80 protein-coding genes and 8 pseudogenes (2 of these 88 only partly in view) are annotated in these 115,343 nt (G+C 34.3%); 53 read left to right on the top strand and 35 right to left on the bottom strand.

Annotation, left to right across the window (positions count from 1 at the left end; genetic code table 11):
• On the bottom strand, nucleotides 1–142 hold the beginning of the coding sequence (gene hemJ / locus ABWU45_RS03210; protein ID WP_264374712.1) for a protoporphyrinogen oxidase HemJ. The gene continues 287 nt to the left of window position 1, outside the view; 142 of the gene's 429 nt are visible here — the first part of the coding sequence; it begins with the start codon at nucleotides 140–142; its stop codon lies beyond the left edge, outside the window.
• 65 nt (nucleotides 143–207) lie between these two features.
• Here hemJ and pdhA point away from each other — a divergent pair, with 65 nt between their 5' ends.
• From pdhA to ABWU45_RS03190, 4 genes are all read left to right on the top strand, one after another.
• On the top strand, nucleotides 208–1,188 hold the full coding sequence (pdhA, locus tag ABWU45_RS03205) for a pyruvate dehydrogenase (acetyl-transferring) E1 component subunit alpha (RefSeq protein ID WP_353276463.1): 981 nt from the start codon (nucleotides 208–210) through the stop codon (nucleotides 1,186–1,188).
• 205 nt (nucleotides 1,189–1,393) lie between these two features.
• A complete protein-coding gene (gene gatB, locus ABWU45_RS03200; RefSeq protein ID WP_353278985.1) occupies nucleotides 1,394–2,815 on the top strand; it encodes an Asp-tRNA(Asn)/Glu-tRNA(Gln) amidotransferase subunit GatB in 1,422 nt (473 codons plus the stop codon).
• 102 nt (nucleotides 2,816–2,917) lie between these two features.
• Complete coding sequence (locus ABWU45_RS03195; RefSeq protein ID WP_353278984.1) at nucleotides 2,918–3,388, top strand: hypothetical protein; 471 nt, start codon at nucleotides 2,918–2,920, stop codon at nucleotides 3,386–3,388.
• A gap of 8 nt (nucleotides 3,389–3,396) precedes the next feature.
• Nucleotides 3,397–6,078 carry an ankyrin repeat domain-containing protein gene (locus ABWU45_RS03190; protein ID WP_353278983.1) on the top strand — a complete coding sequence of 894 codons (2,682 nt, stop codon included), beginning with the start codon at nucleotides 3,397–3,399 and terminating at the stop codon, nucleotides 6,076–6,078.
• 680 nt (nucleotides 6,079–6,758) lie between these two features.
• Here the strand turns inward: ABWU45_RS03190 and ABWU45_RS03185 are convergent.
• The 5 genes from ABWU45_RS03185 to ABWU45_RS03165 all read right to left on the bottom strand — a co-directional run bounded on the left by ABWU45_RS03185 (nucleotide 6,759) and on the right by ABWU45_RS03165 (nucleotide 12,483).
• A complete protein-coding gene (locus tag ABWU45_RS03185; RefSeq protein ID WP_353278982.1) occupies nucleotides 6,759–7,679 on the bottom strand; it encodes a tyrosine-type recombinase/integrase in 921 nt (306 codons plus the stop codon).
• 2 nt (nucleotides 7,680–7,681) lie between these two features.
• Entirely contained in the window at nucleotides 7,682–9,061 is a 1,380-nt protein-coding gene (gene lpdA, locus ABWU45_RS03180; RefSeq protein WP_264376823.1) for a dihydrolipoyl dehydrogenase, read from the bottom strand.
• A complete protein-coding gene (locus ABWU45_RS03175; RefSeq protein WP_353278981.1) occupies nucleotides 9,054–10,163 on the bottom strand; it encodes a PQQ-binding-like beta-propeller repeat protein in 1,110 nt (369 codons plus the stop codon). Before ABWU45_RS03175 ends, lpdA begins: the two co-directional genes overlap by 8 nt.
• Before the next feature lie 417 nt (nucleotides 10,164–10,580).
• Nucleotides 10,581–12,278, bottom strand: a complete 1,698-nt coding sequence (locus ABWU45_RS03170; protein WP_353278980.1) for a recombinase family protein — start codon at nucleotides 12,276–12,278, stop codon at nucleotides 10,581–10,583.
• The gene (locus tag ABWU45_RS03165; protein WP_341819653.1) at nucleotides 12,265–12,483 is read right to left on the bottom strand and encodes a hypothetical protein; all 219 of its coding nucleotides are present in this window, start codon (nucleotides 12,481–12,483) and stop codon (nucleotides 12,265–12,267) included. The genes ABWU45_RS03170 and ABWU45_RS03165 overlap by 14 nt, the downstream gene beginning before the upstream one ends.
• Before the next feature lie 165 nt (nucleotides 12,484–12,648).
• Here ABWU45_RS03165 and ABWU45_RS03160 point away from each other — a divergent pair, with 165 nt between their 5' ends.
• Nucleotides 12,649–13,743 carry a cbb3-type cytochrome c oxidase subunit I gene (locus ABWU45_RS03160; protein WP_410541953.1) on the top strand — a complete coding sequence of 365 codons (1,095 nt, stop codon included), beginning with the start codon at nucleotides 12,649–12,651 and terminating at the stop codon, nucleotides 13,741–13,743.
• A gap of 117 nt (nucleotides 13,744–13,860) precedes the next feature.
• Here the strand turns inward: ABWU45_RS03160 and ABWU45_RS03155 are convergent, their stop codons facing one another.
• Entirely contained in the window at nucleotides 13,861–14,583 is a 723-nt protein-coding gene (locus ABWU45_RS03155) for a hypothetical protein (protein WP_353278978.1), read from the bottom strand.
• 158 nt (nucleotides 14,584–14,741) lie between these two features.
• Here ABWU45_RS03155 and ABWU45_RS03150 point away from each other — a divergent pair, with 158 nt between their 5' ends.
• From ABWU45_RS03150 to ABWU45_RS03100, 11 genes are all read left to right on the top strand, one after another.
• Nucleotides 14,742–17,306: a valine--tRNA ligase gene (locus tag ABWU45_RS03150; RefSeq protein ID WP_353278977.1), complete on the top strand. Its 2,565-nt coding sequence runs from the start codon at nucleotides 14,742–14,744 to the stop codon at nucleotides 17,304–17,306.
• A gap of 41 nt (nucleotides 17,307–17,347) precedes the next feature.
• Nucleotides 17,348–19,705 (top strand): hypothetical protein, encoded by a 2,358-nt coding sequence (locus ABWU45_RS03145; protein ID WP_353278976.1) that lies wholly within the window; start codon nucleotides 17,348–17,350, stop codon nucleotides 19,703–19,705.
• 245 nt (nucleotides 19,706–19,950) lie between these two features.
• Nucleotides 19,951–20,445: a hypothetical protein gene (locus tag ABWU45_RS03140; RefSeq protein WP_353278975.1), complete on the top strand. Its 495-nt coding sequence runs from the start codon at nucleotides 19,951–19,953 to the stop codon at nucleotides 20,443–20,445.
• Nucleotides 20,432–20,932, top strand: a complete 501-nt coding sequence (locus ABWU45_RS03135; RefSeq protein WP_010401397.1) for a hypothetical protein — start codon at nucleotides 20,432–20,434, stop codon at nucleotides 20,930–20,932. The genes ABWU45_RS03140 and ABWU45_RS03135 overlap by 14 nt, the downstream gene beginning before the upstream one ends.
• A 43-nt stretch (nucleotides 20,933–20,975) precedes the next feature.
• Complete coding sequence (pyrF, locus tag ABWU45_RS03130) at nucleotides 20,976–21,656, top strand: orotidine-5'-phosphate decarboxylase (RefSeq protein WP_353278974.1); 681 nt, start codon at nucleotides 20,976–20,978, stop codon at nucleotides 21,654–21,656.
• Between the two features lie 827 nt (nucleotides 21,657–22,483).
• Nucleotides 22,484–23,647 carry a phage major capsid protein gene (locus ABWU45_RS03125; RefSeq protein ID WP_353278973.1) on the top strand — a complete coding sequence of 388 codons (1,164 nt, stop codon included), beginning with the start codon at nucleotides 22,484–22,486 and terminating at the stop codon, nucleotides 23,645–23,647.
• Nucleotides 23,648–23,727: 80 nt separating this feature from the next.
• Nucleotides 23,728–23,925, top strand: coding sequence for a hypothetical protein (locus ABWU45_RS03120; RefSeq protein ID WP_149168885.1), 198 nt, complete (start codon nucleotides 23,728–23,730; stop codon nucleotides 23,923–23,925).
• Nucleotides 23,926–24,330: 405 nt separating this feature from the next.
• Entirely contained in the window at nucleotides 24,331–25,119 is a 789-nt protein-coding gene (dapB, locus tag ABWU45_RS03115; protein ID WP_353278972.1) for a 4-hydroxy-tetrahydrodipicolinate reductase, read from the top strand.
• On the top strand, nucleotides 25,116–25,874 hold the full coding sequence (gene pstB / locus ABWU45_RS03110; protein ID WP_264682728.1) for a phosphate ABC transporter ATP-binding protein PstB: 759 nt from the start codon (nucleotides 25,116–25,118) through the stop codon (nucleotides 25,872–25,874). The genes dapB and pstB overlap by 4 nt, the downstream gene beginning before the upstream one ends.
• A 67-nt stretch (nucleotides 25,875–25,941) precedes the next feature.
• Nucleotides 25,942–26,286: a hypothetical protein gene (locus ABWU45_RS03105; protein ID WP_353278971.1), complete on the top strand. Its 345-nt coding sequence runs from the start codon at nucleotides 25,942–25,944 to the stop codon at nucleotides 26,284–26,286.
• On the top strand, nucleotides 26,259–26,702 hold the full coding sequence (locus tag ABWU45_RS03100; protein WP_353278970.1) for an ankyrin repeat domain-containing protein: 444 nt from the start codon (nucleotides 26,259–26,261) through the stop codon (nucleotides 26,700–26,702). The genes ABWU45_RS03105 and ABWU45_RS03100 overlap by 28 nt, the downstream gene beginning before the upstream one ends.
• 460 nt (nucleotides 26,703–27,162) lie before the next feature.
• Here the strand turns inward: ABWU45_RS03100 and ABWU45_RS03095 are convergent, their stop codons facing one another.
• From ABWU45_RS03095 to ABWU45_RS08370, 3 genes are all read right to left on the bottom strand, one after another.
• Complete coding sequence (locus ABWU45_RS03095) at nucleotides 27,163–28,875, bottom strand: recombinase family protein (RefSeq protein ID WP_353278700.1); 1,713 nt, start codon at nucleotides 28,873–28,875, stop codon at nucleotides 27,163–27,165.
• Nucleotides 28,862–29,080, bottom strand: coding sequence for a hypothetical protein (locus ABWU45_RS03090; RefSeq protein ID WP_341819653.1), 219 nt, complete (start codon nucleotides 29,078–29,080; stop codon nucleotides 28,862–28,864). Before ABWU45_RS03090 ends, ABWU45_RS03095 begins: the two co-directional genes overlap by 14 nt.
• Before the next feature lie 230 nt (nucleotides 29,081–29,310).
• A complete protein-coding gene (locus ABWU45_RS08370) occupies nucleotides 29,311–29,466 on the bottom strand; it encodes a hypothetical protein (RefSeq protein WP_410541952.1) in 156 nt (51 codons plus the stop codon).
• An 85-nt stretch (nucleotides 29,467–29,551) separates the two neighbouring features.
• Between ABWU45_RS08370 and ABWU45_RS03080 the strand changes: the two genes are divergently transcribed.
• The gene (locus tag ABWU45_RS03080) at nucleotides 29,552–30,574 is read left to right on the top strand and encodes an IS110 family transposase (protein WP_353278968.1); all 1,023 of its coding nucleotides are present in this window, start codon (nucleotides 29,552–29,554) and stop codon (nucleotides 30,572–30,574) included.
• 298 nt (nucleotides 30,575–30,872) lie between these two features.
• On the opposite strand, the gene ABWU45_RS03075 is transcribed toward ABWU45_RS03080, so the two are convergent.
• The 10 genes and pseudogenes from ABWU45_RS03075 to ABWU45_RS03030 all read right to left on the bottom strand — a co-directional run bounded on the left by ABWU45_RS03075 (nucleotide 30,873) and on the right by ABWU45_RS03030 (nucleotide 40,123).
• Nucleotides 30,873–32,150 carry an IS4 family transposase gene (locus ABWU45_RS03075; protein ID WP_353277926.1) on the bottom strand — a complete coding sequence of 426 codons (1,278 nt, stop codon included), beginning with the start codon at nucleotides 32,148–32,150 and terminating at the stop codon, nucleotides 30,873–30,875.
• 280 nt (nucleotides 32,151–32,430) lie between these two features.
• Nucleotides 32,431–32,589 (bottom strand): annotated as a pseudogene (locus ABWU45_RS03070) (transposase); the annotation flags it as partial.
• Complete coding sequence (locus tag ABWU45_RS03065; RefSeq protein WP_353278966.1) at nucleotides 32,586–33,320, bottom strand: group II intron maturase-specific domain-containing protein; 735 nt, start codon at nucleotides 33,318–33,320, stop codon at nucleotides 32,586–32,588. The gene ABWU45_RS03065 and the pseudogene ABWU45_RS03070, both read right to left, overlap by 4 nt.
• Nucleotides 33,321–33,446: 126 nt before the next feature.
• Complete coding sequence (locus ABWU45_RS03060) at nucleotides 33,447–34,367, bottom strand: group II intron reverse transcriptase/maturase (protein WP_353278964.1); 921 nt, start codon at nucleotides 34,365–34,367, stop codon at nucleotides 33,447–33,449.
• 53 nt (nucleotides 34,368–34,420) lie between these two features.
• Nucleotides 34,421–35,665 (bottom strand): group II intron reverse transcriptase/maturase, encoded by a 1,245-nt coding sequence (gene ltrA / locus ABWU45_RS03055; RefSeq protein ID WP_007302363.1) that lies wholly within the window; start codon nucleotides 35,663–35,665, stop codon nucleotides 34,421–34,423.
• A 52-nt stretch (nucleotides 35,666–35,717) separates the two neighbouring features.
• Entirely contained in the window at nucleotides 35,718–35,858 is a 141-nt protein-coding gene (locus ABWU45_RS03050) for a hypothetical protein (RefSeq protein ID WP_019078704.1), read from the bottom strand.
• Between the two features lie 318 nt (nucleotides 35,859–36,176).
• Entirely contained in the window at nucleotides 36,177–37,124 is a 948-nt protein-coding gene (locus ABWU45_RS03045; protein ID WP_353278963.1) for a reverse transcriptase N-terminal domain-containing protein, read from the bottom strand.
• A gap of 449 nt (nucleotides 37,125–37,573) precedes the next feature.
• Nucleotides 37,574–38,284: pseudogene (locus ABWU45_RS03040) on the bottom strand (hypothetical protein); the annotation flags it as partial.
• A gap of 107 nt (nucleotides 38,285–38,391) precedes the next feature.
• Nucleotides 38,392–39,048 carry a RadC family protein gene (locus tag ABWU45_RS03035; protein WP_353278962.1) on the bottom strand — a complete coding sequence of 219 codons (657 nt, stop codon included), beginning with the start codon at nucleotides 39,046–39,048 and terminating at the stop codon, nucleotides 38,392–38,394.
• A 171-nt stretch (nucleotides 39,049–39,219) separates the two neighbouring features.
• A pseudogene (locus ABWU45_RS03030) lies at nucleotides 39,220–40,123 on the bottom strand (helix-turn-helix domain-containing protein).
• A gap of 113 nt (nucleotides 40,124–40,236) precedes the next feature.
• On the opposite strand from ABWU45_RS03030, the gene ABWU45_RS03025 reads away from it, so the two are divergent.
• The gene (locus tag ABWU45_RS03025) at nucleotides 40,237–41,178 is read left to right on the top strand and encodes an Rpn family recombination-promoting nuclease/putative transposase (RefSeq protein WP_353278960.1); all 942 of its coding nucleotides are present in this window, start codon (nucleotides 40,237–40,239) and stop codon (nucleotides 41,176–41,178) included.
• A 328-nt stretch (nucleotides 41,179–41,506) separates the two neighbouring features.
• Here ABWU45_RS03025 and ABWU45_RS03020 read toward each other — a convergent pair whose 3' ends face one another.
• Together ABWU45_RS03020 and ABWU45_RS03015 are read right to left on the bottom strand one after the other, a co-directional pair.
• Nucleotides 41,507–53,314, bottom strand: a complete 11,808-nt coding sequence (locus tag ABWU45_RS03020; protein ID WP_353278958.1) for an RHS repeat-associated core domain-containing protein — start codon at nucleotides 53,312–53,314, stop codon at nucleotides 41,507–41,509.
• Between the two features lie 61 nt (nucleotides 53,315–53,375).
• Entirely contained in the window at nucleotides 53,376–56,051 is a 2,676-nt protein-coding gene (locus tag ABWU45_RS03015) for an ankyrin repeat domain-containing protein (RefSeq protein WP_353278957.1), read from the bottom strand.
• 677 nt (nucleotides 56,052–56,728) lie between these two features.
• Here ABWU45_RS03015 and ABWU45_RS03010 point away from each other — a divergent pair.
• Both ABWU45_RS03010 and ABWU45_RS03005 read left to right on the top strand, forming a co-directional pair.
• A complete protein-coding gene (locus tag ABWU45_RS03010; RefSeq protein WP_353278956.1) occupies nucleotides 56,729–57,418 on the top strand; it encodes an ankyrin repeat domain-containing protein in 690 nt (229 codons plus the stop codon).
• Nucleotides 57,419–58,125: 707 nt separating this feature from the next.
• Nucleotides 58,126–59,979, top strand: a complete 1,854-nt coding sequence (locus tag ABWU45_RS03005) for an ATP-binding protein (RefSeq protein WP_353278954.1) — start codon at nucleotides 58,126–58,128, stop codon at nucleotides 59,977–59,979.
• A 574-nt stretch (nucleotides 59,980–60,553) separates the two neighbouring features.
• Here the strand turns inward: ABWU45_RS03005 and ABWU45_RS03000 are convergent.
• The 8 genes and pseudogenes from ABWU45_RS03000 to ABWU45_RS02965 form a co-directional block, all read right to left on the bottom strand.
• Nucleotides 60,554–60,961, bottom strand: coding sequence for a hypothetical protein (locus tag ABWU45_RS03000; RefSeq protein WP_353278952.1), 408 nt, complete (start codon nucleotides 60,959–60,961; stop codon nucleotides 60,554–60,556).
• A 63-nt stretch (nucleotides 60,962–61,024) separates the two neighbouring features.
• Nucleotides 61,025–62,516 (bottom strand): annotated as a pseudogene (locus ABWU45_RS02995) (recombinase family protein).
• A 2-nt stretch (nucleotides 62,517–62,518) separates the two neighbouring features.
• Entirely contained in the window at nucleotides 62,519–62,950 is a 432-nt protein-coding gene (locus ABWU45_RS02990; protein WP_353278278.1) for a DUF2924 domain-containing protein, read from the bottom strand.
• 4 nt (nucleotides 62,951–62,954) lie between these two features.
• Nucleotides 62,955–63,446, bottom strand: a complete 492-nt coding sequence (locus ABWU45_RS02985) for an ankyrin repeat domain-containing protein (RefSeq protein ID WP_353278277.1) — start codon at nucleotides 63,444–63,446, stop codon at nucleotides 62,955–62,957.
• A gap of 38 nt (nucleotides 63,447–63,484) precedes the next feature.
• On the bottom strand, nucleotides 63,485–64,204 hold the full coding sequence (locus ABWU45_RS02980) for an ankyrin repeat domain-containing protein (protein WP_353278276.1): 720 nt from the start codon (nucleotides 64,202–64,204) through the stop codon (nucleotides 63,485–63,487).
• Nucleotides 64,205–64,372: 168 nt separating this feature from the next.
• Nucleotides 64,373–65,533: a phage tail protein gene (locus ABWU45_RS02975; protein ID WP_353278275.1), complete on the bottom strand. Its 1,161-nt coding sequence runs from the start codon at nucleotides 65,531–65,533 to the stop codon at nucleotides 64,373–64,375.
• A complete protein-coding gene (locus ABWU45_RS02970; protein WP_353278274.1) occupies nucleotides 65,533–66,315 on the bottom strand; it encodes a baseplate J/gp47 family protein in 783 nt (260 codons plus the stop codon). The genes ABWU45_RS02975 and ABWU45_RS02970 overlap by 1 nt, the downstream gene beginning before the upstream one ends.
• A 2-nt stretch (nucleotides 66,316–66,317) precedes the next feature.
• Nucleotides 66,318–66,590, bottom strand: coding sequence for a GPW/gp25 family protein (locus tag ABWU45_RS02965; protein WP_353279068.1), 273 nt, complete (start codon nucleotides 66,588–66,590; stop codon nucleotides 66,318–66,320).
• Nucleotides 66,591–66,599: 9 nt separating this feature from the next.
• Here ABWU45_RS02965 and ABWU45_RS02960 point away from each other — a divergent pair, with 9 nt between their 5' ends.
• From ABWU45_RS02960 to ABWU45_RS02920, 9 genes and pseudogenes are all read left to right on the top strand, one after another.
• A complete protein-coding gene (locus ABWU45_RS02960; protein WP_353278950.1) occupies nucleotides 66,600–67,286 on the top strand; it encodes a hypothetical protein in 687 nt (228 codons plus the stop codon).
• Between the two features lie 6 nt (nucleotides 67,287–67,292).
• A pseudogene (locus ABWU45_RS02955) lies at nucleotides 67,293–69,245 on the top strand (DUF4815 domain-containing protein).
• A gap of 20 nt (nucleotides 69,246–69,265) precedes the next feature.
• A pseudogene (locus tag ABWU45_RS02950) lies at nucleotides 69,266–70,464 on the top strand (hypothetical protein).
• Between the two features lie 7 nt (nucleotides 70,465–70,471).
• The gene (locus ABWU45_RS02945; protein ID WP_174517025.1) at nucleotides 70,472–70,657 is read left to right on the top strand and encodes a hypothetical protein; all 186 of its coding nucleotides are present in this window, start codon (nucleotides 70,472–70,474) and stop codon (nucleotides 70,655–70,657) included.
• Nucleotides 70,654–72,129 (top strand): hypothetical protein, encoded by a 1,476-nt coding sequence (locus ABWU45_RS02940; RefSeq protein ID WP_353278948.1) that lies wholly within the window; start codon nucleotides 70,654–70,656, stop codon nucleotides 72,127–72,129. Before ABWU45_RS02945 ends, ABWU45_RS02940 begins: the two co-directional genes overlap by 4 nt.
• Before the next feature lie 6 nt (nucleotides 72,130–72,135).
• Complete coding sequence (locus ABWU45_RS02935; protein WP_353278946.1) at nucleotides 72,136–72,693, top strand: hypothetical protein; 558 nt, start codon at nucleotides 72,136–72,138, stop codon at nucleotides 72,691–72,693.
• A 15-nt stretch (nucleotides 72,694–72,708) separates the two neighbouring features.
• Complete coding sequence (locus ABWU45_RS02930; protein ID WP_208571641.1) at nucleotides 72,709–73,866, top strand: phage tail sheath subtilisin-like domain-containing protein; 1,158 nt, start codon at nucleotides 72,709–72,711, stop codon at nucleotides 73,864–73,866.
• 14 nt (nucleotides 73,867–73,880) lie between these two features.
• Complete coding sequence (locus tag ABWU45_RS02925) at nucleotides 73,881–74,039, top strand: phage major tail tube protein (RefSeq protein ID WP_410541951.1); 159 nt, start codon at nucleotides 73,881–73,883, stop codon at nucleotides 74,037–74,039.
• Between the two features lie 12 nt (nucleotides 74,040–74,051).
• Entirely contained in the window at nucleotides 74,052–74,558 is a 507-nt protein-coding gene (locus ABWU45_RS02920) for a phage major tail tube protein (protein ID WP_353278177.1), read from the top strand.
• Between the two features lie 100 nt (nucleotides 74,559–74,658).
• Here ABWU45_RS02920 and ABWU45_RS02915 read toward each other — a convergent pair whose 3' ends face one another.
• Nucleotides 74,659–75,657 carry an IS110 family transposase gene (locus tag ABWU45_RS02915; RefSeq protein WP_353278179.1) on the bottom strand — a complete coding sequence of 333 codons (999 nt, stop codon included), beginning with the start codon at nucleotides 75,655–75,657 and terminating at the stop codon, nucleotides 74,659–74,661.
• A 184-nt stretch (nucleotides 75,658–75,841) separates the two neighbouring features.
• Here ABWU45_RS02915 and ABWU45_RS02910 point away from each other — a divergent pair.
• The 7 genes and pseudogenes from ABWU45_RS02910 to ABWU45_RS02880 form a co-directional block, all read left to right on the top strand.
• A pseudogene (locus ABWU45_RS02910) lies at nucleotides 75,842–76,237 on the top strand (phage major tail tube protein); the annotation flags it as partial.
• 16 nt (nucleotides 76,238–76,253) lie between these two features.
• Nucleotides 76,254–76,505 (top strand): phage tail assembly protein, encoded by a 252-nt coding sequence (locus ABWU45_RS02905; protein WP_015588509.1) that lies wholly within the window; start codon nucleotides 76,254–76,256, stop codon nucleotides 76,503–76,505.
• 112 nt (nucleotides 76,506–76,617) lie between these two features.
• Complete coding sequence (locus ABWU45_RS02900) at nucleotides 76,618–78,789, top strand: phage tail tape measure protein (protein WP_353278943.1); 2,172 nt, start codon at nucleotides 76,618–76,620, stop codon at nucleotides 78,787–78,789.
• Between the two features lie 234 nt (nucleotides 78,790–79,023).
• Nucleotides 79,024–80,037 carry an IS110 family transposase gene (locus ABWU45_RS02895; protein WP_353277936.1) on the top strand — a complete coding sequence of 338 codons (1,014 nt, stop codon included), beginning with the start codon at nucleotides 79,024–79,026 and terminating at the stop codon, nucleotides 80,035–80,037.
• 224 nt (nucleotides 80,038–80,261) lie between these two features.
• Nucleotides 80,262–80,684: a phage tail protein gene (locus ABWU45_RS02890; protein ID WP_353278942.1), complete on the top strand. Its 423-nt coding sequence runs from the start codon at nucleotides 80,262–80,264 to the stop codon at nucleotides 80,682–80,684.
• Nucleotides 80,685–80,694: 10 nt separating this feature from the next.
• The gene (locus tag ABWU45_RS02885) at nucleotides 80,695–80,868 is read left to right on the top strand and encodes a tail protein X (RefSeq protein WP_244226844.1); all 174 of its coding nucleotides are present in this window, start codon (nucleotides 80,695–80,697) and stop codon (nucleotides 80,866–80,868) included.
• Nucleotide 80,869: 1 nt separating this feature from the next.
• A complete protein-coding gene (locus ABWU45_RS02880) occupies nucleotides 80,870–81,850 on the top strand; it encodes a phage late control D family protein (RefSeq protein ID WP_208571645.1) in 981 nt (326 codons plus the stop codon).
• Here ABWU45_RS02880 and ABWU45_RS02875 read toward each other — a convergent pair.
• Entirely contained in the window at nucleotides 81,816–82,352 is a 537-nt protein-coding gene (locus tag ABWU45_RS02875) for an ankyrin repeat domain-containing protein (protein ID WP_208571646.1), read from the bottom strand. The genes ABWU45_RS02880 and ABWU45_RS02875 overlap by 35 nt on opposite strands.
• 124 nt (nucleotides 82,353–82,476) lie before the next feature.
• Between ABWU45_RS02875 and ABWU45_RS02870 the strand changes: the two genes are divergently transcribed.
• Both ABWU45_RS02870 and ABWU45_RS02865 read left to right on the top strand, forming a co-directional pair.
• Nucleotides 82,477–82,695, top strand: coding sequence for a hypothetical protein (locus tag ABWU45_RS02870; RefSeq protein WP_012673232.1), 219 nt, complete (start codon nucleotides 82,477–82,479; stop codon nucleotides 82,693–82,695).
• A 4-nt stretch (nucleotides 82,696–82,699) separates the two neighbouring features.
• Nucleotides 82,700–83,620, top strand: coding sequence for a patatin-like phospholipase family protein (locus ABWU45_RS02865; RefSeq protein WP_191110951.1), 921 nt, complete (start codon nucleotides 82,700–82,702; stop codon nucleotides 83,618–83,620).
• A 201-nt stretch (nucleotides 83,621–83,821) separates the two neighbouring features.
• Here the strand turns inward: ABWU45_RS02865 and ABWU45_RS02860 are convergent, their stop codons facing one another.
• On the bottom strand, nucleotides 83,822–83,974 hold the full coding sequence (locus ABWU45_RS02860) for a hypothetical protein (RefSeq protein ID WP_174516912.1): 153 nt from the start codon (nucleotides 83,972–83,974) through the stop codon (nucleotides 83,822–83,824).
• 519 nt (nucleotides 83,975–84,493) lie between these two features.
• Between ABWU45_RS02860 and ABWU45_RS02855 the strand changes: the two genes are divergently transcribed.
• The 12 genes from ABWU45_RS02855 (at nucleotide 84,494) to ABWU45_RS02800 (ending at nucleotide 108,084) form a co-directional block, all read left to right on the top strand.
• Entirely contained in the window at nucleotides 84,494–87,094 is a 2,601-nt protein-coding gene (locus tag ABWU45_RS02855; protein ID WP_353273559.1) for an ankyrin repeat domain-containing protein, read from the top strand.
• A gap of 95 nt (nucleotides 87,095–87,189) precedes the next feature.
• Entirely contained in the window at nucleotides 87,190–88,269 is a 1,080-nt protein-coding gene (locus ABWU45_RS02850; RefSeq protein ID WP_353278941.1) for an ankyrin repeat domain-containing protein, read from the top strand.
• Between the two features lie 372 nt (nucleotides 88,270–88,641).
• Nucleotides 88,642–96,066, top strand: coding sequence for an ankyrin repeat domain-containing protein (locus tag ABWU45_RS02845; RefSeq protein WP_353278939.1), 7,425 nt, complete (start codon nucleotides 88,642–88,644; stop codon nucleotides 96,064–96,066).
• A gap of 121 nt (nucleotides 96,067–96,187) precedes the next feature.
• Nucleotides 96,188–96,937 carry an NTP transferase domain-containing protein gene (locus tag ABWU45_RS02840; protein WP_353278938.1) on the top strand — a complete coding sequence of 250 codons (750 nt, stop codon included), beginning with the start codon at nucleotides 96,188–96,190 and terminating at the stop codon, nucleotides 96,935–96,937.
• A gap of 125 nt (nucleotides 96,938–97,062) precedes the next feature.
• Entirely contained in the window at nucleotides 97,063–98,016 is a 954-nt protein-coding gene (locus ABWU45_RS02835) for an NAD-dependent epimerase/dehydratase family protein (RefSeq protein ID WP_353278936.1), read from the top strand.
• Nucleotides 97,973–100,300 carry a glycosyltransferase gene (locus tag ABWU45_RS02830; protein ID WP_353278264.1) on the top strand — a complete coding sequence of 776 codons (2,328 nt, stop codon included), beginning with the start codon at nucleotides 97,973–97,975 and terminating at the stop codon, nucleotides 100,298–100,300. Before ABWU45_RS02835 ends, ABWU45_RS02830 begins: the two co-directional genes overlap by 44 nt.
• Nucleotides 100,261–101,937: a WG repeat-containing protein gene (locus ABWU45_RS02825; protein ID WP_353278265.1), complete on the top strand. Its 1,677-nt coding sequence runs from the start codon at nucleotides 100,261–100,263 to the stop codon at nucleotides 101,935–101,937. Before ABWU45_RS02830 ends, ABWU45_RS02825 begins: the two co-directional genes overlap by 40 nt.
• A 4-nt stretch (nucleotides 101,938–101,941) precedes the next feature.
• Nucleotides 101,942–102,931: a phytanoyl-CoA dioxygenase family protein gene (locus ABWU45_RS02820; RefSeq protein ID WP_353278266.1), complete on the top strand. Its 990-nt coding sequence runs from the start codon at nucleotides 101,942–101,944 to the stop codon at nucleotides 102,929–102,931.
• Entirely contained in the window at nucleotides 102,932–104,707 is a 1,776-nt protein-coding gene (locus ABWU45_RS02815) for an ABC transporter ATP-binding protein (RefSeq protein WP_353272545.1), read from the top strand.
• 1 nt (nucleotide 104,708) lies between these two features.
• The gene (locus ABWU45_RS02810; RefSeq protein WP_151807617.1) at nucleotides 104,709–105,758 is read left to right on the top strand and encodes a threonine aldolase family protein; all 1,050 of its coding nucleotides are present in this window, start codon (nucleotides 104,709–104,711) and stop codon (nucleotides 105,756–105,758) included.
• Complete coding sequence (locus tag ABWU45_RS02805; protein WP_353278267.1) at nucleotides 105,755–106,798, top strand: threonine aldolase family protein; 1,044 nt, start codon at nucleotides 105,755–105,757, stop codon at nucleotides 106,796–106,798. The genes ABWU45_RS02810 and ABWU45_RS02805 overlap by 4 nt, the downstream gene beginning before the upstream one ends.
• A 140-nt stretch (nucleotides 106,799–106,938) precedes the next feature.
• Nucleotides 106,939–108,084 (top strand): MFS transporter, encoded by a 1,146-nt coding sequence (locus ABWU45_RS02800; RefSeq protein WP_353278268.1) that lies wholly within the window; start codon nucleotides 106,939–106,941, stop codon nucleotides 108,082–108,084.
• A gap of 17 nt (nucleotides 108,085–108,101) precedes the next feature.
• Here ABWU45_RS02800 and ABWU45_RS02795 read toward each other — a convergent pair.
• Nucleotides 108,102–109,346 (bottom strand): annotated as a pseudogene (locus ABWU45_RS02795) (UDP-glucose dehydrogenase family protein); the annotation flags it as partial.
• A gap of 100 nt (nucleotides 109,347–109,446) precedes the next feature.
• Between ABWU45_RS02795 and ABWU45_RS02790 the strand changes: the two are divergent.
• Entirely contained in the window at nucleotides 109,447–110,772 is a 1,326-nt protein-coding gene (locus ABWU45_RS02790) for an IS4 family transposase (RefSeq protein WP_353278934.1), read from the top strand.
• 116 nt (nucleotides 110,773–110,888) lie between these two features.
• Here ABWU45_RS02790 and ABWU45_RS02785 read toward each other — a convergent pair whose 3' ends face one another.
• Nucleotides 110,889–111,788, bottom strand: a complete 900-nt coding sequence (locus ABWU45_RS02785; RefSeq protein ID WP_353278933.1) for a DMT family transporter — start codon at nucleotides 111,786–111,788, stop codon at nucleotides 110,889–110,891.
• Between the two features lie 408 nt (nucleotides 111,789–112,196).
• Here ABWU45_RS02785 and ABWU45_RS02780 point away from each other — a divergent pair, with 408 nt between their 5' ends.
• Both ABWU45_RS02780 and ABWU45_RS02775 read left to right on the top strand, forming a co-directional pair.
• On the top strand, nucleotides 112,197–113,669 hold the full coding sequence (locus ABWU45_RS02780) for a hypothetical protein (protein WP_077188281.1): 1,473 nt from the start codon (nucleotides 112,197–112,199) through the stop codon (nucleotides 113,667–113,669).
• Between the two features lie 8 nt (nucleotides 113,670–113,677).
• On the top strand, nucleotides 113,678–115,343 hold the 5' portion of the coding sequence (locus ABWU45_RS02775; RefSeq protein ID WP_353278931.1) for a hypothetical protein. Its footprint extends 425 nt past the window's final position; the window shows 1,666 of its 2,091 coding nt (coding positions 1–1,666); the start codon lies at nucleotides 113,678–113,680; its stop codon lies off the right edge, out of view.

The raw sequence follows: 115,343 nt of genomic DNA, 5'->3' as shown, positions 1-115,343 counted from the left end.
TTATTTGAAGTAAGCTGTCATTTTCTGACCCTGGTTTTACAGATGCATGGTAAACATAAAGCCTTGGCAAATAGAGCATACCTGCCACCCACATAATTACAGAGATAACGTGAAAAGCTTCAAGCCAGTGATAGTAGTCCATATAGATAGTATTATAAAATGTTAAAAATTTCTGGTATGATCTCAATTTAATAAAAGAAAGTCAATATGAAAGCAGAAAATTTCACTAAAGAACAGGTGATTGGATTCTACAGAAAAATGCTTCTCATACGCAGATTTGAGGAAAAAGCAGGACAATTATACGGAATGGGATTAATAGGCGGATTCTGTCACTTATCAATAGGGCAAGAAGCAGTTGCAGTTGGGACTCAAGCTGCATCAAAATCTGGTGATGCTTTTATCACAAGCTATAGAGACCATGGCTTAATGCTTGCATGTAATTCTGATCCGAATGTTGTGATGGCAGAACTAACCGGCAAAGAAACAGGGTGTTCAAAAGGCAAAGGTGGCTCCATGCACATATTTGATGTTGAAAAAAATTTCTTTGGTGGACATGGAATAGTAGGTGCACAAGTCCCAATTGGTACAGGAATAGCATTTGCTAATAAATACAAGAAAAAAGATAACGTTGTATTCACATATTTTGGTGACGGTGCTGCAAATCAAGGACAAGTATATGAATCATTTAATATGGCATCTTTGTGGAAGTTACCTGTGGTTTATATCATAGAAAATAACGAATACGCAATGGGAACTTCTGTGCAAAGATCAACTTTAGTAACTGAACTATATAAAAGAGGAGAGAGTTTTGGTATTCCTGGAAAACAAGTTGATGGAATGGATTTTTTCTCTGTCTATGAGGTAACAAGTGAAATAGCTGAGCACGTACGTGGGGGAAAAGGACCTCTCTTGCTTGAAATGAAGACATATAGATATCGTGGCCATTCGATGTCAGATCCTGCTACTTATCGCTCAAAAGAAGAAGTTGAAGATATGAAGCAAAATCATGATCCTATAAGCACCTTAAAGCAGTATATAACAGACAATAAAATCGCTTCTGATGAAGAATGCAAAGCTATTGATAAGGAAATACGAGATTTAGTAAAAAAGTCAGAAGATTTTGCTAAAAATAGTAAAGAGCCAGGCATTGATGAACTATATACTGATGTTTATAAATTTGTTAGCTAATCAGTTGCCATCAAAATTATGTTTTGGCCTACTATAGATATTTTTTGGCAGCACTTAACTTTATTATATAACAGCCTAGTCAATAGAAACTGTAGTAACTCTTATATTATTGATATACACCGCTCTTGGATCATAGGTTAAATGAGTTTTATTTGACTTTTTGTGCTAGTTTGCAGAATATAAAGTTATTAATTGAATAAAATACATGACAAAAGAAAACTGGGAGACAGTAATTGGACTTGAGGTACACGCTCAGGTTTCTTCTAAGACAAAGCTATTTTCTAGTTCATTAACGGAATTTGGCACTGAGCACAATACTCAAGTTTCTCTAGTTGATGCAGCAATGCCAGGTACACTACCAGTATTAAATTATAGCTGCATAGAGCAAGCAATATGCACCGGACTTGCAATTTCTGCAGAAATTAATAAATGCTCTTACTTTGACCGGAAAAATTATTTTTATCCCGATTTACCACAAGGTTATCAAATAACCCAGTTCTTTGAGCCAATAGTTAAAAATGGCAAAGTTTTTATCAATAATAATGAAAAAGAAATAAGAATCGCAAGAATTCACTTAGAGCAAGATGCAGGAAAGAGTATTCATGAAGAAAGCAAAACTTACATAGATTTAAATCGTGCAGGTGTTGCTTTAATGGAAATTGTTTCAGAGCCAGATCTTCGTTCATCTGCAGAAGCTGCAGAATTCATGAAAAAATTGAGGCAGATTTTGCGTTACATCGGTTCATGTGATGGTGATATGGAAAAGGGGTCACTTCGCTGTGATGCAAATGTTTCTGTTCGCCCAAAGGGCAGTAGCACATTTGGCACTCGTTGTGAAATAAAAAACTTAAATTCAATACGTTATATTGTACAAGCTATAGATTATGAAGCACAAAGGCAGATCAAAATTTTGGAAAGCGGAGGAGAAATAAGTCAAGATACCTTATTGTTTGATGTCACTTTAGGAAAAACAAAAGTGATGAGAAGCAAAGAAGATTCAAGTGACTATAGATATTTCCCTGAACCTGATTTGCTACCTGTTGAAATAAGCCAAGACAAAATTGATTCTATTAAATCATCTTTACCCGAGTTGCCAGATCAAAAAAAACTTCGATACATAGCGGAATTAGGTATCAATGAATATGATGCAGACGTTATCACTTCTGATAAAGAAATTGCCGATTATTTTGAAAAATTAGCAAAAAAGCATGATTCAAAGATTGCAGTTACCTGGTTAACCGTCGAGCTTTTCGGTCGTTTAAATAAAACAAATATTGATATTGTTAGCTCTCCAATTAAAGCAGATGCTTTATCCGAGCTCCTCGACTTTATCGTCGATGGAACGATCTCTGCTAAACTTGGCAAACAAGTTTTTGATATTATGTTTGAAACTGGCAAACCTGCGTCTTTGATTATAGAAGAACAGGACCTCAAGCAAATAACCGATAAAGGTCAAATATCAGAGATCATAGATAAAATCATCGATAACAACCAAGATAAGGTTCAAGAATACAAAAGCGGTAAAACAAGATTATATGGATTCTTTGTTGGTGAAGTCATGAAATTCACCAAAGGAAAAGCCAGCCCCGATGTGGTGAACTTGGTTTTGAGTGAAAGATTAGGATAAAAACAGGGGTAATGTATCTAGAAGACGATTCTAATTAATTGGGGGGTCAAACGCTTTTACCATGGTATTACCTTCCAAGAGTTATTGATCGTAATATCTCTAATGTCTAAGATGGGTAAAGAATGTTCTTTCTCCATAGACACAGAGTTAGAGTCAGCTCAAGGTTTTGATGATATTGTTGTCCGGCATGAGCAAAATAAAGGTATAGTATATGAGTTTACACAAGTTAAACACAACCAAGATGGAACTAAAAAAATCAGTGTAAGTAGCTTATTAACAAAAAGTGGTGAGTTTAGTATTTTAAAACTTTTTCCTGCCTATTTAAAAATCAAAAATAGTGAAAAGTTTAGTGATGGAATAAAGCATTTTCTTTTTGCTACGAATATGGATCTTGATTCACCATATTCAATACAACACGAAGTAAGAAACCTAAGAGCAATGTTAAGTGGAGAAAATAAAGGAAAAAAACTTTCATTTGTAAGGATAGACACGAAAGATGAGTTTCTGGATATAGGTGATAGTGCAAGATATAGAATTAGTGATTCAGATGGTAGTGCTGCTCAATACTTGTGAAACAAAATATGGATTTTATAAAGCGTGAGATAGGCAAGGAAGTTAGCAATAAAGAGATAGAAGACTTTTTAAATGAATCGGTGTTTGTGGTTAATTTACCCCATGAAGCTCAGCTAAGAAAATTATTGCTAGGTAAGTTTAGTAGTAGGTTGAACAAAAAGTTTGGCTATACTGGTGACAATCAAATCTTTTGTAATGATCTTCTAAAAAAAATATCAGACTGGGTAAAAGATATAAAAGCGCGTCCTTTTTCGCACAAAGAGGGAGAAGAGCTTTTTCGAGAAGTGGAGCTATGGGCTAGTACTTTAGGTAAGATAGAACAAGGAGTAGAGAGAATAGAAAGAAAGGTTGATGAGATAGGAGAAGTATTAAATAATCAGCAAGCACGTAAAGAACCTATTTGGTTTAATATGAGGTATCCAGTTAAAACGTTTACTGGTAGAAGGAGTGAATTACAAAAGATATACAAAGAGTTGCACAAAACTACAAATGAGCAAGCGGAAGTATCACAAATAGTTGTCATTAGCGGTCCTGACGGAGTAGGGAAGAATGGATTGGCTATAGAATATGCTTATAAACGTAAAGAAGATTATGATGGTAACCTTGTACGGATAAATGCAGAAACACCAAAGGATCTTGAAGAGTCGTTTAAAGGATTAGCTAAAAAGCTAAATAAAAGATTACCTGAAGGTTCGAAAATTTCTATTACAGAAGAAGACACTGAACAAGAAAAGGGAATCAGGTCTGTTATTAAAGACGTATATAGGTATTTCGAAGATATAAAAAGTCTTTTTATTTTCGATAATGCAAGAGAATATAAATACATTAGAAAGTTTTTACCTTCATCTTTACACCCTAGACATAAAAAACCTTATGTTTTAATTACTTCTCATGATCAAAAATGGGATTCGGTAGAAGAAGGAGATATAAAAGTAATACGGTTAAATGAATTTTGTAAAACAGAAGCTTGCGAGTTTGTTAAAAAAGCTTTGAACATAGAGGACAATTTACAGGATCAGGAAATAGAAGAATTAACAGAAAAGCTGCAGTATGTTCCCTTGGCTTTAAAACAAGCAACCGTATATATTTGCAACAAAAATAAAAAATCAAAGTTGAGAGGTTATGGAAGATTTGAGGTAAGTGATTACTTAAAGGAATTCCAACAACATACAAGAAAGTCACTTAAAGAAGGAGATTGTGAAGGCGAAGATCGTTATACTGAAGCAGTTTCAATAACTTGTAATACTACGATGACACATATACAAAAAGAATATGGCTGTGAAGCGTTGAATATTCTGGAAACAATGGCTTATCTTGCTCCTGACAAGATTCATATAGAAGAAGTCTTTTCAAAGTTAATAGCAGAGGATAAGGAAAAGTTATGGAAGGCTGTTGAGCTACTCGATAGATATTCAATGATTGACTTGAAAGAGGAAGTGGCAAGTATTCACAGAGTAGTGCAGGGAATAACTAGATTAAAATTACAAAAGGAGGGCCAAGAAGAGGAAGTTCTAAGGAAAGCTTTGGAATTGATAAACAGTGGTGGTTTAGCACAAGGTAGTATGAGCCATATTGCATTTGTATGGGGATACGCAAGTACATACGGTAAGTTGATTGATAACTTTTACTTTAACTCATTTTATGTATATGGAGGAACACTGTTTATAAGGAAAAGCACCCCTTTGCACTTGCTTGCTGAAAGTGGTGATTGTAAAGCAATTAGTGCAATAATAACACATATAGAAAAATATTACCCAGGTGAATTGGTAAAAATTGTTAATGTTAAGGACAATCACGGTCAAACTTTGTTGCATATTGCTGCTAAGAGTGGAAATTTGAATGTAATGAAATGTCTAGTCAATAAAGGTGCTAGCACTAATACTAAAGATAAATATGATAATACTCCATTGCATTCAGCTGCTTACGCTGGGGAATTGGATATAGTAAAATACCTGATTATTAAAAATAATAACATTAATGCTAAAGGCGAATATGGCAGGACTCCATTACACATTGCTGCTATAAATGGAGATCTAGATATGGTGGAATATCTAATCAAAAGGTATGCTAATATTGACGCTAAAGACAATTGTGGTATGACTCCATTACATTTAGCTGCTGACGTTGGGGAATTGGGTATAGTGGAACACCTAATTAATGAGGATGCTTATGTTGATGCTAGGGACGAACACTACAGAACCCCATTATTTTTTGCTGCTGAGAATGGAAAATTAAATGTAGTGAAGTGCCTAATTGAAAAAGGTGCTAATGTTAATGCCAAGAATGAATATGGCGAAACAGCGTTACACCGCGTTGTCTATAAAGCCACTTTCAGTGGAGACTTAAGAATAGTGGAGTTTCTAATCAATAAAGGTGCTAATGTTAATGCTAGAGATAGAAATAGTAGAACTCTATTACACTACTCTGCTTTATCTGGAAGCTGCAATATTGCAGAATGCCTTATTCGAGAAGGTGCTAATATTAATGCTAAGGATAAAGATGGCAACACTGCACTACACTTGGCTGTTATTAGGCAAAAGGTTGATATAACGAGGACGCTACTAAAACACAATGCAAACGTTAACGCTAGAAATAATTTAGGGAATACAGTACTGGACTGTGCAGTTGATAACTGCCAAGAACTTGTGGAGTTGCTTTTAACCCATGATGAAAGTGTTGAAGTAGCTTAAGAGAAAATTATTTATCTGTTTATTTTAACGTCCCAAAAATGTTTAACAAAAGTGTGTCAAACTGAATTTTTAGTTTAACTCAATTTTCAATAGATTTCTTGCATAAACAGGTGTCATCCCAGCTGGAACCCAATATCTGGATTCCAGTGTCACGCGCTGGAATGACATCAACTTTTGAATTCGAGTTATGCAAGAAATCCAACATATTAGGAACGACAATATCAGGTTGAGATGTAGTTCATATGTAAAGGTAACCTCTACTTTTCCTCAGCTTTCTTTCTAGGCTCTGTAAACAAAATTTTAAAGAAGCCATATAGTGTAGCTAGAGACATTTTTAGTCAACTGAGTAATTTTGTTCCTCTAGCCTGAGGTCAAAATAAATTTGAATGGGTTTCCCAGTACGTCAACAAGTGCATGAACTTTAGTCGCAAATCCCCGTCCTCAATTAATTTGACCTGCTAACATTTTGTACACAGAGCCTAGCTCTTTTGCTATTTGCTTGACTTGTTTCTTTACATAGCTTCTAATTTAAATTCTGCTGTCTATTCTCTTTCATTCACAACCTTTTGCAAAACGTTTTGCTTTCTCTCTGCTGGTCACTATTGCTTATATAAAGCAAGTACAGTACTGAATGATGTTGCAAGCACTCAGTTCGGCAATACTATCGATTTAAGACTAAGTTAAGATTTCGATTTTTTATTCAAACTCTTCTGAAAGTTTTTATACATATTGAAGACATCTTGATAATTTAGGTGAGTGTAAACTTGAGTAGTTTCAAGGTTTGAGTGGCCAAGCAGCTGTTGTATTGATCTTATGTCAATATCTTCCTGAAGCAAATGAGTAGCAAAACTATGGCGAAATGCATGTGGAGATAAAATTTCTGGTAAGTTTAAAAATCTTCTTATTTTTTGCAAACGATTAGCAACATAAGTTCTTCCCAATTTTTTTCCTCTTACCCCGACAAAAAGATGTCCCGCTTCGTCAAAGTGGGGACAAGCTTTTATATATTTTTGTATACACTTTTTTACTACTGGAAGAATAAATACCTGCCTTTGTTTATCTCCCTTACCTGTTACTATTAAACTTTCATTGCTAATATCACTAACCTTAAGATTCAGTGCTTCAGTGATTCTTAAGCCCGTACCATATAGCAGAACGACAATTGCAATTTCTCTTTTTACCACCCAAGGCTCGCCTAGATCAGGCAATTTCATTTCTTTCAATAGAGTTTCTATGTTAGATATTGAAAGTGCTTTAGGTAGAGTTCTTCTCTGAATTGGCCTTGATAAAGAAAATACCGCTTCATTATTTATTTCATAATTGTTTTTTATATATTTGAAAAAATTTCTGATTACTGACAATGCGCGAGTGTTAGATCTCGCATTTACACCTCTTGCATAACGAGAGGTAAACCAACTTCTCAGTTCAGGTATGCTTAATTTTTCTAAAGAGCCAACATTTACTTCTTCACCAATGTGAGTATTGAGGAAACTTATAAGATCTTTGAGGTCCCTCATGTATGACTCCAAAGTGTTTGGTGAGTAAGACCTGTTGTACTTTAGCCAATCATACCATTTTTCAATGATTGAACCGAGGTCCACAGTTACTTTTTAAAGAAAGCATCGATGCACGCATCCCTAAAGGCTTCATTTATATCAGGATGAGAGTGACAAATTCTGTATATATCCTCTGCTGCTGCACCATATGCCATTGCAACCGCTGCTTCATTGATTAGCGTATCAGCGTATGCTCCTATGATATGTACACCGAGTATTGTATCTGCTTTGCTACAAGTCAGAACTTTCACGAATCCCTCAGCATCGTCAGTGACTTTTGCTCTACCGTTTGCAGCAAATTGACATTTACCAACTTTATACTTTCGACCAGCACTTTTTAGTTCTTCTTCAGTTTTACCGATTGAAGAAACTGCAGGGTGGGTGTAAATGACTGACGGTATGATTTCATAATCAACGTGAGGCAATTGCCTTGCTAGTATCTCTGCAACTGCCACCCCTTCTTCCTCAGCTTTGTGAGCAAGCATTGCTCCACCAATCACATCACCAATAGCAAATATTCCTTTTACGTTGGTTTCATAACTATTGTTGACTTTAATAAAGCCACGACTGTCTTTTTCTATTTTTTCAAGACCCTCAGAGCATGGTTTGCGCCCTGCTGCCACCAATACCTTATCCGCCTCTATAGTGTTTGTTTGATTATCTTTTACAGAGCAAACTTTCACACTCAAAGAGTTACTACTTTGTTTTATTCCCTCAACTTTAGTTCTAAGTAAAAATTTTATTCCTTGTTTTTGTAGACTAGAAAGTAGAGACTTACTTAATTCTCCATCCATTGCTGCAGCGATTCTGTCAAAAAATTCTACTACAGTGACTTCAGACCCTAGCCTCCTCCATACAGAAGACATTTCAAGCCCTATTGCCCCGGCTCCGATTACGACAAGTTTTTTTGGTACTTCAGTTAAAGACAATGCACCAGTTGATGAAATAATACTTTTCTCATCGATATTAATTCCTGGCAAAGAAATAACGTCAGAACCGGTTGCAATTACTATATTTTTTGTCTTCAGCACCTTACCTTCAACTGAAACTTCAAGGTTGCCTTGATCAAAAGAAGTAATTTTTCCAAGTCCATTGATCTTAGTAATTTTGTAAAGGTTAAACAGATATTCTATGCCTTTTCCAAGTTCCTGAACTCTAGCGTCTTTATAGCCTATCATTTCTCTCAAATCGAGACTTACATCCTTAACTTTTATCCCAAGTTTTGATAGATTATTTTTCGCGCTAGCATACTGATAAGAGGAATGGAGTAATGCTTTTGATGGTATACACCCAACTCGCAAACACGTGCCACCAAAAATGCTATTTTTGTCTATACAAGCAACTTTGAGTCCAAGTTTTGCAGCAGCAATAGCGCATTTGTAACCACCTGGACCACCACCTATAATAATTAAATCATAATCAGTCATAAAAAACAAACCTATTTTCTAAAGAATAAACACCATTTCCTTCAGTCGTTATATACATCTTACCATGGGTAAATACTGGAGCATGAAACACATTACCGGGTATTTTAATTACCCTTCCTGTACTTTCAGATCCAGGAAAAGCAAATATTGAACCTTTATTACTTGTTACCCAAAGCGTATGGGCATACATAATTGGAACAAACAATTGCACATTCTCTATAAAATCAGATGTCCAAACTGTTTTTCCACTTTGTATGTCGATGCCAATTACCTTATTATCTTTAGTCACCATGAAAATTCTTCCGCCTTCTTTTTGTTTCTCTGCAGGAATAAGAGGGCTATAATATGACTCAATGTTTGATATACTTTTTACTTGTAGTGGCCTTGACCATAAAATATTTCCTGAGTTTACGTCAATGCTATAAATATAAGAGTTGCTCGTAGCTATTAAGATATTATCGTGTACTCTAGGTGTAGTAGTTACATCTGTAAGCTGTGTGTCTAAAAGATTTGTAGCTAATTTTTGGCTCCATAGTTTTTTACCTTCTTCATTAAAAGCTATTAACTCGCCATTTGAAAATGGTGCCATTATTTTATCATTAGAGACTGCTGGTGAGATGGAATATAAACCTCGAACCTCATTTATACCATTTTGATAAGCCCAAATGGGGCTGCCATCTTTTATATCAAATACATGTAGATAGTTATCAATAGTCAATACTACCAACTTATTGTTTATTACTATTGCTTTCCCTCTTGCCGGAGCTCTTAATTCTTTTTCCCATTGAATCTCCCCTGTTTTCGCATCTATTGTGTGTAGAATGTTATCCACTACAAAGAAAACATTTTCTTTGTAGCTCGATAAACTCATATTACCAATTTTTTTCCTACTTGAGAGGTATAATTTCCAATTTATAACTCTTGGGTTATCGATATCAAAGGAATATAAGGTACCGTTCTTGTCTGGTAAAATAACGCTATTTTCTGTAAGTATTGGAGCTACATATCCTTGAGATAATTTTTTATCTACTAAACTTATTCGTTCGCTTGCCATTGTATAGTTACTATACAATAACATTATCATGACAATTATTATTTTCATTATTTAGTGAAAACAAGATTCATTAATATACATACTAGAAACGTAAATCACAACGAAAATGTTCTTAATTGTGGATCAAAAGCATTAACGTAATGTCATACCATTATGTAAAGATTCTCTTACTGTAATAACTTTTATCAAGTATGGACTAAAAGAAATATCTATAGCTCAAACTAATGCTGTCAGTAATACTACTCCAATATGAAACAGGCAGCATTTTCAGGATGAAAGATATTGTTGTGATGTCATTCATTTGAACTACTCATATCAATTTGAAAAATGTATACTATCTTATGTTATAGTACCTAAAAGTAAATGCTCAACATACAAAATAACGCTTCACTTTGCAGGCAATGGATATTCTTGGCAGTACTTGCTCTTGCTTGTTCTGGAGTGCTGTCAATAATTGTTATTTTTCTACGATTGCCTTTTATTTCTTCTCTCATTCCTTCTGCACAATATATCTTTGATAATGCACTGGTGTTGACTCCTGCAACAATGTTGCAATAAACTTTGGTCCGCTTTTCCACTGTGTGTGAAAGAGTCTGGCAGCTCTTTTACTCGAAACACGATATGCACGTCTTCATGGTTAATCTCAATTCGCTTAACTAATGTTCTAATGATATCACGTCTAGTTAGCCAATCTGCGTTATCAAGACTTGAGTTAACGCTAGAAGAAAACTCTTCTAAAGTAGTCACCACTAGAGTTAAGTCTTGTTCAAGTCTTTTTTGATCAAATATCTTTTTCTTTTGCTCTCCGATCATTTGTAAGGTTTGTTTCATTGCTTTAATTCTTGGTTTAAACTCTTCTTCATTGATGTATCCTTGAGTATAGCCATCAATAAGCCTTGCAATGCCACAGTTTAATTGATCTTCTTTTTTCTCAAGAAAGTCACTTTTTTGATCTAATGGTGATTTTTTAATCTCTGAAAGTCTACGCTTGTATTCTTCTAATATCCGAGTAGGATTTTTCAATAGGTATTTTACCTCTTCCCATACAGCCACGTCTAATACATCTGTACGAATCATTCTATTATTACACATTTTATTGCCACCAAAGTGACCTCGCTCCGTACCAGTACAACGATAATATGTTCGACGAGCGCTAGAGCAAGTGCTAATACCATGATATCCATAATGACAAAGCTGACATACTGTTAAACCTTGCAACAAGTAATTTGCTCCCATTCGTCTTCTCCTAGCTATTCTTTTATTTTCAGTTAGCTGTTCTTGAACTATATCAAATAAATCTTCGTTTATAATATTAGGTACAGGAATATAAATCCAATTTTCTTTATCAGTACGAAAAGTAGAATAATTGTCTTTCGGTTGCTCACAAGAGCGTTTCTGTGGTCTTACGTGTTTTAATTTTACTCCTAGCTTTTTTTTACCGAATGCTGCTTGTCCTTTATAAGCAGGATTTTGTAATAGACGACAGACTACACTCCTATCCCAATACCTTTTTCCTGTTCGTGTTACGATGGACATAGCTCTTAATCTATGACATACTTCTCCAATGCTTACTCTTCCCCTTCCCACCCAAAAAAACATTTTACGAATGACTTCAGCTTCCTCTTCATTAATTTCAAAAAAGGCTTGTCCTCCTCCTATATGCTTATTTATATAACGATAGCCATAAGGAGCTCCACTCATTACATTTATACTGCCTTTATTGGCTGCGTGAATCTTGCCTCTACGACTTCGTTCCATAATTTTTGCACGTTCATATTCTGCTATCATACCCTGTATTTGTAATAGTAATTGAGATTCTGGATTATCGTCAATTTGACAATTCAAGAAAACTGTTTCTACACCCAATTTCTTAAATTCATCAACTAATAACATTTGATGTACATATTTGCGAGCCAAACGATCAGGAGAATGAATATAAACCTTATTAATATTACCTTCTGCTATTTGATCTCTTAATTTTTCTAAACTAGGACGTATTATATCAGAGCCACTATAACCATTATCAATAAATTTATATTCACTTAGTAATTTATGTCCATCAGCACTAATCTTATTCTCTATAGCAGTAATTTGGCTTGCTATTGTATCTCCTTGCACTTGTTTTCCTGAAGAAACTCTCGCGTACAGACTAACAGTTATCATTGCTCCCCCTTAAATTGATTCTATTGTTACATTCAAAAATTTTCTCCTTTTGGCTCCCATTTACTTGTTTATTTAATGCTAGTTTTTTATATGCATCTAATAAGTACAATTCTGCTAACCGATTAGGTTCATAACTATAGCTAACACGAACAGTCAGTTTCTTTTTTCCCATGAGCTTTCCTTGAAAATATATAAATATGTTCATATATCACTCATCGAAACAGATGGTCAGTTGATCGTTGGTTCTATAAGTGAAAACAACTCCTCGTTCTTTGAGTAGAAGCTGCCGGGAAATTATTTTTTTTAGTTTTATGTTTGTTGCAACATTGTTGCAGGGGTAATACACGTAAATTTGTCAATTTTGGTATGGATGTGCTCTATAATATCTCTGCTCTTCATCATAAACTTAAAAAACACCAATCATTGGTTTAACTTCTCATGGATTCTCTCAATCCTTTCCATGCTGCTAATGTTTATATCTGCATTTGTTCCAAATACTGAAGTTATCAAAAGTAACTATATACCTGTATTACAAAACAAATTATTTTTACTTGGACTCAGTCTTTTCATTACCAGCATATTGATAAATACAGCTCTAGCCTACATATCAAATAAACAAGACTCATATCTTTCAATCGGACAAATTGGCCTGGTCATTATACTTGTGTCATCATTTCTTTGTGTTGTTTTAGCACATAAAAATATGCCTCCAGGTCTATATCACTCAGACAAGAATTTATTTTATGAATATCTCTTTTGGGGAGGCGGACATTTACTGCAGTTTGCCTTTGCTCAAGCAATGTTTTTAGTTTATTTGATCATACTGAATGCTCGCTATATTAGTCTAAATAAAATTACCATTTTACCACTATTTATAAACACAGTTTTGACCGTAGGTGCGCCGTTTATATACTTTATTTATTCGGCGGATAGTGCTGAATTGATACAGTTTTTTACCTGGCATATGAGAATTGCTGGAGCAGTTCTGCCGTGCTTTTTAACAATATTAGTGTATTGCAACATAAAAACCCTGCTCAATGATAAGGGCAATTATCTTCTTCACTCGTTTGTATTGTTCATTTATGGAGGTGTGCTTGGAGTGCTAACTATTGAAGGAAATGTCACTATTCCTGCGCATTATCATGTTTCTGTAGTTGGTATTACTATAGCTTTTATGAATTTTGTCTACTGGCTGTTACCAAAATTGGGCTGTAAAGAAATAAAAAGCTCCATAGTAAGATTACAGATTTATGCATATAGCTTGGGACATTTTCTCCACATTACTGGACTTGTTTGGCTTGGTGGATATGGTGCCTTAAGAAAAGTTGCAGATCTGCCAAGTATTTCATCAATGTTGGCACGTGCTTGTTTTATTACGGGTGGAGCTATATCAGTTATTGGTGGAATGTTATTCGTAATAATTGTGATTTTACATCTTCTTAAAGGCAAGGCTCGTACCAACTAACCCACAGAAACAAAACTAAAAATTTTAGTGTAAAATTACTATATTTACTTTGTACTATGGCTCAAACAACCTGCTTCAAATTTGGAAAGGCAGTGAAATGAAAAAAACTATATCAAGCTACACTGAATTCTTATTTGCTACTCCTTGTGGTTCTTGTGTTCCATTTACTTGAGAGCTAGGTTTCATTATTAAATCACCAGCTAAGAATGCAGATACTGTTGCTATAACAACGATTAACCACATGTCCAATTTAGTTGTATGTTCAAGTGTAATATACACTACTAACCCAACAGCAAGACCATTACTAGCAGTAGCGATATATGTTGCTTTTTCTTTTAGTTGTTTATTTGCTTCATTTTTGACTTCTAATATTTTCTTTTCTTGCTGTGATTGCTGGATTTGAGTATTTAGTTTATTCTTTTCAGCTTTTAATTCTATATTTTCGTTCTGAGCTGTATTCCTTGCATATTCTAAAGCTCTATTTAACCGTTCAGCTCTATCCTTTTTAGTTTGCAAGTCTTTATTCTCTATCTCTAGCTGTTCAAGTTTATTTATTTTTTGTTTCATTTCATCTGATACTTCATTAATCAGTTTTGCTAAGCCTAATTTTGCTAAGCTAGGCAAAGAGTATCGCTCACGTAGAACATTTCTAAGATCTTTTTTTAGTTCATTTGTCATTTTGCTTCTTAATATATTGTTTACCTCTTCTACACTTTTTTTACCCTCTAATTCCAGCACGCCTTCAATCAGTTCTGCTAGTTCTATTTTCGCTGAGTTGGGTATATAGCGTCGGCTAGTTAGAATATCTTTAAGATATTTTAAACAAAGAAACTCAAACATAATAAACCTCAATATTAAAAATTTATTATGGAATATGTTTAAAACTATAAAGTCAAGGAGGATTTGTATCATAACAATGCTAAATCAAAATGGCAGACATTAAAATTGCTGTATTTGCTCAATTGTGCTAACTTAAAGCTTAAAATTGAAAAATATTTATGTTAGAAGAAAAATACAGCTTTAGAGAAATTGAAGACAAATACAACATATTATGGGAAGGTAGTAAAGTTTATAAATGGAATGGTGAAAAGGATAATACTTTCACTATAGATACGCCTCCACCAACGATATCGGGAAAGTTGCACATTGGACATATATTTAGCTATTGCCATACGGACTTTATTGCAAGGTTTCAACGTATGCTGGGGAAAGATGTGTTTTATCCAATTGGATTTGATGATAATGGACTTCCCACTGAAAGGTTAGTTGAGCAGACCTATAAAACCCGTGCAAAAGAAGTTGGCAGAGAAGAATTTATAGAGATGTGCCATGAAGTTATTGAGAAGTCAAAGCAGGAATTCAAGGAATTGTTTAAATCAGTCGGTATTAGTTATGACTGGAATTTAGAGTATCACACAATTAGTAAAGAAGCTGTGACACTTTCTCAAATGTCATTCATTGATCTATATAACAAAGGATATGCCTACAGGAAAATGCAACCTATTCTTTGGGACCCAGTTGATAAAACCGCAATTGCGCAAGCGGAAATAGAGGATAAAGTCTTTGAGTCATCTTTGAACACGATAGTTTTTTCCACTGAAAAAAATGAGCAGATTCATATTGCAACTACGCGACCTGAATTACTTCCTGCATGTGTTGCAGTCTTTTGTCATCCAGAAGATGCACGATATGCCCATCTGATTGGAGAAATAGCCATAGTGGCAATTACAGAGGAAAAAGTTCCAATAATAGCTGATGATAAGGTAAAAATAGATAAAGGTACTGGGCTTGTTATGTGCTGTACATTTGGTGATGAGCTTGACATATATTGGCAGCAAAAGCATAATCTGCCGGTGACAATTATAATTGATCAGGATGGAAGGATAAACCTGCATGCAGTGTGTGATCAAAAATCGATCCCAGTGTCAAGCACTGGGATGACAGGGGAGAAAGATGCCCAGTATCAAGATACTCAGATGACAGAGGAGCCACATGCCGGTGTCATCCAAGTAGCTGACACTGGGATCCATGGACTAAAAGTTAAAGAAGCAAGAAAGAGGATCATTGAAATCCTCAGTGGAAAAGGACTTTTAATAGAAAGCACTAGCATTTCTCATTCTGTTAAATGTGCTGAAAGATCTGGTGCGCCGCTTGAAATATTACCTACTTATCAATGGTTTGTCAAGACTTTAGAGCAAAAAACTCAAGTATTAGATAAAGTGAGTAAATGTAATTGGCATCCAGAATCTATGCGTAAACGTATGGAGGTGTGGATAGAAGGGCTAAGTTGGGATTGGTGCATCTCAAGACAGCGTTATTTTGGTGTACCATTTCCAGTTTGGTATTCAAAACGTAAGGGAGAAGAAGGCAAAATCATTCTAGCTGAAGTAAAGGATTTACCTGTAGATCCACTCAAAGATTTGCCGAAAGGGTATATTAAAGAAGAAGTTACTCCAGATCAAGATGTGATGGATACTTGGGCAACAAGTGCGATCACTCCTCAACTAAGTGCACTAGCAGTAAACAGTGAGCTCGGTTTACCAAGCCATCGGTATGATAAGATATTTCCTGCAGATCTGCGCAGCCAAAGCCATGAGATAATAAGAACTTGGGCTTTTTATACGATTTTGAAGGCGCATTATCATGCAGATTCACTCCCCTGGAAAAATATCATGATTAGTGGTTGGTGTTTGGCTGATGATAAAAAAAAGATGAGTAAATCAAAAGGTAACGTCATCACTCCTCATGTAATGCTTGAAACCTATGGAGCTGACGTAGTACGCTATTGGGCAGCAAACTCAAGACTTGGAGTTGACACAGTCTACTCTGAAAATATCTTCAAAATTGGCAAACGACTTGTTACGAAACTTTGGAATGCCAGCAAATTTGTTTCCATATTTATGGAAAAACATCAAGCATTGAGCATAAATTCCATCAGTGAGACGATGGATAAGTGGATATTGTCCAAATTATATAAAGTGATAGAAAAAACGACGAACAACCTATTACAGTTTGAATACTGCGAAGCTTTGAGCGCAATAGAAGAATTTTTTTGGAAAGATTTTTGTGATAATTACTTAGAGTTAGTTAAAAAACGTGCATATGGAGATGCATTGGACAGCGAGGCAAACATGAGTGCGAAACAGAGTTTGGCATATGTACTCAATATTATTTTGCGGTTATTTGCACCATTTTTGCCATACATTACAGAGGAAATATATCATCAGTTGTATAGTTATAACTCCGTTCACAATAAAAGTAATTGGCCTAACAAGGAAGAACTTACCTATGATAAGTATTCTGAGGAAATGGGAGATAATTTCGTGCAGATATTAAACCTTGTGAGAAAAATAAAAGCAGATAATAACGTATCAGTTAAGCATCTTATACAAAAGTTGATGATAAAAGCGAGTGTAAAAGAGGATGAGTTAAATTATTCTGCTCAGCATGATTTGCAGTCAGTTTGCAATGCTGAAGTGATAGAATGGGTTGAGAGTACAGAAGCAGAGCTTATAACTGAGAATGGAAAATTTACTGTAAGTTTATTGATTGATGTAACTTAGCATTCGTATTACTATACTAATTATTTAGTTGTGAGGTAATAATGATTGGTAATTCATATAATAATAAAATTGAAGAACAAAAAGATGATTATCATGACTTCATTCAAAGGTTTTTGTTTTTGCTCGGTAAGATAAAAGAAAAGAATAAATCAATTCACACTGCTGTAGCTAGTTTTCACATATTATCTTTTTTAATAAAATACAATGCCAATTTTAATGAAGATGAAGTGTATAAAGCCGTTATCCAAGATTTCAATAATGTAAAGGAGGCGAGACTAGAGCTTCAAGATAAGGCTAAAAAAGTATTGAATGGGTATATTGAAAGTGGTGTTGAAACAGTGTCAATATATGGTAGTTGTGCAGAAGTTAAATTGGGAGCTAATAAAAACAAATTCAAAGTCAGTGAGTTTTTGAATAGTAATTTCTGTCAAGATAATGGAATTTCAGGATTTTCAACTCTGCATAGCAATGGAAAAAATGGAATGCACGGTTTTGTTTCTGAAGAAGGAATAAGGCACTATGTTGTAACTGATGGTGCATACGAAATGACTCTGAATTGGTGTGATGAGGACGGAAAAAAGTGCACTATTATAATTAATATTGATGCTAATGGTATAGAACTTATCGAGCGTAATCGTGTTACTGATGATCAATTGAAAGCAAATAAAGATGTAAAAATAGGTAACTTATTCTTGTATCAAATAAAATTTAGAAATAAGGAGAAAGGCAATCATAAATCATCTGAGATTGTGATAGAAAATAGTAATAGAAATATTAACATTCAAACAACTCAAGAAATTGAGCTTGGCAGCAAAGAAGCTCAAATAGGCAGTACTAAAATGCAAGACAAAAGTGCACAAGTTGTAGATGAAAGCTTAAACGAAAGAATTAATAAATTGGAAAAAGAAAATACAAGATTAACTGGAAATAATCAAACTATATTAGAACAATTACAGCAAAAAATGAGAGAGGTGGAGGAATTAAATGGAAAGGTAAGGGAAAAAGATGAAGTTTTGGCTGAAGTAACACAAAAACTCAAGCAGCTAAGTGATTCGGTAGAGAGTGAATCTGAAAGGAGAAAAGTAGAGAAGGAAAAGTTAGAGGAGAAGTTAAGGAAAGCGCAAAAAGAGATACAAAAGTTAAGTAAAGAAAAAGCTGAATTAGTGCAAGAAAAGCAAGGCTTGGAAGAATATGCTAAAGTTCTAGTTGTCAAAATACAAAAACTAGTTGATCAAATAGGGCGATCAGATCTTAAACTGGATGAATCAATAAATGAAAATAAAAGGTTAGAACAAGAATTGAATGATACTAAAAAAGAGTTAGGTGATAAATATAGTCAAATCCAGAGATTAGAAAGTCAATCACATGAATTAGAATCTAAAAAAGTAACAGAATTGATGACATGTTTAGCAGCGAAAGAGAAAAAAATAGCAGAGTTAGAAGCGCAGTTGCAAAAAGAAAGGTCTGAAGCTTCTGATCTAGGACTTAAATCATGGTATTTAGAAGAAGAAAAAAGACGATTACAAGAAAAGTTAAATGAAAAAACTCAAGAAGTGATTAAACTAACTGTAGATTTAGAAGAACTAAGTAAGCAATCGGAAGAGAAAGAAGCTGAATATTTTGATAGGACTCAAGAGTTAGAAAAAAGTTTTAGTCGAGAAAGAAAAGAAAGTGGAAAGTTGAAAAATAATATAAGCGCTTTGGAAGAAGAAAGTCAAAGTTATTCTGAAGAGTACGACAAATTACTATCTAAGAGATCTATTCTGGAAAAAGAAATTTCATGCTTTAAGGATCAAACTCTACTTTCAGAAAAACATGTATTTTTTCTGCAGCAAAAGTTTATCCTTTTGCTTAAGGATATTGTTGGTTTGCGTTGTAGTTATAAAGTCAACACAGGTGAAATAACTATAAAACAGCTTGCATTTGAGGAACTAGTTAATAGATTGCGTGAAATGCAACAAGACCTGGAAGTAGGTGACGAAGAGGTAGAAAATATTCTTGAGGAAGTAAAAAAATCTGAACAAGCCGAGAGCGAACTAAATCATTCTTTAGATATAAATAATGGAAATTCATCACAGCTTGAAGGAGTAGGCGAAAATGAGCTTGGTAACGGTCAATTTCAGAGACCAAAATCGCTTTACGCATCTACACCAAAGGAAATAAGGAAATTTTCTAAAAAATCTTTCGATACTTCTATCTCTCCAATTACGGAATTCAATGAGATGAATACCATAGAACAAAAGTTACAAAGTGAACAAAAATTTCCAAAAAAGAAGAAAAAAAGCTCAAAAAATAAAGAAAATTCAGGGCAAGGAAGCCCTAATACAAGTATTAGCAGTACTAATCTATCACCTTTAGAAGATACAACAAATATTGCTATGTCTTTATGGATGCAGTAGATAAGCTACAGGTAAGACAATTTTAATCAATATATACAAGACTGCTGAAGTTTTGTATATGGGTGATGAGCAATTTACTTAATAAATATAATACATTTTATTTTATAGCTAGTTCTCTGGCTACTCTCACGTTACTTACATCTTTAGCGCTTATTAATGTACCTAGTTCTTTAATTCTCGCTTTAGCTGTATTATCTGTTTTGGCTTTTATGATTTTGTATAAAATAATTATTGACACTAGGAAAGTGGGAAAGGAATTTGCTCACAAAGAGCGTGAGTTGACTCAAGAAAAGCATAATTTATACGAGGAAGGAAGAAAATTTGGTCGAAAAGCAGAAGCTGAGAGGAAATCTTTTCTTAAAGAAAAAAAATCTTTGGAGGAGAAATTAGAAGCAAAAATGATCCATATAATTGGAATAACAGACGAATTAGAAAAAGTAACGAAGGAGAAAGATGAGCTTGCTGCACAAGAAAAAGAACTACTCCATAAAATCTCATATTTGTGTAAACAGTTACAGGAAAAAGAAGCTAATCTAACTGAGAGGAAAAAACTTATAATCGAATTGAAAAGAAAAATAGACAATGATAAATATGAGGAATTATATAAGGAAGTAGAAAAATTATCTAAAGAAAAAGAGGTGTTATCTAAGGAAATAGACAAATTACGTAAAGAGAAACATATACTATATATGAAAAAAGAAGAATTACATAAAAGAAGAACTTTGTGTGAAATTAGATGAATTACAATGTAAATTTAAAGAAATTGATCAGAAAAATAAAAACTTATCTCAAGAGTTAAAAAGGAAATTTGAAGAGCTAGATAAAGCAGACGGTTTAATTAAAAATCAATCTTTTGAGTTAGACAGAATAAGACAAGATTGTAATAACGAAGTGAAAAATTTAAGAAATTCACTTTTAGAGCGAGACAGTCAAATAAAACAACTTCAATATGTGATAGATAAGATAGAAGAATCGATAAGAGAAAATGAAACAATTAAAGATTATAGCAAAAAAATAATATTAGGGGAGACTCAGAAAATAAAATTTATATTAGGGCAGCTTGTGCAATTCAAGCCAATGAAAGGTTCCAAAACATCGGAGGAAACGTCTGATTCTTTACAGGAAGATCTTGGATATGCCAGTCGTTCACCCACTCCGACCAGATTATCGTGTTCAGTGTCTGTACAAAGCATTGCAAGTGGACCAATCCCTGAATATGGATTGTAAAATGCAACAATTACTCTTATTATAAAAAAAATTATACAAGATAATGAACCCAATAATATGCGCACTGGATACACAAGATTTGAATGAAGCCATATCTTGGGCTAATGGTCTGCGTGATAAGGTTGGCATGGTAAAACTTGGGTTAGAATTTTTTGCTGCACATGGTCCTTCTGGAGTGAGAGAAGTTGCAAAATGCAATGTACCAATTTTTTTAGATCTAAAATTGTATGATATTCCAAACACTGTAGCTAGAACAGTTGAAGCAATAAAAGCTCTAGATGTTGAAATGCTAACATTGCATATCAGTGGTGGAACAAAAATGCTTAAAGAAGCACTAAGTATAGTGCAAGGAAAGAAAATAAAGCTAATTGGAGTAACAGTACTAACTAGTATGGGCAATGAAGATCTGAGTGAACTCGGAGTAGCAAGGGAAGCAAAATCACAGGTAATTTTGCTAGCAAAGCTTGCAAAAAAGATTGGACTGCATGGAATAGTTTGCTCTGCACTAGAAGCTCAAGAAGTGCGCCAAGAATGTGGTAAAGACTTTAAAATTATTACTCCAGGAATCCGTATGAATTCAGCTCATAATGATCAAAAAAGGACAGCAACACCAAAAGAAGCAATAAATTCAGGAGCTGATTATATCGTAATTGGCAGACCAATTACAAAAAGCGGCAATCCCGCAAGTAGTGCAGAATTAATATTGAAATCCCTTACTGATTGAAGCAGGAGAGCGGCAAGATAGATAAGGTACCATAGAATAAAAGCAACAAACGGTATGTATCCGTTCAGCAGGGTGGCAAAACAAGGTAGACGAGAAAAGATAACTAAATGGGTGTCATCCCAGTGCTTGACCATTTTTCTTTTTTTTCTGGATTCCAGCGTCACGCGCTGGAATGACAGGGCTGTGAGTGTCATCGAAGTAGCCGATACAGGCCTTTTTCTTCTGTCATCCCAGTGCCCTGACACTGGGATCCAGTTAAATTTACAGGTATAAAAGTAATCAACGTTTCTGGTGATGATAGAAAAATGGATCCCAGCACAGGATACCATTTATTGTTTTGGCAAATTTGTACAGCTACGTACTTTATTTGCACATTCTTCTGAACAGATACTCAGTGAAAAAAAAGTGCTTGACACAAAAAAATGGATGCTGTATAGTACTGACAATTAAGTATAATATTTACCGTGGTGTAATACTACACTACTTTTTTTTTACTTCAACAAGTAATCATTATTATTTTTTTCTCACTACCAAGTAGCTTACGTTCATTTGTATCTACCATGAAGCCAATGCTGGAATCCAGAAAAAAGACCGGTGAATGGCAGGCACGAGCATTATACGTATACAGTTGTATGAACGTTGTTTACCATGAGGGCGCCTCCCAGCACTGGGATCCATATTGTAAACAAGCGTTTGAGTTATACTAAGCTGCCATTCACCGGTCTTTTTTCTGAATGCAGGTTGCATGACAACAAAAAGGTACTGAGATTAAAGATTACCTTCAAATTACAATAACTATTCTAATTTTATTTTTAAAGGAGGCTATTATGTCACTTACTGATATCGCTCACCGTGTTAATGAACTCGCTTCATCATGGGAGCAATTTAAATTAATAAATGATCGCAAACTAAAAGAAATCGAAAGCAAAGGACCTGAGCAGCTATGCAAGATAAATAGTAATATTGATAATTGCAAAGAGCGCTTAGATTTTATTGAAACTTCAGCTCAACGTCCAGAAATTAGCACAGATTTTAATACAGGTGATAAATATTTTTCTGATTATATTCGCAAAGGAATGGAAAACAGGTTATCACACAAAACCCTAAGTGGAGATGACAATGATATTGGAGGGTATTTAGTTACTCCTCATATTGTAAAACGGATAAACAAGCGTATAACTGATTCATCTCCAATGCGGCAGATATGTTCTAGTCAAAGAATCTCTACTGAAACGCTGGATTATATTATAGAAGATTGTGACCGTGCTGGTGCAGGTTGGAGTGGTGAAGTAGTAGACGACGAAGATGGTGGCTATAAATCCAAGTATGATTTTGCACAAGACACAAGTACACCTAAAATTCAAAAGATTTCCATCACAACTTATGAGCTCTATGCTCAGCCGCAAATATCACAAAAATTGCTCGATGATGCATTTGTCAATGTTGAAAATTGGCTTGTAGAAAAGGTTGCCGAAACTTTCAGTAAGAAGGAGAATGAAGCCTTTATTAAAGGTGATGGCACTTTTCAACCTAAAGGAATTTTAACTTACGAAAATGGAAATGGTCATAATAAGATAGAGCAAATTAAAGCTGATAAGCTAGACAGCGACGCCATAATGATATTGTACTACTCTCTAAATGAACATTACTCTAAAAATGCATCATTTTTGATGAACAGGAGTACGTTAAAGGACGTGAGGCTACTAAAATCTGAAACAGGTCAATATCTCTGGCAGCCGAGTTTATCGCTTGAAACTCCAGATACTTTGATGGGAATACCAGTATATCAATCTGCTGATATGCCACCTACAATGATTGCAGTAGCGGATTTCAAACAAGCTTATAAGATCGTGGATAACAGAGGAATGAGAATATTGAGAGACCCTTATACAAACAAACCTTATGTTAGATTTTTTGTCACTAAGCGTATCGGTGGGGAGGTTGTAAATACCAGCGCTATTAAATTGTTGAAAATTGCAAGTAAGTACTAAAACTTTATATTATTTTATAAAATAGTTGACTTACCATGCTTTTTATATAATAATAAAATTATTAATTTAAGGAGTAAAATATGTTTAAAAAAATAAAAAACTTTTTTAAGTGGATTGCTGATCACATAGGAATTTCATGGATTGCAAGAAAAATTTCATCAGGCTGTAAGCGGCTGTTTGGTGGTAAAAAAAGTGAAACAAGTGTTGCGAAACAAAGCATATCACAGCAAGGACAATCTTCAGGTAAAACTACTATTGAAGAAAAAAACAAGAGTTAATAAATGCTTTTACTGCATCTCTTTCTAAGTTTAGAGAAGATTTATCTGATCTTACTCTGAGGAAGTGACTACTGAATCAGAGGAGTTTTATGATGCAGAAGTTACATAACCAAGTTCAACAACTCGAGCACTAGCAACAGAAAGACATTGTGTCTCTAATCCGAGTATAGTAGGAAACGGTTATTATTAAACCAAATCCTTCACAAAAGAGCACCAAAGTTGGTGCTCTTTTTTTCTTTATAAGTTTTCTCCATAGGAGAAAATTGACTAATTACAATTTTTCGTATCAATTTTCAATAGATTCATCGATGTATAGCTATAGTTTTATCAGTGTAAGGCTAAATATGCTAAGCTTATAAAGATGACAAAGCTTCAAAAAAAGCCTAACATAGTGGAAAAAGCTTTATGAAAATCAAAGTTGGAGTAATAGGCTGCTTAGGCAGAATGGGTAAGAAAATACTCAATGAATTAATTACGAATACCAAAGTGGAAATAGCAGGTGCTGTTGCTCGCTTGGGCAGTGAGTATATAGGCTTAGATATTGGGCCTATTGTAGGCAATAATTGCAATTTAGGAATCAAAGTTACAAGTTCTATTAGTGAGGTATTTGAATCGTCCGATGTTGTAATAGATTTTACAACTAAAGAATGTATGCTAGAATGCCTTAAGGCGGCCGTGAAATTTAAAAAACCGCTAGTTAGTGGCACAACTGGAATAGAAGGTCTAAATTTTAAAGAATATGCTGCTAAAGTTCCAATATTATGGTCAGCAAATATGAGTGTTGGAGTTAATGTGTTGCTGAAATTGGTAAAAGAAGCTGCCAAGCTTTTAGGTAATGAGTATGACGTTGAAATTTGGGAAATGCATCACAATTTAAAAAAGGATTCACCATCTGGAACAGCTATAGAGTTTGGTAAAGCAGTTGCTAACGCTGCAAAAGTGGATTTTGAGCTCAATCAATATTCACATAATAATTCAAATATAAGAGGGAAAGGAGGAATAGGCTTTGCAGTATCTCGTGGAGGTGGAGTAATAGGAGATCACAGTGTCATGTTTGTCAATTCCGATGAACGAGTAGAATTAAATCACAAGGCAATTGACCGCACAACGTTTGCTAGAGGGGCTATTCAAGCAGCAATATGGTTGTGCGAGAATAAAACTCCAGGACTTTATTCAATGCAGGATTTAGTATGAGCGATAAATACGCTTTCGTTAAAAATTTAAATCTTTGGTATGGCTCTAAACAAGTTTTATTCGATATAAATTTGAATATTTGCAAAAAGAAAGTCACAACTTTTATCGGACCTTCTGGGTGCGGTAAATCGACATTTTTGCGTTGTTTTAATCGTATGAATGATTACGTACCTGGATGTAGAGCGACTGGTGAACTGGTAATCGATGGGCTGGGTAATATATATTCACGTGATATGGATGTTGTATTGCTCAGAGCAAAAGTTGGTATGGTATTTCAAAAACCCAACCCTTTTCCAAAATCAATATATGATAATGTTGCTTATGGGCCTAAGTTGCATGGAATGGTGAAAAATAAGCAAAAATTAGATGAAATAGTAGAGAGTAGTTTAACTAAGGTTGGTTTATGGGAAGAGTTGAAAGATAGATTGCAAGATAGTGCACTAAATTTATCTGGTGGCCAGCAACAAAGATTATGCATTGCTCGTGCAATTGCAGTAAAGCCAACTATTTTATTAATGGATGAACCATGCTCTGCCCTTGATCCAATGGCAACCAACGCAATCGAAAACCTTATACAAGAGTTAAAATTGAGGTTCACCATAATTATGGTAACTCATTCGATGAAGCAGGCTAAAAAATTATCTGACAGCGTAATTTTCTTTTGCAATGGCAAGATTGTTGAATTCGGAAGTACTCAAGAAATATTTGAAAATGCTCAGTCTCCTTTAACGAAGGAGTATATTCTGGATCATTAGCTTAATAGTTGATATTTTAATTTTTTCTATGTATAACTTATCAAAGTTTTAATTATAGGAGAGTAAAATGTTTAGTACAAGTGAGGCAACAAAAAAGTTGTTTAAAGCTATTGAATTTCAAAATGCTAGTGGTGAAAGAATAACACCTAAGGAAGCTTGGTATCATTTTCAACAAGCATTGAAAAAAGGAGCGAATGTTAACGCGTTTGAAGATGGAATGACACCTTTGATGTCCATCCCCCTAGCTTTTAGCTCTAGTAGTGATGAAGAGCAGTCTAAGTTAAAGAGTATGGCTAAGTTGCTTGTACAGCATGAAAACATTGATATAAATATTAAAAGCAAGCTATTATTGAGAAAAAACCAAAGGAACATGATGGTTATCCAGTGTACGAATTTGAGGGGAGAGAAGTAGTAGATCAGGGTAGAGGGGGTTGTGTATACCTTGACAATTCACAACCTGTTAATGAAGGATTTATACCTCAAAACTATGCTCGTGCAGAGGAGGAAATTAAGACCGGCAAGAAGGAAAAAAATACAGCTCTACACATTGCTTGCCAGTTTGGTAATATAGATATGGTAAAAATATTACTCACACATCCAAATATCAAACCTAATATTAAAAACTATGAAAACAAAAGTCCAAGAGATTGTATTGCAGGACATGCCAAGAAAGCAATAGAACCAGAGTTCATAAAGGTAGAAGAAGTTGCTCAAAAAAGGAAACAAACTAATTATGCTTGTGCTTTTTTGTTATCTGGAGTACTTGCTGTTGGTCTATGTTTCGTAGTTGACAACCCAGTTCCAACTTGCTGCGATCAATCACCTTAATACCCCATTCAACAACCAAAAAGAAATTACAGTTACAGATCCAACACATCCGCTATTCGGTAGGACTTTTCCCATATCATCTGCCAGTGTAAAAGCCTATAACAGTGGTAATGTACTCGTTATTTACCGTAGTAATATAACTCTGCGTATTCCTTTTTCTGCTACCAACTTGGCCGGTAAGCAAGATTTACTCACCAGTAAGTTAACATGGAATTCATTATACGAATTTGTTTCTCTAGCAAAGGAGTATAAATTATGCCATGTAAACCAAATAGAGTGTGGAAGAAAATGCCGCAACACCTCAAGTCAGAAGTTTTAGAAAATATATTACTAGTATCAAAAGAGGTTATTCATGAGTACATCAGAGCTAATCACAGTACAACATCTAGCACGCGAAGCAATAATTTACATCAGACAATCAACACCTCATCAAGCACTGAGCAATCAAGAAAGTTTGGAGTTACAGTATGCACTGAAACAAAGAGCAATTGACCTTGGGTGGAAAGCTGATAATATTGTTGTTATTGATAATGATCTCGGCTTGACTCCTGCAACAATGTTGCAATAAACTTTGGTCCGCTTTTCCACTGTGTGTGAAAGAGTCTGGCAGCTCTTTTACTCGAAACACGATATGCACGTCTTCATGGTTAATCTCAATTCGCTTAACTAATGTTCTAATGATATCACGTCTAGTTAGCCAATCTGCGTTATCAAGACTTGAGTTAACGCTAGAAGAAAACTCTTCTAAAGTAGTCACCACTAGAGTTAAGTCTTGTTCAAGTCTTTTTTGATCAAATATCTTTTTCTTTTGCTCTCCGATCATTTGTAAGGTTTGTTTCATTGCTTTAATTCTTGGTTTAAACTCTTCTTCATTGATGTATCCTTGAGTATAGCCATCAATAAGCCTTGCAATGCCACAGTTTAATTGATCTTCTTTTTTCTCAAGAAAGTCACTTTTTTGATCTAATGGTGATTTTTTAATCTCTGAAAGTCTACGCTTGTATTCTTCTAATATCCGAGTAGGATTTTTCAATAGGTATTTTACCTCTTCCCATACAGCCACGTCTAATACATCTGTACGAATCATTCTATTATTACACATTTTATTGCCACCAAAGTGACCTCGCTCCGTACCAGTACAACGATAATATGTTCGACGAGCGCTAGAGCAAGTGCTAATACCATGATATCCATAATGACAAAGCTGACATACTGTTAAACCTTGCAACAAGTAATTTGCTCCCATTCGTCTTCTCCTAGCTATTCTTTTATTTTCAGTTAGCTGTTCTTGAACTATATCAAATAAATCTTCGTTTATAATATTAGGTACAGGAATATAAATCCAATTTTCTTTATCAGTACGAAAAGTAGAATAATTGTCTTTCGGTTGCTCACAAGAGCGTTTCTGTGGTCTTACGTGTTTTAATTTTACTCCTAGCTTTTTTTTACCGAATGCTGCTTGTCCTTTATAAGCAGGATTTTGTAATAGACGACAGACTACACTCCTATCCCAATACCTTTTTCCTGTTCGTGTTACGATGGACATAGCTCTTAATCTATGACATACTTCTCCAATGCTTACTCTTCCCCTTCCCACCCAAAAAAACATTTTACGAATGACTTCAGCTTCCTCTTCATTAATTTCAAAAAAGGCTTGTCCTCCTCCTATATGCTTATTTATATAACGATAGCCATAAGGAGCTCCACTCATTACATTTATACTGCCTTTATTGGCTGCGTGAATCTTGCCTCTACGACTTCGTTCCATAATTTTTGCACGTTCATATTCTGCTATCATACCCTGTATTTGTAATAGTAATTGAGATTCTGGATTATCGTCAATTTGACAATTCAAGAAAACTGTTTCTACACCCAATTTCTTAAATTCATCAACTAATAACATTTGATGTACATATTTGCGAGCCAAACGATCAGGAGAATGAATATAAACCTTATTAATATTACCTTCTGCTATTTGATCTCTTAATTTTTCTAAACTAGGACGTATTATATCAGAGCCACTATAACCATTATCAATAAATTTATATTCACTTAGTAATTTATGTCCATCAGCACTAATCTTATTCTCTATAGCAGTAATTTGGCTTGCTATTGTATCTCCTTGCACTTGTTTTCCTGAAGAAACTCTCGCGTACAGACTAACAGTTATCATTGCTCCCCCTTAAATTGATTCTATTGTTACATTCAAAAATTTTCTCCTTTTGGCTCCCATTTACTTGTTTATTTAATGCTAGTTTTTTATATGCATCTAATAAGTACAATTCTGCTAACCGATTAGGTTCATAACTATAGCTAACACGAACAGTCAGTTTCTTTTTTCCCATGAGCTTTCCTTGAAAATATATAAATATGTTCATATATCACTCATCGAAACAGATGGTCAGTTGATCGTTGGTTCTATAAGTGAAAACAACTCCTCGTTCTTTGAGTAGAAGCTGCCGGGAAATTATTTTTTTTAGTTTTATGTTTGTTGCAACATTGTTGCAGGGGTATTTTCTCCAATTATATTGGTTCAGCTCATCATAAGCCCTGCCAATAATTAAATCACTTCCTATTATTTTTTTTAGATCATCTTCACTCTTATAAGCTAGCTTATTAGGAAATAAGATAAAATCGGCAATGGCAATAAAGATAACGCCTTTAAATCATGATACTGATCACCTACATCAGCTTGACTTGAATAGGCCTTAGCGGCATAGTATTGGGCACATACTGTAATTGCTGTTGAATGATGGAGAGACATACTCCATTATTTTAACACGAAGTAACGAATTCAGTAGAATAAGTTCTTCAAAAACAATTTAAACTTTTACAGTAGGAGTAGTCTCATGAAATATTATAGCGGATTAGATGTCTCACTCAAAGAAACTTTCATTAGTATCGTTGATGAGAAAGGAAAGATTGTTAAAGAAGGAGTTGTTGCAAGCGAAAGCAAGGCAATAGCAGAGTACTTGCTTGAACAAGGCAAAAATTACGAAACTATAGGAGTAGAAAGTGGACAACTTTCAATATCAATGTGCAAAAAATTAAGGAGTTTTGGCTTGCCAGTAGTTTGTGTAGATGCAAGACATATGGCAGCAGCTTTGTCTGCAAGAATCAATAAAAACGATAAGAATGATGCAAGAGGTATAGCTCAAATGATGAGGGCTGGGCTATATAAAGAAGTACTAGTAAAATCGGATGAATCTTGTCAAATTAAAATAGCACTTGGAAGTAGAAGACAGTTAACATGCAGCTACCAGCAGATTGTTGGGACAATAAGAGGGTTATTAAAAATATACGGGATAAAGCTCGGTCAAGGGTCAAAATTTGAAAGCTTGTCTTTAAGAATAGAAAAAGCAATTAAAGATTTGGATGAAATAAGTAAGGCTTCAATTGGAGCGTTAGTTTGTAGTTTAGAGGCAATAGAGAAGTCATTGGAAAAACTTGACAAGATGCTCTTAGAACAAGGCAAAAAAGATGAGGATTGTAAATTATTAACTACTGCTCCAGGTGTTGGTACTATAGTAGCAATGACATATAAAGCAACAGTGGATAACCCAAATAGATTTGAAAGATCTAGTACAGTTGGAGCGTATATGGGGTTAACACCAAGACAATATGCTTCTGGAGAAATTGATCGGCATGGTAGTATATCAAAAATGGGGCCCATGGAATGTCGAAGTATGTTATATGAAGCTACACAAGTCTTACTTACAGTTAGTAAGAAAAATTTTAAGTTGAAAAGCTGGGGGTTAAAACTTGCAAGGAAAAAAGGGATGAAGAAAGCAATTGTAGCAGTAGCAAGAAAATTGGCTGTAATTATGCACAGGATGTTGGTCAATAAAACAGAATTTTGTTATTACAATTAAGAGGAGCATAAACAATAATTTTACTCGAGGTAGTAATGCCGATGGAAGGGATAAGCAAGAAAAAACCTTGAAGCCTAGACTTCGTTGGGCACATGTTGCCGTCACTGCCATTAAGTTAAGGGAAAGAGAAGTTAAGATTGGACAAAAAATTTGAAGTGATTGATAATTATGGTAAATACTAGGGTGAATTTTTAAGAAAAGGGAGTCTGAAAAGTGCAAGTTATTTAAAAAAGTAATAATTGCAGGTTATTTTGCAAAGAATGTACTAATGCAATGATACTGAAAAGATATCTTGAATTTAAAACACATGTTTTCTAGCTCTTTTCTGGTAGTTGAGTGAACGAATATCAGATATCTTATGACGATCAACTCTTCTCCCTTTTCTCACCACTAAAGTGTTCATCAAAAATAACTGTGATAGTCGATCCATAATGCAGTCTATGTCTGACTCTGTAGAAAAAATATCAAAGGCTAAGTTTTTAATCGCATTAAATGAGACAGATTTATTGATGCTTTTTTTTAGTTTACTATTCTGTGAGCTCAATGTCTCTTCATCATCTTCTATCATGATACTTTCTAGATTACTGATGAAGATAGTTGACCAAAAATCCTGCTTGATAGTTTCAATACTTTTTCCTGTGAAATTCTCTAAATTTAATCTTCCCTTCAGCCTAGAAAAAAATGTTTCTACTCCCCAGCGCAAGTAATATAATCTCTCAAACTCTTCAACTGTAAAACGTTTCTCATCTAACAGAGATGTTACTAACACTTCAACTTCGCCAGAAGAAAGTATTATTTTGACTAACCTGAATTTCATCTCATCAGGTAATCCTAGCTTTCGTAGCTGTCTTGCTACTTTAATAGGTGCGGTAGACACTACCACCGTACTAGATGGGCTTTCCGGCTTAAACATAGCGTTTATTTCATTGAAAGACGAACTTGAACAGCGAATTATATAATTGATTTTCCTTCCTGTAAGCTCAGCAAGAAATCGATAAGATACGTATCCTCTATCACAGATTAACAAATCGTCTGATTTTATGGATTCAAGCATACCGATTGCTAAATCAACCTCATAGCTGTCACCTCTACTTAGCACAGATTTTATTGCAATATTATTTAGCATATCGTAGCAAACTTCAAAGGTTGCACTTGTATAGTCTTCAAATCTCTGGATTCCATTCCATACTGCTCTTGAGCTAAACTCACCTATTATTTTGTCGCTCTTTGGCAGAATCAGTATTGAAGCATCAAATGCAAGTACTCTGAAGCCATGGTGGGTTTTAAATTCCTGATCTTGGTAGTATAGGGAAACTATATCATCATTTAACTCTGAAAACGCAGTATGTTTTAGCTTCTTTCTTGCTTGAGTAAATGCACTTGCCGTAATTGTATAATCTTTTCTTGTATGCAGAACAAACTCATTAAGCATCACTTGTAATGACTTTACACTCTTTCTAAAAATCAGGAGAAATACATTAACGAAGGGCAGCTTTCTTTTTCGTGAGAAGTCTTTTGAGGATGCTCTGTGTGCGTTTATAAAGTTTAAACTCATCAATTTATTTTTTATAAACATGATTATTCTTTTTTTTACTCATGTCATTACTTCTTTTAATTTGTGAATCTTACCTGATTTTATAATACAGTTCATCACTTTTCCTTAACTTAATGGCAGTGATGTTGCCGTCCACTTCCACCTAACAAGTATAGTGCGGCTTGACAAGTTTGTTGTCATATCAGACCGCGGAGAGAACCATGGAAGCACACTGCTCTTGTATGTAAAATTATTAAAGATTATGTAGGAAATATGTTATTTTGGTTTATATAAAAATTATTGTTGACTTATGTGCAATTAGAGAACGTTTTTCAAAGCCAGTAGTTTTAGCGACTTGGTCAGGTAAGGAAGCAGTATTACTACTACTCCCTCCCTTAGAAACGCAGCATGCAGGTTTCCCCACACTACGCTTGAGCCCCTTATCTAAGTTCTTCTTTTCTCGAACCGGCTTGTCTTTCATAAATCCTCAGAATACATCAACTTTAGTGGTGACACTAACAGTAGAGAACCTTCTCTTGAAAAGGAGCTTGCTAACATTCTTGTTCGTTTTACTCTCTCATCAAAATACTTTTTCCATTTTAAGTCAAGGGGATTTGCATCCGCTCTGATTTTAACATGTCGTCTGATAGGTATATCAATCAGCTTTAGCAGTCTTAAATACCGTATCTCTTTTGGTTTGTTCTTGCATATGGGTGCAGCAAAAACCCATTGTCGTTGACCCATTACTTTGAAGTAACGATTCTTTATCCAACGTAATCCTTTACGAGGATGTCTTTTCTTTGCCCATTTCCATAAACTATGCCAAATTTCATTGTCGATTTTTCTAAACGCTTTTTTAGCACACACATGGTGATAGTAATTTCCCCATCCTCTCAGTAGAGAGTTGAGTGACTTAATTACTATAGCCTGAGTGTTCGCTATATTTGCTTTTATCAATGTACGTGCTTTATTCAGAAGTCTTTTAATACTTTCTTTCGAAGGTTTAATAATTAACTTCTTATTATATCTACGTACATTACAACCAAGAAAGTCAAACCCTGTTGTAATAAATGTAATCTTTGTCTTCTCTTCTGACAGAATTAAACCTCGCTCATGAAGAAAAGATGATACTAAAGGCTTAACTTCATTTTCCAGTACTTCATGTGTGAAACCTGAAATAATAAGGAGAGTAGACCGGCGGAGCTTCCCCACCAGTCTCTCGCAGAACTGCACGGAAAGTAGAGTGGGCAGCCAGCGAGTTACTTGTTAAGTACTTTTCCAACAACCCCTCTCCGAACCACGCATGATCGTTTCCGTATCACGTGGCTCTCCAATAATCTAACGTTTTAAGGAGTCACCATCATATTTTCCATATTGGATTTTCTTATGGCATTCATGACAAACAACAAGAGTCTTCCTCTGTCGTTCAATCATTCTCTTTTTCCATTTCGGTAGCTCAGTATTACGTTTACCTAGCAAATCAGCAAGTTTACGTACGTGATGTACTTCAATCTGCTCTTGTGATTTACATAATTCACAAGTTTGTGCCAATAGTCTTTGCTCTATTTCACTACGCTTATTCCATATTGGTATAAGGTTATCACTTATACTTACCCATTTATTCCATTTTAGTGACACAGCACCAAAGTGTGTAATTAATGGTATCTTTGATGGTAAACGATCTACTCTGACTTGGATGACTTTTCGTTTTTCACCTTCGTCGTTTTCAATCATTGCACCAAATTTTCTATAAATTTTCCTGCAAGTTGTTTTGTATTTAGATGCTAAAGTCTTTACTAATGATACTTCCATCACATACTTCAAATAACTTAGTGTGTGAAGGTTGTAGGCCATTTTGTAATATTGTACAATTCCTCGATATTCAGTTTGATACTGAGCAACAATACTGTAAGCTGTATCAAGTGTACGTTGAGGTAAATGTATAGGCTTTCCACAACGCATATATTCAGAACACTTTTTCTGCTTTATATGATGTGGTACACGTAACCCAATACTACCGTTAATACATCGTTGTGTCCGATGATCATGTTTATCATCTGCATGCAAGACGTGTATTTTATAACCTAAAAAATTGGCTTTGCTATCACACGCGTGTGTAATAAGCGTTTTATCTTCATTAAGCATAAGTTTGAGCTCCTCATTGAGGAATTTAGCAATCTCATTTTTAATTTGTTCAGCTTCATTTTTTGGTCCTGCAAACCCTACCAGAAGGAGAGTAGACCGGCGGAGCTTCCCCACCAGTCTCTCGCAGAACTGCACGGAAACCTCTCGACTTATACAGCTCCCATTATTTAGCCTTTTGATCCTAACCCAAGTGTCCAATGATAGAAAATACTTGGAGACCTCTTTCTCACTTTTCCTAGAAATTGCTTTGCTAGTCTTCCGTGATCACGAAGTTTCTTATATTTTGTCCTGACCCATCTTATGAGGTATCTCTCTATATTTCTGAGAGATGGATACATCTCTGATTTATAAAACCTGCCATAGTACTGAAACCAGCCTCTGACTATTGGATCTATTTTCTTCGATATTTCCTCTAGTGTGGTCCATGTAATCCGATGTATTCTCCATGACTTTATGGTTTTCTTGATCTTCTTCTTGGCTTTGTTACTAATTGCAGGTAGAAATGAGATGAAATAATTCCTCATCTTATTCTTTGCTACTCTAGGTCTAAAAGTATAACCTAGAAAATCAAAGCTTTGTTTAGGAAATTGTTCTTTTCTATCATCATCCTTACTGTACACAATCTGTGTCTTTTCAGGATGTAACTTCAATTTACACTTAGCCAATCTTTCTTCAATCATTACTTTCATAAATCCTGCCTGTCTTTTAGTTCTGCAGTGCACTATCGCATCATCTACATATCTTTCAAATGGTACTGTTGGATAATTTTGTTTCATCCACATATCAAACGCATGGTGCATAAATATGCTTGAAATGATTGGGCTTATTGAACCTCCTTGCGGAACTCCTTTATCCCTTGTTACCCTACTGCCATCTGCTTGCTGAATGGGGGCTTTCATCCACCTCTCAACATACAGTATGACCCATTTGCAGTCTGTGTGTTTCTTGATAGCCTGCAGTGCTAAATCGTGGTCCAGATTGTCGAAAAATCCAGATATATCAAGATCTACCGTCCAATCATTTTTCCAACATCTCTTCCGTGCTGTGTATACCGCATCCAGCGCAGACTTATTTGGTCTATAACCATATGAATCTTCGTGAAATTTCGGTTCTACTAACGGCTCAAGATACATTGTAGCTGCTGTTTGCGCTATTCTGTCGAATACTGAAGGCACACATAAAATTCTTTGCCCTCCTGTATCTTTTGGTATCGCAACAGCTTTTACCGGCTCTGGAAAATAACTTCCGGATGACATCCGATTCCATAATTTGTATAGATTATCCTTTAGATTTTCTTCAAACTTTGTTATCGAGACCTCATCTACACCTGCTGCACCTTTATTTTTCGATACTTGTTTATAAGCTCTCCAAATAAGTTGCTTCGGTATATCAAAAGACTTTGTTTTATTCATTAACTCCTCCCTTTCGGTTGATAAATAATTAAAACTAAATAACTTAGCCCCTTCACTCCATTTCCATTACAGAAACTTCTTCGCTACTACGAGCTAATCCGCCCCTGTTTTTCGCATCGGTACTCTCATCCTCAGAGATCAGCTCTTTGGACTTCTCCCTTTTCATCGAAACGACAGGTTCCCGTAGTTCCATGCAATAGCCTAAAATAGATTCACGCCACTTTTATGCCGGACGCCACCTACCCAGTAAACAAGCTCCCAGTAGATTCATCCCAGGTTAACGACTACCCCCTGGTTTTGACGTCGTCTCTACGCTTTCGACACTTCATCAGTGGTTCACTTGCGTTCGTCTCTCTATTTCATACATGACACATAATTGTGCCTTTTCCATAACGCTCACTACCTTAGCTCTTTACCAAAGCAGCTTATGGCTGTTTGAAGCCTGCTCTTGCAAACCGGCTCCGAGGGGCCCTCCCTCATCTACTGCACAGCTTCAACACTTTCCGTGTTTCTACGGCGCACTGTCATCTGCGTAGAAAATTACACTTAATGAGCTTTTTGCTTCTCTACTGCTTGCAACACCACATTTCATCTTCCTATATTGAAGAAGTTCACTCCATAACGTTTCTTTGATATATTGTTCTAATCCATTTAATGCAACACAAGCAAGTAACGGTGAGATCGTCCCTCCTTGAATTGTACCACGTTTTGTGGATTCAAATTTTCTGTTTTCCATTACTCCAGCTCTTAACCATCCTTTTATAATTCTTCTAAAGGTTGGTGTAGTGTTAAGTTTTTCCAACAGAGCATTTTGATTAATATTATCAAAACATCCAGAAATATCAGCATCTAAACAGTACGCTGTTTTCCAATTCAGTGAATTAAATATGGCTTCAATAGCATCATGACATGACCTACCAGGTCTAAAACCATACATGTTCGGTTCAAATCCTACCTCCCACTCTGGCTCTAGTGCCATTTTCATAAGTGTTTCTTTTGCCCTATCTGAGATAGTAAGTATACCAAGAGGGCGATATTCTATTGGTTTTCCAGGTTTTGGAATCCAAACACGTTTTGATGGTTTCGCTTTTTCTCTAACATTTAAAGAATATGCTAATTGCAATCTTTCTTTATGATTAAGATTTGCTTTTCCATCAATACCTGCAGTTTTCTTCCCTCTGTTATCTTGAGTTACTTTTCTGACAGCAAGTAGTTTTGCACTTATTGAATTGAGTAATAATCTTTGAAGTTTATGTACCTTCTTCTTATCATTACATATTGCAGCTTGGTAAATTCGCTTTTGTAGCTTAAATACAAATTTCTCAACTTTACGCCAAGGAATTGTATTCCATTCATACCTAACAAATTGTTGGTCTATAACATATTTACTACTATTCACAACTTTACCCTCCAAATTATAGTGTCCACGTCTGCATATCCCAAATATTACTTTGGGCATTAGCTTCTTGGACAATCCCTCCAATGTAAGTGCTTATGGCTGGCTGCCTACTTACATTCAAATGAATATAAGAGCACCTATATGGTTATCCCGTTTCACGATTTTGTTTCGTGTTAGACTTAGGTTCTTACTTTTTACCGGAAGCTGAGAACATCTATAATCAAAGACATCTAACTTTAATTCCTCGTATGCTTCATACCATTTTGGTCTATGCGTAAAACAACCTTAATTTCGCATATTCAATATAACGACAATTCAATCATAAGTTTCTCTCGTAACCATATCTAACTCTGTTTGCAGGAGTTTGCTATAAGGTTTAGCATTAACTGCTTTTATCTCATGCTTGCATCCTAAAGGTTGCCATTCTTTAAAATGTGAGACATACATTATCCCTGATGTCTAGGGAAGATGGAATCTAACCATCACAAAATCGCAACTTCGGGTCGCACCGATGTTGTATTATCTATCTCAACATCTATTAATTCTCCTTCTTGCACAGCATTTTCGCCAGCTTCCTCTAGCTCTTCTAGTTGCTTATCTATCTGTGGCTGAACTTCTGGTTGTAGCTCATTATAGATTTCACCTATTAGTTTATTCTGCAATAAAGTATCATGAAAATCTGCACCACTTAGCATTAATTTACGCATTATCTTTTTTCGATCAGTCTTATCAAATTTATGAAAATGTGTACCCAATACTACATACTCTGCAATGCTCCATTCCCCATCGTTATATGCATTTATTCTTGCTCCAGAGGCTAGTACTTGGTCTATAGTTTTGTGCAATTCATTTACGTTTTTTGCCTCTACCACTTCACTTTTAAACCAGCTCAACTTTTCGCTTTCGCTTATACTTGGCTTTATTTTTTGCAAAGCTGAAGCAAATGGATTTTTATCTTCTTGATCATTTAAAGGTTTTGTACCATATATGTAGTCGAGCCCTTTTCCGTAGTTGATTTGAACGTCTCTATCAGGGGAGGGCACTTCTCCAAGCTTTTTAGCCTTATTAATTTTGCTCACAAAGGTAGGCTGCTGGCTAGTACGACCAATACCTCTAATAGAATTTGATATTTCACCCTTCGATAATCTATCAAGATCAATGTTTAACTCGTAAGTACCTCCTTCTTGATCATCAAAAGGTACAATTATTTTATTACCCATATTATCCTCACTATTAAAAATACTTTTTAAGCGTACAATAAACTTTATTATTATACATTTTATTACTCATTATAAATTATAGTGAGTAGATTTACAAATACTTTCTACTATAACAATCCGTTTTCTCGAAAGCTGAAATAGCCTCCACTTGTGATGATAATATGGTCAAACAATTTTACGCTTACAGTACTACATGCTGCTGCTAAGCTCTTCGTTACTTCTTGATCTTCTTCTGATGGTTCTAAGCGTCCCCCAGGATGGTTGTGTGACATTATTACTAATGTTGCATTCTTTATTAATGCTTTTCTTATAATTTCCTTTATGTACACTGGTGCTTTTTCCATTTCACCAATATAGGATTCTTCTCCGATTAGTTGGCGCCTTTTATTCAAGTACAGTATTTTTACACATTCCCTCTCTGCATGACCTATACTTACGTTCAAGTATTCTACTAGCCCTTGTAAGTCCATGATTGGTTCTCCCTTGAGCTTTTCTCTCAGTACCCTTTCTAGTGTTTCCTTAACACACATAATCATTGCTACTGCAGAATCAGTTACTCCTTCTATAACTTTCAGGTCGTCCATTTCTCTACCTAAAATCCTTCCTACTCCCGTATAGCTATTCACCAGATTTTTAGCAATTTCTCGAGCCTGTGGTCTTTCATGTACTGCACTTAGAAACGTTTCCATTATTTCACGATCAAGTAGTGCTTTGCCTTTGCTTTCTAATATTCTAAATTCGATTTCTTCTTTACTTTTATTCATATAATTTACCCTTCACTAACAACAAACTTTTTTTAATTATTTACTGCTGTTTTTTTATCAGCATTGGCATAGAGCCATAACTTTTGAGTGAAGTCAAATCAATTTCTCAATCTTTTTTACTTATTTTTTCATGAATAGGTGAAGATATTAATATATGGTGATTTTTTTATTTTAAACTTGTTGAATTTCGTCTAAAGAGAGGCCTACCGCTTGCAAAATAATATCAATAGAAATTCCTCCTTTTACTAAATCCTTTGCAACTTTGATTCTTTCCGCTTTCCTCACTTTTTCTTCACAAATCCGTATGCCTTCAAACAAAGATTTTATTAGCGCATGACGTAGTTCTTGGCTCTCAATTTCTTTGTATCCTTTAATTAAATCAGGTAGCTCATTTTTCACTTTACTCCCTTCCTCTATTAGTAGATCCGTAATATTAATCGATAATGCCTTTGCTATCTCATATAATTTATCAAGTGGAACAGCAACCCTTCCTTGCTCATAGTTACTTATTTCGTCACGTGTTGTAACCATTTTCTCAGCCAAATCCTTTTGAGTATACTCTCTTCCATTCTTTTATCTTTTTTCCTATTTGGTAGTAGATAGAACCCGTTTTTTCTTCAACACATTCATCAGCAGAGAGGCCAATTGCCTGTGAAACAATATCAACAGAAATTCCTGCTTTAACCATACCCTTTGCAATTTTCACCTTCTCTGCTTTTTTACTACTTTTTTCACTGACTTGGACAAATTTGGTTAGCAAACAAAACATTCTATGTAACTCCTGATCATTAATCTTTTTATATTCTCTTACTAGATTTAGTATTTCTTCTCCCTCATCTTCAAGACAGATTTTTTCATTTGATACAGGAATTAGGTCTATAATATCAACCGATAACACCTTTGCTATAGCGTACAATTTTTCAATCGAAATTTTTCGTGTTCCTTTTTCATATTGTAGTACTATTTGATACGTTACGCCGATTTTCTCCGCTAAATCTTTTTGAGTATAACCTCGCTTTAACCTCCAGCTTTTTACATTTTGTGCTATTTTGTACTTTATCGAGATATTTGCCATAAATATTATATAGGTTAATACTACCAAATAAAGATATACAAAATGTTTGCATTTTAGTTGAATATTTCTTCACAATTGTGTATAATTATTAATGCTTTCTAGGTTAATTCGTCATGGCTCTTTCGAAATTTCTTGATCCAAAAAACGACCTTAGTTTTAAGAAAATATTTGGCTCTGAAAAGAATAAAAATATCCTCATCCACTTCCTCAACGATATCTTGGACTTTTCTACTTCTGATCAAATAATAGAAATTGAATTCCTCAGTACTATCATGGATCCTGAAATTGCCTCTGACAAACAAAGCATTGTTGATGTTCTTTGCAAAGACTCCATTGGTAATAGATTTGTCATCGAAATGCAGCTCGCTCGTGATAAAGGCTTTGAAAAACGTGCTCAACTTTATGCTGCTAAGGCTTACTCAAGACAATTAGATAAATCTGGTAATTACATTGATCTTCAGAAAGTCTTTTTTATTGCTATTTCCAATTGTAACCTTCTGCCTGGAGAAGTTGACTATATTTCTACTCATAATATACGGGATATCAAAACCAATGGTCATTACTTAAAAGATCTACAATTTGTCTTTATTGAGTTGCCTAAATTTACAAAAAATAGAGTAGAGCAGTTAGAGAATACTACAGAGAGATGGTGTTTCTTTTTTAAATACGCAGAAGAAACAACTGAAGAAGATCTGAAAAAGATAGCAGCAGAAGCTCCGATAATAAAGCTAGCATATGATGAATTAGACAGGTTTCGCTGGAATGAAAAGGATTTGATCGCATATGAAGAAAGAATATTGAGCGTACAGAAAGAGAAGGCTATTTTGGAACAACGTCTTGATGATGCTACTCATAAAGGTAGACAAGAAGGTAGACAAGAAGGCATCAAAATCGGCCATCAAAAAGGTAAAATTGAAGGTAAAATTGAAGGTAAAATTGAAGGTAAAATTGAAGTTGCAAAAAATTCACTTAAGGCCGGTGTTTCTATAGATGTTATAGCTCAAATTACCGGTCTCTCTTATTCTGAAATTTTACAACTCAAAGAAAAAACATGATATTCCTACTTATTCACTTTAACATTTATGAAAACCTTTTCTAAGTTAGACATATCCCCTAATTAAGAATCTAGTGAACTGTCTAAAACAGCTATAAAGATTACACATAGAATTATATAAATTACTATCATAACGTTATCCAAATTTCTGTATCAAAGCTACGTGCTGTAAGTTCAATATGGAAAACACATTAACCACTTAGCATTTAGTGTCTACTTCATCCATTTTAGTATTAGGACCATCAAACTTGGTCTGGTATCCCTAATTATTTTGGCTACCTTCACTTTAAATTTTCCACTACTTGGCATATTACCTCTTATATTATAACCTACCTATTGATATTACCTCCAAGCTTGGTTACTCCTATATCAGAAAGACAAGTTGATACTTTGTCCTTTGAATGGCTTTGAATAGAAGCATTACTTAAATAACTTTGAGGCTCTAAACTCATTTGCTGTTTTTTTACACCATCAATTTCCAATATACCATCTCTGTTGTGTAATATCTGCTCTATTGATTGATTTAGCAGATCCTTATTAAATTGAGCTATAAACTTGTCAAACTTTTTCGGACTTAATTTACCAGCTTCTTCGCCAAGACATGCTTTCTTTATGTATAATTTTAAAATCCTTGAAATCTCATTAAATTTACCACTCATGATTTTTCCTGTAACTTCTTTCTGTATTCCCACAAAATCAATATTTAGTCGATGCATTGATACACCACTTTTTAATCCAGCTTGCTCTACTACTTTCTCAAATCCTTTTGTAATATTTAATGCATATCCCTGTGCTTCTAGTGAAGATATAGGCTGATCTACAGTAGAAACATACTTCTGACCCGTAACCTTTCTAACGAGCACGTCAAGTAACATTATTGTACCATTTACATCTATTGGAGCATTAACTTGTAATATTGAATTCTTAGTTGTAGTACTTGATGTTCCCTCAGGTAAAGCAGCTTGAGAATAAGATAATCCACCTATAGAGCTTTTTATCCAGCCAAATAAATCATTTATCCACGAAGGTGGTCTTGCTGCACTATTTGTAATTTTTTTGTTTACATTAATGGCATGATTGTTGTCCACTGTGTCCACAATATCTACAGTAGAAATCCTATGATCTTTATTGTTTCTATAATTAGGTATAACCTCTATTCTAGTTTGTTCATTAATTTCTGATCTCCTTTGTCTACTAGAAAGAGTACCATTTCGATTATCTGTCGCATTAACTCGGACTAACCTATTTGTCATATCATGGTAAGGTATAAGGAAATATAATCTCTGCTTGTATGAATCCTGTTTTCTATCTAAACTTGGTAGTTTATATTTCAGATCGTCAATTTTGCCTGACCAATGAGGATCAGTTATTACATTTTTAACCGGTTTGGTTGTTATTACACAATGATCACAGCGAGGAAATGCTCTTAATTGAGGTAAATCCTTATTGTAAGGTAAGTAAGGTAAATCCTTAATATAAGGTAATTCACGTAAATCATCATTATAAGTTAATTCAGGTCTATTGTAAGGTAAGTAAGGTAAATCCTTAGTATAAGATAAGCTATTATAAGATAATTCACGTAAACCATTATCATAAGTTATTTTGTAAGTTGCTAAGTAACGAATATCTTTCAAGTTATAATCGGAACTTATTTGTAAATGAGAAGGAAAAATTTCCGAACTTCTCGACAGTGCAGTAATAACATGAGGCTCAGCACAATTCGTTCGATCCCAGTGAGTAAATTTATCATGAAATTTTTTCAAGTGATCATTCCAAAGAATATCTATTATACTCCTATCACTAATGGTAGAAGGACCAGGTAATTGGCCTCTATCATTAGTAGCCTTATCGAATTTCTTTAAATCTTCAAGTATTTGCTTCTTTTTTTGTTGCAACTTATCTACTCTTTGGTGTAGTATTTGTATTCTTTCTTTTCCTGACATTGTTTGTCCAGAATTTTGTTTTTTCCCTTGTTCATGTTGTTGTCCCAATTTTGTTATTTTTTCTTCAAATGCTGTTATTACCTTTTCGTTATCGGGTTTCAGTGCTTTTATCTTTCTATTCAACCCGTCTAAACTTTTTAATTCATTAAGTGCTTCTTCTAAGGGACCTCTCAATATTATAGCTGCATACCTTTCCTCCATATAACCTTGATTTTTGATCTCATTTTTTAAATTTGTAATAATGCTTTCAATTCCGTCTTCAGTAAGTGAAGGTATTAACTGTGATTCTCTAAAAAGAAATTCTCTTAATTTTTTCTCCTCCTTTTTATATTCATCAATATTAATCTCTTTTATTTCTTCCTTTTTATCTTGAATGGCTTTTATGATACCATCGTTTATCTCTCTATCATCACTTAAAGCAACTTTCCTACCACCGATAAGTAAATTATCATCCAGCACCACAAGAGACTTTCCCTTTCCTCTTAAGTCAATAGAAAATACTAATCCTGGTCCATAATTGCCTGAAAGTGCAACTAACGCTATTTTATCAGTTGTTCTCACTACAGAAATTGCAGTATTAGGAATATTTCCTTTTTTTAAATGCATTTTAACAATATTACTAAATTTTTTCTCAGCTCCTGGATCGTATGAAATCTTAACTTCCTTAAGCAAATCTCTATACAAACGTATGGCTTCTTCAGCTACCGTTGTTGCTTCTTTAATAGGCTTTATTTTATTAATAGTTTTATGCTTCCGATACACAGACCTACCAATTGAAGAGAGTTGACTTCCTGTAAGAATTCCATTGATTATTGCATGATAAGTAGAAAAAGAAGTCATGTCCCAGTTATTTTCACTAGCCGCCATACCCATTAAATAATCTGAAAGACCTGTAATTGCCGTTCCTCCAGCCATTTTTCCTAAGCTTTTCGAGAATTGATAATCAGAATGACTAGCAAGATTTCTTAGGTATGCATAAACTTTATGAAGAGCTTGCCTATCTTCCAATCTCCTTAATGATCTTAGTACATCTATTCTCATCAAAATTTGTTCAGGATGAGAAAGGGCATTAACAACATTACGTACATTTTTACTTAAAAATCTACCAGAACCGCGCACAAACATAGGTAAATCAGGAGCACCTGTAATTGCATCCACAAAGCCAAAGTAAACCCCTGGCTTCGAAAAATCCCAATTGGTAGCGAATCCATTCATAACAAATAATCCTCCACCTGTACCTGTGCTACCAATAATAAAAGCACCTTTACCCCAAGTAGAAGATAACCCTTTATAAAACGTTCCAGCACTACGGATTCCACCAGCTGCACCAGAACCTATCGCAAATCCTTGAAACGCTGCATTCCACGTTCCTGGTGAGCTAAAATCCCATTTACCTGGATCCCATTCATTATTAGTTGCAGCCGTGCTCAAATAAACTCCTCCTACTCCTAAACCAGTTGTTGCAGTAATACCTGCTGTACTTGATAATCCTATACCAGTAAAAGCACCCACAGATGCACCAAAACCTACTGGTAGTAATGCACCGCCGACCCCTCCACCTGCTATTCCTAACCAAGTTCTTCCACTTCCATAATCCCATTTACCAGGATTCCAATTATTGTTTGCTGCAGATCCACCTAAATATGCTCCTCCCATACCTAATCCTATCATAAGCGGTACAAGTATAAACCAAGCGAGCTCTCCATCTGGATCTATCATTGATACTGGCGAATTACCAGCGTATTTATATGGACTAAAATATTGCCCCTTTGGATCAATTTGGTAAAAGCGACCAATACTTGGATCATAAAAACGTGCATGGTAGTTATATAAACCTATTTCCTCATCCCACTCTTGACCAGTATAGCGATATGCAATATGAGCTTCCGGATTGGCTCCGTATTCACGCATTAAATTACCATATGGCAAGTAATCATAGGCTGCTACAACTTCATCACCCTTTACCACTAATCTTACTGAACCTTCATGATCAGTTATTACGCTATAAAATTCATCTCTACGTATAAATCCAAGCAACCCTCTTGGACCGTAGATGTAGGCAGTGACAAGTATATCAGGTGGTAAATCCTGGAAAATATAAGTGATTTGCCTTTCTACTAACACACGACCAAACTCATCGCGTATATAATGTATTTCTTTTGTTGTTTGCCCTTGACTATCAGCAACTCTCTTGAGTACTCGCTCACCTTGAGCATTATAGTAGAAGGTTAACGTTTTGCCATCGGTTAACTGTATTTTAGTTGCTCGGTTTGATGCTGGATTATAATCAATATGCTCGATACCCTTATGCAAAGCTTGAATTACATTTCCTCGGCTGTCATACCTTATAGCAAACTCTTGTTCCGGTTTGGATGAAGAGTAGGATTTAAATTTAACACCGTTTACTTGGTTAGTATTGTTACGATAGCTTAGCTCATAACGATCAAATCCAGTGTAGTAATGCTTATGGTTACCATTTGCATCTATATCATACGATTCAACGTCAAACTCTGCTTCACCAAGTTGTCTAGCAAAGCGCTCTGACAATACCCGTACTATATCAGGAATAAAACGCTCATATTTCCTGAGGAGGTTATTAAATTCTGTGTTCAGAGGATTATCTAGATACTGTTTTCTTTCCAGCATTTTTACAATTTTACTTGTAGTCTGCTGTAACTGATCAGTTATAATTCCACCATTCCATTTTACAAAAGCATCTTGCAAGCCTGACTTTAATAATGGTAAGCTTTGCTTTTTGGAGAAAGCAGTAATTAATAACCTTTCTATAGGTAATCTATATCTCCCATAATCAGTACTAATACTTCTGAGGTCACTAAATAATGTTGAACGAACAAAGGATTTTCCTTGCTTAGCATGAGATAGAGATGTATCAATTTTCGCATTATCTTCTCTCAAATATCCAGCACTTTTCAATGTTTGCCATATATCTTGTGAAACCGTACTATTTATTCCTCGAATTTCTTTAGCAAAAGTATCAGGCTGTAATGGTAAAGGTGCTTCATCTCCTATAAAGTATTTAGCTTTAGTCAGCTCTTGATGATTACCGTAATCATAACTGTGCCCATACTCAGCAGGAAAACCTTTTTCTCCTAAAGTCTTTGCAATTTGACGTCCAGTGATCCCGTAACTACAAACAATTGGTAATTTTGGTTCCAAAGCAGGATAGTAAGCTTTAGCTTGGTGGTTATGCTCATTTAAATAACCTGTTTCCTTTAGCTTATGAAAACAAAGTTCTGACTCTTCAGGTGTGATATTTTCACTTATGAACGATTGTTCATTTAACCCAAGCCCCCTGTTATCACAGTATTCATGCCAAGTTACCTTAAATTCAGTCCGTGTAATAGTTCCATCACCATATCCGTGCCCACCGTAACTTCCGTCAGTATAATAAACTTTTTCTGTTAAAAACTTATCTTCTAATTTAGTTAAAAAGCCTGGATTATTGTAACTATATTGACGAGTAAAATTCTTTGTAGATTCTGGTAAATGTTGTTCACCAATAACCTGTCCAGCAGGGTTATAAGCAAAATTAACAAAAAGATTGTATTTTCCTGGTACACCAATTCCTATAACTTTGCCCAATTTATTATAACTATAAGTAAGCTTAAAAGAATTGCCTTGAACATCGATAGGATATTCTATTTCCCTTAGCTTTCCTGCCGTATACCTTTTATTTATTGCAATGAGCAAAGGTTCATCATTATCTTTAATTGGAATAAGAATACGTTTACTTAAGGTTTCTTTATCTATATTTAATATTGACTCCTCAATTAAAGGTTCTCTGTTGTTAAAAGTAATGGTTCTCTTTACCTTTCCACGCAATATAGGTTCACGTTCGAAATCGCTATGGTAAAATTGTTGATATTCCTCTGTGTTATTGCTAGATATTGCCAAAGTGAGTAACTCTTCTTTTTTAGGAGGTGGAGAAGTTAATTTACCTGTACTGATCAATCTACCTAATTGATCGTAATCAAAATATATAACGTTTTCAACTTCTTCACCGTTAAGCTGAGAATAATACACAGCAAATTTTAGTAACCCGTTATTATCATATAAATGCTCTACTTTTCCAGAATCAGGTGTTGTTTTTATAATTGCATTTCCTTTTCCATCATAACTTGTATGTGCTCCTAAGAAATTTTGTAATGCTTTTTCTTCCGTAGATAAAGATTGGAGCTGTGAATTAAGTTTATGAAAAGTACGTACTTTTTCGTGATAGAGAGGTGGCAAGCTCTTCACTAGCTTATCATTTTCATCATACTCATAAGTACTTAGTAAATCTCTACTGCCTGGAACACGGGTGTACTGAGCCACTCTATTGTTCTTATTATCAAAGACGGAAATATCTTCTACACCTCCAGGTTTATATTCCACTTGATAACTGTAGTTTTGATTAGTAGGAAAAAGATTGTTGATAAATAGATTTTCAGACGAAGAAGCAAAGCGCTTTGCATAAGGACCTGAAACAGAAAATTCCCTACCAGGCAGCCCTACCGCACATCTTTCATCCAGAGGATTATTGTCATACTTAGTTTGGCTATAACTATGCTCTCCAATAATTCTACTTACATCGCCCTGTAACTGTCCAATTTTCCATACTGAATTTGCCGAATAAGGGTTACTATTAGTAACAAAGTTAAGGTAATAAGCTAGTACAGATTGGCTACTAGATCTTTCTATACGTGCTGGTTGCGTAGTAATGGTTTGTCTACCTAGCTCATCATATAGATACTCTGTCACTATTGCTGTATTTTCACCTTCTAATACAACTTCTTGTAATTTTTCATCCAGTGCATTAAAATAAGTTACCTGAATACTTAGTTTGCTAAAGACCATTACATCGCTTATTCTTACTTTACCACTAACACCTAAATTGAATAAAGAACCGTTTGACGAACCATCAAAATATAAACCACCATCTATCCAGACCAATAAACGACCATGCTCAACAGCTAATAGCATTTCACCATTGAGTGGTACAGATAGCCTTTTTCCTGGAAATATAATGTTAGCTCTGTTGCCTGTACGCATCAGTTTCAGATCATCATTAAACTTTATGATGGAGCTTTCTGACTGCAGTGAAAAACACATCCTCATTCCGTGAGAAGCAGAGTTAATATCATACGGATTTAGCTGTAAGCTATGTAAGTGATTAGTGAAGTGTTGTAGCTGACCTAAAGAAATTTTCCAAACATCCTCATTATCTATTTTCCAGCGCTCATAAAACGAATAAGGGGCAAAATCTTCATAAAATCCATTTTCTGATTGAATTTGAATATTATTTCTTAGTTGTGTTATTCTGCCAATGCTTGAAGCTTTAGTATAAGTATTAAACTCCTCAAGTTGACCATACTCATTTACACTTGCTACTTGCTCTTGATACTTATCGTAAACATATCTTTTAACTAATCCATTAGCATGTATGATTCCTCTAACTTGCTTAGTTTTAGGGTCATACACATTAGCCTGAAAATTGCTATTTAATGGAAAGAAACGAATATGATCTATGTCAACAGTAGTATTGACCCCAGGGACTATAAGAATAGATATTTTTAGGTTAACATCCGATTGTCCTGTTAGAGTTGAATTTGCTTGCCCATCATTTAAGCTTTTATAAATCTGTTTTGCATAAAATAAATCTATACCTACTTCTAAATAAAACCAATCACTAGACTGAAACTTAACTTCACCGAGTAACCCAAATATTTCATCTCCACTCTCAGTATAAACAATTGCCTTTAGATAAGGTGTGACAGCACCAAGCTCGAATATTTTACTTTGAGGTCGTACCCAACATGACGCTACATATTCCTGGTTTTGATTATTGGGCTGGAACCTACCTTCTAAAACGCTCCCTTTTTGTCCTGACAAACTCAAGTGATTTTGCCCAGTAAATGAAAATTTCTGTTTCACTACATCACTTTCATTAAACAACCATCTTTTTTCAAATGTAGAATTCCTTGCACCAATTCTATTTATTTCATAATCTTCAAACCCATAATAACCAACTTCTTCGTCTGCTATTTCATAAGGAGAAAATTGTGCTACTTCTAATTTTCTTGCCTTATCTAATAAAGTACTGTTCAAGTATAAGTTTTCTTTATCTATTATTGTATCGTTGGCACTAGCCTGTTCCTCTTTAAGCTTTAGGGTCTTTATTAACTTTCCTTGTGAGTTAAATACCCTTTTCTCCACTTTGGAACCGTTACCGAAATCTGTTACCTCCTCAATCCACCCAAAAGATGCCTTGTCATTACCTGGAATTAAGGAAGTCTTTTCATAGTATATGGTATTACCTAATGCTTTTGCTGAACTATATTCACATGCAGTAATACGCTTGTTACCATTGTTAAGACTTACTGTAACCTTTGCAATAATAGGGTTAGGCAATAAGCGTCTAATACCAAGCTGTGGGCGAAAGACTAAAGTACTGCTTTGTTCAGCATCAAAATTATTCACGTTTGTTACCAACGTTTGATAACTACTCCAAGGGCTTAATTTTTCCTCCTGAGGTAATTTATAGTTCTTATCAATACTACCATCATTTGAAAACTCAACCACACCTACCTGTTTATTATTTTCCTGATAAGCTAAGTAAACAGGATACCTATTCTGTGCTAAAGTTTGATTTAACTGTTTTATTTCTAGATCTAGTAAACTATTTCCCAGCTTTTCTTTATTGTTCCCCTGGTTATATAGTTTCAATGAAGATTGTGTATCCTCTTTGTACAATATAAACCTATCTCCCAATGGAACAGACAGCCTTTCCTTTTGTTTTAATTCTGTTTCCGATACTGTATCCACCTTCCATTTGTCACCAATGAAAGTAAACTTCTTATTGCTACATACTGCTGTTTGTGAATTTAGAACTGCAGAATACTTTTTATGATCTAACAAAAAAACTTTTCCAAGTGACTTAATGACATCTTTGCGAACTTCATCTTTCGCATCATTTCTCCATTTCTGATTGTCAGTTTGTTTGTATATTTCATTAAGAATAGGACCACGAAAGTCCTTGACGATGACCTTAAATTTGTTGTCAACCTTCTTATAACCAAGCGTAAAGGAATTTCTATTCCGATCTTCAACTTTGTGTGAGAATTGGGTTAAGTCATCTTGAAGAATCTTGTATGTTTGATGTTCAGCTACTTTGTAATTACCGTCCAGAACAAATAAATCTATTACAGAGTAAAGCTTTTCTCCTTCTGCTTTCCATCTGTTTAGAAGGCATAGGTTATTATTTAGTTGCAATGCAGTGTTTTTGAAGAAACTCAACAGCAACTTGCGTGACTCACTACTTAAGTCAAATTTACCTAATGTTCCCTTTATATCATCAATCACTCCAGATATTGCTTTAATTGTGTGATATTGCCATTGATGCTCGCGATTTTTATACCCTATTGATAAAAGATCCTTCTCATAAAAGATAAACCCTCTACCAAATGCTGCAAGCAATAGTGGTTCTTTATTTGTTCCTGATTCAGCAAAAGGTACATCCTTTCTCCATTTTTTAGAATCTTTATTCCAACTGATCAGTTCTACAGAAAAGTTAGCATCTGCTACAACTATAAAATCTTTACCAAACCTAATTATTGCATCATCATTAAAATTGTAATACTTAGGAGTTGATAACCATTTATCTTCTTCTTTACGTAGTAAACATAGCTCTTTATCAGTATGATAATACAAAACAATGGCAAGGAAATCTTCTGCACGTATAACCTCATACTCTTTTACTGAACCACGTCCTAATAAAGGGAACCTTGATAAAGCAAAATTGGATACAGAGGAGTATAATTCCTCTGTCATCTCTTGATTAAACATTCTCAGTGCCACTTGTCCTTGCTGATTTACATAACTAATTAATACATCATCATTACCATAATCTACTCTATAATTTTTCTTTACATCAAATCTTCGCCCTATTTCTTCAGTAACATAAGATATCTTTCCTATCGATTCATAACTAAATTCAACATTTGCACCTGTTGGCAAAACTACTTTTTCCAGCATATGTGATTTTGATATCTCTTTGTAAATGAACTGTAGGATTGACTTATTAGTGACATCACCATCTTGCTTAATTTCAGTTAAAAAGCGCTTTCCACTTTCTACTCTGTAAACAAAATTAATTTCTTGCTGATAGATTGGAGTAGTAACCGCATAGCCTTTTAAATAACGAGTCTGCATCGCCTGTGTATTTAGATTGCCTTCCTGATCTACTAAAGGTGATAAATCATACTCGCTTACGTCCTTATCAGAGTAACTGAAAATGATTTTATTTCCTTGGTTATCACTAATGGTTTTTAAGTAAATTTCTCGAGTAAAGTTCTTACCACCCGATACTGGAATATTAACGATATCATACGTATAACGCATCACATTATCATTTCCATCTCTTACTTCTGCTAAATACCAAGCAGTAGCAAGTTGTTTTTGTCCTGTAGAGCTACTACCTACACCTCGCCAATTTTCCCATGTTAATTCCCAGTTGATCGGATCAGTATTAGAACCATGAGTGCGGCCATAAATCTGTTTAATACCTTTACTATCTATTTCCCATTTTTCTTCATTTTTACGATAGAGAATCCGCAAATCAGACTGCTCATTTGACAATTTAAAGGAATAGATAGTATCAGTTGAATTTCGGAAATCAAATGTTAATTGCTGTGGCAAATCTTGAAGAATAACATAATACTTTTCATCTTCAGGAAAGATACTTGACTGATGATCCATCATTATAAAATTTTGTGGTAAAAACCAGCCAAATCCTAAAATACCAGATACCTTACCATTACCATCATAAAAGAAATCTAATTTAATATTGTTTGAAAGATTTGATAAATCAATTAACGGTAACTTAAACTTTGGTTTTCCCGTATCTTTGTCAACTGAGTTGATAATAGAAGAGCAGTCTAATTGATCCCTAAGTAAAAGACGAGGCTTTTCTTCTTCAAGTTGTAATTTAAGTAACTGTGGTATTACTGGCACCGCTGATGTTTGAGATAAAGTCTCATTAGATATTTGAGGTTCAATTTCTTCTTCCAATAATACTTCAGCTTCAACAATATTTGCCCAGTACAATTGATTTTTATGCTGTGTAAAAATGATAGGATATTCTGTAATTGGTGGATTGGCAGGTATAACTTTCATTATATCACTATAGCGTTCAGAAATAGTAAGTTGAGAATTATCCAGCAAAGGCTGCCATTGATTAGTATAGTTATTAAATGATAGTAAATTTATTCCCTGTGGACCAGTAAAGAGCATATCTTGTCTGCCATCTAAATCTATGTCCTCAAATTGAACAGAATTTATATGTTTTGAATTCCACCCTTTTAACTTAGCAAACAGCGGATTATAATGAATAAATCTGTAATTCTTTTTTTCATTATTATATTGGTAAACAAATAGCCCACTAGAGTTTAGCAAAACAATGTCTTGATAAGATTGGCCAGTTAAGTCAGGGAAGAATAACTTTTCTTCAGGATCATCACGCTTAGCACTATGAGGCACCTGCATTAAGTGTTCAATTCCGTTATATTGATTAAATTCATATATGTTCAATCCTTTCCTATTACGCACAATAATGTTCTCCTGGCCTTTCCTTTGAAGATCGGATAAGAAAAAATCTGCTTGAGAAGAATTCCCAAAAATACTCGAGTCAGTATCAAGTGGCCAGATGGGATATTCACCAGCAAAAAGCTCATCTTTCATTACTGCATAAAACTTTATTCCATATTCTTGATGTTTAGTTAAGATTCCAACTAAACTTTGATCATGGTAAAAATGGCCAGGTTTTATAATATTACTAGGCTTATTCCAATCATAAACATCATGAAACTCATTTTCATCAAAATCATCACTTTTAGCCAAAAGATCAAAACTTCCATTACTGTATTGGTAAAAACTAATACCCTTTCCAGTTTTTGCTATCAATATGTCTTGGCGATTCCCTAATACATCAGCAAAATAGAGCTGCTGAGCATCAAGATCTTCTACAGACAATGTTTGCCAAGTGCTATCATAATATTGGTAGCTGTGTAACCTTCTATCATGAAGAGCATAAAACTGTAAAGTACTGTCATCATGAAGATTAGCTCGATAAAGTTTTACAGTTTTACTAAAAGAAAAAGTTTGTTGAGAACAATTTAACTTATAAAAGTTAGGCACACAACCCTCTTATTGTTCATTTTCCATAGTTCTGAGTGTAAAAGTAGGAATCAAGGCTTATCTATAAATGTTTGTTAGTAAGATTATTTAAATTTTCTACACTTGCTATATCTTTTAGATTAGAAGTTGGCTCATGAGAAATTAAACTCCTCCCTTGAACACTACGACGATTACGACAAGCAGCGCCTTTTGATTCAAGATATTTGACTACATCTGTATGCACACGACCAGCAAGCAAAAAAGTACAGCCAGCCCTACCTTGAATATCAACATGCTTCTCATCTACAAGGTATCGGACCATATCTAATCTACCAGCCATAGAAGCGTAGCGTAAAGGAGTAGAGCCACGATTGTCTTGAATATTAGCATTGACGTGTTTTTCATTTATAAGATGTTTGGCTACATCTACAAGACCACACAAGGCAGCATAATGTAAAGGAGTAAAGCCAACATCGTTATGAGCATTAACATTTACAGGGTTTTTACTTAGAAGATATTTGACTACATCTGAATGACCACTATAGGCAGCATGCAAAGGAGTAAAACCAACATCACTTTCAGCATTAAAATCGGCATGTTTTTCATCTACAAAATATTTGACTACATCTAAATGACCATTCAAGGCAGCATAATGTAAAGGGGTAGAACCAAGATAGTTCTTAACATTAACATCGACATGTTTTTCATCTATAAAATATCTAATTATATCTAAATGACCGTCCAAGGTAGCATAATGTAAAGGAGTAGAGCCAAGGTAGTTCTTAGCATTAACATCGACACGTTTTTCATTTATAAGATATTTGACCACATCTAAATGATCATTCATAGCAGCCTTGTGTAAAAGACTATCACCATCATTATCCTTAGCAGTACTTACGCTAATTCCTCTTTCTTCCATTGCATCTACAAAAGGTTTAAAAACCTCTAAATTGCTAACAGCTTTATACAGCCATGGATTAATATTTCTTTCTGATACCTTAGCTATTAACTTACCCGTAAGAGAGTACGCTTCTTTCTTTACACCACTTGAGGTATTTTCTTGATTGATAATTTCTCTTTCCAAGCTCTCAATTAGCTTTTTTACCTTTACATTATCATTATGTCCACTGCTTTCCATTTCATAATTTAAAGCTTTGTAAACTAAAAAACTTCTTTTAATATTTTGAATATCATCTCCAAATTTCAGTACTAAATCGAAATTAGCTATTTGATAATTATAAACTTCTTTTATTATAAGATTAATCTTGCTATTATCATTAATCTCTTGGAGCTTTTCTTCAGCAACTTTAAAATTATGGCTCTTAATTGCTTCAACACATTCGGTTGGTAATCCCTTTTGTTTTTGTATCGTTTCTTGCTCTGCAGCTTTCTTCTTCATATCATCAAGCTCCTTTCTGAAGCTATTTACTACATTAATTAAACTCTCTACAAGACTTTCTAAGTTTGCAATTTTTTGTTCAGTCTCTCTACTTTGATCATCCAAAAGCCTTTTTAACGTTTCTATAGTAGTTTCTAAGCTAGCAAGACGTTCTTTATCTCCACTACTAATGGTGAAAGATTGTTTCAACTGCGCTATATCTTCCTTCATCTTTCTCATTTCGTTCTCAAGCTTAGCAGCCTTACTACTAAGATTAGGACGTGTAAAACTTCCAGATGGATTAGGGTTATTAATAGTATTACTACTGATGGAACGCTGAGAACGCAGTACATCCACTTTAACAGTTTTATCCAACTCCGTCTGAGTCAAAGCTATTATTAGTTTATCAATCTCGTTTTTTACTTTTTCTATCTCATCATTAAATGCCTTTGTGAAAGGACTATGGCTAGATTTTTCTGTATTTACTATCACACTTTCTTCTACCTCAAAAGTACTATTACCGCAAAAAAAATGTTTAGAATTTTCAATAACAGTATTCTCAGTAAAAGTATCTAGTGAGACTGTCCTATTCTCTTTCGCTTCAGAAACACTCATAAATGTGTCATCAAAAAGCAAAGTAGAATTTTCTACAGCAGAAGAATTATTTAACTGTATACTAACAGCATTAGCAAATACTACCTGGCCAGCTAGGAATAGCGTAACTGCTTGTGCAGGATTGCAAAAAAGTAATTTACTAATATTTCTTAACTTAGAATTGGTAACTCTATTCTTCCTTACAACGCTGCTTACAATGCTTTCACCTAAAGCAGAAGGTTCGACAGGAGTTTCTTTGCTACTTGTACTGTCTAATAAAGACTGATAATAAGCAACTTCTCTTCGCCCTAGATTGGTATCATTTTTGATACACTCCTTTAGCAGCAAAGGCTGAGCTCTTAACTCTTCCCTAAATTCATTCCTTATATTAGCTAACATTTCCAGGTACTTACCAGAATTGTTTGAATCAGACACAAAATCTTCTAGTTCTTTTAGCCCATCTTCATAAACAAGGGGAGATAGACTATGTTTACCGATTAAACCTTGCAGTCTTATAATATCTGCTTCAAATGTTTTTTTTGATACACCAGATTCTAATTGTTCTTTTATACCTTCTATACTTGCTCTAAATATGCCTTCCCAAACTCGTCTATCAAGATAATTAACTTGATCAAACGTTTTAGCAAAATAATCACGTGGTAGATCACTAATTAAATTCCAAAACCAACCTGAGATAGCTTGATCAACTGAAGATAAAGTATTATCTACAAGATCTATACCCCACTGTTTCCATCCACTTGAATTTGATTCTTTACCTACAAACATACAACCCTCCAACTTAAAATAGAACTATTTCTCACCTATCACCCTAAGCTATTTAATATACTAGTATTAGTAATAGATTATTTTTAACATAAATATTTTATAATACAACAATTTTTTTATTGAGAAAAAATTTTGCTAATAGTGTCGAAAAAAATCTTTTATTGACTTACTTTACTTTTAAATTTATCTTGGTTTTTCTTTATTATCAAATCAACTAATATTAATCTAGCAATACGTTCTACTAAAAATTTAATAAAATAACCATTTCCAATACTCAAAATCAAGAGACGTGAGAACAATTTTCTTTGGAATGCATTGGTCTACCAAGTGATACATTAGAACTTTTTCACATAGTAACTTTACTATACGCTAAAATCAGCTATATTAGCCTACTTTTACTACATTTACATATGAACTAATTTACCTAACTTTGTCGCAATAATTTTGTGCTTTTATTTTCACAACCCTATTTTTACGCGGCTTGTTCTCACAAATATATGACCTTTCTTGAAGGAGTAAATAATTCAATCCTTTGCAACGCTGATCTTTAATATCTTTCCATATTAGCTGAAGCGATCATTAATAACTTACAGTATTAGGAAAAGTAAAAATTTGACTTTCTCATCAAAATAAGTAACTGTTAAATTATCATCTTAATAGAGGGAATCATAGCTTTAGTGGAAAGAGATACTAGATGCAGTAAAATCAACTATGGTAGTATACTTGAAGCAATAAAAGAGGAATTAAAGAAACAAGATCAAGATACATATCAAGAGTGGGAAGGGAAAGACTTTGATATAAATCATCTATTTGGTGTGTCACTGACCACAGAAGGGTACAATGCAAAATTGGCATTATCACATATAGCTGCTTACAATGGTCATACAGAGATAGTAAGTGCTTTAGTAAAAGCAGAAGGAATCGATGTTAATGCAGCAAGTAAAGATGGAATGACTCCTTTACATTTGGCTGCTTTTAATGGCCACTTAGATACAGTTAGAGTTCTGTTAGCAAAAGGAGCTGATCCTTCATTAAAGAATAAGAATGGTGACACTCCGAGACAGCTAGCTAAAGATAAAAATATAATACAACTTTTAAAAAATGCAGAAACTAAACAAATAACTAGCAAAGCAATAAAAACTGCTGTTATTTGTGGTGTTATAGCTGCATTGACAGTCGGTGTTGGGTTTGGTATTGCCAATGTCGGGTTATCAACGTTAGTTATAGCTGGCATAGCTGCTGCACTGGTAGTTGGAATTGTTGCTTTTGGTATTACGTATGCGGTATCAAGACCTAGTGACAAGCTAAATGAAACCTACTCAAAGGCGGCATTTGCCCAACCAACTAGATCACCTTTCTTCTCTTGATAATAGATGGATTAGGGTTATAGGTAAATTAAAGCTTTTAAAAAAGTAATACAGTGAATATAATAAAATAAATGTATAAGTTGCACGTGAGAGTTTATGACTATTGACCATTACGGAGTATTAGCAATGAGTAAGGATGTTAATAAGGAAGCTATTTTCTATGGAGCAGTGGGAGCAACTTTCTGTTTATTCTGCTGAAGTGGTTCCATGCAGGTTTGCTGTAAAAACTTCAGCAGCTTTTGCACTCCTTTAAAGCATAATCCATCATATTCTTATAATAGTGATATTAAATATAGATGGTGGTTCTCAATTTTGTTGATCTATAGTAAAATCAGTTAAAACTCGCAGTTGTAAGAAATTTTTTCACCTACAGCTAATCGACGAAAGATTTCTCTAGAAAGGATAAATGAAGTATAAAATGGCTTTAAAAAAGGTAGAAAAATGTCAAAGTCATATAGTGAAGATTTGAGAGAACGTGCTTTGAAAGTAGTAGACAAAAAATGACTATGAGCAAGACGTTCAAAATTGATAGAAAAACAATATATTGATGAAGGAAAAGAAACAAGAAACATAAAACCATCTTCAGGCTATCAAAAGGCACATAGTCTTAAAATCAAAGATTTATTCTGAAACCATACTCAATTTTACTTGATGTAATCGTTATTTAGTGATATACTAATTAAATAGGTTTGAGGTGAATAAACATCATGTTAGGAAACACAATTATTGATGGCGGTGGTCAACAAGCTAATTTTGATTTATCAAGGAATAGTCTAGCCTTTATTTCTTGCTCTAGCCAGGATGATAAATCGCTAGGACAAGTAGTACAGTCTATTATTGGCAAAGTTGACTCTAGTAAAATCGCAAAAATTAGCGAGTTCTTCTCAGGAAGAGATGGCAAAGAAGGTTGGTATGATAATATAGGAATACGCTTCTCATTATTTGATTTATGTTCTGAGAATGATGATAGCGGTAACAGCAGAAATAAGCCTATAGTTAAGGTTCAAGATGAAGGTTCAGCATTTTCTAATGAATTAAAAGAAATGTTTGAATTAATAAGTAAAGAAAATAGAGATGTACTCTACATTAGAAGGCGTCCTGTAGAACAAGGGCAACATGAAAATCACTGGGTTGTTTTCTACTTTTTTGTAGATCAGAATAAAAAAAATATATTATTTGTAGATGCTCAGAATCCAGCTATAGGTGAGGAAAATAGCTTTAGAGATTGTATTAATGACTTCTTAACCCAACAAGATTGTAATCTATATGTTTCAAACACTCAATTTCAAAAGGATGACTACTCGTGCGGTCTTATAGCATCTGAAATAGCAAGAATGCTCTGGAATGATCATGAAGGAGTAAAAAAAGTTTTATCTCAATATACACCAATAAATAGAGAAAAAGTTGAACTTGCCTCTCTAATGGGTAATAAGTTTGAACAGTTAACTAATCTTTGTTCAACAAAGGGATCTATTAATTACGGTAAGATAAATAAAGAGTTTAATGCTGCTAGCATCAGAACAGCACACTTTGCAACGGCATTGTATATTGGTCTAGACGGATTGTTCGACATAAGTATCCAAGATATAAAGGAGTCGATTGAAAAAATTAGGTCATGTTTTATTAATAATCTCGATAATGTTGCTTCGTTTAATGAGCAAATAAAAAAAATATCTCAAAGAGAACGTAAAATGCCGAAAACTCAAAAACTTAAAAGTCCTCAAGAAACTACTACGGGTAGCTCTGATGTAAAAGCAAATGATACTATTCCCTGTCCTGTCCAGCAGAAAATAAGTAATGATATTCACACAGCTGAAAGCTCAGAGTATGAAAGTAATGATAATTTGGAGCAAAATACTTCATCTCTAGAACAGTTAAAAAATGCTCTTCAAAATCAAGATCTTGAAGATATATCATTTCTAAATGAAGAATTAAGAAACGCAAAGCTGCAGATATTTTACAAAGACATGAGTCTTACTATTTCTGATCGATTACTCCAATGTAAGGCTCAGCTTGCTACTTCAGACAGTTATGCTCAAAAATTATCACAAGAGATTAAAAGTCTTACTGATGAACGAGATGAATTATCCGAAACTATTTCTATGCAAGAACAGAAGATTGAAAATCTTAATCATCAAAACGTTCAACTTGGAGAAGAAAGAGATTTGACTTTGGCTCAAAGGGTGGAACAAGAGGATGAACTTCAAAGGACAAAAGCTCAGCTTGAGCGGAAAGAAGGGGAGCTGAATAGAGCACAGCAAAACTTGGCTAGACTACAAGAAAATGAGGATGAAAATACAAAACTCCCAGTAGCAAGTGATCAGAGTAGAAAACAGAGTAACTATGCTTCTGCTGCTTTTGTAATAGCTGGAGTGTTTGCTGTTGGTGCAAGTTTAACAATACCTTATTTAGCAATATGTCTCACACTTGCTGTAGCTGCATCAATTTTTCTTATAGCAGGGGGTTGCTGTTTATATAAAGCAAATACAGCACTTAGCGATGTTAAAGCTGATCAAATTGCAAGCGGTGCTAATCTTGTAGGTGCACTTAATAATTTTTAGAGTTTTCAACTTGTATCTGTTTGGTTTTTAGCAAGTTTAAAAGTATGTGCTGTGAGCCCTAAGCTCAAGTTAGGGAAGTAAGTTAATATTACAGGAAGCCTTCTAAAGAAGTTATCTTATAAAGTAAGGAGAAGCTTCTCCACAATATCCTGACTATGACGATGAGTAATAGAGTTTAGGTGTTACTTCCTATCAAATTCTTCTTAAATCTTATTCTTTTAAACTTTGTAGTACGTTAAAGAAAAAAATAACCCTCAGAGGTGACCTTACAATCGCATTTTAGGCTTTAGATGTACTTTTTAAGGTCATCTCTACAACTATTTCTGTAAACCCCATAAAAACCCTAGCAAATGAATCTGTGGATTTAACGGCGTAAAGGACTTCAAAAATGCCAATTGTTTTGTTAGCAAGTAGTAAAATTTTCATATTTTTCGAGTATACACATTTTATGCCAGATTCAAAAAAGGCTGAGTGGTAAGTTGTTCTACATCTTCAACTTTTTCGAGTTTGGTATTGGGCTTTATAAAGATTGTACAGCGCAAAACCTACATAAGCCAATCCCCGCCAATTACCGCTATAACGTGCATTTCCAGGATATAGCAACACTACTCACTAATAACGCTGTACCAACAAAACCAGTTAAGATTGTTTGTCTTTGCTGCGTTGTTTTTATTGATGGGTTGTCTTTTTTGTCTGTTGCATCGCCATCAAAACATACAGCTAAAGAGGGGCTGTCAGTGGCATTTGGCGTTTCTATTAAGGAGTTTTGGGCTTTTTCGCTGGTTTCACATGTAGGTTGAAGTGTATTAAGATCATCACTATTTTCGTTGATATTTTCACACAATTGAGTGTCGATTTCTGTAGCTTTTTCAGCATTAGTTTGTTCTTTTACCTCAACATCTTTTGGTACATCAGAGGTCCTTGATTCCTCTGTATCAACTGCAGTAGCGGCAATTTGGCTACCTTTCTTATTTCTCAGCAATACCTTTCAATAGTTTTGGTGTTCATAGTTTCTCTCCTTTTGTTGTTTTTATAAATGGTGTAATTACGCCGCTAATCCATAAAATTTCTCTAGTTGCTCACTCCACAACACCGGTATTTCCCTCAAGTCAGCTAACTTCAAACCCCGTGGCTGCCTCCCATTTACTATGTCTTCTTTAATCTTCGGAGCTAAATAATTTAATCTCAAAATTTGCTGTATACGTCTTGTACCTATACTAATTTTGGCACTCAGTTCCTTCACACTTCTATATTTTCCCTCTTCAAGTTGCCGTTTCCATAGGTGGGCTCTCACCACTGCTTTCAGTAGTGCATTGTTTGTTTTTCCTTCTGGCTCTACTACTATGCATTTATTTCCTTTCTTTTTTAACCATATCGATATAAATTCTACCTTATCCTCTGAACTCACTTCTATTCCCTCTTCTCTTACCAATACTGTTCTTATTAACTTTTTCACTACTTCTTTCTGTTTTCCAGGGCTTAAATTTTTCCATTCTTCCACTTTTTCTTCCAAATTTTCATATAGGCGTTCAGCTCTTTTCGTTACTTCTTTTTCCACTTCTCCAGCAACTATTGTTCGATTTACTGATTCACAATTCTTTCCCCTTAAGTGATTGTTGCATACGTAATATCTATACCTTTTGTTCTCTTTTTTTTGAGTATGTCAGCGTCATATTTACATCACAGCTCTTGCACTTGATTATTCCCTTTAGCAGTGCTTCCTCATATTTTGCTTTTCTATATGGCTGATTACTTATCAATTCCTGCGCTTTTTGCCATTTTTCTTCCTCTATTATTGCTTCATGCTTTCCCTCATACTCTTTCTCATAATGCCTGATTTTTCCCATATATATTGGATTTGTTATTATTCTTCTCACCGTTGCTTTTTTAAAGATATCCGATTTTGTTCTGTAACCTTGACTATTTAATTCCCTTGCTAGTTCTGCCATTGACTTCAGCTCCAAATATCTTTCAAATATGTGCCTTACTATTTTTGCTTCTTTTTCATTTATTATTAATTCCTTCTCTTTTACATCATATCCCAGAGGCAAAGTTCCACCTATCCATATTCCTTGCTCTTTTGATGTTGCTATTTTATTTTTTACTCTCTCTACTATCATCTCTCTTTCTAGTTGTGCTGCTCCTGACAATACCGTTTGTACAAATTTTCCCATTGGCGTATTATTGTCAAATATCTGCGTTACTGCTACAAAATTTACTCGGTGCCTTCTAAAAAATGATGTTACTTCGATGCTGTCTTTTGTTTCCCTTGATAGCCTATCCAGAGTATATACTACTACACAATCTATCTCTCCTCCTTTCACATCTGCAAATAATTCCTTTATTGCTGGTCTTTCTAAATTTCTCCCTGAATATCCACCATCGTCGTACCTTTTGGCCAATACTACCCAGCCCTCTCTGCTTTTTATGTACTTTTCACATGCTACCCGTTGTGCATCAAGACTATTAAACTTTTGTTCTAGTCCGTCTTCATTTGATTTTCTCGTATATATCGCACATCTTACTTCTTTTAGCATTTTCAACTTCCATTTTTATCACGCATTCCAAATAATAAAGGTCCGTTATAGCTCATTCCCATTATTCTGCCTGCCACCGCTGACAATGACGTAAAAAATTCTTCTCTGTAGATTAAACCCTTATCTGTTACCATTACTGCATGCGTTTCCTCACCTCTCTCCAATATCAACTCTGTTCCTGCTACTGGCAGTTTATCGCTACTTATTCTTTTTCCCTTCTCCAGCCGCTCTGCCAGATACTCTAGTCTTTTTGTCCCCTTTCTTGACATTTCTCCATACGCTTCCTCCTGTATTCTATATGCTAGTCTCGGTATCAGATATTTCTTTGAGTATCTAGGCGCTTCTTCTCCATATACCTTCTTCCATATTTTTCTCAGCTCATCCAAAGGTTTTCTCTCTAAATTCATTACTTTCTTTTCTGTTTCTCTTTCCATATTTTCAGCCTCTCATAGAAGGTTCTATTTGTTCAAATAACTTTTCAATTCTGTCCGTTTCTTTCTTCAATACTTCAGTTACTTCTTTACTGTTTTTTGCATAATCTATTGCTGTCATCCCACATTCATCCTCTTGTTCTATTTCTCCTCCAGCTTTTACCAGCTCCTCCACTATTTCTTTTTCACCTACCATGCACGCAAGGTGTAGAGGTATGCATTTATTTCCATATTCCTCAGCATTTACGTCTGCTCCTGATTTTATCAATTCCCTCACGATTTCTAGACGTTTCTCCGTTACCGCTAGGTGCAGTGCTGTGTATCCTTTCACATCTGCTGCATTCACACTCGCTCCTTTTTCAACTAATAATCTCACTGTTTTTGCGTCTACTGCATAATGTAGAACTGTTCTGCCTTTTTCGTCTCTTTTATAAATATTTTTATATGAGTTCTCTAATAATTCTTTTGCTGATTTATTAAATTTACCAAGCTTTAACATAATCCACCTCACCTTTTCTTTAAAATCAAGTCCCCTTTTTAAGCCTTTCTTCCTACTACATTTTCTACCTCATCTATCATTTCGTTCACTTTGCTCATTATCTTGCTTGCTAAATTTTTACATTCTTCCTTTATTAGCGATTTGTCTCTCTTCCTTATTTCTTCTATCTCTATTATTTTTAACTCTGGTAAATAACTCCCATTCAACATGTCTGCTATTTCTCCCACTAGCCTCTCTATTCCATAGCATGTCAGTTCTCTACTTTTTGTTACTCCTCCTTTTTCTCTCAAAAATTTACTTGCCTTTTCACTCTCTTTGCTATCACATAGACGATACTTTTCACTTTCCCATATGTAATACATTGGTGTTGCACCATATTTATTCAGTTGATTAACCTCAGCTCCTGCCTTCACTAGCTCTTTTATTATTTCAACTCCTGCTCCTCCTATTTTGCATGCAGAGTGGAGTGGCGTACATCCAGTGACATATTGAGTGGCATTTACTTCTGCTCCTTCCCTTAGCAGCACTTTTACATTTTCTAAGCTTTTCGCAAATACTGCACAGTGTAGTGGTGTATAACCATTCTTATCTCTTGCATTAACCTCTGCCCCTTTTTTTATTAATAATCTCACTGTTTTGTAATCGGAGATTTCTACTGCTTGGTGCAATATCGTCTCTCCTTCTTCATTTTTTTTATTAATGTTTTTAAACCCGTTATTTGATACTTCTTTAAAAAACTTACTCTTGCTAAAACTCATTTCATACCTCACAAAATTAGCTTTTCTAGCGCCAGACAAATTTCTTATATTTACCTGCTGCTATTCAAGTCATGTCCTTTTTAGCATGAGAAAGCAAGTCCTTTTCTTTTTATTTCATACATTTTAACCTATTATTAATATAATATATGAGGATCTAAATATAAATATTTAACTTATTACACATATTGCTTGACTATTTTTCCAACTTCTGTGCAAATGTCGATGTTCATGCCACTTCAGTACTCCCGGGTAAAATACTAAAATGTGCTTTTCTAATTCGTGTATTGAGTCTTTTTGCTCTGAATCCAAATCATTTCTATAGTAAACGTTGTGTTCTGCTATAACGTATCCTACTATTTTCTGGTTAATGAAATTCTTTGTTTGATAAAAATGAGCGACGCTAAACCTTTCTAAAATTTGCTCGTATTTTAAGTTCCATAGTTGTTCAGATAGTTTACTACTTCCCAATACAAATTTATTCCCTCTTTCCTCCACACTACTAACTGGAAAGCACTCATTTATTTCTCCTAAGTTCCAACTGTCTGATAATATAACTTGCGCTTTCGCAAACTTAATTTCCGGCAATAAGCTCTGCGGTAGAGGATATAGTGCTTTTAAATTGTACCACTGATGATTTCTTTCATAAATACCGTTATAATCCTTTGTGTGAGGCTCTGTTTCTCCAAGTACTGCCACACCTAACCGATATACATCATTACTAAATGCTTGCTCATAATGAACACGAAAAGTACTAAACTTAAAACTTGGATTTAAGATTTTTAGCTCAAATGCGTTCTTTCTACCAAATGATAACACTGGTCCATCTTTTTCTATTTTTACCCCTGAATAATCAGAAAGAAGATCTCCAAATAAACTCTCATCCAATATAAATCTCTGCACATTATAATAATCGTTAAAAATCCTCATCAATCTGGACCTTACAGGCAGTGATAGTTTTGCCAGCTCTACTACTGCATCTACGAAGAAGTCATTTGGTACCTCTTTTATCCCTACTTGCAACTCAAAAAAGTGTTTACCGGGTGGCTCTTCAATAATTGTAATATCTTCTATATTTGCCCATTTTAATGCTATTTTTAGTGATGCTGGAGTTCCTCTCAGTCTTTGAAATTTTACTCCTTCTACTACGGCTTTTCTTCTATCTTTTACCCAACGCAGTATCTCTTCTAAACCATATTCTTCTATTATCCACGGCAATGTTTCTTCTTTAAGACTAAACTTAAATCCTCTGATACAGTTTGGATCTACTTTATAATCTATCGCATCTACTAGCGCTCTTTCCTGCCTTGTTGCATTTGGTGGCAGTAACATTAATTCAACTCAATCTTTAAATTTCTCAAATTTGCACATTCATTTCCCAGAACCACAACATCCTCTTTTGGCTCGATTAATTCTACGTTTTCTACACCATCTACAAATAAATTCGCTATTATCCATGATCTTGTAACATTCCATCCCAGCCTTCTACTTGCTTCAAACTTCTTGATGAACTGTTCCTTAATTTCCTCCTTTGATATTACAGAACTTATGCTCATTCTGCTGTCAATATCTATTTCCGTAATATTGCAACCAATTACTGTTACTGTATCTGTTAAAACCCTTATATCATCTCTATTAACTTGCTTTCTTACAATTTCAAGTAGCTCTTCTAACACTATGCCAGTTTGTGTTGATAAGATTGAAATTTGTACTTTCCCTGGTATAGGTGATTCTACTAGTGCATCTTTTACTCTACTATCTGCTGACAGTGCATGATATTTATAATATTCCTTACTTCCTCCTGTTGACCAACCTGCTATCTTTGCTTTAATTCTTTTTCTAAATCGTTCATCATCTTCTTCTTTTTGCCTCTCCACTCCATAAAACTCAGCTAAATTATCAACTGTCGCAAATTTAAGTAAATTACTTTTTATTGCTTCGTTTATTCTTTGTCTCAGTAACAACTCTCTCCACGCTGCTACTTCCAGAACTTTCATTGCTGGATCCGATTCTACTAATCCTGAAAAGGTTTCATCTCTACGGACTAACTCCTCTTTCATTCTTGAAAATATTTCCTCTAAATTTGGCTTTTCTACAATATTTAGCTGCTGCATCTTTAAACTACAATTTCATCAAAATGAATGTTTTTCCCGCTTGGTAAGTATAATCCTTCTAGGTCAAGCGTTACTTTTCCTTCTTTCACCTCTGTCATTTTTACTTTTTCTAGCTTAAATCTTTCCTCCCACCTTTGTAGAGCTTCTGCTACTGCTGCATAGATTTCCAAAGTTAAATCTCTATTTATTGGCTTATCCACCAATTCAAATAATCTTGAGCCATAATCTCTCCTCATTATTCTACTGTTAATAGGAGTGGTCAGTATATCAATTATTGATCAACTATGTCAGTACTCACACAATCAGGCAGAGCAGCTATTGCTGCGAGCATAAAAGAGCAACCGATACATCTTGCTTGGGGATCTGGAGATTCTACCTGGGAAAGCAGCTACAAAGTTGAAAAAACTTTTGCAGCAGGCGGCAAGATAAGTTTAGATCACCACACTATTAAAGATGTAAAAGTTTATACAGGGCAAACAATTTATCAGTCAAGCATAGATTATATAGTTGATAGTAGCTCAGGCACTATTGAGCGTGTAGAAAATGGTGCAATTATAGCAGATATCGTAATCACTATAGAGTACACTCAAGACACACCACCGGAACTAATTACTTCTGCAACATTAATTAAGGAAGTTGGACGTCGTGTTGTTGATGAGATACTCTTTTGTACTGGTGATGATGATGGAGAGCTTCTAACTCCCACAGGTAGGTTTAAACCCTCTAATGTACCAACTAATAATCTCTATCTTAAATTTACTTTCGATTTCACGGACGCAGCAAATCAAGTAATAAGGGAGCTCGGGGTTATGGTTGGTACAAAGGTAAAGGAAAAAGTGTCATCTGGGCAGAGATATTTTGAGCCAAAAGACGTGGAAAATCCTGGAATTTTGTTAGTTTTAGAACACACCGTGCCACTTATCAGAACATCTGCAACTCGGGAAACTTTTTCATTTGTTGTAACTTTTTGAAATAAAATGACCTTAAATAGTTATTATAACCGCTTTAATCCTGACAAAGAATACGAAAAAAGTTTGTTTCTTGCTGGAAGAGGTCTACAGTCAGCAGAATGAAACGAGACTCAGGAGTATGCTCTCTCTAAGCTTAAAGGTATAGGCGATGCAATATTTCGTGATGGTGATGTTATAACAGGAAGCAATTGTATTATAGATAGAGAAACTGGTAAAGTTACACTTGAAGGAGGAAAAATCTATCTTCGTGGAGCAGTTAGAAAAGTAGAAGCAAAAGAGTTTGTTATTCCACTGAGTACCACAGTGCGTATAGGTGTTTATTATCTAGAATCTACGATTACAGAACTTGAGGACGAAAATCTTCGTGATCCTGCAGTTGGTACAAGAAACTATCAGGAAGTAGGAGCTGCAAGGCTTAAAGTTTCCATCATTTGGGGATACCAAGTAGAAAGTGTTACTGTTAACTCTACAAATGGCGAATTTTACCCAATTTACAACATTGAAAATGGAGTATTAATAGAACACTCACCGCCACCACAAGCAAATATAGTAACTACAGCTCTTGCTCGTTATGACAAAGAGGCAAATGGTTCCTACGTTGTAAATGGCCTTGAAGTGATGTTCCTCCACAAAGAAGAAAAGGGAGAAGAAGGGGTAAAAAAAGGTAAAAAAGAAATATTTGTGATTAATGAGGGCAAAGCTCATGTTGATGGCTATGAGATTGAGTTACCTCACAGTATTCGCATTTCTTTTGATGAAGATCCAGATATAAAATCAGTTGAATCAGAGCCACATACTTTTCAGCCAAATAGCCAAAGAGTAATGGAACTGAAGGTTAATGATTTTCCAATAAGTGAAATCAAAAAAGTAGATATAACTGTTCAAAAAACTATTACCATTACTCACGGTTCATATTCAGGAGCCATTGATCCGATACCTGACTCTGCAGTACTTGAAATTATTCAAATTAAACAAGGCAATGTTATTTATGAAAATAGTATAGATTACAAATTAAACGCAGGAAACGTCGATTGGTCATTACCTGGTAAAGAGCCAGCTCCTGGAAGTAGTTATCAAATAACTTACCGCTGTCGTACTCATGTAAGCCCTGAAGATATAAGTGAAGAGGGATGTAAAGTAAGAGGTGCCGTTGATAACAGCTTGGTTCTGGTTGATTACACCTGGAAAATGCCCCGCTATGATTTAATTACTATCGATAGCAAAGGAGTAGTAAGGAGAATAAAAGGTATAGCTCACTCTTGGCGACCATCGATGCCTAAAGCGCCTAGCGGACAACTTTTGCTCTGCTACATTCACCAAACATGGAAAAACGGAGAAAAAGAAGGGGTAAAAATAGTGAATAATGCTATTCATGCTGTACCGATGAATGAGCTTGAAGCAATGAAAAAAGGAATAAATGATCTTTATGCGCTGGTTGCACAGGAGCGTTTACGCAGTGATGCAAATTCAAGAGAACCTACTACCAAAAAAGGAGTATTTGTTGACCCATTCTTTGATGATGATATGCGTGATCAAGGAGTTTCGCAGTCTGCAGCAATAGTAAATAAGGAACTAATTTTACCAATAGATGTAACTATTGCTGATATTGATGGGGAAGAAAAAACTTATTTGTTGCCGTATAAACTTGAACCGGTACTGGAGCAGCTTTTACAGACTAAAGGAGAAAAGATTAATCCATACCAAGCTTTTGATCCAGTACCGGCACAAATTACTCTAAATAAAAATATAGATCACTGGACGGAGGTAAAAACAAATTGGAAAAGTCCAGTAACAAGAGTATTTAATGTTAAAGAAACGACAGAGCTGCTGTCAAGTACTTCATATGAAACTGAATTTATGAGAGAAGCAGTACAGAATTTTGAGATCGAAGGTTTTGAGCCAAGTGAGAAGCTTAAAGAGATAAAGTTTGATGGAATTTTTATTCAACCTAAAGCATAGAAAATATTTGAAAGAAAAACATGATCGCAACATTTATTGCTGATAACAGAGGAAAAATAAAAGGAAGATTTACTGTACCAAGAAACATTCCTGCTGGAACTAAGTTAGTGCAGTTCTTCGGTGATAAAGGCAGTTATGGAGAAGCAACTTATACTGGTAAAAAAAAACAATTACCATAGAGGAAAGAAGAAGAGTTATCGCAGCAAGAAGAGTTGATCCTTTAGCACAAACATTTACTTTAAATGAGAGCAGACACATAGGGGGTCTAGATTTATGGTTCACAAATAGCGGCAAAAAACGTGTTGTTGTGCAGATTAGAGAAACAGCAGTGGGAATGCCCTCGCAGACTGTTATTGCTGAAAGCTATATTGAGCCGAAAGATATAAAAGTAGATGGCACAGCAACACGTATAACTTGGTCACCAGTGTTTTGCCATGCAGGAGAGGAGTATGCAATAGTACTGCTTACTGATGATCAGGGTACTGCAGTCAAAATAGCAGAGCTTGGCAAATATGATGCAGTAAATAGTCGTTGGGTAACAAGTCAGCCATATCAAGTAGGAGTATTACTGTCGTCTAGCAATGCAAGCACCTGGACTCCACATCAAAACTTTGACCTTACGTTTCGACTACTAGCTGCAAAATTTAGTGAAAATTCTCATGTTATTGATCTTGGGAAAGTTACTTTAAACAACGTATCAGATTTAATAGTTTTAACAAATGTTGAAAAAGTAGCATTTGATACCAATGTGGAATTTATCTTAACAGATGAAGAGGGAAAAGAGAACTTTTTGTCTGATAATTTGCCACTTGCACTGCGTGAAAGACTATCTGGAGAGCTAACAGTAAAGGCAAGCCTAAAAGGAGGGCGAGAAAAAAGTCCAGTGCTATATCCTGGGTTACAGCTAGTTATGGGTAATATAGGGGAAAAAGGAGATTATGTTACAAGAAGTATTACAGCAGGAGCTAATACTAAAATCACCATAACGTACGATGCGCTGATACCTGGCACTGCAGATGTTAAAGCTTATGTACAAAAAAGCAACAGTGATTGGCAATTAGTAAATTTAACATCAGGAAAACCAATTGGAGAAAATTGGGTAGAGAGAACTCATGTGCTGACAAATTTTAATGCTAATGAGACAAGGATAAAATTAGTTTTAAGTGGAACGGTTATTTATCGTCCTAAAGTCAAAAATCTCAGAGTAATAGTAACATAAAATTTAAATGACTTTTGATCAAACCAAACGAGGATATCCTTTGCCGCATCCAGAGAACATAGCTGTAGAAGATGTAGTACGTATTCGCAGAGCCATAGAAAAGATAGATGAAGATATGAGTGAAAGAGAAGATGAACTTAAAAATAATTTTGAACGATTTAGATTTGAAACTTTTTTGAATTTTTGGGAATGAAAGAAGCAATAGAAGCATTACAGCAAAGGATAAAGGATTTAGCAGCAAATAGCACGGCTGATCAACTGGCATATCTTGCAAAATCGCTGGAATTGATAGCAGATAAAAAAGCTATTGCTGACATTGTACAAATAACTGAAGTAAAAGAGATAATTGATGCACTACAGAGAAGGCTTAAAGATTTAGCAGGAAGTAGTACACCAGATCAACTAGCATATCTTGCTAAAGCACTGGAATCAATAATCGACAAAAGTGCGGTTTCTGAAATTGTACAGATGACAGATGGTAAGTTAAAAGAACTCTTGAGCGCTGCAAGGACGCACTTAAGTGACATAAATAGCAATAAGGAAAATTCAATATCTGCAATAACTGAAGCGAAAACAGATTCTGTCAATGAAATTAACAAGCTTAGGGATAATTCCTTAAATACTTTAAAAGCATCATCAGATTCGCATATATCGCTACTTGATACGAGAAAGAATGCCAATATTGCAGCAATAAATAGCATTAGTAACAGTCATAAAGATGGTCTTAAAGGTTTAGTAGAAGATTTTCGTGCTGTTAATAATGTACCATCTGGCTCATCAATTATTAGGGAAATAGAAACTCGTGATAACCAATTAAAAACATCCCTGATAAATGAGGTAAAAACTCGGGATGAACAGTTAAAAGTGTCTCTTATAAATGAAATAAGAAAGCGCAACATGGTTGAACCAGGGTCATTACCTTTCTTATTTGGTGTACTTGGCAGAAAAAATAATTATTTTGGCCACGGAACTTTTACGACAGAGCTTGGAAAGTGGAGTAGTGATATAACAAAAACTGACTATATGTTACAACTACTAGCAGGTAGCCATACGTACAATACAGATTACGTTAGTTTTTATCGGCCAAGACAACTAAGTTTTATAGAGGGAAGTAAAGGAACATTTATTTACGGAGAGTTATGCACAAAAAGTTTTTCGGGTAGTTATGATGAGATATACTATTACCCGTATGCTGCACTTGGAGTAGTATTTGTAAAAAATACAACCAATGTGAACATAAATAAGACAATGGAATTTGTTGGATCATCGTATTCGAGTACGGAGTATGGAGGTGCAGGATTATTTGTGGGAACACCAGATAATACTAATTCTAATAAATCAAGTATTTCAAGAATAATATGGAAAAATGTTTACCAATACACGAGTTCTGATAGCAAATTAGCTGGATCTGGTAATGTAGAGATTCCAGCAGGAAAAACAGTTGCAATATTACTTTACACATCATCTTACCTGTATTCCAGAACACAAGTTAGTCAAGGTATGCTTGCATCAAATTATGTACACAACTATGGTCAATTTATTCAGTGGGGGATTTATAACATACGTAGCAATGTTCTAACTACAGGGCTTGAGATAGATGTAGAGAGAACGCTAAGGGCTTGGCAATGTCCAGGATTATCTAACACGTATGAGATTTGGAGGTAACAAACAATGTCTATCTACATTAGATTTGAAAATGATAAACAAGTAGAAACAACAACACTTGAAAGCAAGCCAACTGAAAATGATTGGTATGAAGCACCAGAAGATTTTGATTGGCAAAAAAGCTATTGTTTAACAGAAGGAGGCAAAATTGCTCAGCGGAATCAAGAAGATATTGAATTGGAGTTACTACAAAATGCGAAGTTTTCTGCACTTTCTAATCTTCGTGCTTATTATGATAACTATACTCACCAATACGCAGGATATTCTCATCAGAAGTCTAAGTCGTACGAAATACAAGCAAAAGCCGCAGAGAACATTTTAGCAGCACCAGAATCTATAGACAAAAAAGATGCAGAAATTATAGAGCCATTAGCAAAAGTCCGAGGAATTTCAGTAGTAGAAATGGCAAGAATAATTCAGGAAAAAGCAAAAAGAGCGAAAAAAGCAATAATCAAGTGCGAAGAATTGGTGGATATAGCTGAAAGGGAAATCGGTGAAGCTAAAAGTAAGGAAGAGCTGCAAACTTTGCTAGATGATTGTAAACAAAAAATGCAAGAAAGTTGAAAAGGGGAAAAAGAAATGACAGAACAGTTTCTACATGGAGTAAATGTTATCGAGGTTACCTCAGGAGCGAGGACAGTACGAACAGCTAAATCATCGGTAATTGGAGTAATTGGTACTGCACCTGATGCTGACGGGCAAAAGTTTCCACTAAATAAACCAATATTAATAGCAGGAAGCTTAAAAGAAGCAGCAAAACTTGGTCAATCTGGGACTTTGCCTTCAGCTATTAATGCAATTTTTTCCCAAATTGGTGCAACAGTAGTAGTTATTCGAGTTGAGGAGAAAGTAGAAGAGACGCTCAGCAATGTCATTGGTGGAGTTAACGAAGAAACTGGAGAATATCAGGGAATTCAAGCGTTCTTAAGCAGTGAAAGCATAGTTCATGTTGCGCCAAGAATACTAATTGCACCTCAGTTTACTCATCAATTATCTGGAGATGCTGGAAATCCAGTGGTTAGCGCTTTAATTCCTATAGCAGAAAAGCTAAGAGCAATAATAGTAGCAGATGGACCAAATACCAATGATGAAGAAGCAATAAAATGGAGAAAAAGTGTAGGCAGCTCAAGAGTTTATGTTGTTGATCCGTGGGTTAAGGTTTTTATTGAAGGAAAAGAAGAAATTCTCCCTCCAAGTTCATTTGTAGCTGGTTTAATAGCTAAGATAGATAGCGAGCAAGGCTTCTGGCACTCACCTTCAAATAAAGAGATAAATGGTATTGTTGGAACAAGCAGGCCTATTGATTTTACGCTCGGTAATATAAATTGTAGAGCAAACCACTTGAATGAAAATGAAGTAACAACGATAATTCATCAAAATGGCTATAGGCTTTGGGGAAATAGAACATGTTCAAATGACTCAAAATGGGCTTTTTTGTCAGTGAGAAGGACTGCAGATTTAATCAACGATAGTCTACTTCGAGCTCATTTATGGGCAGTTGATCGCAATATTACCAAAACTTATATAGATGATGTGATTGAGGGGGTAAATTCTTATCTTGCAAATTTAAAAGCGCAAGGGGCGATTATTAGCGGAAAATGTTATGCAACTCCAGAGCTCAATACACCAACAAATATTGCAAGCGGAAAAGTGTCTTTTGATTTTGAGTTCACGCCACCATATCCAGCTGAACAGATTACTTTCAGGTCACACCTTGTGAGTGGCGCAATATTGTAAAAGGAGAAAGAGAGATGTTACCAAAGATCCTAAAGAATTTTAACGTATTTGTTGATGGTCGTGGCTATGCAGGAAAAATAGATGAAGTAACCTTGCCAAAACTTACCATAAAAACAGAAGCAGTTGTGTTAAAAGTCAATAGAAAAAATGAAAATACTGAAAATACTTTTTAAAGACATAAAAAGATGTTGCCAAAAATCTTAAAGAATTTTAATGTGTTAGTTGATGGTCGTGGTTATGCTGGCCGCATCGATGAGATCACTCTGCCAAAACTCACCATTAAAACAGAGGAATATATAGCTGGTGGTATGGATATTCCAATAAGTATAGACATGGGAATGGAAAAACTGGAAGCAGACTTTATTTTTGCTGAGTATGACTCTGAGCTCTTTAGACTCTTTGGTTTAATAGATGGAAATTCAGTAGCTTTGACTCTTCGTGGTGGAATGCAAGGTAGTAGTAGCAATGATATTGAAGCAGTAATAATCAATTTAAGAGGCATTTTTAAAGAGTTTGACTTTGGTAGCTGGAAGCCTGCTGAGAAAGGAACTCTCAAATGTACAGTAGCCGCTCATTATTATAAGCTCACCATATCTGGTAAGGAACTCATTGAAATTGATGCTAAAAACATGATTCGGAGAATTAACGGTGTTGACCAAATGGCCTTACTGCAAACAATTTTAGGCATTTAAGTTGTAATTCTTAGCTTAAATTCTTTCAATAAGCGTGGATGTGTATAAGTGCTTTAAATCTGTGTAAGCGCACTTATCCACAACCACACTAATTTGCTAATTAAGCAGATTTAGGGCTGTATTCCTTAGTAAAAATCCTGCCATCTCTTACTAAAGAGTTAGCAAGAATAAGCAATTTTCTCATTGCAGCAGTGGAAGCAACTTTATATGGTTTTTTATATTGATCGTACAACCTATCAAAAAAAGTTTTTATGTAAGAATTCCACTCACGAGCAGTAAGGATGCACATATGTAAAACTTTTCTAATTTGTGCTCTACCACCCTGAATACACCTTTTCCCTTTACTAAAACCACTATCTCGATTAAAAGGTGCTACTCCGGAAAGGCTAGATATTTCTTTATGTTTGATAGTTCCTAGTTCTGGTAGATAACAAATCATAGTGATAGCTAAGATTGGACCTGCACCTGGAATACTAGTTATTGATATGTATTTTTTTTTAAGCTCTTGACTTTGATCAACCAATTCTATCATCTGATCTTCTAAAGATTGGATTTGATTTTGCAAAACAACAAGTAGCTCTTCCATTTGTTTGATTATGGATATATCAGTTACCTGATGAGCTTGGATTTTTTGTATTTTTGCTATTTCTACTAGTTGATTTCTGCGAGATAATTTTTGCCTCAAACAGTCAACATTACTATTACTAACTTTTAAAGGAGTAACACGCATATCTGTATTACTAATGTAACGTGAGATGATGCTACAGTCTATCTTGTCAGTTTTAGTGGCAATGCCAAGGCTTTTTGCATAATCTCTAACCCATCTAGGTTGAATGACGTATACTTCGAAACCATGGCTTAGTAAAGTATAAGCACATAATTTTTCGTACCCACCAGTTGCTTCAAGTCCAACTTTGATTACGTTATGTAACCGCAAAAAGTCGAGTATTTGATCAATAGCTTGAATGTTATTTTCAAATACTTTATGATGTCCAAGTGGATGAATGTGGATATCTAGTTTGTTTTTGCTAACATCAATGCCAGAAGTAATATTTGATGAATTCATAATTCCTCCATAGAATAATATGTAGTACTGCATTTTCCACCCTTATATACGAGCCTCAACGCTCAATCAGTTGTTCGGAACTATTCAGTATATAAACAGAAAAGAGAACCTTGCTTCAGTGCGGTCCTTATGACCAAGAATACCGACGGTTCCTCTTCTCTGCATGTTCTTAGTATTACCACTTTGTAATATTTATGAACTTGTTTTTAACATATAAGAATATAGAGCTGGTGGTATGGATATTCCAATAAATATTGACATGGGTATGGAAAAGTTAGAAGCAGATTTCACTTTTTCTGAATATGACTCTGAGCTCTTTAGACTTTTCGGATTGATAAACAATAATGCTGTTTCTCTTACTTTAAGAGGAGGTTTGCAGGGAAGTAGTGATGCCGAATCAGTAGTAATTAACTTAAGAGGGCTCTTTAAGGAACTTGATTTTGGTAACTGGAAGGCTGCTGAAAAAGCAACACTAAAATGTATAATTGCTGCCAACTATTATAAGCTTACCATTGATGGCAGAGAATTGATTGAAATTGACGCTGAGAATATGATTCGCAAGATCGATGGTGTTGATCAAATGACTTCTATGCGCACAGCTTTAGGAATTTAACTAAAAGGGTAAAACAATGCAAAAAATTAAATTAACTGAACCAATAAAAATCGATGGAATTTTAGTTTCAGAGCTAACTCTACGCCGTCCAAAAGTTCGAGATCGTTTAGCTGTTGAACGTATGGGTAATAGCGATGCAGAGAAAGAAGTAGCACTGATTGCAAATCTTGCAAGTATTTCAAGAGAAGCAGTAGAAGAATTTGATTTAGCAGACTACAATAAGATTCAAGAAACGTTACAAGGTTTTTTGTCTCAGCAGAAGAATTGAGGTTGAGCATATTATCACTTAGCTCAATGGTTGGTGGTGGAATCAATCAGTGGCTTGATATGGATATTGAAGAATTTATTACTTGGTTTGAAAGTAGCGGAAAATTATACAAATGAAGGCAATTTCTATAGTAATTGGAGCAACACTGCAAAGCAGTTTTAATAGTACGATAGCAGGTAGCACGAAGCAACTTTCTCGTATTGGTAGTACGATAAAACAACTTGAATCATCAAGTAAATCAGTATTCAAGTTTAAACAATTAAGCCACGATGCTCTGCTTGCTAGGCGTTCTTGGAATGAACTAGAAATAAAAACAAAATCTCTTGCTCAGCAGATAAAAAATACAGGAGCACCAAGTAAGAGCCTGCAAAACGAGTTTACAAGGTCTAAAACTGCAGCACTGAAAGCTAAAACAGCTTATTTACAAAAAAGAAGTGCTCTCCACCATTTACGCACGGAGTTCAGTAAAAGTGGTAGAGATATAAAATCTCTTATTGGAGATCAAGTTAAACTTGGCTCTTCTATTGAAAAGCTTAAAAATAACTATACAGCTTTAAATTCCGTAATGCAAAAACGTAAAGGAGTTTTAGCACAAAGAGCAAATTTCAAAGCTCAAATGATGGATGCTGTGGCACTTGGCCTCACCCTTGCAGCACCACTTAAGGCTGCAATTAGTTTTGAGAGTGCCATGGCTGATGTAAAGAAAGTTGTAAAGTTTGAAGATACAGATGTAAATGGCTTAACAAAACTTGGGGAAACATTAAAGGAAATGTCGCGTACAATTCCGCTATCTGCGGCAGAACTTGCGCAAATTACTGCAAGTGGTGGTCAACTTGGTATTAAAGCTAAAGATCTTACGACTTTTACAGACACTGTGGCCAAAATGGCAACTGCATTTGATATGTCAGCAGAAGAAGCAGGAGACGCTATTGCTAAACTTTCTAATATTTATCAAATTGAAATTGGTGAAATGAAAGGCATTGGTGATGCAATAAACCATATCTCTGATAACACTGCAGCAAAAGCTAAAGACATTGTTCCTGCATTAAACAGAATCGGTGGTACAGCAAGGCAATTTGGCTTAACTGCAGTAGAAGCGGGAGCTTTAGCAAGTAGCTTCATTAGTCTTGGTAAGACCCCCGAAAAAGCAGGTACAGCAATTAATGCGATGCTCAGTAAGTTGCAAACAGCAAGTAAGCAAGGTGGCAATTTTCAAAAAGCTTTTCAGCAGCTAAAAATAAATGCTAAGGAATTTGAAAAAGCAATTGGCAAGAATGCACAAGGCACATTAGTTAAGTTTTTAGAAACAATTGCAAAACTAGGTAAGCAAGAACGTTCTAGCGTTCTTTTTGATCTCTTTGGTCTTGAATATCAAGACGATATAGCACTACTCATTGGTAGTCTTGACGAGTACAAAAAATCTTTACGATTAATAAACGGGGAATATAAGGGCTCAATGCAAAGAGAGTTTGAAAATAGAGCAAATACTACAGCAAATAATCTTCAGCTACTTAAGAATTCAATAGCAGAAGTAGGAATGAATCTTGGTTCTGTATTATTACCACCTTTAAATTTTACTGTTAATCTTCTGAGGTCAGCAACTACACAAGTAGCACTTTATGCCAAGGAATATCCAGTATTGACTACAGTAATCATGAGTACTACTACAGCGTTGATTAGCATTAAAATAGCAGCTATATCTCTTGGCTATGCTTGGACTTTTGTAAAAGGTTCCTTATTCGCTTTTTTGTCTACTTGGAAAATGTTTGGATCTGTTATTACTTTAGTAAAAATAGGTCTTTCTGCAGTTTTTCCAGCAATTATTGTTGGATTTAAAGCATTGACAATTGCTTTAGTGAGTAATCCTATGGGACTCGTTATTGGCGGTCTTGCTGTTGCTGCAACTTTGATAATTACCAAATGGCAAGTGGTAAAGAACTTTTTTGTTACTATCTGGGAATCAGTGAAAATTGTATGGAAATCTTTTTCTGATTGGGTAGGAAAATTTTGGAATAATATTACTCAGCCCTTTAGAACAATCAGTAATCTGTGGAATAAAAGAAATGAGTCTAAACTAGAAGTTAAGTCTGTAAATAACGTTATAAGTGATTCTCTTAAGTACCCCATTGCGGCACACAGTAAAGCTGTAGAGAATAAAACTCAAAATAATCACTTCAGTATTAATATTCATTCAACCCCTGGGCAAGATACACGTAGCATTGCTGATGAAGTAATGGAGCGAATTAGAGAGCAATTTAGTGGCGCACTTTACGATATAAATTAAATTATGTTATCTTGTATCTTGAAAAAAGCATCTAATGTTTTAAGCTTAAGCATTAGGTGGAGAAGGGAAGAACTCTGGATGTTATCTTAGATATAAAATCTGTCCAAGAGAAAAGAGTTCCCTTCTCAAAAGTAGAGGTTGGACGGTATCTTAGAAAGACCTAAATGGTTCTAATTCTGTATGCACAAGGTTAGCCTTACTTTTCATTTTAAATGGTAACGTATGGAGTTATAAATGATCAACAACTTTTTAGGTATAGACATATCAAAAGATCGCTTTGATGTTTTTCTTTCTTTCATAAGTAAAAAAGGGAAACGCGAAACTAAGAAAAGGAATTTTAAAAACGATGATTCTGGGTTTCAAGGTCTACTTGATTTTTTACAAAAACATAATGTGGAGCAAGTAACAATCTGTATGGAAGCTACAGGTTGTTATAGTGAAGCTTTGGCTGAATTTCTACACAATGCTGGATATTTTGTTAGTGTAGTAAATCCTTATTGCATAAAATCTTATGCAAGGAGTAAGCTTGTGCGACAAAAGAATGATCAGAGCGATGCAGAGATTATAGCAGATTATTGTCAAAGACAGGAACCTACACGTTGGACACCACCTTCTTCTGAAAAGAAAAAATTAAAACATCTTTATCGTTGTTCAGCTGCGTTAAAAAATGAATTAACATTAGTAAATAATCATTTAGAAAAGAAAGAGAGACTGCCTGAAAAAGTTGTAAATGTTTGGGAAAATCTTTCAGTGAACATAGAGCAATCAATAGAAACAATAAAAAACTCCATACATGAACTATTAAAACAACACAAAGAATTGTTGGAAGATTTTCAGCTACTATTAACTGTTCCAGGCATAGGAAAGGAATCAGCAGTAGCTATTTTAGCTGAAATTTCTGATATAAAAGTTTTTATAAATGCCAGGCAATTGGCATCATATGCTGGAACTATACCACGGAATATAACATCAGGTTCATCTGTATATGCCAAGCCCAGATTAAGTAAATCAGGTTCACAAACATTATGTAAGGCAATGTATTTTCCTGCTATAGTATCTAAAAAGCATAATCCTATTATTATGACTTTTTGTAAGAGGTTAAAAGAGAAAGGCAAGCATAACATGGCCATTGTAGGAGCTGCAATGCGCAAGTTACTCCATATAGTTTTTGGTGTTTTAAGTTCAAGGAAGGCTTTTGATCCAGATCATATCAAGAATTATAAGGCTAGAAGATTAGCTGAAGTTTAAAGTCAAAAAGTGCTCCATCACATCTTATGTGAAATAGTATCTTACACAAATTTATTTAATGTTGCTGGTTAGTGTGTATGTTGATAAGTAAATTGATTTTACATATACACAACAGCAGAAATTTACTTATCAACATATACACTAACTATAATCTGTGTACTGCTACACAGATTGTGAATTGGAAGTATTTTTTTTGGTTTTATGATGCAATTTAGGAAATTTTTATGTTGACTAACAAGACGGTATCTCTTGGTCCATATAGATTTTCATTAATTGAGCAAGGCTTTACACGCAGAAGTGAATATCGCTGGCCTGCACTTGAGCGTATTGGGGAAAAGCCATTGCTTCAAAGTATTGGTCCTGGAGAGGACATTGTTGAGCTTGCAGGAGTAATCTATTCAGGAGGGCTGAAGCAAATAAATAATATGCGAAATTCATCGAAACCTCTTTTACTTATTGATGGCCAAGGTAACATTTTAGGCCATTTTGTTATTGTGAAAATAGAAGAAACGCAGAAATATTTTTTTCCAAATGGTGAACCAAGAAAGATTGAGTTTCATTTAAGTTTAAAACATTATAGCAATTTATCATCACAAAATAACACTACTGACTTTACTGCAGCTGACAATGATGTACTACAAAACTAAGGAAAATGATATGTTAGATTTAATCTGCTGGAACTACTATGGATTCAGCTCAGAAGCAGTTGAGATTGTGTTAAGAGCTAATCCTGGACTTGCAGAGTATAAAAGTCTTCCTGCAGGATTAATCATTAAACTTCCTGTTATTCAAAAAGAGACACAAAAGCAAGTAGTAAAACTATGGGATTAAAATGACACCAGACTTTAGTATTTCAGTAGAGGGCATTTCCATCACTGAATTGGTGAAAAGTCGATTGGTATCAATGCATATTACTGATGAAGCAGGAGTAATAAGTGATACTGCTGTAATTCATCTTGATGACCGTGATTCATTATTTGAGATTCCTAGAACTGGGGCAAAGCTAAATATTTTACTCGGGTATAAGGAAACTGGCATTGTGCCAATGGGAGATTATATAGTAAATGAAATTACGCTACAAGGCCCGCCACAATCACTAAAGATTAAAAGTCATGCAGCGGATCTAAAAGAGTCATTAAAGGAACAAGTGTTTAATGAGTGGCATCAAATCACCTTAAATGATTTGGTAAAAAAGATTGCAGACAAACATGGCTATCAAGCTAAAGTTGCTGCAGAGTTTGTAAATATCATGATATCACATATTGATCAAACTGCAGAGAGCGATATGCATTTTTTAACCAGGCTTGCTCAAATTTATGGAGCAATAGCAAAACCTGCAGGAGGATATTTACTGTTTGTTTCAAAAGGAAAAGCAAAATCAGTTACCGGAAAAACTTTAAGCACTATTACTTTAACACCTAGAGATATTACAAATTGGAAAGTAAAATTTAATGAGCGTAATCAATATGGCTCGGTTATTGCTTACTGGTATGATTATGAAAAAGCAGAGACAATAACGGAAAAAGTAGGTGATCAAGAACCAAGCTATATTTTGCGAGATATTTATGCAAGTAGTGATTTGGCACAAAGTGCAGCATCTGCGAAGTTGAATCAGCTGATGAGTAATGCAGCAACACTCAATGTCACAATGCCAGGAAATCCTGAATTATTTGCTGAAGCAAAGATTAATCTTTCTGGATTTCGCAAAGGAGTTTATGGTAAATGGATAATAAATAGGGCTGAGCATGTAATTGATAACCTTGGCTATCGTACTATTGTTACGGGAATAATTGATAGTTGGAAAGTAAATTGATAATTTCCTCATAGATATCTTCTTTATTATTGTTTAATTCCTCTACAGCAAGATCTAAAGGAGTTTTTTTATCTTTGTTTTTAGCAGAAGGATTTGCTCCATTTTTCAGTAGAAATTTAGCAATTTCCAGATGTCCTTTTCGTACAGCATAGTGCAGAGCTGTCCAGCTAAAAGCATCAGTAGTATTTACATCAATGCCTTCTTCAATTAGAAATTTTACGACTTCTAAACAGCCTCCGCTTGTAGCATAGTGTAATGATGTTGCACCAAAATGATGAGTAGCATTGATATCTACTACATTTTTTATTAAGGATCTTACAGTATCTAAATTACATTTTTCAGCTGCAGTAGATAATGTTTCCAGATCATTGCCACTTGCCTTACTTTTTATTGGCACATCTTTTGATAATTGGTCTGTACTAAAGTGCTGATACAGAACAATAACGCATATTATCGGTATTATTGAACTTGTTAACAATTTCCAAAAAAGGCTAGATTTCATGTTGATTATATTATTTACATCGCTTGTTTAGTGCAACTAATTAACTTTATTTTAGAAAAGATTTTTTGGACGTATTTTTGATGAATCTTGTATATGTATATATACAACTTTTCCTTTAAAAAAGATGACAAACACAGGAAAGATCCCTGTAGCAGTAATTGCTACTATGGTGATACAAACAATAGCATTGATCTGGTGGCTAGCTAAGCTCGACTTAAGAGTGCATATGCATGATAAATTTATAGAGCAAAATCAAAGGACTACAGAAATCATCTATCGCCTTGAAGAAAGGGTCAAAAACCTTGCTGAGGAAGTTAATGAACTTGAGCAGAGACAAAAATAAAAAAGTGGCAAAGTATATTTTATCTGTTGATGGAGGTGGAATCAGAGGAATAATTCCTGCCATTATTCTAGCAGAAATTGAATCTAGGACAAAAAAGCCAATTTCCCAGATTTTTGATTTAATGGCAGGCACCTCAACCGGTGGGATTATTGTTGCTGGACTTTGTAAAAGCAATAAACTTCAATACTCTGCCAATGATTTGGTTGAACTTTATCAAGAGTATGGAGCATATATCTTTCAATCATCATTTTGGAGAAAATCAATTGCTTCTTGGCTGAGTGGTTCTCAGTACTCGTATAGAAATATGGAATTTATTCTCAACAAATACTTTGGTGAAAGTACTATGGCCGATGTTGCAAGTAATCTACTACTCACCAGTTATGACATTCACAATAGTTGTGAATTTTTCTTTAAAAGTTGGAAAGAAGAAAACATTAAGTTGAAAGATGCACTCAGAGCTACAACAGCTGCTCCAACGTACTTTACACCAAAACGTCTGAAAATTAGCCAAACAGAGAGAGTGTTGATAGATGGCGGAGTGTTTGCTAATAATCCAGCAGCTTGTGCATATGCAAGTGGCAAGAGATTATTTCCAAATGATGAGATTATACTGCTATCAATAGGCACTGGTGGAACAGATAGAAGTATAAAGTATGCTAACTCAAGGAAATTTGGCAAAATAGGGTGGATCAAGCCACTACTGAATGTGATGTTCGCTTCTGGATTGGATTGCGTTGATTATCAACTAGAACAAGTAATAGATGATAAATACATAAGAATACAATCGCAATTGAAAGTAGCATCGACTGAGATGGACAATATTACACTCAGAAATATCAAATTTCTTCAGCAAGAGGCAAGTAAAATGATAGAGGATAACCAGAAAGTGATAGACAAATTCTGCAAGCAAAATCGAAAACTATAACTGAGCTAGAAAAACAAAATAAGCGAGTTTCTAGTATCTACTTTAATAAATTTACTAAAATATTTTTTTAATATTATATATTGAATACAGAAGCACAAGAATTTCATCCAGTAATGCAGATAATTAATTATGTAATCACCTTTGTTGGTATTTTAATATATTGTGTAGAAATCAGTAAACTAATGTTGCTTTTAATTCAGGTTAAGTTTTGGAAGCATGATTTTCAAGTTCCTCAATAGATAAATCTGTTATTTTAGAAATAGCATTAACAGAAACGTCCAACATAAGTAGATTATTTGCAACCTTTATTGACTCTGCTTTGTAAATCAGGAATGTTGCACCAAATGTTGACATTAAACTTTATGATATGAGGTATCTTTGATGTTTTTACGCTACTAAATTCATGATATCCATCTCTTGGCGATTTAAGCCTATTTTTAGAGTATTTATAAAAAGACGATAAGACCCCCTTCTACATCTAAAGCCTAAAATGCAATTCTCAGATGATCTCTGACAGACGTTTTTTTCATCAACACATTCAAAACAATAAAAAGATTGAATATTTCTTCACAATTGTGTATAATTATTAATGCTTTGGTGCACGTAACGATTATACTTTAAAAAGAATGTTGGCTACTGAGAAGAATGAAGACATCTTCATCAGAAAAAAAAGGGGCAAAAACAGAGAAAATTGACGTAGCTACTTAAGGCAGGTGTCTCTATTGCAGCTGAGACAACTGATCTACTCATGATCAAATGAAAAAGTTATAAGCATACAGATTGGATTACAGTATCTTTTTTAAGAAGAAGATTTATCTTGCTTAAAAACTTGTAGATACTATATTTTACATAAATTCTTCATGCGAGGCCTTTATGTTTACTAATAGAATATCTAATAATCTGGATCAGCTGCAATTTTTTGTAGAGTTTTTAAATGAAAACTATGAAACTCAGAAACATCTTAGTCTTACGCCGCTACATTTAGCAGCAGGAAATGGTCAGTTGGATTTAGTCAACACTTTATTAGGAGAGGGTTTAGATATTAACTCAGAGATTAAGTACGATGCCTTTACGCCACTGTATTTTTCAATTGCAAAAAATCGCTTAGAGATGGTTAACTTTCTTATTGCTCATGGAGCAGATGTAAACCATAAGACCATTCTAGGCTTTACACCTTTAAGTTTTGCATCCCAGCAAGGATATTTAGATATAGTCAACACCTTGATTGCAAATGGAGCAGATCTTAGTACTAAAACAGATAAACTTAATACACCTTTACACCTAGCAGCAGAAAATGGTCATCTAGATATAGTAAATGTTTTTATTGAAAAGGGATTAGATGTTAATGCTGTAAATAATGATCGAGCAAGACCTTTGCATTCTGCAGTACAAAATGGTAACCTCGAAGTAGTTAAAGCTCTTATTTCACAAGGGTCTAATATTAACGCTGGATCTTCAGGCATAGGTAATCATAAAGTTGATGCAAACATTACACCCTTACATCTGGGAACACAAACTGGTAGGTTAGATATAGTTAAAGTTCTGCTTGAAGCGGGAGCAAACGTTAATGCAAAAACAGATGATAAGATTACACCTCTACATTTAGCGTCTCAAAATGGCTTTTTAGAGTTAGTAGACATTTTACTAAAAGCAAAATCTAATGTTAATGCTAAGGATTATGAGAATCTTACACCTCTACATTTAGCAGCAGAACGTAATCACTTTGGAGTAGTTAAGTCTCTTCTTCTCGTAAGGGGAATTGATGTTAATGCTAAGGACCACGATAATTCCACAGCTTTACATATAGGATCTCAGAATGGTCACTTAGAAGTAGTGAAGCTACTAATAGAGAAAAAAGCCAATGTTAATGCTAAAAAAAACGAAGGTTTTACACCTTTGCATCTAGCAATTCAGCAAAGTCATTTCGAGGTGAGTGATTTTTTAATTAAAAATGGAGCAAACATTAACACCGTGGATGATCAGAATTGGACTCCTTTACATAATGCAGCATATAATGGTTTTTCTTTAAAAATAGTAGAGAGCTTAATTGCAAAAGGAGCAAATATAAATGCAAAGATGGATGATGGTAGAAGAGCTCTACATTTGGCAGCAGAACATAATCACTTGGAAATAATGAATTTCTTGATTGAAAATGGAGCAGATATTAATGCTCTAGATAACAGAAGTTGGACTCCTCTACATTGTGCAGCATATGATGGTAATTTAGAAGTTGCTAAATCTTTGCTTGATAAAGGAGTAGACATTAATGCTAAAACAGTTAAAAGTACTACACCTCTACACTTTGCAGTAGACCATGATCATTTAGAGGTGGTTGAATTGCTCTTAGAAAAGGAAGCAGATATTAATGCTTTAGATCACACAAATTGGACTCCTTTACATTTTGCAGCAGAAAAAGGTTATGATCAGATAGCAACCGTTCTATTGAAACATGGCGCTGATGTAAGTGTAAAAGAAAGTCAAAATAAAGGCACAGCCCTACATCTTGCAGCTCAATATGGTCATCCTAAGGTAGTCAAAACCCTTATTATAAGTGGAGCAAATGTTAATGCAAAAATGGATAAAAATGCTACACCTTTACACTTAGGGGCACAAATTGGTAATTTAGATATAGTTAGGTCTCTGCTTATGAGCGGAGCATACTTTAATGCTAGAGCTGAAGGAGGTAGATATGTTTTACCATTACACTTTGCAGAAAGAAGAGGAAACCCAGAAGTCATAAAATTACTAAAATTGGTTGAGAAGTTATTTAAGGCTATAGAAGATAATAATTATTTAGGAATTGAGAGTTCCATTAGAGATGGAGCAATCATTGATTCGAAAAACGTGGATGGAAGAACGCCATTACATTATGCTGTTAATAATGGGCACATAAAAGTTGTAAATATCTTGCTAGCAAATGGAGCTGATGCTACTAAAGTTACTAACAAAGGTAATACACCATTACACACTGCTGCTTCCAAAGGTCATAAAGAAATTATTGAAGCTTTGTTACAACGTGTAAGCCACAATAAATTGAGTGATTTTATTAATGCTAAAACAATAGTTAAAGGCACTGCATCGTTGCATGTTGCTACTGAAAATAGCTTTTTTGAAGCTGTAAAGTCTTTGTTGAAACATGGTGCAATTTATAACATCAAGAATAAGGAAGGTAAAATACCACTTGATCTTTCTCGAGACCAAAATATTACTAACCTATTGAAATTAGTAGAAGAGCTGTTTGAGAATGCAAAAAATGGTAATGTTGAAATTATCAGTAAGCTGAGAGCAATAAAACCCGATGAGCGCGTAGCTGTAACAAATGCTCGTGATGATCAAGGCAAGTCATTAGTCCAGGTTGCAGTAATCAATAAACACTCAAACCTTGCAAGTAGATTATTAGAAATATTAAAAAGTCCAGATCAGAGTTTACAAGATGTCAGCGTAGAAAATCGAGTAAAGAGTTTAAAGTTATAGCTCTCTTAAATGAAACTCTAATGAGGGTGCCAAGATCTAGAAAATATACAAAAATTTTGTTACAAAATAGTGAAATTTAGGAGGATTTTAAAAATATGCTAAATAATAATATTAACAAAGAATTAGAAAAAGCAGTCTATGAACGAAACTTAGAAAAAGTTAAAGCTCTTTTGTCTGCAGGTGCTAATGCTAACCTTAGAGTAGAAAGGAATAGAGATACGTTACTTCATACTACTAGTAGTGTAGAAATTACTAAAGAGCTTTTGTTAGGTGGTGCCGAAGTCAATTCAAGAAACATGTATAGTGAAACTCCACTACATTCTGCTATAACACTGGGGAAGGAATTAGAATTAGTTAGAGAACTTCTGAAACATGGTGCTGATGTAAATGCAACAAACCGTAAAGGCAATACTGCACTGAACCATGCTGTAAAAAAAAGTGGTAAAAATCTGGAAGTAGTTAAAGAACTATTAGAATATGGAGCTGATATTAATATAAGAAATCGTGAACGACGGCTTTATGATAATTGTTCCACATCTTTAGATAACGCTGTAAGTGATCTAGCATGCGCTAAATTGTTGATTAAATTTACTTTAGTAAGGAACTTCAATAAGGATTACGGAAAAATTATTGACTTATCTCCTTATAAAGGATGCAGTAATTACAGTAAATTATCAAGTTATCTAGATGACTGTGTTTGTGAAATTCTTCAAATGAAAACAGATGAAATAAAAGATAGCCTTCCACTATATGAATTTGTTACAAATAATTTCAACATACATGTACTATATAATAATCAATTATCTGTAAGACTAGCAAAAATTGATTATTCCATACGCTATCCTATATATAATGATATCATATTAGATAAGGTAAAACCTTTTTTAGAAAGAGCAGATTTGTTAAATAAGTTAAGTAAGATACAATTTTATACTAAATTAGATGTGGCAGATCAAGATGCCAAAGAAAAGAAAATTATTCTGGATCATGATTCTACATATAATATAACTGAATATCTATCTAATGATAACTTGTTAAACTTTATAGTAGCGTTTGATGATTCCAATAAACGTACTTTTCAATCTTTAAGTTCCTTAAATAATTTCGTAGAGCCTGGTACAAGACTTTATGAAACTTCTATAAGTAATGATACCAAACGTGCAAGATTAGAATAAATACATTTTTTGTCAGTACTAGAGTTTTTTATGAACAACAATTAGTCGTATGGTTCCAGAGAGGTGATACATAAGAGATTGCTATAATGCCAAAACACTAAACTTAGTGCTTTTTTATGTAAGTTGATCATCATTTCTCTTTGTTGTTTTCAAACGGGTTATTATTAGTAGGTGTTACTAAAAATTTAAACAACCAACACATTTCCCACACCCAAAATCAAATGTTGTGAAGGCTTTTCGTCCTGAAATTGCAGGATTAGTAGATATTCTCTCAAAAATATTTTATTAACAAAAGATGCTATTTTAATTTTTGCCATATTAAGTAAACTTTGCTATTCTAATACTGGTGTAAATATATCTCAGAGAGGGTTTATGCATGTACCTAAACAACAAACCAGTTTTTATCAAGAAGATAAACAGTTTTTATCACGTTCTTACACATCAAAAGAGGAGTTTATTAGAGAATATAAAAAGCTCTACCGCAGAAAAGCAAAAGCTGAAGAACTTTATCTCCTGGTTTTAACTGAACTCGAAGAGGCAATATCAGATGGTAATGTCGACAGCTTAAAAAAATTAAGCAATTTTATTGATTACATAACTGATGCAGAAGATCAAGTAACTTTGAGAGACTATTATGATAATGCTAACAATCCTGTTAAGAGTACTAACTTAGTTATCTTAGCTTGTAAACACAATAAGGTAAAGATTTTAGAATACCTACTTGGCAATAATAGTAAAATTCTCAGTAATTTATCTGTTGGCATCAGAGAAACTACTATATTACCAGATGATGAGGATGAAACATGCCATAATGCGTTTTATTATGCTATACGTTCAGGTAATGTTGAACTTCTTGATACACTCATTAATAAATGGCCAGGTAATTATTTTGCTGTTCATTTCAGGGAATTAGATGAAATTCTTTCACGAGCTTATGAGGAATTAAAACTAAAGAACGTATTCTTGTCAGAAGAGATAGAAATTTTTGTTGAAAATAAGTTGATAAACCTCCGTTTTTTCTCTAGTGCTTCTGGACAAGATCAGAATGTGAAGAGTTATCTTAATAACATAAGAGAGCGGATTGAGTTAGTACTTCAAAATATTAGCCTGTTAAAGGCAGAGTATTCAAACACAGAAAAAGTAGATGAAAAGTTTTTATTCATAGCAAAATTTATTGCACAAAATATTCATATATTAAAGCGGCAGTTGAAATCAACCTACGATAGACTACCTTGGGAAGAAATGGAATTTTGTTTGATCAGTTTTGTTTCTTCTCACATAAAACGACAGGAAATGAATCTATTCTATAATGCCACATTGAATAAAAGTAAAATACTAGACCACTTGGAAAATTTTGCAAAGAAACTTAAAGAAGAAAAAGATATTATAGAAGGTGTGGACATTGGTAAATTTGCTGATCTCCCGAAGTTAAAACGTGAGAGGGTTGTTGCAGAGATCGTTAGCAATTATCCTCAATTTGGAGAGTTGTATAGCGATTATCAACAAATTAGGGATATTCATTCTTTAGAGAAAATAAGTGATTATATAAAGTTGGCATTATCAGCTAATCCTAAAGAAAGGGAAGGACAGTTAATTATTACAAGGGTTTTACAGGTTATTGGTGAATATTTAAAAAACACTCTAGAATCTCCCAAGTTATCTAGCACTACAAGCGAGCTTCTTCTACTATCATTACCAAAGAACACAAGAGAAGTCATTATAGATTTACGTAACTCACTATCACATGCTTATTCACTCTCTAAAAGAACAGAGATTGAGGAAAATACAGATGTTAATTTTTTTATTGGTGTTCAAAATGACACTAAGAAAGTTGGTGATGTGATTACTAGTATTCTTTATGACAACAAAATTAAAACTGTCAGAATACTTCTAAGAAAAATTATTAATAGTGAGAACTTGGATGAGATAAAAGAAGTCACCGAAGCGTTTAGCAACGCTAAATTAGATGAAATAACCTCAGGAAACTTTGTAACAATGGAACACGAAAAGCTTAAAAAGCTCATTGCAGAACTAAGCAATAGTGTAACTGAAAAGACAAGTCACGAGCAAGAGCTGTTTAATAAAATTAATAACATAATCAATTGTGCAGGAACTCAATCAGAAAATATCAGAACTGATTATATTACAGGGTTTGCATTATTAAAGAGTTTAAGTATTGGCTTTAGTGATAATAAGATTGACCATAACGTTATTAGGGGAATGAAATTTCGTGCTAATAAAACATTAGAGAATATTGTTCCCCGAATAGAATCTCACAGCCTTAAAGAGATTGCTGAGCTATCGAAGAAGATTTCTCATAGTGTTAAGTCAAGAATACAAGAAGACAACCTTGATGAAGTAAATAGATTAACTTGCGAAATTTTTTATATTGCTGAATTTGGAACAGGTGATATCAAATGGATTGAGGAATTAAGAGAAAAGTTGAATGAGAAAGGTTCTTTTATTCCTGCATACAAACAAAAGAAGACTTACAATATAACAGAAGAAAAATATAATAACCAACTTGCACTGAAGCTATCTGAACTGAAAAGTATTTTAAGGAATAACGCATTGAGTGGTAAATTAATTGAAAAACTCCCTTCCTATAAGAGTAATAAGAAATTGCAAGCAGTAGTAGAAATGCTTGTTCTGGATATAATGTCAATCTTAGGCACCTCAAAGAATTATCTAGAAAACAATTTACTTTTCTTAGATGAGAATACTCCTTTACTAACTGGAAAATGTTTGCGTAATCACTTAGCACACGATAATGCCTTGGTTGATGTATTGTTATCTGATCCCTCAATAGCAGTTATCTTAAACGCTAAAAAACTTACTTCAGAAAACATAATGAAAAGTAAGAAAAAAGTTGGCAAGTTAGTGAGAGACGATCCTTCCAAATTGAAGGATAAATACGATCAAGGTCTTATTACTATTACTAATCAGGAAAGAATGTTTGTCGCATTGGAAGAAGGGAATCTCGAAGACTTAAAGAGTTATCTCAAAAAAGGAGCAGACATCAATGCTAGAAGTATTAACTTATGGACTACATTACATTTTGCTGCTAAGGGACCTAGTCTTGAAATTGTAAAATTTGTTCTTAATCAAAATTTAGACGTTAATGTTAAAGATATTAATGGTCAAAGCCCACTACAGATCGCTGCTGCACATGGAAGAAAAAATATTGTGAAGTTTTTTGTAGGGGAAGCTGGTTTATATGTTGATGATGCAGATAATCATGGCAAAACACCACTACACATTGCAGCCCAAAATGGTCACAAGGATACTGTTGAGGTTTTATTAAAAAATAAAGCCAGTACTGTTACTCAAGATATGAGTGGTCTTTCACCTTTATATTATGCAATAAGAAATAATCATGTTAATGTTGCTAAGGTTCTACTAGAAAAAGATACGAATGTTGATATTAATGAGGCCATGGGTGGCTTTACTCCATTGCATGAAGCTGCAGAAAGTGGTCACCTGGAGTTAGTTAATTTCTTACTTCAAAATAAGGCAGACGTTAATGCTAGAAATGACAGAGATTGGACACCATTACATGCAGCGGCGTTTAATGGCCATCTGGAAATAGTAAACGCTTTAATTCTGAAAGGGGCAAATGTTAATGCTAGTGTCATAAATGGTTGTACACCATTACACTATGCAATAGAAAACGGTCATGAAAAGATAGCTAATATTTTATTGAAGCATGGAGCTAATGTTAATGTTGTTGACAAAACCTATAATAACACACCTTTGCACTACGCAGCAAAAGATGGACATGAGAAAATTGTTAAGGCTTTACTGACAAATAAGGCAAATGCTAGTATTGCCACTGTGGAAGGTATAACCCCACTACATTTTGCAGTGCAGAGTGGCCACTTGAAGATAGTTGTTGCTCTTCTTGAGCATGGGGTTAACATTCGCGCTAAAGATAAAAATAATGCTACGCCATTACACTATGCAGCAGAGAGTGGTCATAAGGCAGTTGCTGAGCTTTTAATAAAAAATGGAGTAGAAGTCAATGATAAAGCCAATAATAATCTAACACCATTACATGTAGCTGCTCTGAAAGGTCACAAAGATATTATTGAACTCCTAATAAGAAATAAAGCTGAAGTTAGAGCTCAAGACATTAAGGGTAGTACACCATTACATGCAGCTGCTATGAACGGTAGCAAAGATGTTATTGATCTCTTGATAAAAAATAAAGCTGAAGTCGATGCTAGAACTAATGATGGTATGACACCATTACATTCAGCTGCTCTAAATGGCCGTGGAGATGCTGTTGTTTTCCTAATAAAAAATAAAGCTGAAGTAAATGCTAAAGCTAATTATGGTCTTACACCGTTACATGCAGCTGTTGTAGAAGACCATAAAGACGTTGTTAATCTTTTAATAAAAAATAAAGCTAAAGTTAACGAGGAAGGTATTGCAGGCAGTACACCATTACATGTAGCTGTGGAAGCAGGTCATAAGGAAATCGTTGAGATTCTGGTAGCAAATGGAGCCAATGTTAATGTTAAGAGCAATAACCTAACACCATTGCTTTCTGCTATTAAATATAATCATAAGGAAATCGTCGAAGTTCTTATAGCAAATGGAGCTAGTGTTAATGTAGAAGGTGGTGAACCTTTATTACTCGCAGTTCTTGCTGGCTACAGAGATATTGTAGAGATTTTGCTAAGAAATAAAGCTTATGTTAACACAAAAGGTCCTGAAAATACTACACTATTGCATTTGGCTGCTAAAAGAGGTGATAAGGAGATAGTAAATGCTCTGATAACAAAAGGAGCTAATGTTGATGCTATGACTATTAATGGTACAACACCGTTATATCTTGCAGCACAAGAAGGTCATGGGGAAATTGCTGAAACTTTGATAGCAAATAGGGCTAATGTTAACATTGTAAATGTTGAAAGTGCTCCGCTACATATAGCTGCAGGACACGGCCATGATAATGTTGTTGAAGTCCTATTAAGTAATGGAGCAAAAATTAATGTTAAAGACAATAAGAGTAGAACATCTTTAGAATTAGCAGTGTCACATGGTCATTTGCAAGTGGTTAAAATGTTACTGCAGTATAAAAAAGTAGATATGAATGCTAAAGGCAATGATGATTGGACTATACTGCACATTGCTTCACAGGAAAGTAACTTGGAAATGGTAAAATGTCTAGTAGATGAAGGGTCTAATATTAATGCTAAAAATGCCTCTGGATCAAAGCCTATACACATTGCAGCTAGAGAAGGTTATAAAAATACCGTAGAGTTTTTCCTTAGCAAGGGGTTGAGTATTAATGAGCTTGGTGCAGCTAACCAGACATTACTACACTATGCTGCAATGAAAGGTCGGTTAGAAGTTGTAAAGTATTTGATAGCACAAGGTGCTGACGTTAATGCTAAAGATACTAATGGCTTAACCCCTATGCATATTGCTGCTAATTTTGGTTATAAAGACGTTATTGAAGTTTTATTAAAAAATGGTGCAGTTTATAACGCTGTTGACAAGCTTTGTAGAAGACCATTAGAAATGACTAACGATAAAGACGTTATCAATCTATTAGCATCAACTGAGAAATTATTTGAGGCTGTAAAACGTAATAGCTCTTCAGAGGTTGAGAATTACATTCAAGCAGGAGCGTTTGTTAATGCCAAAAATGCTGATAGTGTAACACCATTATATTATGCTGCATGGAAGGGCTATGATGGAGTTGTCAATATTCTATTACAAAATAAAGCTAATCCTAATGTGGTTGGTAACAAGGGGTTTACTCCTCTGCATTATGCTGCTAAGTTCTCTCACTTAAAAGTTGTAAAGGCCCTATTGTCTAATGGTGCAGTATACAATGCTGTCTCTGACAGTGGGAAAACACCATCAGATTTTACTGTGGATAAAAGTATAACTAGCTTATTTAAACTAGTCAGTGAATCATTTAAAAAGGTTAAAGATGGTAATGCTCAAGTTATTAATGACCTAAATAAGATAAAGGATATTGATACAGTAAAAGCAGTGATGAGTGCTCGTAATAGAGAGAACAAAACGTTAGTAGTTGCTGCAGTACATAGTAACTTTTCAAAAGTCGAGCAGTTGAAGCAGATATCGCAAAGTGACGTATCCGCTCAGATTGATACAGCTTTAGTGCTCTTGAATCAAGGCAATTACCAAAAAGCCTTAAGTATTTTCAGAAGCGCATTTGAAAGAAGAAAAGAAATACTAGGACCAGACAATCCTGGTACTTTAGATATTCAGACATATATAGCCAAAGTGCTATATAAGCAAGGAATTTACCAAGAAGCTTTAAATATGCTTGAAGAGATTTTTCAGAAACAAAAAGAAATGCTGGGTTTAAACGATAAGGATACTTTAAGTACAAGAAGTACAATCGCTTTAGTGCTGCATAGACAGGGGAAAGATGAAGAAGCTTTTAATATTTATCAAGAAGTCTATCAGAGACAAAAGGAAATACTAGGGTCAAATCATTCAGATACCTTAAATACTCAGTTTCACATGGCATTAGTATTAGATAAACAGGGAAAATATGAAGAAGCGTTAAATATCAATAGGGCAGTTTTTGAAAAGAGGAAAGAAACACTAGGTACACATGATCTAGCCACTGTGAGTGCCAAAAATAATATAGCAATGGTACTAGCTAACCAAGGTAAATACGAAGAGTCCTTAAAAATCTATAAAGAGGTTTTTGAAAAGAAGAAAATAATTTTAGGTATTAATCATGCTGATACCTTGAGAACGTTACATAACATTGCTGGGGTACTCTTCAATCAAAATAAATATCATGAAGCCTTGAAAGCTTTTCAAGAGGTTTTAAATATACAGAAAAAAGCTTTACAACAAAATCACCCAGAAACCTTGAATACTCAATACAACATAGCAAATGTACTTTTTGCTCAAGGGAAATGGATCAGCGCACTTAAAGTCTACAGAGAAAGTTTTGATCAAAGAAAAGCTGTTTTTGGACCAAGTCATCCGAGTGTTTTAGATATTTTAAAAAAGATAGAGATGATTAATTTTAGATTTAAGCTTGAGGGTAGCGAAGCATCAGAGGTTCTCCAGCATCTGCAGAAAGATATCAACATTGCTGCTAGTAAAGGTGATATACGAACTGTTCAGCGTCTGTTAAAAGATGGAGCTGATGCCAACGATAAAGATATTGATGGAAGAACACCGTTGCATTACGCTGTTAGCAATGGACACATAGATATAGTAAACATCTTACTAACAAATGGAGCTAATGTTAGTCAAGTTACTAATAAAGGTAATACACCATTACACACTGCTACTTCCAAATGTTACAAAGAAATTGTTGAGGTTCTGTTACAACATATCAGTCGTGATAAATTAAATGACTTTGTTAATGCTAAAACTACTTCTAGTGGTACTACATCACTTCATGTTGCAGCTAAAGGTGGCTCCTTGGAAGTTGTAAAATCTTTATTAAAACATGGTGCAATTTATAACATCAAGAATAAGGAAGGTAAAATACCACTTGATCTTTCTCGAGACCAAAATATTACTAACCTATTGAAATTAGTAGAAGAGCTGTTTGAGAATGCAAAAAATGGTAATGTTGAAATTATCAGTAAGCTGAGAGCAATAAAACCCGATGAGCGCGTAGCTGTAACAAATGCTCGTGATGATCAAGGCAAGTCATTAGTCCAGGTTGCAGTAATCAATAAACACTCAAACCTTGCAAGTAGATTATTAGAAATATTAAAAAGTCCAGATCAGAGTTTACAAGATGTCAGCGTAGAAAATCGAGTAAAGAGTTTAAAGTTATAGCTCTCTTAAATGAAACTCTAATGAGGGTGCCAAGATCTAGAAAATATATAAAAATTACAGTGGACTTTACATCTTACTAATTATAAATTAACTTACTACCTAATCAATTCCTGAGTTATGTATGAGTAAAATTTTGATAATATTAGCAGCAGGAAAGAGCAGTAGAATGAATTCTGAATATTCAAAAGCGTTGCACCAAGTGGGAAATCTTACTCTTTTAGAACATATAATTTCTAATGCAAAATCGCTGAGTCTAAAAAGCTTATCAATTGTTGTTAACAACTCCCTTCTAAAAGATTTAGAAAACTTTGATACTCTAAAAAGTATAATCGATCAATACAATATAAAACTAATAATTCAAGAAGATATTACAGGCACTGGCACTGCAGTTAAAATTGCTCTAGAAAATCTGGAGGAGTTATCTGATCAAGACATAGTTTTAATACAGTATGGAGACACTCCTTTTATATCTAGCGATACAGTTATGAAAATGACTGATTGTTTAAAGTATAATAATTTAGTTCTTCTTGGATTCAATAGTCAAGATGAACAATATGGAAGATTAGTAATTGATAATTACGGCAATGTTCAAAAAATCCTAAAAAATGGAGATAAAATGCTTCTTGCAAACTCTGGAATAATAGCTTCATATGCTAAAGATCTCTTTACCTTAGTAAAAGAAATAAAATTTAATAATTCGACCAATGAATATTGTCTTAATGATATAGTGCCCATTGCAGCAAACAATAACTTGAGTGTAGGTTATGTAGTTTCTGATGAAAGAGAAGCAATGGGAGTAAATAATAAGGAGGATTTGATTAAAGCCGAACACTATTTTCAAGAAAGAAGGCAGCCAACTTTTCTTTCATAATTACATTTTTTTATTCATTAATTTAAGTTGACATTTGTTTTATACTGGTTTTATAATACCTTTTGATTCTTACTTGTAAGATAATTGGTACGACAAATTTTCCTAGTTGTAGTGAGAGGGTATACATGGGGATATTAATAACAGGTGCTGCAGGTTTGATAGGGTCAACCTTGGTGAAAAAGTTAGAAAACCAGGGCCATGAAGTAATAAGCTGTGATATTAGGTTTAACAACAATCCACTCAGTTTTTTTTCAGAAGATATAGTACCACTACTTGCTAAGTGTACAGGAATTATTCATCTGGCTGCAATTTCTCGAGTTATACATGGTGAACTTTATCCTGAACTGTGTAAAAAAATTAATGTTGATGGTACAATGCAGTTTTTAGGGTTATGTAAGTCACTTTCAAATAAACCGTGGTTTATATATGCAAGTAGTAGGGAAGTCTATGGAGAGCAGAAGAAACTGCCGGTTACAGAATCTGCTAGTATCGATCCAATAAATAATTATGCCAAAGGTAAAGCATTTATTGAGGAACAAATAACAAGTTCAAAAGATTTTAATGTAGCAATATTACGCTTTTCAAATGTATACGGTGGTTTACTAGATCATAACAGTAGAGTGATTCCTGCACTCTGTATTAATGCATTAAGAGGTGATCCAATTAAAATAGAAGGTAAAGAATGTGTTTTTGATTTTACCTATTTGGATGATGTTATAGAGGGTATATGCTTAACTGTTAAATATTTACAAAGCGAAAAATCTTCCCTTCCTGCTATTCATCTTACTACTAATAGCCCATGTACTTTAGAAAACTTAGCAAAAACAATATTAAAAGTCACGAAAAGTGATTCTAGAATTGATTTTTATCCTCCAAGAAATTTTGACGTAACTAAGTTCCATGGTGATTTTACTAGAGCCAAAGAGCTACTTGGTTGGTCTCCAAAGCATTCATTAGAAGTAGGATTAAGCAATTTTATAAAAAGTCTACAAAACAATATACAAGAGTATCCTAACAATATAGATATGGTAATATATGAAAATATTAAAAATTATTCATGGTTACCCTCCTTATTATAGTGCTGGTTCAGAGGTTTACAGCCAAACTCTTGCTCATGAACTAGCAAATAACAATGAGGTACAAGTATTTACTAGGTATGAAAATAGCTTTTTACCTGATTTTTATTACACTACAGTCCTAGATAGTAGTGACTCTCGAATCTTACTGCATTTAATTAATATACCCACAGCTAAATATCGTTACAAATTTATCAATGAAGAAGTAGATATACAATTTAAAATAGTAATAGATAACTTTCAACCAGATCTTATACATTTTGGTCATCTTAATCATCTATCAATTACTTTACCAGAAATTGCTTTTAAAGAAAATATACCTACAATTTTTACGCTACATGACTTTTGGTTAATGTGTCCAAGAGGAAGGTTTATTCAACGTAATTCTGAAGATTTATTACGGCTTTGTGATGGACAAAAGGATCAAAAATGTGCAACCCAATGTTACAAGGGATATTTTACAGGAGATGAAGAATTCCTGAATTTAGACCTAAATTATTGGGAACAATGGGTTGCAACTAGAATGAAGTACACAAGGAAAATAATAGACTATATAGATTACTTTATTTCCCCATCGAAATTCTTGATGGATAAATTTACTCAGGATTTTAATGTTCCGATAAACAAAATTTCTTATCTTGATTATGGTTTTGATCTCAATCGTCTTAAGAATAGAAATAGAGTACAAGAAAAAGAGTTTATTTTCGGTTATATTGGTACTCATACTCCCGAAAAAGGTGTTGACCTATTACTAAAGGCTTTTTCTCACTTACCATCTAAAGCAAAACTTAGAATTTGGGGAGCAGCAAGAGAAGAAACTAAAGCTTTAAAAGCAATTGCCGATCAGTTTTCACCTGTTGTTAAAGAAAGAATAGAGTGGATGGGAAGTTATGATAATAAGAATATAGTTACTGACGTATTTAATAAAGTTGATGCAATAGTCGTTCCTTCAATTTGGGGTGAAAATTCACCGTTAGTAATACATGAAGCACAGCAACTTAGAATACCAGTTATAACAGCCGATTATGGTGGTATGGCAGAATATGTAAGAGATGGACTATTATTTAAGCACAGAGATGCAAGTAGTTTATCAGAAAAAATGCAAATCCTATCTACAGATCAGGGGTTATATAGTAAACTTACCCAAAAAGGCTATCCTTATACTGAAAATGGAAATATACCTTCTATAAGTGAGCATAGTGAGAAACTTAACAAGATTTACCGTAATGCTATTGAAAAGAAAGGCAAGTCAGTAGCTTTGAAACCTGGTCCTTGGAGAATTACTTTTGATACTAATCCAGATTACTGCAATTTTGCTTGTATAATGTGTGAATGTTTTTCACCATACAGCAAAGTTAAAGAAGAAAAGAAAGCTAAAGGAATAAAACCTAAGATACTGTCGATAGAAACTATCAGAAAAGTAATTAAGGAAGCAGCTGGCACACCTTTAAGGGAAATCATTCCTTCTACTATGGGTGAGCCTTTAATGTATAAAAGCTTTGATGAAATAATCAATTTGTGCCATGAGTTCAGCCTTAAGCTTAACCTCACAACCAATGGTTCTTTTCCTATTAAAGGAGCTAGAAAATGGGCTGAATTATTGGTACCAATTTTGTCTGATGTTAAGATTTCCTGGAATGGGGCAACTAAAGAAACTCATGAAAAAATCATGAAAGGTTCAAAATGGGAAGTAGTGACAGAAAATTTAAAAACTTTCCTTGAAGTTAGAGATAAATACTTTAGCGATACAGGTGAAAGGTGTACCGTTACTTTACAATTAACATTTTTGGAAAGTAATTTACATGAACTCTATGACATAGTTAAGATGGCCATAAAAAATGGCATAGATAGAGTTAAAGGACATCATCTTTGGGCACATTTTGAGGAAATTAAGGATCTATCTATGAGAAGAGATGAATTAGCAATTAGTAGATGGAATACAGAGGTAAGAAGGTTATATGAGCTTAGAGATAATATGCTATTGCCAAATGGTAAAAAGATAAAATTAGAAAATTTTACAATCCTTTCTCAAGAAGGTATTAAGGATTTGGCTCCAGGTGGTCAATGCCCATTTTTAGGTAAAGAAGCATGGATAAACAATGAAGGAAAGTTTAGTCCTTGCTGTGCTCCAGATGAACTCCGTAAGACATTAGGAAATTTTGGTAATGTTAATGAGGTTAAACTCGAGGAAATATGGCAGAGTAGTGAGTACCTAAGCTTACAAAAGAATTATTTAAATTACAAATTATGCAAAACATGCAACATGAGAAAACCTTTGATCAATTAATCAAAGATAATTTTAAATCTATTAAAATTTCACCGTGTGAGAGCTTTCACGAGTTGCTAGGAAATCCTTTATATGAAAATAGGTTTATAAAGGTTGGTAAATTTCATGAGCCCGGTCTTGCACCGGTTTATGATCAGACAGGTGCTTATCATATCAATGTAAGAGGAGAAGCAGTTTATCATAATAGATTTCTGAAAACTTTTGGATTCTACTTTAATAGAGCAGCCGTAGAAGATGATACAGGGTGTTACCATATTGATTCATCTGGATGTAGAGTATACAAACAGTCTTATCAATGGATTGGAAATTATCAGGAAGATGCTTGTGTAGTTAGAAGACATGATAAATGTTTTCATATTAATTTAAATGGCAACAGGATTTATCAGGAGGAATATGATTATGTTGGAGATTTTAAGGATGGTATCGCTGTAGTCTATAAGGATAGTAAAGCTACACATATTAATCATCATGGAAAGTTAGTACATAATAAATGGTATAAAAAACTTAATGTTTTTCATAAAGGGTATTCTATTGCAGAAGATCAACATGGTTGGTTTCATATAGATATTAATGGTGATCCTGTTTACCAGCAGAGATTTAAAATGGTAGAAGCATTTTATAATGGGATGGCAAAAGTTGAAACTTTTGAAGGTGTGTTAGGACAAATCGATATTACCGGAAATGTAAAGTTTAGTATTTTTGATTTAGGTAAAGAATCTCAAGTGCATAGGATTTCTGCAGAACTTTCAGCCTTTTGGAAAACTTACCTAACAAGCGTTGCTATTGAACTTGATTTGTTAAATATTTTACCTGCAACTACGCCAGTTTTATCTAAAAAGTTAAACATTATCGTACCAAATCTAGAAAGGCTGTTAAGGGCGTTGTGGGAAATAGGGTTTATTGATTACGATAAGGACAAGGACTTATGGCAACTATCATCAAAAGGTAAGTGTTTTAAGGAAATACCATTTTTGCCAAAAGCAGCAACGATGTGGGCAAGAGTTGCCGCTGAAAAGAATTGGTTAAAGATGGCCGATATACTAAAACAGAAGTCTATCTCTTCATTTGAATCTTTTAAGGAAAGAGAAGCATCAGAAGATAAGAAAATAGCATTTTACCAAGCATTGCTAGGATATTCTAGGTTTGATACTAAAGAGTTTAATTCTAGAATTAATATAGATGATGCTAAGAATATATTGCTATTTGGTGTACACTCTTTATTTCTTGCTTATTCTGATATACACAATAAAGGTTCCATAGGCCTATATAACGAACATAAAGTGCCAAGACAGTTAGTAGAAAATTTAAAAGTCAAACTTATAACTCAGGAAGAACTATCAGCTACAAATTATGAATTAGGTGTCTTTTGCCGCTTTCTACAGCATTATGATGATGATAAAGTATTATCTTATTTAAAATTGGTCAAAGGAATATCTCGTATTTTATTGATAGAAACTATTTTAGATTACCGCTCTCCAGCTGGAGGCTCTGTAGATATTAATGTCATGGTTGAAACAGGAGGTAAACTAAGAACATTAAGCGATTGGGAAAAAATACTCAAACAAGTAAAAGGATTCAAAATTTTTGCTGTTATACCTTTAACAGATTACTTATCAGTTATTGATGTCAGGTGTTAATCATATGGAAACATTACAAAAAAATGGTTTTTTTATTATCAAAAATCTGGTTCCTTTAGAGCTAATAACTCAGTCTTTAAGTGATATAACAAATAAGATATCAAAGCTATCCCAAGAACTAAGTGTTTCAACTTCTGACTACTTAAACTGTACCGGCAGATGGGGCACGTCATCTCGAGTAACTAGAATTATCTCTCAAGCATTAGATAAAATTATTAAAAATTACCTTGAAAAGTCACTTCAGTGTCAGATACTGCAGAAAAAATCAAATGTTATATGTAAAACTGCTGATTTAATAGATGCAGTTCCCTTCCATCAAGACATCTCCTATAGTTTCAATGGTCCTTACCACTTTTCTGTTTGGTTAGCTTTGAATAATGTCAGTGAAACTTCAGGTGCACTGCAAATTATAGAAAACAGTCATAAATGGGAAATACAGCCTTTAGTTGATTTTTGGTACCCATATTTCTTTGATCAGTACTCAAATAACCGAGAAAATTATAAAATTAAGTCACTACCTATTTCAGCAGGAGATGCGATAGTTTTTGATTCACGGTTATGGCATGGTAGTGATAAGAATACAGATGCTAAAGATAGATTTGCTTATGTAACAAGGTGGATTATAAAAGATCAAGACCTTCCCTATGTGCCAAAACCTCAGCCTTCAGTTTTTGGTATACTCAATTGTGGTGAGTTAACAGAATCTATACTGAGAGAATGCTTGTCATTGTTTGGCTACCAGGAAAGTATAAAAGCAAAAAACATGGAAGAACTTATCAAGAGCTGGTTAGCCTTTATTACAGACACAACTACAAATATTTCTGAGATCGACACTACTGAGGCTAAGCGAGATTTATATAAGCTGCTTATTCTAAATCAAGCATCAGCACTACATGATGCTGGAGACATCTCAGGAAAAATATACAAAAATTTATGGTTTTCACTACTTGTATTTCTCAATAAAAAAGTCAAAGTAGTGGAGCTAGCATTGTAAATGAACAGAAGTAGAGTTGATAGCTTCAAATGTGTATTGATGTTCATCTTGAATATAGTATCTAAATTCAAGCTTAATGTACTTATAATGTCTTTAGTTGCTCTGGTGGTAGCTGTTGATTTGTCTTTTAGAAAGTATTTAGTAAAAAATATTCTAGATACAGCTGTAAAATATCAGGAAGGTAATGTAATTGAAAATCTTTTATTACCTGTAAGCGCTTATCTTGGCATGGCATTACTTATCACTACTGCTTTTAGATTCTATGGCTATTTTGTTGACATTCGAATGTTTACCTTAATGCGTCAAAAAATAGCTGATATATCTTTTTGTAGGCTACTCCAACAAGACCATTCCTATTATCAGAACAATTTATCTGGAAGCTTAGTACATAAGGTCAGTAGCTTAATGGATAGTGTGATAGAGTTAATAAGATTGCTTATAGATTGTTTTTTCGGTTACAGTATAGCATTAGTCTTAGCTATTTATACCTTATCATTAGTAAACATAAAGTTTGCAATCGCTACATTCACTTGGGTAAGCATTTTTATTTTAGTCTCGATTTTCAGCTTTCGTGTACTTACTGAACTAGCTGATAATTACTCTAAACAAAATTCACAAGTAATAGCTAGTATAGCAGATAGTATTTTAAATGTTATATCAGTAAGGCTATTTTCTCAGCAAGCACATGAGAGACACAAATTTTTTCAAATATGCAAGAAAAGAACTATTGCAGAGAGAAAATTGCAGTGGGCATACTTTTGTCTTTGGTTTATATATGGCTATTCATTCGATATACTCCAAGCAGTAAACTTGTATTTTTTAATTCATGATTATCAATTGAACAAGATCGCAATAGGAGATATTGCTCTTGTACTTGGAATTAATATATCGATTATAGAGTTTCTTAACCATCTAACTAGGAATCTTACCCAATTTTCTACTCATTTCGGCAAAGTTTCAGATGCATTGCCAATCTTAACTACTGTACCAGAAATTCAAGATAAGAAAAATGCTAAAGAATTAAATTTATTAAGTGGAAGAATAACGTTTAATAATGTTTCTTTTTCTTATGAAGGTCAGGAGTCATTATTTCAAGATTTTTCAGTTACCATTAATCCTTGCGAAAAGGTAGGTCTAGTTGGTTATTCTGGAGGTGGTAAATCTACTTTTATAAACTTAATCCTAAGGCTATTTGATGTTAAAAAAGGTAATATACAGATTGATAATCAAATAGTATCAGAAGTTACACAGAGTTCTTTGAGGCAACAAATATCTGTAATACCTCAAGACCCATTGTTATTTCATGATACTATTTTAGCAAACATCATATATGGTAAACTTCAATCTACTATCGAAGAAATAATGAGAGCTGCAAAGCTGGCTGGTATTCACGATTTCATTATGACTCTACCAGATCAATATGGAACTACAGTCGGAGAAAAAGGCATCAAGCTATCTGGAGGAGAAAGACAAAGAATAATAATAGCAAGGGCATTTTTAAAAAACGCTCCAATACTATTTCTCGATGAACCAACTAGTCAGTTAGATTCTATAACAGAAAAAACAATTCAAATGAGTTTATTTAAACTGATGCAAAATAAAACTACGATTACTATAGCACACCGTATTTCTACACTTTTACACATGGACCGAATTCTAGTATTTAACAAAGGAAAAATTGTCCAAGATGGTAAACACGCTGAACTAGTTTCTAAACACGGTCTTTATAAAGAACTTTGGAATGCTCAAATTGGTTGTTTGAATGGCAAAAAATAAGATGGAAAAAATTATTGATCTGAGAAGTGACACTACAACTCTGCAGAGCTCCAACGTTATACATGCAATAAGTAATGCAACTGTTGGAGATTTTGCTTATGGTGAAGACAAAAGCTGTAATGACTTATCAGAATATTGCAAACAATTATTCAAAGTAGAAGAAGCATTATTTGTAACCAGCGGTATGCTTGCAAATAGATTAGCCGTTGCCAGTCAAACAAGTCCTGGTGATGAACTAATAACTCATTATAATTATCACGTTAATTTTTTCGATAGCGCAGGCAATGCAAAAGTAAATAATATCGTATTTAATTGTATTAGAAATAATAGCGGAATCTTAGATGTTGATGAAGTAGAATATGCTATTAATTCTAAGCCGAGGTATAAAATTTTTGCTCAGGTGAGTCTTGTTTCTATAGAAAATAGTATAAATGGGTTTAATGGTAAAATTTATCCTTTTGAAAAACAAGTCGAGTTATATCACTTTTTAAAAGCTCACAATGTAAATCTTCATTTAGACGGTGCAAGAATATTTAATGCTCATATCGAAACAAATATTGCTTTAGCAGATTATGCTAAATATGTGGATACAATGAGCTTTTCTTTTACTAAAGGACTTGGCGCTCCTTTTGGTTCAATGCTTATGGGTAAAAGAGAGATAATTGAAAGGGCTAAAAAGCTACAGGTTTGGCTAGGTAGTGGTTATCATCAGATAGGGTATTGTGCTAATGCAGCAAAATATGTACTACAGAATAATATCTCTAGGCTTAAAGAAGATAATAAGCTAGCTAAATTGTTTGCAGATAAGATTAAAGAAATTCCACACATAAAACTGATACTACCTTATCCAGAAACTAATATAGTAAGCTTTAGTATAAAAGCACTAAATGTAACTAATGAGGTTTTCTTGAGTAAATGCCAAACCTATGGTTTATTGCTTTTTCCTTGGCTCGAGTCTCATATAAGAGCAGTTACCCACCTTGGCATAAAGGAAACAGACATCATGAAAGCTGCTGAAATTATAAAGGAGGTTGTATTAAATTTAATATGAGAATAAAAATAGATTTCTTTAGCGATTCAAACACTGACCCTTCAGTTGAAATGAGGGAAGCAATGGCTAAAGCAAAAGTTGGAAACGAAGCTGCATGTGAAGATCCAACTGTAAACGAATTAGTGGCAACCGCATGTAAAATATTAGGTAAACCTGCAGGAATCTTTTTGATTTCAGGAACGATGTCCAATGTAATTGCTTATAAAGTACACATTCAAAGACCTGGTGATTACTTGCTGCTTGATGAAACTTCACATCCTCTCATAGTACAATCTGGCTTGATCGCAGCCCAGGCACATGCCACTCCTTTGCCCATCAAAGGTACGAGAGGAATATTTACTGGAGAACAAATTGTTGAGTTTATTACTCGTCCTAGTTTAAGAAATATTCCGAGAGTTGGGCTTGTTTCTATCGAACAAACGACAAATTTTGGTGGTGGAGCTGTGTGGCCTTTAGAATATATTCAAGAGATCTCAAGTCTCTGCAAAGAGAATGACGTATTCACTCATTTAGATGGAGCAAGACTGTTCAACGCTTGTGCTCATACTAAAATATCTCCAAAGGAGTATGCAAGTTATTTTGATTCGGTATTTATTGATTTTAGTAAAGGATTAGGTGCTCCAATGGGCGCAATATTGCTTGGAAGTGAAGAGTTTATTGAAAAAGCTTGGTACTATAAGTTTCAAATTGGCGGAGGTATGCACCAAGCTGGCATTATTTCAGCTGCATGTTTATATGCTCTACATAATAATGTAAATTGTTTAGAGGAAGATCATAAAAAGATGCAGCACCTTATAGAAGGCCTAGACTCCATAGATCAAGTTATAATTGATATCAACCTGTATAAAACTAATATAGCGTATTTTTCATTACGTACTAATTGTATATCTACTCAAGAATTAATAAACGTACTAATGACAAATTATGGAATTAGAATGGCTAACATCAAAGGTAAAATCAGAGCTATAACACATAGAGATATAAGCTATGAAGATATTAATATTACTGTATCTGCTATAAGAAAGATACTAAGTAAGTAATTTTCTGCACTAATTGTTTGCAAACTTCTTGTCAAACAATATTATACCAATATAGTATTATGCTAGCATCTGCATAGAGCTATTTGGGAATAGGTGTGAACTTTGTCTTCTTTCAATATTTGCTATTCTTCTGTGGATATATGCTGCTTTATTTATCAAGACAAAGTATACCAATTGCTCTACCACTGTTAATAGATACTGACCATGTAAAATTAAGCTATTTTTTTGCCTGCTTTTCTTTTTTTTATGGAGTATCAAAATTCGTTAATGGAATAATCATGGACTCCAAAAATAATCCATTATTTATGTTTGGGCTATGCAATATTGCAACTGGATTATTAACCATTGGTATAACTTTATCATATAATAATCTAACTTTATTACTGTTAACATTAATATTATTAGCTTGGACACAAGGGTTAGGTTGGCCAGCTATTACCAAGTTTATGGTTACAAACTCTAGCATCTCTTCAATTGCATCATCATGGGGAGTTATGAGCGCATCTCAGCAACTTGGTTCTTGTATTACTTTAATTGTATTACCAAGTATAATTAAAATATATGATGCAGAAAGTGCATTTTTGTACTCTGGTCTCTTATGCTTACTTTTTGGAATTTATATAATATTAAAAGCATATTACAAAGAAAGTGCCAACTTTACTACCTATTATAAGGTGCAGAAATCTCAAATAGGTATCAAGGTAACAAGTTCCATATGGTTTCTATGTTGTGCTACTTTTTGTGCTTATATTATAAAAATGGGAATCTTTTTTTGGTTTCCTATAATTTTAAGGGATAAATTACAAATTTCTCTTGTACAATCCTCACTAATAACAGGCGTATATGATTTAGGTGGAATCCTTGGAACTTTAATCACAGGAAGAATTAGTGATATGTACTTCTTTCAAAATAGAAGCTTGCTGGCATCACTTTATATGTTGGGTATAGCACTCACTTTTATTGCAATGAACTTTGGTCAAAACATAATTCTTATGAACCTTGGTGCAATCTTATCAGGATTCTTTATATTTGGAGTGCAAGTACTGACAGGTGTTATAGCTGTAGAAATTGCTCCACAAAATAATGTATGTGCAATTGTAAGCTTAACAGGATTATTTGGGTATATTGCAAGTTCAATATTTTCATGCGTGCTCTTAGGAGTGCTTGTTAAGCACTGTGGTAACAGTATTATGTTTTCATTTTTTTCCATTTGCTCTGTTGTTGCACTCGTTTGCTTTTCCATACTATCAAGCAAAGATCTAAAAAAACTAAGTAAAGCGGTGTAAAAAAAATTTCTCAACAGTTAAACTTTGTAGATAGATTTTTTACCCAAGGAATAAACATGGTAACCATATCTTAGTAACAGCTCACTATCTAATAAATTACGGAAATCAAAAACATTAGGTGCAGCCATAATACTCTTTAAACTTGCAAAATCTTGATTTTTAAATTCTTTCCACTCCGTTAATAATAATAAGGCTTCCGCGTCTCTTGCAGCTCCTATAGCGCTGTCCGCGTACTCTATATCCTTTAGAATTTGCCTAGCATTATCCATCCCTACTGGGTCATATGCAGTAATTTTAGCCTTGTTATTCACTAACAATTTTGCAATATCTATAGCTGGGCTATTTCTTACATCATCAGTACCAGACTTAAAAGTTAGCCCCCATATCGCTATTTTTTTATTTTGGACTCCATTTAATACATATTCTACCTTTTTAGCAATGTTTGTTATATGATTATAGTTAGATTCTTTAACTGAATTTAAAATTTGTAGCTTAACATTGTGGTCTTCAGCAAGCCTTATTAAAGCTGACAAATCTTTAGGAAAACATGATCCTCCAAATCCTGGACCAGCTTTGAGAAACTCCTTACCTATTCTATGGTCCATTCCCATACTGTTAGATAAAAGGTCAATGTCTGCTCCTAATAGCTCACATAAACCTGCCATCTCATTGATAAAAGCAACCTTTGTTGCTAGAAAAGCATTAGAAGCATATTTAATCATTTCAGCAGTAACTGTATCAGTGACTATTAACGGAATATTCTTATCTATAAATGATTTATATATAACTTCTAGTTTTGCCCTAGCTAGATTAGTTTTTACTCCTATTATTATCCTATCTGGGTATAAAAAATCTGATACTGCAGAGCCTTGCTTGAGAAACTCTGGATTAACCCCCAAATCAAAGTTATAGCCCTTATTAGATAAATAATTATATATATTTTCTGCAGTACCAGGAGGAACAGTTGACTTTATCACTATTAAGCAATCTTGATTAACTCTCTCAGAAACTTCACTTACTGCATTATATACATTCTTTAAATTTGCATTTCCTAGGGAGTCTGATGGAGTATCTACAGTTATAAATACTACTTCTGTATTGGGATTTATTTGAAAATACGAATCGAAAAATCTTATCCTTTGTGACTTTATATTATTCTCTAAATAATCTGCTAATCCAGGTTCATATAGAGGAATTTTCCCTGATTTCAAAAGTTCAATCTTCTCAGTATTTATGTCAATGCAATCAACTTTATGGCCCTGCTCCGATAACCATACGCGTCAAGTTAAGGAAATAAAGGTATGAAAGAGATAGAATAATAAGGTATAAGTTCTCCCAGATATACTTTTAGTGAGAGAACCAATGAATAAAATAACTTGCTTATCAAAAAAGCTCAAAGAATTTTTTAATGAAAAAGCAGAGAAAATCTCAATTACAACAAGGTTTATAAAAAGAAAGAGAAAGCTAAAAGGTTCATCATTCGTAAAAGCCATGGTCTTGGGTAATATAGGAGTTGATAATTGTAGCGTAGAAACAATGTGTCAATTACTAAACGAGGACTCGATAGATATAACAAAACAAGGTTTGGATTTTAGATTTACTGAAGAAGCAGTGGAATTTATGAAAAGGATGTATAATGAATCTGTGATTCTCTTTAAAAATATCTTGCAAGTTGATTGCAAAATCTTACAGCAATTTAATAGTGTTAAATTATTGGACAGTAGCTATATTACTCTACCTAACAGTATGGAAGAGATGTATAAAGGTTATGGTACTAGCTACAGTGGCTATGAAAGCAATACTAAGTATGGAATAAAGTTACAATTAGTTTTCGACTACATGAATCAGATAATAGACCAACTTAATTTAACGGAGGGAGTAAGATCAGACCAGGGATATAGGAAACATTTAAGTAATATATTAAGCAATGATTTGCTAATATCTGATCTCGGTTATTTTGTGCCAAGTTCTTTTAAACAAATCAATGAAATAGGAGCTTATTTCATAAGTCGTTATAAATCCGATACCAACATATATGATGTAGAAACAAATCAAAAAATGGAGTTATTAGAATGTTTAGAGGATAAGTTATTTTTAGAAAACGAGGTATTGTTAGGAAAAGAAGCAAAAATTAGAGTAAGAATTATATGTCAGAAACTAACTGAAGAACAGTCTATGGCCAGAAGAAGGAAAGCTAATAGATTAGCAAGATCGCAGGGATATACATCCTCTAAAAGAAATCAAAAATTGTTGAACTGGTCAATATTTATAACTAATGTTCCAGAAAATAAAATTAGTGCTGAGCAAGTATTAACGATTTACAGAGTAAGGTGGCAAATTGAGTTATTATTTAAATTGTATAAAAGCCATATCAGGCTTGATAAGCTAAAAGGAAAGCCATGCAGAGTATTATGTGAACTATATGCTAAATTGTGCGCAATTCTTATATTTCACGGCATGGTTGGTTGCACAGAAGTGAAAAAGAATACAGAACTTAGCTTAACAAAGGCATTTATTGAGCTAAAAAGGCGGGTTAGAGAGTTATTTTTAGTATTAACCAAAATTAATAGTTTAAAAGCATTTCTTAAAAAACTCACTATAACTTGGTCGCGATTTTCATTAAAAGACAAACGTAGAAGGGCTAGAGTATCCACTTTAACCTCTCTAAATTTGCTCACAATCTCTTAACTTGACGCGTATGGCTCCGATAACATTGTACCAGATACTAAGCCTACATACCCTACTCCTATAATAGTTATGTGCATTTTACTATCACCTTAAAAATGTAGCTTAAATAAATACCATTAACAATTATAAACTTTTGTTGTTACATTATTTTGCTTAATTGCCTTACCTTCCGAATAAATTATAAATAAGGTTGAAGGTATTAATATCAAAGTACCATATAAAGCACTTTTATCAGGTAATTCATTAAATATAACGTATGTTACTATTGCAGAAATTATTAGCTCTATGTACCTATAAGGTGCAAGTGCAGTAGCATCAGTAAGAGTAAAAGCTTTTAACATAAAGAGCAAAATTAGATTTGAATTAATTCCCAGAATCAGCAGTAATATTAATTCCAACAAGGAAGGCATATGCCAATAAAATAACAAAGGTGGAGTAGAAAAAATAGTTGTCGTTAGAGCTGAATAAAATAACATACTTATTACTGACTCTTTTATTACAAGTTTCTTATTAAGTATATCTAATATAGCAAAGATCAATGCAGATACAATAAAAATAAGAATTTTAGGATTAAAATCTTCACTATGAGCTTTGGTAGTAATAGCAATACCAACAAAGCCAATAACAGTTACTATCCATCTTTGCCAAATTATATTTTCGTTTAGCAAAGGGATTGCAAGAAGTATAACAAATAATGGTATAGAAAAACTTATAATCGTTGCAGTTACTATGGGGAAAACAGTCAACCCGTAAGTCCATAAGGTCATTCCACAAAACAACAATCCACCCCTGGTTATTTGAGTAGATATTTGACTTGTTTTAAAAGTTTCTATTCCATAGTAAAACATAAAAGGTACAAGGGTAATAGTGGTAAACAGAAAGCGGAAAAAAATTATTTCAAAACTCTGAAGATGTAAACTTAGATATTTTGATATAGTATCATTAGCTACACTACTAAGTAAGCTAAGTATAAACCAGATAACCCCAAACAAATAAGCTCTCATTCTGTAATCCATAAAGCTTCTGATTTAATAGATACGATGTACTCATATAATTTTACTACAAAACTAATAATATAAAAGTTTTCTGATGTACGTCCCCAGAATGTGATCGTAAGGGTTCATTATAAATAATTCGGGAAATTTCGTCTCTTTAGACATATTAAGAGCTATGTAACGAACGTTTATATTTGTGAGTAATAGTAAGGCTCAAGGTAAGGAAAATGCTAGTGAGGTAAAGTAGAATAACGTTAATTTGATAATTTAAGCTCATTCCCTCTTGCTACATCTCTCTTTAATATCTCCTCTTTTGCAGCAGGTCTATAATTACTGCTTAAATTTAGGTGCACACTAATTTTTCGATTTATATATTATTCTAATGCTTGTATAATACCTTCATTGAATATTTGATTTTGAGGTAATTAGATGCCAAAAAGTAAAACTAAACGTGGAACGGAAGATTTGAAGGGTAATGCAGGCCCAAGCAAAAGATCTCGTCTCAGTTCTGATCCTAAAAAAAATAAAGAGATTATCTCTAGCAAAGTAATAAGTAAGCTGAAGGATGTTGTTAAAGGTGATAGAACTTCAGCTATTGAGGAATGGGTCAAGGCTCACCCTGTAACAGTAGAGGGTCTAACCGTTGAGCAATCGGACCTCTTATGTAATGCGTTTCGTGATGAATCTTGTTGGTCAGGTGCGACACTAGATGTTGCTAAATTGGTAGGAGAATTAGCTAAATCAGGTGTGTTGAATCCATTTGCTATATATAAAATAGCATGTATTGAGTGTGTAGAGAGTGAAATTAAGCAATTATTTGACAAGGCGTTAGAGTCTTTTAGATCTGACTTATCTCATAAAGGTGCATGTGAGGAAGATAGGAATTTAGCTTGCAGTGATAAGCTTGCAAGAGTTGAATTGTTAAGTTCCATGGGAAGACGTGATCCTGTTTTCAATTTCTGGATTGATCAAGAATCAGGTAACCTTAGAGAAAATATAGAAGCAGAAGATGGATTTAATAAGGCTGTAGATTTCAAGTGGAGTAAGGGAGTGGAACACTTCTATAATCGTCTGTGTTCTGAAGAAAAATTAGTGAAAGAAGAGAGAGAAAAATTGCTAGTTTCTGCTATTGCAAAATTATCTCCATTGCAATCTAGCTATAAACTTGCTTCTACCTTAAGTTCCCTTCTAGGTAAAGTCATAAGCGCAAAAGTAGATCATAAGTCACTACTTGGGCTACCGAATAAGAAAGATAGGGGTGTGATCTATCGTCCTCTTAGTTACTTAGTAGAGCACGGTTTTCTTTGCACAACTAAGTATGTTATCCAGTACTTGAGCGAGGGATGTTCAAGATCTGAAGTAGAGAAAATGCTTTCACCTAGAGGATATGCACATCTTCTCTCATCGCTTTCATTTGTTGTAGTTTCTAAAGATTATGACTTGGATAACAGGAATGAAGCAAGGTCAGCTATTAGCAGTCTTTGGGAATCTAGTGTATTTAACCAAAATAAAATAAATGTTGTCGATCCTTTTAAAGATAGGATTGCTTTTGTTGCAATGGAAAATGCAATTTCAAATTTGATTGTAGATCAGGAGAACAGCAAGGATACTCAAAGTGCTGGCGATGGTGAAAAAGTTGATTTGGTCTTGAGTATTTTAAAGTTTGCTAAAGATTGTTGTTCAGACAAAAGCTTTAAATCATTAAAAGAGAGGATAGCAAATAGTTTAGATAAAACAAGGAATTCTAAGATGATAGATGCAACTAGCTCCTGCAATTTAATAGAAGAGTTGTGTAAGTCAGCGAGAAATTTGAATTTATTCTCTGCTAGCACTGAAGGTCCTCAATCTACGTTAGTGGGTACTAATGTTAGTATTTCGCCTGCTGCAGTTGTTAACAAATAGGAGTATTTATGCATGGTAATAATGAAGATCGTGAATTAGTTAGGGCTTTATTAAGTGGAGGTTGTGATGAGTTTAGTAGACAATTTGTAGGTTTTTTAAACAATTGTCCATCTTTTTTGCATTCGGCTAATAAGCCTGGCTTTTTTCCTACATTCTTTTTTGGTATGTTTTCTACTGCACATGATTCAGGTATATTAGTTGAAGATGAAAGAGTCTATTTTCGTTTTGACAATTATGGAAATCTAAAAGTTGCTGTTCTCACTAATAAAGAAAATAGAAGAATAGTCAGGTGTTATACTGTTGCTGATAATGAGAACAGCCCTGGGTCAAGGTTTAGTGCAGAAGAGAAGCAGCAGGTAGAAGAGAATCTTCCACAAGAATTACAGGAAGATGAGGATCTGGATTGGGAAGAGTATAAAATATTTCGGTTTGGAGAAGAATGTAGGTTTATTCATGAAATAGATAGATTTCCTCAACGTGATGAACCTGGAGCTCCAATTTTTCATGAAATTAACCCAATCAGAGAACAAGGTGAATTGTTAGACCTGATGAGTGAGTTGGCAAATGATGATACAGGAGAAGTGCGTACTAATGTTAAAAGAATTTTGGAATATGTTATTGATATCCATGATGAACATGAAGATAGCTTAGTGTTTCGTGCAGAGTCTGATTACCACGGTTTTCTGTGTGGGTTTTTAGTAAATTTTAGATACCGAGCTGTGGCTGATTTCTACCCAGAGCTACTTATAGGAAAAGGTTATGCAGATGTTGTTTTGCTTGTTCGTGGTGTTGATCAGACAAATGATTCGGTTCCAATTATAATTGAGTTGAAGGTTGGTGATGAGGAAGGATTAGAGCAAGCTAAAGATTATGCTAAAAGTTGTTCTGTTTCGTCTTTGCCTATTCATACCTCATCACCAAGTGCTGTTTGTGTAGCGTTAAATTTTCAATTACGTGGAGGTGCTGGTCTCCGAACTTCTGTGCAGGCCTTTTCAGAAGGTGGTCTTTCCTTAATACCGGGTTTACTACATCCTCATGGAAATGGAGTTAGGGGAAATGTAAAACGTTTTTTACAACCCATAGCATCAGAGTTCACTCAATCGCCTCATTGTAACACTTTTTCCTGTACGTCATCGTTTGTTTTTGGAAATGTTTTATCTACAAGGAGGGACTTAGAAACAAATGATGGGCGGGAGGTAAGGGTTACCAAGTATCTATTTAACCACTCTCAGGGAGAGAAAATGAAACGTACAGGTGGTAGGGGAGATGCAGCAGATATTGTAAGCCATGCGTTAACTTTAGCTCTATTTTTATCAAATATTGGTTTTGTTGTGCTTCACATTTTTCGTCGTTTAAAGTGGCAGACTTTACCAGACAAGGCATTGAACCTGTCGTTACTGCCTCAAGCCACAGATGATGCTAAGGTTCGTCAAGTACTTTGTGAAGTAGATGTCCAGGGTCATCTGGAAGTGGCTTCTGCAAAGAAATTCGAATCACTACGTGCTTACTCACGTTCTCATAGTGAAGGTTATTTCGAGGGAAGGTTTTCAGAACAAATGGGTAATGTTAGGAATTTACATCAACTTGCAGATCAGTTGATGAGTGCTGAGCCTAATTTTGGTAATGATGGTAATGTTAATGGTGAGTACAGGGCTAGGTATGAAGTTTTATTTA

This window comes from Wolbachia endosymbiont (group B) of Longitarsus flavicornis (assembly GCF_964028135.1).
Classification (GTDB): Bacteria; Pseudomonadota; Alphaproteobacteria; order Rickettsiales; family Anaplasmataceae; genus Wolbachia.
Note: the sequence above shows the minus strand (reverse complement) of the source record. Positions and strands in the feature narration are given on the sequence as shown.

Excerpts from the sequence above, each read along its gene's own strand:
- pdhA (WP_353276463.1), top strand. The coding sequence starts at position 208 with ATGAAAGCAGAAAATTTCACTAAAGAACAGGTGATTGGATTCTACAGA.
- gatB (WP_353278985.1), top strand. The coding sequence starts at position 1,394 with ATGACAAAAGAAAACTGGGAGACAGTAATTGGACTTGAGGTACACGCT.
- ABWU45_RS03195 (WP_353278984.1), top strand. The coding sequence starts at position 2,918 with ATGTCTAAGATGGGTAAAGAATGTTCTTTCTCCATAGACACAGAGTTA.
- ABWU45_RS03190 (WP_353278983.1), top strand. The coding sequence starts at position 3,397 with ATGGATTTTATAAAGCGTGAGATAGGCAAGGAAGTTAGCAATAAAGAG.
- lpdA (WP_264376823.1), bottom strand. The coding sequence starts at position 9,061 with ATGACTGATTATGATTTAATTATTATAGGTGGTGGTCCAGGTGGTTAC.
- ABWU45_RS03175 (WP_353278981.1), bottom strand. The coding sequence starts at position 10,163 with ATGAAAATAATAATTGTCATGATAATGTTATTGTATAGTAACTATACA.
- ABWU45_RS03170 (WP_353278980.1), bottom strand. The coding sequence starts at position 12,278 with ATGATAACTGTTAGTCTGTACGCGAGAGTTTCTTCAGGAAAACAAGTG.
- ABWU45_RS03165 (WP_341819653.1), bottom strand. The coding sequence starts at position 12,483 with ATGAACATATTTATATATTTTCAAGGAAAGCTCATGGGAAAAAAGAAA.
- ABWU45_RS03160 (WP_410541953.1), top strand. The coding sequence starts at position 12,649 with ATGTGCTCTATAATATCTCTGCTCTTCATCATAAACTTAAAAAACACC.
- ABWU45_RS03155 (WP_353278978.1), bottom strand. The coding sequence starts at position 14,583 with ATGTTTGAGTTTCTTTGTTTAAAATATCTTAAAGATATTCTAACTAGC.
- ABWU45_RS03150 (WP_353278977.1), top strand. The coding sequence starts at position 14,742 with ATGTTAGAAGAAAAATACAGCTTTAGAGAAATTGAAGACAAATACAAC.
- ABWU45_RS03145 (WP_353278976.1), top strand. The coding sequence starts at position 17,348 with ATGATTGGTAATTCATATAATAATAAAATTGAAGAACAAAAAGATGAT.
- pyrF (WP_353278974.1), top strand. The coding sequence starts at position 20,976 with ATGAACCCAATAATATGCGCACTGGATACACAAGATTTGAATGAAGCC.
- ABWU45_RS03125 (WP_353278973.1), top strand. The coding sequence starts at position 22,484 with ATGTCACTTACTGATATCGCTCACCGTGTTAATGAACTCGCTTCATCA.
- ABWU45_RS03120 (WP_149168885.1), top strand. The coding sequence starts at position 23,728 with ATGTTTAAAAAAATAAAAAACTTTTTTAAGTGGATTGCTGATCACATA.
- dapB (WP_353278972.1), top strand. The coding sequence starts at position 24,331 with ATGAAAATCAAAGTTGGAGTAATAGGCTGCTTAGGCAGAATGGGTAAG.
- pstB (WP_264682728.1), top strand. The coding sequence starts at position 25,116 with ATGAGCGATAAATACGCTTTCGTTAAAAATTTAAATCTTTGGTATGGC.
- ABWU45_RS03105 (WP_353278971.1), top strand. The coding sequence starts at position 25,942 with ATGTTTAGTACAAGTGAGGCAACAAAAAAGTTGTTTAAAGCTATTGAA.
- ABWU45_RS03095 (WP_353278700.1), bottom strand. The coding sequence starts at position 28,875 with ATGATAACTGTTAGTCTGTACGCGAGAGTTTCTTCAGGAAAACAAGTG.
- ABWU45_RS03090 (WP_341819653.1), bottom strand. The coding sequence starts at position 29,080 with ATGAACATATTTATATATTTTCAAGGAAAGCTCATGGGAAAAAAGAAA.
- ABWU45_RS08370 (WP_410541952.1), bottom strand. The coding sequence starts at position 29,466 with ATGTCTCTCCATCATTCAACAGCAATTACAGTATGTGCCCAATACTAT.
- ABWU45_RS03080 (WP_353278968.1), top strand. The coding sequence starts at position 29,552 with ATGAAATATTATAGCGGATTAGATGTCTCACTCAAAGAAACTTTCATT.
- ABWU45_RS03075 (WP_353277926.1), bottom strand. The coding sequence starts at position 32,150 with ATGTTTATAAAAAATAAATTGATGAGTTTAAACTTTATAAACGCACAC.
- ltrA (WP_007302363.1), bottom strand. The coding sequence starts at position 35,665 with ATGAATAAAACAAAGTCTTTTGATATACCGAAGCAACTTATTTGGAGA.
- ABWU45_RS03050 (WP_019078704.1), bottom strand. The coding sequence starts at position 35,858 with ATGGAACTACGGGAACCTGTCGTTTCGATGAAAAGGGAGAAGTCCAAA.
- ABWU45_RS03045 (WP_353278963.1), bottom strand. The coding sequence starts at position 37,124 with ATGCCCAAAGTAATATTTGGGATATGCAGACGTGGACACTATAATTTG.
- ABWU45_RS03035 (WP_353278962.1), bottom strand. The coding sequence starts at position 39,048 with ATGAATAAAAGTAAAGAAGAAATCGAATTTAGAATATTAGAAAGCAAA.
- ABWU45_RS03025 (WP_353278960.1), top strand. The coding sequence starts at position 40,237 with ATGGCTCTTTCGAAATTTCTTGATCCAAAAAACGACCTTAGTTTTAAG.
- ABWU45_RS03015 (WP_353278957.1), bottom strand. The coding sequence starts at position 56,051 with ATGTTTGTAGGTAAAGAATCAAATTCAAGTGGATGGAAACAGTGGGGT.
- ABWU45_RS03005 (WP_353278954.1), top strand. The coding sequence starts at position 58,126 with ATGTTAGGAAACACAATTATTGATGGCGGTGGTCAACAAGCTAATTTT.
- ABWU45_RS02990 (WP_353278278.1), bottom strand. The coding sequence starts at position 62,950 with ATGGAAAGAGAAACAGAAAAGAAAGTAATGAATTTAGAGAGAAAACCT.
- ABWU45_RS02985 (WP_353278277.1), bottom strand. The coding sequence starts at position 63,446 with ATGTTAAAGCTTGGTAAATTTAATAAATCAGCAAAAGAATTATTAGAG.
- ABWU45_RS02980 (WP_353278276.1), bottom strand. The coding sequence starts at position 64,204 with ATGAGTTTTAGCAAGAGTAAGTTTTTTAAAGAAGTATCAAATAACGGG.
- ABWU45_RS02975 (WP_353278275.1), bottom strand. The coding sequence starts at position 65,533 with ATGTTACTGCCACCAAATGCAACAAGGCAGGAAAGAGCGCTAGTAGAT.
- ABWU45_RS02970 (WP_353278274.1), bottom strand. The coding sequence starts at position 66,315 with ATGCAGCAGCTAAATATTGTAGAAAAGCCAAATTTAGAGGAAATATTT.
- ABWU45_RS02960 (WP_353278950.1), top strand. The coding sequence starts at position 66,600 with ATGTCAGTACTCACACAATCAGGCAGAGCAGCTATTGCTGCGAGCATA.
- ABWU45_RS02945 (WP_174517025.1), top strand. The coding sequence starts at position 70,472 with ATGACTTTTGATCAAACCAAACGAGGATATCCTTTGCCGCATCCAGAG.
- ABWU45_RS02940 (WP_353278948.1), top strand. The coding sequence starts at position 70,654 with ATGAAAGAAGCAATAGAAGCATTACAGCAAAGGATAAAGGATTTAGCA.
- ABWU45_RS02935 (WP_353278946.1), top strand. The coding sequence starts at position 72,136 with ATGTCTATCTACATTAGATTTGAAAATGATAAACAAGTAGAAACAACA.
- ABWU45_RS02930 (WP_208571641.1), top strand. The coding sequence starts at position 72,709 with ATGACAGAACAGTTTCTACATGGAGTAAATGTTATCGAGGTTACCTCA.
- ABWU45_RS02925 (WP_410541951.1), top strand. The coding sequence starts at position 73,881 with ATGTTACCAAAGATCCTAAAGAATTTTAACGTATTTGTTGATGGTCGT.
- ABWU45_RS02920 (WP_353278177.1), top strand. The coding sequence starts at position 74,052 with ATGTTGCCAAAAATCTTAAAGAATTTTAATGTGTTAGTTGATGGTCGT.
- ABWU45_RS02915 (WP_353278179.1), bottom strand. The coding sequence starts at position 75,657 with ATGCAGTACTACATATTATTCTATGGAGGAATTATGAATTCATCAAAT.
- ABWU45_RS02905 (WP_015588509.1), top strand. The coding sequence starts at position 76,254 with ATGCAAAAAATTAAATTAACTGAACCAATAAAAATCGATGGAATTTTA.
- ABWU45_RS02900 (WP_353278943.1), top strand. The coding sequence starts at position 76,618 with ATGAAGGCAATTTCTATAGTAATTGGAGCAACACTGCAAAGCAGTTTT.
- ABWU45_RS02895 (WP_353277936.1), top strand. The coding sequence starts at position 79,024 with ATGATCAACAACTTTTTAGGTATAGACATATCAAAAGATCGCTTTGAT.
- ABWU45_RS02890 (WP_353278942.1), top strand. The coding sequence starts at position 80,262 with ATGTTGACTAACAAGACGGTATCTCTTGGTCCATATAGATTTTCATTA.
- ABWU45_RS02885 (WP_244226844.1), top strand. The coding sequence starts at position 80,695 with ATGTTAGATTTAATCTGCTGGAACTACTATGGATTCAGCTCAGAAGCA.
- ABWU45_RS02880 (WP_208571645.1), top strand. The coding sequence starts at position 80,870 with ATGACACCAGACTTTAGTATTTCAGTAGAGGGCATTTCCATCACTGAA.
- ABWU45_RS02875 (WP_208571646.1), bottom strand. The coding sequence starts at position 82,352 with ATGAAATCTAGCCTTTTTTGGAAATTGTTAACAAGTTCAATAATACCG.
- ABWU45_RS02870 (WP_012673232.1), top strand. The coding sequence starts at position 82,477 with ATGACAAACACAGGAAAGATCCCTGTAGCAGTAATTGCTACTATGGTG.
- ABWU45_RS02860 (WP_174516912.1), bottom strand. The coding sequence starts at position 83,974 with ATGTCAACATTTGGTGCAACATTCCTGATTTACAAAGCAGAGTCAATA.
- ABWU45_RS02855 (WP_353273559.1), top strand. The coding sequence starts at position 84,494 with ATGTTTACTAATAGAATATCTAATAATCTGGATCAGCTGCAATTTTTT.
- ABWU45_RS02850 (WP_353278941.1), top strand. The coding sequence starts at position 87,190 with ATGCTAAATAATAATATTAACAAAGAATTAGAAAAAGCAGTCTATGAA.
- ABWU45_RS02845 (WP_353278939.1), top strand. The coding sequence starts at position 88,642 with ATGCATGTACCTAAACAACAAACCAGTTTTTATCAAGAAGATAAACAG.
- ABWU45_RS02840 (WP_353278938.1), top strand. The coding sequence starts at position 96,188 with ATGAGTAAAATTTTGATAATATTAGCAGCAGGAAAGAGCAGTAGAATG.
- ABWU45_RS02835 (WP_353278936.1), top strand. The coding sequence starts at position 97,063 with ATGGGGATATTAATAACAGGTGCTGCAGGTTTGATAGGGTCAACCTTG.
- ABWU45_RS02830 (WP_353278264.1), top strand. The coding sequence starts at position 97,973 with ATGAAAATATTAAAAATTATTCATGGTTACCCTCCTTATTATAGTGCT.
- ABWU45_RS02825 (WP_353278265.1), top strand. The coding sequence starts at position 100,261 with ATGCAAAACATGCAACATGAGAAAACCTTTGATCAATTAATCAAAGAT.
- ABWU45_RS02820 (WP_353278266.1), top strand. The coding sequence starts at position 101,942 with ATGGAAACATTACAAAAAAATGGTTTTTTTATTATCAAAAATCTGGTT.
- ABWU45_RS02815 (WP_353272545.1), top strand. The coding sequence starts at position 102,932 with ATGAACAGAAGTAGAGTTGATAGCTTCAAATGTGTATTGATGTTCATC.
- ABWU45_RS02810 (WP_151807617.1), top strand. The coding sequence starts at position 104,709 with ATGGAAAAAATTATTGATCTGAGAAGTGACACTACAACTCTGCAGAGC.
- ABWU45_RS02805 (WP_353278267.1), top strand. The coding sequence starts at position 105,755 with ATGAGAATAAAAATAGATTTCTTTAGCGATTCAAACACTGACCCTTCA.
- ABWU45_RS02800 (WP_353278268.1), top strand. The coding sequence starts at position 106,939 with ATGCTGCTTTATTTATCAAGACAAAGTATACCAATTGCTCTACCACTG.
- ABWU45_RS02790 (WP_353278934.1), top strand. The coding sequence starts at position 109,447 with ATGAATAAAATAACTTGCTTATCAAAAAAGCTCAAAGAATTTTTTAAT.
- ABWU45_RS02785 (WP_353278933.1), bottom strand. The coding sequence starts at position 111,788 with ATGGATTACAGAATGAGAGCTTATTTGTTTGGGGTTATCTGGTTTATA.
- ABWU45_RS02780 (WP_077188281.1), top strand. The coding sequence starts at position 112,197 with ATGCCAAAAAGTAAAACTAAACGTGGAACGGAAGATTTGAAGGGTAAT.